We start from the raw sequence: 109,710 nt of genomic DNA on the forward strand, positions 1-109,710 counted from the left end.
AGGCGGCCGTGGTCGGCGGCTCGGTGCTTTACGAAAAAGGCACGCCGATTTGATCGTCTCCGAACCGCGCGAGGAGATCGCGGCCTGGGTCGGCAACAGGATCGGCGTGGCCTTTCACCCGCCTTACACCACGCTCGCCCATATCGACCGCGGCCGGATCATCGCCGGCTTCGTCTTCAACGTCTGGACCGAGCATGATGTCGAGGTCTCGCTCGCCGCCGATCGGCTGACGCTGACGCTGATGCGATCGGTCTTTCGCTATGTCGTGCACCAACTCGGCTGCCGCCGCGCAACCGCAAGAACCCGCGCCGACAATGCCGAATCCCAACGGGTTCTCATGCGGCTCGGCGCCCGCCTGGAAGGCTGCCAGCAGGCCTATTTCGGCGACTGCGACGCGCTGCTTTACGCAATCATGAAAGAGGATTTTCCCTATGGTCTCCACGCCGAAGGCCCCAAAGGCGCCTGATCCGACACAAACCGCAGCGGCGCAGACGGCCACCAACGTCGACACCGCCATCGCCAATGCGGGGCTGAGCCACACCAACCAGTACACGCCTGACGGTTCGCTGGAATACAAGGTCAGCGGCTACCAGACGATGACCGACCAGACCGGCAAGACCTATCAGCTGCCGACCTATTCGGCCTATCAGACCTATTCGCCCGAGAACCAGGCGATCTACGACCAGACGCAGCAGACGCAGCTCGGCCTTGCCAAGCTTGCCAACGACCAGACCGGCAAGATCTCGGGCGTGCTCGGCACCAATGTCGATCTCAGCGCCGGCAATGTCGACAAATATGTCAACGATCACTGGCAGTCCGGCTTCAACAACCAGTGGGATCGCGATCAGGCGAGCCTCGATCAGAGCCTTGCCGACAAGGGCATCTCGATGGGCTCGGCCGCCTATGACAATGCGCTGCGCGATTTTTCGACGCGCAAGCAGGCCGCATCCGACCAGTATCTCGGCGACATGTATTCGAATGCCCAGAACTCGATCCTGACCGAGCGAAACCAGCCGCTGAACGAGATTTCCGCGCTGATGTCGGGATCGCAGGTCCACCAGCCAAGCTATGTCAACACGCCGACGACGCAACTGCCGACCGTCGACCAGGCCGGGCTGATCAACGAGAACTACAATCAGCAGATGGGCCTCTACGACCGGCAGGTCGCACAGTCGAACGCGGCGATGGGCGGCCTCTTCGGCCTCGGCGGCTCGCTGCTCGGCGGCTGGGCGAAGTCCGACCGGCGGCTGAAGGAAGACATCAGGCGCGTCGGGATGCTCGACAACGGCCTGCCGGTCTACGCCTTCCGCTACAAGGAAGGCGGCCCGACCCAGATCGGCCTGATGTCCGACGATGTGCGCACGATGCATCCGGACGCGGTGTTCGAACACGCAGACGGTTTCGACCGCGTCGATTACGGAAGGGCGGTGGGCTGATGGGATTCATATTTGGCGGCGATACCGGCAAGACACAGGGCGACATTAGCGACCAGCGCAAGCGGCTGGCCTACGCCATGCTGCAGCAAGGCATGGATGCGAGCCCGATCCAGTCTCCTTGGGAAGGGGTCGCGCGGCTTGCAGAGGGCGGGCTCGGCGGTTTGGCGATCCGCCAGCAGCGGCAGGAGCAGCAGGCGGGTGGCGCCGCAGGGACCGCCGCTTTGACAGGCCAGCCTTCCCCATCAGCGCCGGCCTCTCCCGGCTTCCTGTCGTTGCTCTTCGGCAGCGGACCGGTGGGCCGGACCGGCGGCTGAAGCAAGGCATCAGGCGCGTCGGCCCGCTGAACAACGGTCTGCTGGCCGACGCCTTCAGGCACAAGGACGGCGGCTCGACCAATATCGGCCGGATGTCCGACGATGTGCGCAAGATTCATCCGAACGCGGTGTTCGAACAGACGGTTTCGACCGCGTCGATTACGAAAGGGCAGTGGGCTCATGTCATTAAAGTCATTCATATCAGGCGGCAATACCGGCAAGACACAGGGCGAGATTAGCGACCAGCGCAAGCGGTTGGCCCAAGCTATGCTGGAGCAGGGCATGGAGTCGGGTCCCGTACAATCCCCCTGGCAAGGGGCTGCGCGTCTTGTCCAGGCACTGATGGGCGGACTGGCGATCCGCCGGCAGGAGCAGCAGGCAAGCGGCGACGGTAGCGGGGCGCCGGCTGGCGAACCAGGCGACTTTCCCTTCGCGCCGCTGCCCGACAACGGGCCCGTTCCGCCGGAAAGACCCAATCTCGACCTGCTGATGACGACGGACGATCGCGGCGGACAGCCCATGGGCCCGGCCGCCCAGCCGGGCGCCGGTCTCTTCGCGCCGCTGCCCGACAACGGACCCATTCCGACGCCGAGGCCCTATCGCGACCCGATGGTCACGACGGGTGATCGCCGACAACAGCCTATGGCGGGCGGTCAGCCGCCGCAGTTTCCGTTGGAGCACTTCGGCGATCCCGTCGCGCCGCCTGCCAACCCGCCCATTCCGACGCCGCGCCCCTATCGCGATCCGATGGTCACGACCGACTATCGCCGCGAGCAGCCGATGGCGGCCGATCAGCCGGGCGACGAGAGCTTCGCTCCGCTGCCTGACAACGGCCCCATTCCTTCGCCGAGACCTGGATATCGCGACCCGCAGGTGACGACGGACGAACGCCGCCAACAGCCCGCGGCGCCGGTTCCTGGTGGCGGCGGCGCCGGATCCGCAAACGACGGGGCAGAGCTTCAAACGATTCTGTCCGATCCTGTTCGTAGCGCCAACCTGCCGGCCGGCATGCGCAACAACAATCCCGCCAATCTCAAATATGTCGGGCAGCATGGGCCAGGAATCATCGGCCCTTCCGAGAACACCGACCAGGGCGATCCGCAGGTCGTCTATGCCACGCCGGAGGCGGGCATGCGGCACAATGTCTGGCAGATCATGAGGAAGTATCGAAAAGGCATGCTGACCCCGAATCAGATGATCGCTGGAGCCAGCGGATGGACGCCTAAGTCTTTCACGGCGGCTGCCAACATTGCGCGATCGATGGGCATCGACCCTGACGACGATCTCCGGCTGACCGACCCCGCAATGGCAAAGAAGTTTGTTCGCGCCCTCATCACTCAGGAGCAGGGAACATCGGGTGCTCTTTATCCGGACAGCATGATTGAAGCGGCAATCGCTGCACAGTCCAAGGATGCAGTTGCCAGCGTGCCCGTTCCCACCCCGAGGCCGGAATATCCCGATCCGCAGATGACGACGGATGAGCGCCGCCAGCAGCCCGCGACGGCGCCCACGCAGCCCGGCGACGATCCCTTCGCTCCGCCCGGCAACGTGCCCATTCCCACACCGAGACCCAGCCGCCGCGACCGGCAGGCGACAAGGGGCACCCCCAGCCAGCAACCCGTCGACGCCGATGTCTTCAACGGCTTCATGGACACGGTGAAGAACGGCTATAAGCAGCGGGATGGATCGACCATCCAGGTGACCAACCCTTATGGTCTGGCGGCCATCGCCTCGACGGGCCAGTCCGAAAGCCAGTTCTCGACCAAAAGAGCCAACAGCTCCTGGTCCGACCCGAGCGGAAGCGGAAAGCCGGGCACCTCGGGCGGCATCATGTCGTGGCGTAATACTCGCCTGCAGAAGCTCTATAACTTTGCGGCTCAGAAGGGCGAAGATGTGGGCGCGATCAGTCCACAGACGCAGGCCGAGTTCTTCCTGCAGGAGGACCCCCGGCTGATCGCCAGGCTGAATGCCGCTCAATCGCTGGAAGAGGCGCAGCGCCTCATGAACAGAGCCTGGCAATTTGACGGTTACGATGAGCCGGGGAACAAGGAGGTCGCCGATCGTCTGGCCACAGCCAGGAGCTTTATGCCGCAGTACCAGACGGAGGGCGGCGCCGATCCGTTCGCTCTGCCTGACAATCTACCGATTCCGACGCCGGGGCCGGGGCCTCGCGGCCGGCAGGAGACGATGAACCAAGGTCGCGGGCCGGCGGCGTCACAGGCTGCCGGGAAAGCGGACGCACTCGTCCGCGCTCTGCTGGCTCGGCAGCAAAGTGGCCTCTGGTAGCCCGATCCAGGCTTCCGAGGGCAGCAACGGCGGTGGTCCGATTGGATCGCGATCGATCTGCTCGCCGTAGTCGACACTACTCGATCCAGGCCTCGCAACCCGCGGGGCTTTTTCTTTTGGAGAAGGTCAATGCCCAGAAATCCATCCACCGGCGTCTATTCCAAGCCCGCCGGAACGACACCCTCTGTCGGCCAGGTCATCGACCCCGTGCCATGGAACGCACTGACCACCGACCTCGGCAACGAAATCACCAACTCGCTGCCGCGCGACGGCTCGGCGCCGATGGTCGCACCCCTCAAGGCGGCAGGCGGAACGGTATCCGCGCCGGGCATCGGCTTCGCCTCGACGCCGCAGACCGGTCTCTATCTGAAGGGTGGTGGGTTGCTGGGGTTCACCCAGAACGGCGTCGACGTCGCCTTCGACAAGGCTACGGTCTACGCGGCGAAGTCAGGCGATTACACGGCGCTTGCGTCCGACGATAACGCTATCCATCGCTTCACCGCGGCAGCGACGCTCACCCTGACCGCAGCCGCAACGCTCGGCGCGAACTGGCACTATGCCGTCATTGCCGATGGCGGCGATGTGACGATCGATCCGAATGGCGCGGAGACGATCGACGGCGCGGCAACGCTTGTCATTAAAAATGGCTACAGCGTCGAAATCATCTGTTCCGGTGCCGCTTTCTTCACCAACAAACTCTTCGCCAGGATAGCGAGCAAAGCCGACAGCGCCGCTGTAGGCGATTTCGTCGTCGGGCTTATCCTTTCGAACAACAGCGGCAGTCCGAACACTCATATCGATTTTGGCGCCGGCTCCGCTCGTTTGGGCTCGAGTTTCGTCTCGAACCCGTCGTCGATCACAAAGCGGACAAACGGGACATTCGCCGCCGGCACCGGCGCCGGTGGTCTGGACACCGGTTCGGTCGCGGCGAACGCAACCTATTTCGCATATGCGCTGCGCAAGGATGACGATTTGACGTTCGATATCGTGCTGTCGACCTCAGCGACGATCGCCGGAGTCAACACGGCGCTGCTCACCGGCTATACCATCGTCAAATGCATCGGCGTGGTGCTGACGGACGGAAGTTCAAACATTCGGCCGTTTGTGCTGTATCCGCGTGACGAATACACCTTCGTGACGCCGGCGAGGGACGCTATCAACGCCGCTATCTCTACGACTTCGACACTCCTGGCGCTGACAGTGCCAAATGGGGTGAAGGTCAAGGCGAAGCTGCGGTTTGAATTCACATCGACCGCGACGACCAATGCTGTGCTGATCCACGATCCGGCGCAGGGAATTCTTGTTGCTGGCATCTCTGGCGATGGTGGCAACGTAGGCGCCGTCCAGGTTGCAAGCGGCTTTGCCGTAGGGACCCAAGATGTTTGGACGAACACGAGCAAGCAAGTCAGACAGGTCGCAGGAGCTGTTGGCAATATCTGGGTGTGGGCCGACGGTTTCTATTTCCCGTGCGGGAGGAGCGCATAATGCCTTTTGCTTCCCGACCGGGCGATAGTGCAAACAGATCGACGACTTTTTCGCAGTCGCAGCGCAATTATAGCTTACGGTGAATTGAGCGTCTTAGCGATCGATCGCCTTCCGATACTCCGGGAAAGTTCGTGAGCGGGCTTTTCCACGAAGTAGTAGAATGGGGCGATCATCAGAAGGGAGCCAGCACAAACAAGGACCGGGCTGGCAACTCCTAATCGCTCAATTGCTGTCGCAGCAATGACATGCATCAGGTAAATGGAGAAACAGGCCTCTCCCACTTTCTCCAGAACCGCAACAGCGTTGCCGCGCTCGGCGTTCGAAGTCTCCGAAATGATCCATCCACAAGCCAGCACCCCGAAGGGAACCATCGTCAGGTAAAAGCCGGCAGGGGTATTGATGGTCGCCCAATAGAGGATGGATGCAGTAGCTGCCGTAGCGACCCTCCAAAGCCAGACGTTGCCAACAAACACGCCGCGTCGATATGTCTGCGCCAGATAGCAACCCATGAGCCACGCGGGCAGGGAAACGAGCCAGTTCAAAGATGGCCCGTATTTCTGCGCACTGCCATATTCATCAGAGCCTAAACCGATAACGATGGCGTAGGAGACGATGACGGAGACGGCGATCATCGCCGGCCACCCAACTTTCCGCGAAACGGGAAGGAACAGCGGATAGAGCGAATAGTAAATGACCTCGCAAACCACGGACCACAAGATATAGCCGTCCAACGGATTATAGGCGCGGATGCCGACCCACTGCGCGAGAATGAGCGCCACGGCGGTTGGAATCATGATCCGGACGTACCGCCTCTTCAGAAAGATTACAGTAGACAATTCCGCCGCTCGGAACGGGAAGTGGATGCAAAATCCTGAGATCACAAAGAAAGCGATCACGGCAGGGTGGCCCGTGAAGATGTAGCGTGAAATACCAGGCATTGAAGGGCCAAGCAAATGCGCGAATACAACAGACAGAGCGGCAATTGCTCTGACGGTATCAAGGCCTTCGATTCTGTTTGAACTCGGAAGTGATCGCATCTCGCGAAGTAACCGTGAAGCGAAAACTTTAGCAACAGACAACAATTAGTGTACCTATCGGTACTAATATTTATTTAGCAGTCGGCATCGAATTTGACTGGAATCGCGACCTCGTCGCTGCTCCTCAGGGAATTGGCGGCAACGGTGCTCAAGCTGGGCTAACCCACGCAAACTAGTACCTAAGCAACCCGTTTACCAACCTCGCCCCGAGCTTCTAGCGGGGGATTTGCACACGCGATCTCTGGCAATAACTGACGGCGTGAGCTAATGACCTCCGAACTCGGAGGAAATCATGGCAGCCGATAAAGCGTCGTACCGGAATCGCGGAGGAATTCTTCAGCGTCTCGTTAGCGCCTACAAGCGATTTCGCTACTTTAGCCGCGCCGGCTCGAACCTGGTTGTCAAGCTCAGCGCCGAGTTCCGGATGGTGAAGCACGCCGTTCTTGAGGTCGGCAGCAATGTCACGATCCAAGACTATTCGTTCTTCCAACTCACGATGCCTGAGCCGAAGGTGTTCATTGGAAACAACACCGTCATCGGCCGCCGCAACATCATCACTGCCAAAAATCGCATATCCATAGGCAATGATGTGCTGATCGGTTCTGATGTCCAGATCATCGATCACGGCCACGGCATGAGGCGAAACGTACCGATCAGGCTTCAGAAGGCCGAAATCGGCTTTGTCGAAATTGGTGATGATGTCTGGATTGGTGCGGGTGCCAAAATACTGATGAACGTCACGATCGGGACCGGTGCCGTGATCGGAGCAAATTCCGTCGTCACGGCCGATATTCCCGACTATGCGATCGCCGTTGGCTCGCCGGCGAAAGTCGTCAAATACCGCACCTAAACCGGATCCGGATTGTAGGCGGGGTCGAATTTGAGACGTACCGCGTCCCGCTTTGTCTTGTGAGCAACATACGCTGCCTAGGTTTTATCCATACAGTCGCGTCACGCGTTTTAGGTTTGGCTCCTTGCGCCCGGCCTCGTGGATGGTGACCGCCATTCGTTCAAGACTCGCAATCAACGGCATTTAGCGTCTCTTTTCGTTCGACGGGACACGACCAAGCGTCATTGAAATTTCAGCCCGCACCCCGTCTCTGCTCAGGAACCGGGTGCTTCGCCACATCTAAATTCCGGAGCCCACCCCATGCTCGTCTCCAACTGGCGCGCAGTGCTGAAGCACGCCTGGTCCATCCGTTTGATGGCACTGGCGCTGCTCTTCATCATCCTTGAGCCCGTCTACACCTTCGTCGCCGCCACCTGGGTGTCGCGCAACATCTACATCCAGCTCGCCATGTCGGCGATCACCGGCCTCTTGGCCGTTGCGGCGATCATCGCCCGCATCTTCGTTCAGCAGAAAATCTCAGGAGACCTGAATGGCAAACCGCCTGCAGAAGGGTAGTGCCGCCGCGGCCATGGCCGTGGCGCTCGTGGGATCGTTCGAGGGATTGCGCCAGAATGCCTATCCCGATCCGGCGACGCAGGGGAAGCCGTGGACGATCTGCTATGGCAGCACCAATGGCGTGAAGCCGGGAGACCGCAAGACGGTGGAGCAGTGCAGGGCGCTGTTGGCGCTGGAGCTCAAGACCTATGCCGGGGGCATCGAAAGCTGCGTACGCGTGCCCTTGCCGGATGCGCGTTTCGTGGCGCTGACCTCCTTTGCCTATAATGTCGGCGTCAAGGCGGCCTGCGGTTCTAGCGCGGTCAGGCTCATCAACCAGGGCAGGACGGCCGAGGGCTGCGAGGCGCTGTTGAAGTGGAACCGCGCCGCCGGCATGGTTTTTCCCGGCCTTGTCAGGCGCCGGCAGAAAGAACGCCAGTTCTGCCTCGAGGGCATCTGATGTTCGGCCTCCTCGACACGCTCAAGCTGGGCGCCGGCATCGCCGCCGGCCTGATGCTCTATCACCTCTATGCCGTCTCGATCGGCTATCCCTCGGCGGCAAGGCAGGCGCGCGCCGGCTATGTCCTCGTTGCCCAGAAGAGCGCAGCCGAGGCCCAGGCCGCCGAGATGGAGCGCCAGCGCAACGCGGCGTCACAAGCCACCGAAGAGCATCGCAAGCGCCTCGCAGCCGCGGAAGCGGCCGAGCGGGCCGCCAGAGACACACTCGAGATCGAGATCCAATCCTATGAGCTTCAGCTTTCGCAAAAGAACCGCGCTTGCGCTGTCACTGCTGCTGATCGTCAGTGGCTGCTCCGCCACTGAACGCTTGAACAAGGCGGCGGTGACGAAGGGGCAGGCGGCGGCCGGCATCGTCCTGCCGCCGTTGCCGGATGATCTCCGCCGGCAGGAAGCGCATGCGCCTGTCGTTGAGGGCGAGCCTGTCATCGCCATCCTCGCCCGCGAGCGCCAGGCGCTCGACCGCGCCAATGCCCGCCAGGGGCGCACCATCCAATTCTACGACGACCTCACCAGCAGATACGGAACACGCCGATGATGAACGCCATTTCGCTAGCCCTGACGAGCCCGATGGGTGCAGCTGACCTGGCGCCCCCGCCATGGGTGCCGGATGCCAACCGCTATATGCCGGCCGCCACGGGCACCCGCTGGCCGGCGGGTTTCACGCAGACCTACGCGGCCGACCTGAACTATCAATGTTCGAAGCTGTTCTTCGGCTCACCTGATTACGAAACCAACGATTTCCTGATTCCCTTTGTGGGTTTTGGCTGCACGGAGGGCGGCCTTGCGCCGCAAGAGACGATCTTGCCGAATGCCGATATTGCGATCGATGAGGTGTTTTTCATCCATCCGAACGGCACGGAATACCCGGTGCTCTTCGGCGGCAACGCGGCCGCGACCGTCGCGGCGTCGACCGGCATTGTTTACGGGCAGGTGACGCTGCCAAGCGCCCTGCCGGCATGGTCCGTCTTCGGCATCCGAACGGTGTGGCACGGTACGATCGGGCAGACCTATATTGGCGGCTATCGCTGCCAGCGCCATCGGGGCGAAAAATATTGGGCCGCCGCCGATCTGACGTCCATTCGGGCGCTGGCCCTGGCGAACGGGGCGAGCACGCCAGCCCGCGATACGTTCTATAATACGGTCGGCAATGAGAACAACTCGCAGCCTCTTGCCTATGGCCCTGCAATGGTCCTGGCCAAGGGGTGGGACGGCCGGCCGGTTCCGATGGTCCTGTCCGACAGCCTCATCGAGCGTCAGGAGATTGCCGCCACGGCCGATGCCAGGCGCAACATGGGCATGTGGCTGCGCTGGCTTGATGTGCGAGATCCGCTATGGGGCAGTATCATCCCCCTCGTCATGGGCGTCCCCGGCTCGAAGTCGGTGCAGGAACTGGCGACGTCGGCAACCAAGCGCTGGGCCATGATCGATGCGATTCGGGACACATACAATGGCGGCAAGAATATCTGGACGTTCGTTCTCGACCAGTCCGGCCGCAACGATAACAGCGCCACGTCAAGCACATGGTCGAACGCCAAGCTTGGCTTGGTCGACCGCGTCAAGACGCGCTATGGGGCGGGCATCCATGTCGTCGGCGTTACAATAATTCCGACCATGACCGCTTCGTCGGACAGCGGCCGGACGGTCGCCGGCTATACCGTTCCCGCCTTATGGACAACCACCTTGGCGACGGTGAACAACACCATCAAGGCAAGTTCTCGTTACGCCAAGGTGATCGATCAGTTGCTTGCCTTCACTGCGGACACTGATCCGACGAAGTCGCCGGCCGCTGAAATGTTTCCGCTCGGAAACGTCGTCGGGCATCCCGGAAATCAGGACGGCGTGACGACGTGGGACACGATCAGGCTGCCGGCTTCGGTTCCGAACGGCACTCGCATCATGTTCGAATATCAGCCTGGTCTTTGGACATCGAGAACGACCTACGACCGCGTCGACAATGGCGATGGGACGGCGGACTATAAGGTCATTGAAGTCTTTGCCACCAATGTCCAGGACAATGCGGCGCTGCTCGCCCACGGCATGAACCTCGACGTTTCGTCTTACGTCCATCCGGTGCTGCAAGGGATCCTGCGATTTGTCAGCCGCTTGCCGCAATCCGAAAAGCTGAAATTTTACCCCTAGGCGAGCACCGATAGAGATGACATCGAATGACGATATCCTGCGCGCGCTCGGGCGCGTCGAGGGCAGGCTGGCAGGCATCGAGGACAACGTCGCGCTTCTGCGCAACGAGGTCAGCGACGAAAAGGCCAACGCCCATGACTTCAGTGCCGTGATCCACAAGCGGCTCGACGAGCAGGCCAGGCAGATCGCCCGTCTCGATACCAGGGTGGCAATCAGCGGCGGCGCGGATGCGTTAATCCGCGAGGAATTCAGAACCCTCAAGGAGACCGTCGAGAAGAACCAGGAGGCGGTCGCGCCGGCGCTTGAAGAGTGGAAACGCATGAAGACGATCGGCTACGGGATATCGGGGCTCATCGCCTTCGCTGGCCTGACGATCGGCGGCACCATTGCCTATGCGAGCGATGGCGCGGTGGCGGCGATTCGGCATTGGTTGAAGATCAATTGATGGGTGGCCGGTGCGTCTGTGTCTTGTCCACCGGCGCTGCTGCTTACCGATGTCCTCAAGAGACCATCCTTTGTTTTCCCGACTTGATGTTTTCGTAGACCATCTCCAGGCGTCGCGAGGCGATGTAAGCCGTTTCCTCGAATCCGGCCACCGGCCAATCCAGCCGTGGGCCTCCATCCGCCATCACGATCCAGAACCACCTGTCGGTCAAGCCGGGCTCATGGATCTGAAAGATCCTTCCTATCTGCTGGTCGCCATTGAAGGCCACGAAATCGTCGCCTGGTTTCCCTTTCCATGCGTGCCGCCATTTATATTTCAGTTTACGATGGCTGACGGCCTCCCACATTTTCCACATATGTCGCATTCCCCGCGTGATGGGGCCTTTCTGACCGCGACTGCTTTGAGTTGGCTCCGCCCGAGCCGGGTTTATATCAGTGTCGGCTCCGGATCGGGATCGATCGGATCGATGATGTCGGGACGATCGTTCCGCGAATTTCCGACATCTTTGCCGATCGGCCACATGGTCATCAACTCGGCCGGGAACGGCTTCATCAGGTCATTCGGATCGGGCTCCGGCGATAACCAGCGCTCATAATCTTCGCGGTGCAGGATGACCGGCATCCGGTCATGGATCGTCGCCATCATTGAATTTGGCGCACAGGTCACGATCGCGAAGTTTCGAATCTCGACGCCGCTAGCATCGCTCCATATTTCCCAGATGCCGGCAAGCGCGAAGGGTGATCCATCAGCCATGGCGATCGCATAGGGCTGCTTGTTCTTGCCCGAGCCGAAGATGTCCTTCCACTCAAAGAAGCCGTTGATCGGCACCAGGCATCGCCGCGATCTGTATGCCGATCGAAACAGGCCGTTGGTAGCGATGCCCTCGCAACGCGCGTTGCTCGGTGGTGGTCGGCCGCCCGGCTTGGCCCATGATGGCATCAGGCCCCAGCGGGCCGACGCAAAGACCGGGCCCATGATATCCGGCTCGCGGACCATGTCGCGAATGATGATTGGATAATCCAGCGTCGGCGCGCCGTTGTAGCGCGGAAATCGGTTCCCGAGCGCATCGATCGCGCCTCGCTCCGCAAAGGCGAAATTGCGCACCAGCTCCTCAAGCGAGGTCTTGATATAGACGCGGCCGCACATCCAGAACTCCACTCCGCATATTAGGTGTTCTGATTATGTTCTGGGTATCCGAGGCGAGTCAAGGCCGGTCGCCACAACCGGCATGCTGGCCGAGCAAGCCTTTATTGTTCTGAGCGGAAATGCACGCGAAGCAAATTAAATTTAGAATTCACTAGCGAACAAATCGGCGGCCTGCTGGTTTTCCTCTCAGGAGGAAACAGACATGAAGACCACGAGCAATCGTCAAGTTCGCATTCCCGGTCCGCGAGAGCACGATGTTGCCGAACATTGCCGCAAGTTTGGGATCGGCCCGGCGGAGGAGAAGAAGCTGAAGAAACTTCTCGGGTCGCGGGCGCCGCTCCATGAAATCCAGGCCAATGCTCCGCCGCGCCAACCAAGATGGCGTTAGGTGGAGAGGGGGCACGTCGCAAGTGATCACTACACGCCACATTACGGCAATGATTCAAAGATTGAGCGGAACAGAGAGGCGCCGTGAACGCTCGCGAAAGAGGTGCTTTTGCCGGATTTTGAAATGATCGATCTTGTTTAAAACGCGGGCCGAATGTTCGGCTTGCCCCACTTGGACCTGCTGAAAGCCCTGCTCCGGCGGGGTTTTTCATTGGCGTTGTGATGTGCCTGTCGGTTTTCGCCGGGCGGGAGCTTCTCGGTGTGACGGTCGCAATGTGCCCGGGCAGGTTGTCGATGATCCCCAGGTGGATTTTGCGGGGTCGCGGTGCCGTATCTCTGCCGGGAACTTCCGTCAATATCAGGGGTTTTGCCGGCGGATCGCGCGGCAGGTCTTGTCTCCTGTACCCCACTGCTACCCCTGCAGTTGCTGCGCGATCCACTGATGCAAGGCGTCTCACGGAAGGGCCTGATCCCGGCTCTTGGCAGCAGGCGAAGCCATTTTGTCGGCCGTCACCTAGTCTGTTCGAAGTTCCTCTGCAAAGACGCAGCGACCCGCGCCGAGCTCAGCCCCCGCGATGGCTCAAGAAGGCACAGCCGCGCGCCCGCAAAACGGATCAATGCCGCGGTTGCCGCGACAGCATGAGGATGTAGTCATCGGCGATATCGGCAACCACCATGGCGGCTTCCGCGGCCGTGTATCCCCTGCCGATGGCGTCGCTGACGATTTTCATCACAGCCGGTTCAAGCGCTTCCCGGCAGTCGGACAGGCTTTCGACATGCGGGCATTTTGGACGAAATTCCAAGACGTTGCTCATGGCATACCCTCCATTCGATCTAGCTCGGGCCCAATGAAGGCAAGCCGGCCTCTCCAGGGAAAGGCGGGCACGGTTCCGGTGAGCTGCTTCACGAACCAGAAGTGTTATCGTGACGCTACGATGGCATAGGAGCTGACGTATTCAAGTGCATGCTGATATTAAGGTAAGCCAGTAGGGTTAATTCGTCCGCCGATGTTGCATCGTGGCATCGCTAGCAGGATGCAAAGCCAGCCACGGCTAATGCATCTCGCCCAAAACCGTACAGCGGTTTTGGGACAACGACATGCATCAAATAAAGACTTTAGGATTTGAACGCCTGCGAGGCTATTTTCTGCCCTAGACGCTGATACGCCGGCCCGCCTTGTCCGCCTCTTTGCGATTGGCGCCGTGCTTTTCGATGATGTCCTTGGCATCCTCGTTGGAAATGCGGTGTTTCTTGGCGAAATAGATGACGTCGTAGGGCGCGTCAGCCACCGCCGCTTTGGCGGGCTGGGCCTTTTTGGTTGTTTCGTTGGTCATGATTTTTCCTTTCAAGGCAATGTTGCGCCGGACATCGGGTCATGTCGCAGCGCTTCAGCACTGGAACAGGATGATTTAGGCCGGACCGGCCTAAAATCTGAATCCTGTTCTAAACTCTATAATTAGAGCATGGTGTCGTCCGAAAACCGCTCCCACTTTTCGGCATCATGCTCAATTGGCTCCCGACCGAGGATCGGCGCTCTCAAGCCGGCATCGGTCGAAGAATTGGCTTCGTGCTGTTTTATCGATGCGCTCGGGCCGTCTTGTGTTTTTCCCAGATCTGCGTCGCCTGCGCTGCGATGCCGGTCTTGTGGAAGCGCAGCAGGTGAAGTCCTTCGTTCCGTCGTTTTTCGTCGAAAGCGCTGTTTTCGTAGTCGGAGCCTTCGATAATCTTCTCGCTTTCGAGAACGGTCTTCAATTCCTGTACGTAGTGCCCGGTGATGTTGAAAAGGGCTTCATTTTCAGGTGCGTCTGGCATCGTTTTCCCTATGAGTGGTCGCGTGGCATTGAACGCAATACTGCAGTTCAGCTGGCCACGTTGGTAGGATGCATCAAGCAATCCGCGCCCCTATGGGAAGGCTGGTATCGGACAGCGTTTAGCTGGAGGTATCTTGTCTGGAGTTCCATATATCATGCAGCAGCGCCGCCTTGCGAATCAAGGATAAAGGCACAGCCAGCCTGAAGGCTGCATATTAAACCACTTGCCTCCCCGATACCATCTCAATCGAGATACCGAAGAATATGGAGGGAGCAGGGCCGTCTTCGCTCTCCGAGTTTAAGGCAAGCGATCCGGGTTCCCACCAAAACGGTTGCTTCTGCAGGAGCGACCAGGCGTGGAGGCGTTCGTCATGCCGGGCCGGCGTATCGGTCAGCTCATCATAGGTGCCCTGAACAAGCACGCTCTTCCACGTTCGGTTTTCGCCGAATTCTTCAACCTGAACACAGGCCGGTGAATGGGCCCGCAACAGATCAATCTTCAGGCCCGGCATGGAAAATATGAAAAGCCGGTCTTTTTCATAGGCATACTGGATGGGAACGATATAGGGATATTTTTCGCCGAGGCATGCTAGGTGGCCACGGGTGTGGCCTGCCAGAAAGGCGAGGCAGTCTTGTTCATCCATTTCTCGCAGTTGCATCGCATTATCCAATTCCGTCAGCGTTTCAAACCTTCGTTTGACAGGCAGCAAAGTGTCTTGGCCCGCATCAACAATCTTGTCGCGCTTACCAGAAGACATCCTTGAAGATGATATAAACGATAAAGGCCAGACAGATTGCTGGTGTCGATTTCACCAGGAAGTTGATGTATCGGAACCTGCCGATATGCTGGGCCAGGCGTTTCCACGAATGGATGGTTACCGTGGAAGACATGATGCCCTCCTTTGGTTGGGGCCAGGTAACTCTGATTACCCGGGGAAGCAGCGCCCGTTCACAAGCTGCCACTACACCAGATATGGGCGCCAAACATCTGCGCTACAAGGCGTGGCGGATTGCCGGTCCGGCAGAGAGATCCCGCTGCTGTGCACGATCGCAAAGGGCGGCGCGGAGGTGCCAGGATTGCTGGGCACGTCCACACACAATTGCCCTTCTACCTCAACCATCGCTTCGATCAGTTTCAGCCGGTCGAGCTTCCGCCGCTGATCGTCGTAGAGCCTGCTGAGCAGCGCATAGGCCGATCCGGAGGGTCTGCCTTTGCGCAATAGTTTCTTGATCACCATTTCCTGATCGGCAACGCGATGCGCCGCCTTCACGATATGGCGACGCGCCAGCTTCAGGTCTTTCGGACGGTATCGTGTGGAAACCATATGCTTTGCTTCCCTTGTCTCATTCGGCAGTAGCAGGATGGTGGCCGGTTCATTCGGCGCTTCCCCGCGACTAGCGAAAATCCGCAGCCGTGAGCGTGAAGTTGTTTCCGCGTCGATGCTGATAGGCTCTCGATGCGGCCTCCTGAATGGCAGAGCGCGCCGCATCGAAGGCATTGAGATAGGCGGCCTCGGTGGAGTTCTGGGTGATCGCGCTGCCAAGCGCTGCCTCTTCGACCAGAAACCGGACTTCGAACATGCCGTCATAGCCGGTGAAGCGGACACCTTTTCGCGCTTCATCGAAGCTGCGGCTTCTGTTGGGAAAGATAAGTGCCATTGCGGTTATCCTTGGAAGTGGGCGGGAGCCGCTGTGCGGACTTCGGACCCGGCGATGATTGTCGATGCACGGCTGGCCGGAACGGGCATCTTGATGCCAATGTTTGGCATTCAGCCTGCCGCCAAACCCGACCGTCGGCAGATCTTAATGGATCGTCTGCACGATGACCCGATCATCAAGCAAAGCCTGCGATGTCTTGATCAAGCGCACCGTACCAGTGATGATCTCGTCGGAATAGACCGGATCCGCACGCGAAATTTCGTCCGTCATATCGCGGAGGACTTTGTTTATCTCAAGCAGAGGCGGCACAAGGTCCAGCAATCCGTCGGCGGCCAGCCCGTGAGCCAGGCCTGCTATCACCTCTCTGAGGTGATCTATGAGCGCACGCCTTTCCGAAACCGCCAGTGCCGACGGCTTTGTGAGGGTCGCTTCACCGTTGAACTGCATGATGCGTATCCTCCTCTCTCTAAAATGGGTTCCGCCCCGCCGTTATCAATGGCTACCGCCGAATGAGGTTGCGGTCAGATGGCAAAGAGCGCAAGCTGCGCCATCGGCGGGCACGATACGGGCACCGCTGCTTGGGGCGCGACAGTAAATCTGGCGCCAGTGAACCCTAGCCCCAACGAAGGAGGACGCCATGTCTTCCACATCAGATCAGTTTTTCGATATCGACAATTTGAGAATGCTGGATCGTATTCTGCGAAAGGTCGGCTTTCGCGGCGGCGAAATCCACGCGGCCGATGAGGGTGAGATCACCGCCACAAGTTTCCTCATTCACTGTTTCCAAATGGGGATCGTCGATGAGGCCGCGTTAAAATCGGCGCTGAAAATGTATCTCGCGACTCAGTTGAGTTCCGGCCCGCTTCCGCAGGCGACGGAGGACGGCTCCTTTGCCCGATGGCAGGATGACGGCGGCGCCCCGGTGAAAGCCTATCGGATCGCGCGGTACACGGCGTCCGGGCGTGCGGACGTATCGCTGCGGCCGCCAGCTTACCGTTTTCCCAAAACCAGGCTGCCTGAACGATTGTCCGAGGTCCCGTGAACAGGACTGCTGAGATGTCGCCGACGCCCCCGGATCGATCGTCCCGATAACATGACGAACAAGGAAGAAGACATGTCCGCGATCCATGCCAATCGAAAGGACAGGGCCGGGAAAAGCAAAATCATCGCCTTCTTGCGGAAAATCGCAATCTTAAGCCCGACTGCAGACGATCTGATAACGCAGGCTCGTCAAGCGCGGTCATCGTCAGCGGAGGAGGGGATCGATAGCGCCGATAGCCAAGCCTATGGTCTGGCGCGTCCACACAAAGGTCCATTCGATAACGCGACGGCATTCAGCGCTTCCACCTACGACCACGATCTCCCGACGCGGCAGCAATTGGAGGCCGCGCAACGCAGCCACTCCGATGCGGTAAAACAGCAAGAGGCAAACCACCAAAAGGGCAAATCCCGCCTGCGCGCAAAGACAACGAAGCTGAAATCTCCCTGAGCAGGAAATAGAGGAGCAGACGGCGCCCTATAGATTTCTTGCAGACCGAGCGGTGCTTTGCTCCAAGGCCTTTCCGCCAGGTCTGTCGAAAAGCCCGCGTCATGCAGGCTTTCCTGTTTGCAGCAACAGCTCGGGCGACCGTCAGGCCGCCCCAAACGGCACGGCGACAAAGGTCTTGTTGCCATCGCGTTCGACGAGCAGCAGCACCGACTTGCGGCCGGCCTTGCCGGCGTCTGTAATCGCGGTCTTGACGTCGCGGGCGTTATGAACAGGTCTGTCATTCACCGAGACGATGACATCGCCGGACTGGATACCGGCGGCAGCCGCTGACTTGTCCGGGGCGACCTTGGCGACCACCGCACCGTTGATCGAGCGCGGCAGGTTGAGCTGCTGGCGCACATCGGGCGTCAGATCGGCAAGGCCGATGCCGAGGCTCGGCTGCCCGGTGCTCTGATCTTGAGCGTCGGGGCTTTCGGCCGCGGCCTGCTTCTGGCCTTCCTCATTGGTGCCGACGGTGACGTTGATATCGATCGTCTTGCCGTCGCGCCAGATGCTGAGGGACTTTTTGGCGCCCGGCGAAAGGTCCGCCACCAGGCGCGACAGGTCCTTCGGCGTCTTGACGCTCTCGCCGCCGACTGACGTGACGATATCGCCGGGCTTCAGGCCGGCATGGGCGGCCGGCGTATCGGCGGTGACGGCGGCAACCAGCGCGCCGCCGGTCTTGTCGAGGCCGACGGCATCGGCGACATCCTTAGTGACCGGCTGGATCTGCACGCCGAGATAGCCGTGATCGATCGAGCCGTCCTTCTGCAGCTTGGCGACGATCGCCTTGGCCTCGTCGGAGGGAATGGCGAAACCGACACCGACGCTGCCACCATTCGGCGAATAGATGGCGGTGTTGATGCCGACGACATTGCCGCTGCGGTCGACCAGCGGACCGCCGGAATTGCCATGGTTGATCGGCGCGTCGATCTGGATGAAATCGTCATAGGGCCCGCTGTGCAGGTCGCGGCCGCGCGCCGAGACGATGCCTGCCGTCACCGTGGTGCCGATGCCGAAAGGGTTGCCGATCGCCAGAATCTGGTCGCCGAGCTTCAGCCTGTCGGAATCGCCCCAGCCAATGGTCTGCAGCGGCTTGCCCGCCTCTATCTTCAGCACGGCGACATCGGATTTCGGATCGGTGCCGATCAGCTTGGCCGGCAGTTCCGTGCCGTCATCCAGCGTCACTTTGATATCGACGGCATTGTCGATGACATGGTTGTTGGTGACGATCACCCCGTCGGGGCTGATGATGAAGCCGGAGCCGAGCGCCATCGCCTGCTGCGAAGGCCGGTTTTTCGGCGCCTGGCGCGGCAGCGGGATGCCCTGATCCTCGAAGAACTGGCGGAATTGCTCGTCCATCGGCGATTCCTGCTGGTCGGCGCTGACATCGGTCGCCTTCATCGTCGTGGTGATGGTGACGACGGCAGGCTTGTCGGCATCGACGATGGAAGCGAAGGAGCCGCTGGGGGCGAGAACGCCTCCGGCATCCGAAGGTGCGGCAACGGCGCTGGAGGTGTTGATGGTGAAGGGCAGGCATGCCGCGCCGGCGATGATGGCGGCCCCGACAAGCGCTGCGGTGCGATGGTTGCGGAGAATGTGTGACATGGTGGTGATCCCTTGGGCGGGGGTCTCTTGCGAGAGCGTTGGCTTTTGATGGCGTCGTGGTTCCATGTCTTGGGACCTGGCGTCGGATGGCATTGAGCGCCAATTCCTCTTGGGAACGCGCAGTCGTCAGCGGCGGCGACCGGCGGAAGAGAAGAATTGGCGCTCGGGATTCATATGATCCCACCGAAGGGATTTACAAATTAAAGTTTGATCATGTTTATATTGCCGATTTGTAAGATATGATCGGAATCTAATCTTCGCTCACGCAGCGTTTGAGCTTCTCAAAAAATCCGGCCTGACTTTGCCTCGCTCCGCCGCTGCCGCGATGTTTTCATTCGAAAATAGATGGACTCATTCCCGCAGGCGGTGATCCGATCGCCGCATGCGTCCGTAATTTGCCGGCAGACGATCCTGCTGCTGTTTCTGGAAGTTATATTCCGGGATCCTGTTGCGAATATAAAATGTTAGTAGACTCTAAATTATTTCTTCTTCAGAAAGTGAAGGCCGCGAATCGAGGGCAAGCGAGATTCGCGGACGACGTATAAGGGGCGATGAGGGCAGCAGTGGAGCGGGGGCGGAAGGCCAGGCGCGGCGCGCATGTGAAGTTGAGCGATGTGGCGAAGAAGGTGGGGGTCAGCCCCATCACGATTTCGCGCGCGCTTCGCAATCCTGAAATCGTCTCGGAGGATCTGCGCCAGACCATCCTGCGCACGGTAGACGAGATGGGGTACACCCCCAATCTTGCCGCCCGGGCGCTGGCCGGTCGCCATAACGGCATCATCGGCGTCATCACGCCCGCTTTGCACCAGCACGGCTTCGCCGGCCTGATGATCGGCATCGAGGATTGCTTGCGCGCCACCGAATTCCGCGTGCAATATTCCAATACGCTCCACCATGCCGACGGCGAGGCCGGCGAACTCAGATCCTTCCTGACGCAGAAGCCGGCCGGCGTCATCATCGCCGGTGCCGAATCCTATGGTGATCTTCTGCCGCTGATCGAGAACGCCACCTGTCCGATCGCCCATATCACCGATCTCAGCCAGGAGCCGGCAAGGCTGGTCGTCGGCCTGGATCATCATGCGGCAGGCGCCGAACCCACCCGCTTCCTGCTGTCGAGGGGCTATGAGAGGATCGGCTTCATCGGCCGCGGCACGGATATTCGCTCGCGTCGCCGGAAGGAAGGCTATGAGGCCGCGATGCGGGAGGCCGGCCGTTTCGATCCCGATCTCGCCATTGGCGGAGATGAGGGAAGCAGCACCGGCCTCGGCAGGGAATTGTTTGCCCGCCTGTTGCAGCGCGTGCCGGATATCGATGCCGTCTTTGCCCAAAGCGACGATCTGGCGCTCGGCGTGCTCATCGAATGCGCCGTGCGCGGCATCCGCGTGCCGGAGGATGTCGGCATCTGCGGCTTCAACAATCTGGAATTTTCAGCCTTCACCCAGCCGACGCTGACGACGGTGCAGATTGCACGCTACGATATCGGCCACCGCGTCGCCGACATGCTGCTGCGCGCCATCCGCGACGAGCCGCCCGGCGAAGACAAGGTCGATTGCGGCTTCACCATCATCCCGCGCGGCTCGACGCGCTAGAGCGGTTCAGCTTTTCATGGAAACGCAGAACCGCTCTAAGTTTTTGTTTTTACGCAATTCCGTACGGAAAACCGCTTCACACTTTTCCTGGAATTGCTTTGGCGCGGCTTGACGCGGCAATCTGGTACGATCTGCCAGCTTTGTGTCTGCCGATATCAGCCCAGTGTTCCTGCAAATCGTTCCGGCCATCGCTCACGGTGAAAAACCTCCGTCAGGAAGTCGATGAACACCCTTGTCTTGGAGGGCAGCAGGGTACGGTTTGCATAATAGATCGAAATCGGGCCTGCATCGGCATACCATGCCGGGATCAATTGGATCAGCTCGCCGCTCTCCAGATAACCAAGAGCATCCGCCTTGGCGATCATCGCGGCACCAAGGCCGAGCAGCGCGGCGGATCGCATTGCCGCGGGATCGTTGACGACGATCGTCTCTTTCAAGGCCGCAGGCTGCTCATCTCCAGCAAGATTGCGCATCTGCCGCTGGTGAATTCGACCCGTCCGCATCGAGCGCATGACGATACCGTCGAGTTCGCGCAGGCCGGACGGATCATGAGGCGGAACCCGATCGCCCATATATCCCGGTGATGCCACGGGGATAATATGAGCGGGCGCCAATGGCCTGGCGATGATGCCGGGCGTCAATTCGAACCCTCCGCCGATCGCCGCATCATACCCCTCGGCGATCAGATCGACCTGTCTGTTTTCGAACATCCATTCCGGCCGGATCATCGGATATCGCTGCATGAACTGCGGCAATAGCGGAAGGATGTAGCCGATGCCGAGTGTCGGGCTCATGCTGAGTTTCAGCACGCCGGATGGTTCGGACTGTTCGTTCGATGCCTCCGAGATCGCTCCCTGAAGGCTGTCCAGATGGTCACAGATTGAAAGCAGAAAGCGCTCGCCTGCTTCCGTGAGCGTCAGACTTCGGGTGCTTCGTTGAAACAGCCTGAGCTTCAGGTTGCCTTCAAGGGCTGCGACATTGCGGCTGACCGCCGCCGGCGTCAGGCCGAGCCGCCGTGCCGCCGAGGAGAAGCTGCCAAGCTCGGCGCTGCGCACGAAGGATTCCAGGTTTGCGAGCGTCTCCATACCATGACTTTCAATGAATGCTTGAAATTGATAACAGGCAATTCCGTCTAATCACAAGGGAATAACGAGGCGATATTCGCTCCATCGAAACCAAACAATGGAGTTATCGCAATGACCATCGGTATCATTGGCGCCGGCAAGATCGGCTCCGCCTTCGCCCGAGCCCTTGCCCGCAACGGCATCGCTGCCACGATCTCAAACAGTCGCGGCCCTGACACATTGCAGGAACTGACCGAGGAGCTGTCGCCGCACATTACGGCGGGGACGATCGAAGAGGCGGCGAAAGCCGACCTCGTCCTTGTCGCCGTTCCTTGGTCAAAGCTTCCCAAGGCATTGGCAGGTCTTCCCGATTGGGCGGGTCGCATCCTCATCGACGCCAACAACCCCATCGAAGGACCGCTGTTCAAACCGGCCGAGCTGAATGGCCGCTTGTCGACGGAAGTCTTCGCGAGCCTGGTGCCCGGCGCTCGCGTCGTGAAGGCATTCAACCATCTTCTGGCGCATCTGGTTTCAGCCGATCCCCGCGCCGAGGGCGGCAGCCGCGTGCTCTTCTATTCCGGCGACGATGCCCAATCGAAGGCCGAGGTGGGCGCGCTGATCTCCAGACTGGGCTTTGCCGGCATCGATCTCGGGCCGATTTCGATTGGCGGCAAGCTCGCGCAATTCCCCGGCGGGCCGTTGCCTGTCCTCAACCTCGTCAAATTCGGATGAACAGCGATCGGCCGGATCAATCCGGCCGATCGCTCAAACTAGGCACAGCCCAGATTATTCCCTATACCGAGGGAATGATGATCACTGTGCTGAAAAATGGATAGTACGGGGCTGTCTCTCGACAGAATGCGCACCTTTGTCCGCGTCGCCGAACGCGGCAACCTGTCGATGGTCGCAAGAGAGCTGGGTGTCGGTCAATCCACCGTGACGCGGCACCTTAATGAGCTTGAAGAGGCTGTCGGCGTACCGCTTCTCAGCCGAACCACGCGACGCGTCACCCTGACCGACGAGGGCAGCCGCTATTATGCGAACTGCCTGCAGATATTGCGCCTGGTCGAGCAGGCTGCTGAAGAAGCGCGAGATGCCCGTCAGGCTCCCGCCGGCGCTGTTCGGCTTTCTTGTACGGCAGCGCTCGGCGTGATGCACATCACACGCCTGATCTTTGATTTCCAGGACAAACATCCGGATATCCGGGTCGACCTCAACCTGACGGACGAGCGGATCGACCTGGTTCGCGAAGGCGTCGACGTCGCACTCCGGCTCGGGCCTCTCGCCGACAGCGCGATGAAACTTCATGCTCTCGGAGAGAGCCATCGGCTGCTGGTGGGCGCACCGACCTATTTGTCCGTCCACGGACGGCCCGAGCGCCCAGCCGATCTGTCACGCTACGAAACCGTCGTAATGTCCAATGTGGCAGGCAGCGATCAGCTCGTTCTTTCCTCTCCCGATGGCACAAGCCTGATGATCCCCGTCAGTGGGAAGTTGCGCGTCGATCACGGGCTTGCGGCGCGCGAAGCCTTTGCCGCCGGACGCGGCATTGGCCCCGCACACCTCTGGTTGGTCCACGATCTTCTGGATACCGGTCAGCTCGAGGTGGTGCTTGGCGACTATCGTCCCTTACCGGTTCCGGTGAGCTTGCTGATCGTTCCAGAGCGTGCAGCCATTGCTCGCGTTCGGCTTCTCGTCGACTTTCTTGTCACTGAGGTTTCCAAATTGCCGGGAATCCGGCCAACGTAAGTCTTTGTTCAAAGTCCGAAAGACCGTTTATCGCCACGCCACCCCGTCGTTCGCAGATATTGCTCCCAGTTGAGCGTGTCGGGGTTCAGGCGACGGCTCCATTCAAGATCGTGCTCCTTGCCGAAATAGCCATAGTCGACAGCATATTCGACCATCCCCAGGATCTCTCGAACGAGAAGCTCGTTGGCGGCAAACTCTGGAAAATAGTGCAGCAGGCCATCCCGGGTGAAAGCGTTTCGATACGCGGCCTTGAGCCCGGTCACACGCTGAAAGGTTTCGATCATCTCGCTCGGAGAAATGATGTCGCCAACGATCGGCAGCGTTTTGCCGTTGTAATGCTCGGGATTTGAGAAAATCTCGAGGACGGCCGGCCCGGTCGCCGTCAGCGGATCGACAAAAGGCGCTCGGAAATCTTCGGGAAGATAGACCGGCAAGAGGAGCGTATCGCCCTCCATGCGCGGCACATAATATTCGAGAAGATTCGTGTAAAAAAATGCCAGCATGATGAAGGAATGAGAGATCGGCAGGCCGCGAATGTGGTCTGCAACGCGCGCTTTGTCGGTAAAGTGCGGCGCATACTTCTTGCCCCTGGTGATCTTGTCGACATTCTCCAGCGTGCTGAAAACAATATGCCCGACGCCGGCCTCAACGGCGGCATCCGCCAGTTGTAGGCCGATAGGGGTCTCGATGGTTTCCGGCGGAGCGATCGGCGGCGTCATTAGAAATGCGCCATCCGCGCCTTTGAAGGCGGCAACGAGATCCCTTTGACGGCCAAGTTCGAGAGGGACGGCGACGATTTCAGCGCCGCGTTCCTCCAGACGCAAAGCTTCAGGCGAATCCTTTTTCCGGGTGAAAGCGCGCACCCGGAAACGTTGGCTCTCAAGCAGTGTCGTGGCAACGCTGCGCCCCTGTTTGCTCGTTGCACCGGCAATCGCGATCAGTGGTTTTTCATGTGCAGACATAGAGCTTTGAACCTTTCCCTGTCATTGACGCCGACTGCGGTGCCGGGCGTCATTTTGCGGGAGAGCGGTCGGCCTGTGCCGAGAGCCCATCTCGATGGCGGGCACGCTATCGCAACAGGCTCTTTGGCTGTAGATATCTGAAATACATAACATAATGCCATTTTGTGGATAAATGGCTTCCCAGCCAGGCCCGGATACAAGTCGGTTCGCCATCTATCGCGACGGCGCAAGTGTCGTTCTCGAAGCCATTTCTCAAATGCTGGCGTTGGCTCAGACATCTCTTCGCCGATGGCGGCTCTGGTGGACCAAAGCTGAGAGCTGCATTGCAAAGATCGCAAAGTTCACCCTGCAGATCGTCAAATAAACCGATAAGGCCAAGGGTTTCGAAGTGCTTCCCAGTCGCCGCAAGATATTACTTTTATTGAATTCTTTTCAATGCAGAATCTTGGCCTGCCTGGCGGATATATTAATCCTTCTTAAGTACTATTGAATATGGTTAATATTATGTTAACCTTAAAAATATCCTGGAGCGCTTAGTACGTTTTCAAGGCGGAAATTCGAAACATGAAGCTTTCGCAGATAATATCGCCTGCTATGCCTGAATATAGGTTGAGAAGCTGTTCTCGCCTAAATCAAACAATACTGTGCATGGTATTTGCCGCAATTGTTCCATTGACGCCAGCAGCGGAAGAGTTACCTGCGCCCACAGGAGAGGTCTCGGTTCCGACATCTGGTGAGACTTCGGCCCGGCAGCCTCAATTGTTGCGTGACGTACTTCGCTCAGGCGATAAATTGAATCTCGCATTTTACGAAAGCTTGGCCTCCGTAGAAGATCGCTGGACGGGTTCACAGGGCTCGGTTCCCTGGAACTTTTACCAGCGCCCCGAACTGACTGGCGAATACGTCGTTGAAGCGGACGGAACGATTTCGCTTCCGCTTTTGGGACGCTTCCCGGTTCGAGGGCTTCCTCCGGCGGATGTGGAGGCGATAATTCTGCCTTCGTACGAAAGTTTGGTCGGCAGAAAGGGGTTCGTGACTATCGTCAAGATTGAGCACCAGCCTGTTTATATTACCGGCCCGGTTCGTAATCCTGGCTCCTTTCGATATGTTGACGGCATGACTGTTCTGCATGCCGTTGCGCAAGCGGGTGGCATGGCGGCGAAGAGTATTGAGCCATGGCAGAGCGTGGAAATTACACGCCAGATCGAGCGGTTGAAGGCTGAGTTGGCCGATCTGAAGCGGCTTGCGTCGCGAACCGAGGTGCTCAGGGCGAAGCGCGATTCCGTGCAAATTGCCAGCATTGGTACACCTATTCTTGGTCCCGATCCCGATGCCCAACGGTTGCTGGATGATGAGACATGGCAGCGCCAATTGGTAACGACGAGCAAGGATGCGCAGAGCAGTGCTTACGCACAATCTGTTGTCAATGCTCAGGCCGATCTCGATCTGCGTCAGGCACGCGTCGGCAATTATGATGCCACGATTCGGGTCCGTCAGGATAGGCTGGCAAGTATCGAGAAGTTGGCCAAAAACAAACTCGTCACCAGCATTGAGTTGACCCGGGCACAAAGCGAACTGACCGAGTCGGAAGATCGAAAGCAGCAAGCCGTCATCGATGTCGAGAGCGCAAAGCAACGGTTGGCGGCAGCAAAACAGGACGTTGAGCGCGATCGTATCGAACGCAAGATCGAGATCGAAAAGTCGGCAGCGGATGCCGAAAAAGGCCTATCCACTGCGTTGAAGACGACCGAGAGCGATCTTGAAATCTTCCGGTCGATGGTATCGTCGAATGATAGCGCCGGTGTTGAATTTGAAATCGTTCGGCCTGGACCGAATGGTGTCATCGTCGAACCTGCGACCGAAGAAACGGTCTTACAGCCTGGCGATCTGATCAAAGTACATTGAGACTTAGCCACATACTCTTCCAGGAGAGTCTAATCCTCCTCTCGGCCAAACAGCTCAGGGGCATCGTCGATTTGCGATTTGTCACGCGGTCCAAACGCCAAGGAGAGCTTATGTCTGCAATCGAAGCTTTAGAATCCTCGCATGCCTCGCCTTCCTCGATGCCGGTTAAAGGTCCGATGTTCAATTTGCCAAGGACCTCACTCGTCATTCCAACCTTGAACGAAGCGGAAAACATCAAGCTGCTCTTGCCCCGCATACCGACCTGGGTGCATGAAATCATCATCGTCGATGGGCGATCGACAGACGGAACGCCGGATATAGCGCGAAGCATGCGCGATGATGTCAAGATCGTACTTCAGCCCAAGAAGGGCAAAGGCATCGCATTGCGGACGGGCTTCGAAGCCGCATCTGGTGATATGATCGTGATGCTTGATGCTGACGGGTCGATGGATCCCTACGAAATCATCCTGTTCGTCGCAGCTCTTGTTGCAGGTGCGGATTTCGTCAAGGGTTCGCGCTTTATGCAGGGTGGCGGCACCAGCGACATGACAGTCATCCGCCGTTTCGGCAATCTGGGCCTGACCCTCCTGGTCCGGATGCTCTATGGCAGCTCTTTTAGCGATCTGTGCTACGGCTACATGGGCTTTTGGAGACGGCATGTTCCCTTGCTGCGTGCCGATTGCGACGGCTTCGAAATTGAGACGCTGATCAATTTGCGAGCCCTGAAGAACAAGCTCAAAATCATGGAAGTCGCGAGCTTTGAATCGGAGCGTATCTACGGCGTCAGCAATCTGCGTGCCCTCCCGGACGGCTGGCGCGTGCTGAAGACGATCTTCCGAGAACGCGTCAGTACGCCGACGGGCGTCCAAGTCCTCGAGCAGGGCATTTCCTGAAATCTGGATTTAACTGGCGAGGCCGCATGATGCGCATTTTGATGCTCAGCGCGAGATACCTGCCTTTTGCCGGAGGAACGGAAACCCATGTAAGCGAGGTCGCAATCCGGCTCGTGCGCAAGGGGCATACGGTGACGGTATTGACCGGCAATCCCGACGGCCTTCTTCCGGCAGCGGAAACCCGAGACGGCGTGCAGATTGTCAGGCTGAAGACGTTTCCCCGTGGGCGGGATTGGTGCTTCGCCCCCGGCGTCTTCAGGGCGGTCGCCGAAGGTGATTGGGACCTGATGCACGTTCAAGGCTACCACACATTCCTGGCACCGCTGGGAATGGCCGCCGCATCGCACAATGAGCTTCCTTTCGTGGTCACCTTTCACAGCGGTGGCCATTCGTCACGATTTCGGTCCTCGATCCGGCGCTTTCAACATAGAATGCTTGCGCCTCTGGCTGCCAGGGCAGCGCAACTCATTGGCGTGTCGCGATTCGAAGCGGATCTATTCAGCCAGAATATGGCAATCGCGAGAGACCGGTTCATCGTTATCCCAAATGGCGCGCGCCTGCCGGAAACGTCAGGGTGGCGACCGGCTTCACCTCCCGACAGGCCGCTGATTGTCTCGCTCGGCAGGCTGGAGCGCTATAAAGGTCATCATCGCGCGCTTGCTGCATTTAGTGTGCTGGCAACAAAATTCCCCGATATGCGCCTTCGGATCCTAGGAGAGGGGCCCTATGAGGCGAAGCTGCGTCAGCAGGTGGCCGAACTCGGGCTCGGCAACCGTGTCGAGATCGGGGCAATTCCGCCGACCGACCGGTCCGCAATGGCCGATCTTTTGTCTTCGGCCGCTCTTGTCGTGCTCCTCAGCGATTATGAAGCTCATCCCGTGGCGGTTATGGAGGCGCTTTCGGTCAAGGCTCCCGTACTGACCACCGACACATCCGGCTTTCGGGAGCTGGCTGAGGAGGGCCTCGTGCGATCCGTTCCGCTCAACGCTTCGCCAGACTTCACCGCGCGTGAAATGCTCGCCGCCATGAACGCGGGGCCGATCTCGATCGAGACGAGGTTGCCGGACTGGGACGATTGCACGGACCGGCTGTTGATGGTGTACAGACGCGTCCTTTCGCATCCGCAGCCTGCACTGCGAACCGGTCCAGCACTGCTTGGAGATTTGAAGCACGATGACCGTTGTTAAGGGGCGGGCTTCTCCGGGCCAGCAGAAGGCCTACCAGGACGGAGCTTATCGTCATGACTATACAGGAAGGGTTTCCATTCCACGCGTCGATCTGTGGATCGCCGCATTTCTGGGCCTGCGCAGGCAGGACAGCGCGGTCGGGGGTGTTGCCGATCCTTCGTCGCTGGGGATGTCGCCGGTCTTTGCCTTCCTGTGCAGCTGCGCCCTTGTTATGGCCGCTCTTGCTGCAAATGCCAGTCGGCTGGGAGAGAGCTGGGCGGTTCCCACGTTCTATTGCGCCATCGCCGCGATCTTTCTCCCCGCGGCGGCGCGGATCGTCCATCCGGGAGCCAGCCGCCTGGAGCGCCTGGCGCTCATAGTGATCGTGACCTCAGCCTTCTTCGTGGTCCGAGTCATCCGCGCACCCGTCGCCTTCATAGACCATGACGAATTCCTGCACTGGGCGACGGTGAACGACATTCTGGGGGCGGGGCGACTGTTCCTGCCCAATCCCCTTCTGCCGGTCAGCCCCCTCTATCCCGGGCTAGAGCTCATAACGGCCGCCTTGGTCAACCTGTCTGGACTGTCCGTCTTCGCGGCAGGGCTCATCGTGTTGGCGGCGGCACGGATAATGCTGATGCTCGCGCTATTCCTGCTCTTTGAGAAGATCACGGATTCGGCACGGATCGCCTCCATCGCCTGCCTGATCTACATGGGCTCGTCGACGTTTTTGCTGTTCGATGTGCATTACTCCTATGAAAGCCTGGCGATCCCCATGCTTGCGGCGGTGCTGTTGGCTTCGGAAAGCCGACGCGTGGAGCTGGGTGGCACGGCAGGCTGGCCAATGGTCGTCGCCACCATGCTCCTGATTGTGGCGCTCGCGGTTACTCATCATCTCACGTCCTATTTTTGCACGGCCCTTTTGTGCGGCACGGCGGTGATGGAATGCCTGAAGCAGGGCGCGTCCGCTCAGCAGAGGCGGCAGGCGATCCTGCTGGCCTCGATCGCCGTGATTGCTCCGGTCGCCTGGTCGAAGATCGTCGGGAACCCCACCGGCGGCTACATCCTTCCCGTACTGGAAGGTGGCATAGACGAGGTAGCGCAACTCGTATCGAGTTCGACCACGACGCGTAAGCTTTTCGTGTCGGACACGGGAGTCTTGGCGCCTGCATGGCAACGTAACCTGACGATGGCGGGTGTCGCGCTGATCTGCCTGGGCCTTCTCACCGGCTTTCTCCGCTCGCTCGTTTTCAATGGGCAGCACCGGAATGCGAGCATCCTCTGGCCGCCGACCAGATGGCGCCTATGGCGGTCAAGCCTTCTGCAGATCCTCGTTTTGGTGACGCTGGCCTATCCCGTCAGTATCATCTTCCGCCTGACGCGCAGTGGGTGGGAGATCGGCAACCGCATCGGCTCGCTATCCTTCCTCGGCGTCGCAATCGTCGTCGCGGTGGCCGTCGCGGCGTTCTGGCACGGCACGTCGCGTGGCTGGCTGCGCGCAACGGCGCTTGCCGCCGCCGCAACGACCGTGCTGATTGCTGGCGTCATCAGCTCCGAGGGACCACGCATCCTGGTTCCGGCCGGCTATGAAGTGTCGGCCGACTCGTCGTCGATAGAACCGATGGGGATCAGTGCCGCAAGGTGGACCAGCCAATGGCTGGGCGGCGACCAGCATTTCGCAGCCGACCGGATCAATCGCCTGCTCCTGTCCACCTACGGCCGGCAAAAGGTCTCGACCACGCTTGAGAGTGGGCAGGATACAAGCATGGCCATCACCGCAGCCGATCTCGGCCCGATGGAACGCAAGCTGCTGATCGACTCGGGCATCGGCTTCGTCATGGTCGACCTGCGCATGACCACCGGTCTGCCCGGCGTCGGCGTCTATTTCGACGGCGGCGCGCAGGACCGAAACCACATGGTCCCCCTCCAGGCGTCGTCGCTGCTCAAGTTCAATTCCGAGCGCGATGTCGACCGCACCTTCGACAACGGCTTCATGGTCATTTTCGACGTCGGGCGGCTCGGCAAAGCACGGCAGCCCGTCGTCCCTCGTGGGCGGACCGGAGAGCCGGTGCAATCCTTGGGACGAACAGAGGGAGATTTACAATGATCGATAGCCGTATCGACGCTTTCATGTGCGTCCATTCGCGGGACATCGAATATTTGCTCGAAGCGTCCCTTCGTTCCTACCAGCAGCATTTCCCCGACAAGGGAAACCTAACCATGGTCACCGACAACCCGGGGGCTCTAAGAGCCTTCCTCGACGCGAAGGGTCTCGTGCCTGGCGCCGCTGTCACCGGCGACAACGACTGGCTTTCGGCCAGCGAACTGGAACTTCCCGGCTGGTTTCGGCAGCAGATCATCAAGCTGCGCGCCTTCGAATTCTGCCGGACCGAGCATTTCTGTAATCTCGGTGCGGATACACTGCTGCTGCGGCCCATCGAGACGACTGATCTGATCGACCGGCGCGAACCGGTTCTCTATTATTCCAGCCACAGGCTTCCCGATCTGCACTACCGTTTCGAGAAGCGGCGGTTGCACAATGTTGCAAAGATCCTCGGCGTCGAGCCGGCCCGGTCTATTCGCTACGTCGATTTCATCAACGATTTCTTCTGCTTCAAGCGCGAATGGCTCATCGCGCTGAATGACTACATCGCGTCGAAATACGGCTCAAAACCCTACGTCGAACTGCTCAAGGGTCTCAGCGCGTCAAAAGACCAGACACGGTTCGGGGAATGGACGCTCTATTCCGTCTTTCTGCTCGATGTGATGCACCAGTCGCCGACGATGCGCGAGGCGCGCGGGGCCTATCTGACGCAGATCCATAGCCACCTCGGCCTCACTCTGAGCCGGCTGGACAGCAAGATCGTTCATCTCGTCCAGAAATCCTTCGACCCGAACGTGATACGGCAGAAGCTCATGAAGGTGAATCCGGGCGCCGCTCAGATCATCGGCGCGACGGCATGGGCGGATGCAGGAGCTCGTCCCCGATGATGGCGCGGCGTGCCTTTCTGGGAATCGTTCCGCTGTGGGTTCTTGCCGCTGCGTTGGCCGTAACGTGGCTGCCCGAAACCTTTTCGACCTGGGAGAAGGCGGTCCGCCTGGCGCTCTGCGCGCCGCTGATACTGTATCTCCCGGGCCGCATGCTGGTGGACACCCTGCGCATAGAGGGCGATATGGTCACAAGGGGGACGCTCTCGGTGTTCCTGAGCTTCGCGGCCTGCATTTTTTTAGGGCTTCTGCTGCATGTCGTAGGCCATCTCGATGCGCGAGGCTGGGTCTACGCGCTGGGCCTGACGACAATCGCCATTCGGTGGCTGAATGTCGTTTTGCAGCTCGCAAGGCCGGTTCCTGCCATTCCCTGGGCTTGGCCCGACCGCCGTTTTGGGACCTTCGCAGTTTCCATAATCTTGGCAACGAGTTCCGTCCTTGTGGCGCGACCGTTCGCGCTTGAACGCAAGCCGTTTCATTTCACCGAGCTTTGGATGGTGCCCAAATGGAACTGGACGAACAATGTGGTAACGGTCGGCGTGCGCAATTCGGAAGACGCCAAGACTCTTTACAGTCTTGATCTTGTCCTGGGCGGCGCGTTGATCGGAAAGATGCCAACCTTCGAACTGGCACCTTCCTCTAGCCAAACCTTCGAATTCTCCGTGCCGACAAAAACACGCCCTCCCGCGCGGCTGGAAGCCTGGCTCTACAAGGGCGGTGACAGGGGAACGATCTACCGCAAGGTCTGGATGACAATCGACACACTCCAGTCCCCGGCACCCACCGGAGTAAGCCTTCAATTCGCTGATCCGGAGATGAAAAATGGATAATTTCCAGCACCCCGTGCCCGGCAAGCTCACGACGGCAATCGTCATCTGCTGCTATTCCGACAAGCGCTGGGACATTCTCAACAAAGCAATCGAGGCGGCAGCGCGCCAGCTCCCGGCCGCGGACGAGATCGTCGTCATCGTCGATCACAATCCGGCACTGGCGCTGCGTCTGCGCGCCAAGCGCTTCGAAACCCCGGTCAGGATCGTCGAGAACATTCATCCGCCCGGCCTCTCCGGTGCCCGCAACACCGGAATTTCTGTCAGCCGCGGCGAGGTCATCCTGTTTCTCGACGACGACGCCGTGTCGGATCGAGATGTGCTGGCGACCTTGGTGCGGCAACTCGAGGATCCCTCGGTTCTGGGCGCCGTGTCCGCTATCCGCCCGTTGTGGGAAACAGACCGTCCGTCCTGGTTTCCCGACGAATTCCTGTGGACCCTCGGCTGCACCTATCGCGGCCTTCATCCGGGGCCGGTGCGCAACCTCATCGGCGCGTCGATGTGCATCCGCCGCGACGTCTTCGATCATACGGGCGGCTTCGATTCCGGCTTGGGCCGAACGGCCCAGGCTTTGCCGCTCGGATGCGAGGAAACCGAACTCTGCATCCGAGCAACCAAGGCCTTGCCGCATGGCCGTTTCGTCTTCGAGCCATCGAGCGGCAGCGATCACGCCATACCCGCCGATCGCGCGACGTGGAAATATTTCCTTCATCGATGCTGGGCCGAAGGGCTTTCAAAGGCCAGCCTATCGTTGATGGCAGGCTCCGGCGAGGCGCTGGCGTCGGAAAAGACCTATGTGACGAGGACGTTGCCCCAAGGGGTTATGCGGGGATTGGCTGATATGTTGCTTGGCCAGCCGAGCGGCCTTCTTCGCGCCGTCGCGCTGGGCGCGGGCCTGGCGGCCACTGCGGCCGGCTTCGCTCTCGGCCGGACCCGCGCTGCCCTTACGCGACGGTTCGCGTCCGTTCCTGCTCGCGCTCTCGAACCGGTGGAATAGGCATGATGACCCTCAGCGCCGCCAGGACTAAGGTCCGCAGCCTCCTGAGGAATCAGGCGGTTTTGCTCCTCAATGCAGGCATGCTGGGGCTTGGAACGTTGATGACGGCCATTCTCGGCTTCGTCTACTGGTGGTTCGCGGCGCGCTCCTTCTCGGCCGAAGCTGTTGGGCTCGCCGCCGCCGCCATATCGTTGATGAATCTCCTCGCGAATCTCGGTGAAGTCGGTCTCGGACCCTTCCTGATGGGCGAGATAGGCCGTCGGAAGAGAGCAGGCCCCTTTCTGACGGGCGCCCTCCTGGCCTCGTTCAGCGCCTCCATCGTCGTGGGGCTGATCTATCTTGTTATCGCAGCCAGTACATCGACGCAGCTTGGCTCGATCGTCGGTTCCTCCGCGACCGATCTCTTCTTCGTCGCTGGTTGCGCTCTGACGGCCGTGACCCTCGTGCTCGACCAAGCCCTGGTTGGCCTGCTGCGCAGCAGCCTTCAACTGGCCCGAAATGTCGTCTTCGCCGCCAGCAAGCTTCTTCTACTGATCGCCCTCGGCCTGACACTTGGCCGGGCGGCCAGCGGACTGGCGATCTTCGCCACGTGGTTTACCGGGCAGCTTGTCTCGCTGGTCGTCGTGGCCGGGCTTCTTGTTTATGCCGGCAGGCGCGTTTTCCACCGGCCGGAGATCCGCGCCTTCCGCCCGGTGCTCGGACAGGTTTTCGGCCATCATACGCTCAGTATGGCTGTTCAGGCGCCGGCGCTGCTGCTACCCTTCGTCGTCACGGTGATGCTGTCCGCTGAGATCAACGCCGCCTTCTATGCCGCCTGGACGGTGCTGAACGTCGCGCTTCTAGTTCCTGCGTCACTCGCCTCGGTGTTGTTTGCCATCGCTGTACGGGAGCCGGAGCTATTTCCTTCGCGCCTGCGCCTATCGCTCGGCTTGTCGATGCTGGTCTGCGCGGCGACCGCCTTGGCGTTCCTCTTCCTGTCGCGCTTCATGCTCTGGATATTCAATCCGGCCTATGCTGTGATTGCAGGTAATGGCCTCCAGTTTCTTGGCGTCGCCGCTTTCGGAATGGCGTTGAAGTATCATTATCTGGCGGTTCAACGTGTTCGACGGCGCCTGGGTTTTGCCACGCTCGTTCTGATCGGCGGGGCGGTGCTGGAGATCGTGGCCGCCGCCGGTGGTGCGCAATTCGGGATCGCAGGCACAGCCAACTTCTGGGTCATTGCTGTTTCGCTGGAAGGCCTCCTTCTGTGCCCGGCATTGTATTGGGCCACACGGCGCGCTGCGACGCCGTCCACCACCGCGCCACCAGCAGTTGCCGGTGTCTCGACATACGGCAATTCCCTCGACGAGACAGACCAAATTGGAATTGCGTCACGGGCTTGAAAGGGAGTTTCTTCGCATGAGGCGTATTCACCGTTTCCGGAATTTCGCTGTCGGCGCTGCGGCGCTGGCGCTTTTTGGGTCTGCTCAGGTCGGATCTACGGACGCACAGTCATCTGGGCAGCAATCTTTCGTCACGACGAAAGAGGGGGGCTTCCTACTGGACGGCAAGCCATTTCGCGTGGCCGGCGTAAACAACCATTATCTGACATTTGGCTCGTCAGGCGAAGTCACCCGCGTGTTGGACGATGCCACGGCAATGGGTGCCAATGTGGTGCGCACGTTCCTGCAACCGGTTATAGGCTCGCTGGACGGCCGGGTGCCGACGATCTGGAATTCAAAAAGCACGGCCGATTCCAGCAATCTGGGAACCAAGGGCATCTATATGATGAGTTTGGATCCGACGACCAACCGGATGGTTCCCAACGACGGACCTGACGGCCTGCAAAAGGTCGACTACCTCATCGCGGAAGCGGCGAAGCGCAAGCTTAAGCTGATCCTCGCATTCGTCGATTTCTGGGCCTACACGGGCGGCGCCCAGCAGATGAACGCCTGGTACGGGAGTTCGGACAAATACACCTTTTTTGCCGCTGATCCGCGAACCCGACGCGATTACAAGGAATGGGTTCGGCATGTTCTGTCGCGCGTCAACACGATTACTGGTGTCCGCTATTCCGATGACCCCACCATATTTGCCTGGGATCTGGCCAACGAACCTGACATCCATCCCATACCGCTCCTTCATGACTGGGTGTCGGAAATGTCAGCCTATGTCAAATCCCTGGCACCGAAACAGCTCGTAACGACAGGCCATGGGAACATGGATCAGAAGCTGGCGGATATGAACATTTCGAGCGTCGATTTCGGCACATGGCATGGCTACCCATCCTACGCCAAAATGAGCCATTCCGATTTCGATGCCCGCATTCGCGAATACTGCGCGATCGGGCGAAATATCGGAAAACCGGTGATCCTGGAGGAATTTGGAATTCCGCGATCCGATGTCGATCAGGCAAACGCCTATGGAACTTGGCTGAACACGATCGCCGCCTCGGATTGCGGAGGCTGGGTGGTCTGGCGGCTCACCAGCACACAGGACTCGGGCCTCTATCCTGAGGACGACTACGACAAATTCGACATCCATAACGATGGAAGCCCTGCTTGGCAGGCTCTGCGCGACGCCGCCCTCAAGCTTCAATAATCAGGGGCCACCGGACCCATTCCGCCGTTCAGCATTAAAGCATGTCGCGCAAAAGTGTGCCGCGGTTTTGCGACAACGGCATGCGTAAAAACAACGACCTAAAGCGCGAGGAGCGAATCTGAAAGATCGCGACGCGCTTTAGTCGTCTTGAACGATGGATCGGGTACGGCACCGGCTGTTGCCATTCGATTTGATGGCTGCCAACAACATGTGGCATATCGCTCGAAGGCGGAAACCGATTTCAAGACGAAAACATGCGTGACACGATGATCGGAAGCGCGCCTGCGAACCGGGATGGTTGCGCGAACGAACAAGTTATAGCGATCTCAACACGCCAGAGTGTTGGCCTAAATCTTCCATATTTTCTTGCAATCTAAGCGGGGTCTCTAGCTTCGCCAAATATTCGCGGTATATCCAGGATATCGGGGATAAACTGGAGATTTTCGAAGGTGGGCAGTTGGTAATATGGACAATGCGGACTGCTCGCTCCCAGAAGCGGTATCGTATATTGAATCATCATCGGGCTATCCCGATTCGAAAGAGGGATTTCGGCAGTGAACTCTTCACGCTTTCTCCATTCAATCGTCGAAGCCGAATCCCATGATACACGCTTGAATTTCGCCCGCGCCGCGATTTTTCAGCTTTATAGTGCTTGCCTGCCAACCGGTTCTGCGCCGGCTCAGTTTTCCGTCAAACTCTCTCTATCGGAAGAAGAAGTGGTCACACTTGTCGTGCGGCCGTTCGTCAATAAGGTCGAAGCGCTTGGCGGGCTTGTAAAATCCCTGTTTTCGACAAATGCGGAAACCGTACTGCGAGCCCTGCCATGCAGGGTGGAGGATAAGGTTGGATCCGGCATTGGATTGATACTTTTCGTGGACGATGAGCCGATGATTACCATCGGATCTCTTGCAGATGATAGCGGACTATTTCTTCGCCAGATCGAGCCCGCATCCAGGAATACGTCCGGGGTTGCCACAATCGGTGCGGTGGTAGGCCAACGACTTGCCAGTGTGGTTCCTATTCCGACTGGATCTCTCGATCTGCGTAAGCCGAAATAACGGACTCTGGCCAATCAAGGGATCAGCAGGATACTGCCCGCCGAGCGTCCGGATTCCATCTCTTCATGCGCCTTGGCAACATCGGCCAAACGATATTCGGCACCGATCTGCGAAACGATCCCTGTTTCCATCGCCCCGACGGCAGCCAGAGCAGCCTCGCGATACTGTCCGATGTCAGCGCACCAGGCCATGATGCTCGGATGGCATAGCGCCTTGCCCGGGCGAAGTTCCTCGACAGGCACCGGTGGAATGGCACCGGCGGCTTGGCCGATGGTGACAGCCATGCCGAATGGGCGGACAGAGCGTATGCTTTTGAGAAGCGTGTCGCCGCCGATCCCGTCATAGGCGACGTCGACACCAAGCCCGTTCGTCAGCCGCTTCACGTCCGCGACGATATCGGCGTCTCGTCCGACAATAAGGTGATCGGCTCCATAAGATGCGGCGAGTGCGGCCTTTTCGGAAGAGCCGACCGTCCCGATCACCGTGGCATCGAGCGATCTGGCCCAACGCACGAGGATGCTCCCGAGCCCGCCCGCAGCCGCATGGATCAGAACCTGGGTTCCTGCGCCCACATCATAGGTCTTTTTCAGCAGCATATAGGCGGTCATGCCTTTGAGCAGCGAACTCGCTGCCGTTTTCGCCGAAACGGCATCCGGAAGCTTGATCGCCCGTTCAGCGGCAATATTCCTGGTGGAGCGATAGGCTCCAACCGGAGGCCCGGCATAGGCAACACGGTCGCCTTTTTGGAAGATGGAGACGCCGGGACCGACGTCGTTGACGATGCCCGCCGCCTCGGCGCCGATCACCGAGGGATAGGAAGGCATGGGATAGAGGCCCTTGCGGTGATAGACGTCGAGAAAGTTGGTTCCGATCGCCTGATGACGGATTTGTATCTCGCCATGACCGGGAGGTTCACACTGGTGATGCTCCTCAACATGGAACTGGGTGGTATCACCGGGGGCGTTCAGCCATATGATTTGGTCGGTCATCTCTCGTGCTCCTTCATAGGCACAAATTAGGCGATGGCATGGTGTGTGAAAATTCTCTATTGTTTCACAATGATTGGGAAAGAATTCACAAAGCTCGACTGGGACGACCTTCGGCATTTCCTGGCGCTCGCGCAGTCGGGGACGTTGCTTGGTGCCGCAAAGCAGCTCGGCGTCGAACACGCGACGATCAGTCGGCGGGTTTCGTCGCTTGAAGCCAGTCTCGGACGCAAGCTGGTCGACCGCCGCGGAAGGCGCATCATTTTAACCTCGGACGGAGAGCAGGTTGCCAGGCACGCCGCTCTTGTCGCGGCGCAGACTGCGGCAATCGAGCAGCTTGGCCGCAGCAGCGCCACGGAATTGCATGGCCATGTCAGGATCAGCGCGCCTCCCGCTCTCTCAAGCGTGCTGCTGGCAAAGCCGATCGCGACCGTCAGGCGATCCCATCCGGGCGTTGAGATCACGCTTGTCGGAGAAAAGCGCCTCGCATCCCTGAACAGACGAGAGGCCGATATCGCCGTGCGAATGTCGCGTCCCGAGGACGGCGATTACGCCATCGTCAAGCTCGGCGCGACAAGCTTCCATCTCTACGCATCAAAGACCTATCTCGAAACGGTTTCCCCGTCGGACTGGACCTTCATCGGTTACGACGAAACCATGAACGCCTCACCGCAACAGCTGCGGCTAATCGAACTCGCCGCTGGCCGGCCGATCGCCGTGAGATCATCCGTTCTGGAGTTTCAGGCCGCAACCGCAAGCCTTGGCGCCGGTGTCGTCATGCTCCCCGATTTCGCCGTCCTTGACACCAGCGGTCTCCAGCGCATTGAGACCGAACATCTTTTGACAAGAGAGGTCTGGCTGGTTGTCCATTCTGACATCAAGGACGTCCCTTCCGTCCGCGTCGTCGTCGATGCGCTGAAGAATGCTCTGGGGAAGTAGTCCGCTGGAGCCGCAAAGGACCAGAGGCAGCCATTGAACTGGTCGCAGTCCGGCAGAGTTCCTCTCAGGATCGCGTCTATTGCCGTCATTGATATCTCAGCCACTGTTGGCTTTAGTTGGTCGCCACATCTTCAAGCGGGAGGAGAACATGCCAGTCGAAGCCATACGAACAGGTGGATGCCTGTGCGGTGCAGTGCGTTATGAGGTCTGGGGCGAGCCCTATCAGTCAGGGTTGTGCCACTGCAAGACGTGTAGAAAGATCACGGGCTCCGCTTTCTCCGCAACGGCAAATTGGCATCGTCGGCAATTCCAGATGTCCGGCGAAATCAGCACTTTCGATAAAAGGTCCTTCTGCCCTGTCTGTGGTTCTCGGCTCTTCTTTCTCTTCGATGGCGGCGTGGAAGTATTTCTGGGGACGCTTGATGAAGCTCCTTACGCTATCAGCCCGATGGTCGAAGTGTGGAACATTCGACGTGAACCTTGGCTCGGCCCGGTCGTCGGAGCTGCGCTTCACGAAGGAAATGAGATCGCTTCGGAATAGGCGGATTAAGCAGAGCCAAAGCCTATACCGCTGGACATCGCCCTCTGCGCCGGGCACCGCTTTCGGCCGAGAGAGGCCGGAATGCGCCATGAGGAACTGACCTCCGCACTGCTTGGTCGATCACCCCACCGAACCTTGAAAGTGCTCTACCGCTTCGTCCAGCTGCACCCAATGATGTTTCGATTGTTCGAAGACTGATAGGGCGGGCGGCGCGAAGGCCGGGTCGGCAAGGGAGCCGACCGCCACCCCGATCCAGGATGGCGCAGCATCGGCCTTCCAATAGACGGTCGAGCCGCATGTTGGGCAAAAATGCATTCGGACCTTGCGACCGCTCTCGGCAGTGCGCATGAATTCTGTAGATGTTCCGGATATTTCGACACAGCCGATCGCGTAGAAAGCATTTGCGCTGAACGGCGCACCCGTTCTGCGCTGGCAAGCCAAACAGTGACACAGCGCAGTCAATTGTGGCGGCTCGCGGAGCATCAGTCTCAGAGCACCGCAGGCGCATTGGGCACTGGCCATGGAAACTCCTCCCGCTTGCACGGTGAACTTGCGTTGATTGAGGGCTGGAAGCGCAGGCCCGAACCGCAAATCGTAGGGTGGGCGACGCGAAGGGGCTGAGACCTGATATAATTTCAGGCTCACAGAAGCTGAAATGTAGATCGCGGAAATGCCGAAGTCCAGAGGAAAGCCATCTGACCGCTTCGGGCCGGAAGCGGATGCGGAGCCCCGATCGCACGGTCTCAGGTTCTGATCGGTTCTTTGCCGTTCGGCAGGGAACCCGCCAGCCCTGTAGCCAGCGGATTCGGCTGCGGTGAGGGGCCAGTCATGCTGGCCCCTTATCCCTTATCCCTTATCCCTTGTCAGATATCGCTTGCAGCGCTCGACCAGAGGTCGGCCGCTTCGGCTGCCGTCATGCGTCGCACTTCGGCCTCATGGCTGCGGCTGGCGAAGAGTTCGCTCGCCATGATCTGTTCGGCAAGATCGGCCGGAAGCGAGAGGATGACGCGGGCTTCGCCATTGTGCAGGCCGCCGAGTTCGGTGCGCTTGCCGGTCACCATGCCGCCGGCGACCGTGTTGTTGGTCTCCGGATCGATCAGGATGAAGGAGCCGGAAAGCCGGTTCTGCTCATAGGGGTCGAAGATCGCGGCTTCGTCGAAGACAAGCCGGACTTTGCCGATGGCGTTCATGTAGAGCCGCTGGGCGGCATTCCAGGCGCCGGTCTTCAGTTCCAACTGGCTGAGCGGCTGCACCTGAACACGCTGGCGGCGGCTGCCGCTCTTCAGCCAGTAGCGCTTGCCGGGCTCGATACCCTCGGGCTGCAGCGCGACGATCTGCGCGTCGAAGGCAAGGCCGACCTGCGGCTGGGCGTCGATCGAGACGATCATGTCGCCGCGCGCCACATCCACCTGGCGGTCGAGCACCAGCGTGATGGCATCGCCGGCAACGGCGGCATTGCGGACGAGATCGAAGGTGACGATCTTCGAGACGTTGGCGACCATGCCGGACGGCAGGATCATGACGCTGTCGCCGGGTTTGACCGAACCGCCGGCAACCGTGCCCTGATAGCCGCGGAAGCTTTCGCCGGGGCGCGAGACGCGCTGGACCGAAAGGCGAAAGCCGACCGTCTGCGACGAGCGCACGGTGGCAAGCTCCAGCGTTTCCACCAGCGTCGGGCCGCTATACCAGGGCATGGCAGCCTGGCCGGAATAGACGACGTTTTCGCCCTTCAGCGCCGACATCGGAATGGCGGTGATCTGCTTGACGCCGAGCGACAGGGCAAATTCCCGAAAGTCATGGCTGATCTTGTCGAAGCCGGCGCGGTCGTAGCCCGTCAGGTCGATCTTGTTGACGGCAAGCACGAACTGCTTGATCCCGAGCAGCGAGGCGATCGTCGCGTGACGGCGCGTCTGCTCCAGAATGCCGAAGCGCGCATCGATCAACAGAATGGCAAGATCGGCGGTCGAGGCGCCGGTCGCCATGTTGCGGGTATATTGCTCATGGCCGGGTGTGTCGGCAACGATGAAGGAGCGCTTGTCGGTCGAGAAATAGCGATAGGCGACATCGATGGTGATGCCCTGTTCGCGCTCGGCCTGCAGACCGTCGAGCAGCAATGCGAAGTCGGGCAGGCCGAGATCGTTCTGCTTGCCGGTTGAATCGCGCTGCAGGGTGGCGGCCTGGTCTTCCTTGACCGCCTTGGTGTCCCAGAGCAGGCGGCCGATCAAGGTCGATTTGCCGTCATCGACGCTGCCGCAGGTAATCAGGCGCAGCGGCCTGGTATCGCGCAGGGCCTTGAGCGGCTCGGCGGCGGGCAGGCTGACCACGGTTGCGGCCGAGACGGCGGTTTGGGCTGCGGTCATCTCAGAAATATCCTTCACGCTTCTTCTTTTCCATGGAGCCGGACTGGTCGCGATCGATGGCGCGGCCCTGGCGTTCGGACACCGTTGCAATTTCGAGTTCGGCAATCACCTCTTCGAGGGTGGTGGCCTGTGAGCGGATGGCGCCGGTCAGCGGGAAGTCGCCGAGGGTGCGGAAGCGGATCATGCCTTCCTGGCGGACTTCGCCGGGCAGCAGTTCCAGGCGCGGATCTTCGGCCAGGATCATCATGCCGTCGCGCTCCACGAACGGCCGCTTCTTGGCGTAATAGAGCGGCACCAGCGGAATGTCCTCGGCCTGGATGTAACGCCAGATATCGACCTCGGTCCAGTTCGAAAGCGGGAAAGCGCGCACGCTCTCGCCCTTGCGGATCATGCCGTTATAGATGTTCCAGAGTTCCGGCCGCTGGTTGCGCGGATCCCAGCGATGATCGGGCGTGCGGAAGGAATAGATGCGCTCCTTGGCGCGACTTGCTTCCTCATCGCGCCGCGCGCCGCCGAAAGCTGCATCGAACTGGCCGGCATCGAGCGCCTGGCGCAGGCCCTCGGTCTTCATGATGTCGGTGAAGGCGGCCGATCCATGCGTGAACGGCGTGATGTTTTCGGCTTTGCCGCGCGGATTGATGTGCTCGATCAGATCGAGATCGTACTTCTTCGCGGTCGCGTCGCGGAAGGCGATCATCTCGGAAAATTTCCAGCCGGTGTTCACATGCAAAAGCGGGAAGGGCACGCGGCCGGGATAGAAGGCCTTGCGCGCCAGATGCAGCAGCACCGAGGAATCCTTGCCGATCGAATAGAGCATGACGGGACGCTCGAATTCGGCCGCAACCTCGCGGAAGATGTGGATGGATTCGTTTTCCAGCGCTTTCAGATGCGGGTCGAGCGGCGCCTTAGCGCTCTGCGGATTGCTGAGTTCCGTATCCGGACGGCTATCGGGCATGTCTTACTCCAGGCTATCGGTCGTTTGCGGGTGCCCGCAAATCAATTCCTTGATGTTGGCTTTCCCAGGGAATGTTGACTTTCCCAAGGCTGCGGCGGTCGCCGCGCCCTGATTGGGAAAGCCATCGGGTGATTTACTGTGCGGCGATCGCTGCGGCCTCTTCGGCGACATGCAGGCCGCATTCGCGCGTTTCGTCCTGCTCCCACCACCAGCGGCCGGCGCGTTCCGGCTCGCCGGGCTTGATCGCCCGGGTGCAGGGCTCGCAGCCGATCGAGGGATAGCCACGCTGATGCAGCGGATTGACCGGCACACCGTTTGCGGAAACGAAGGCCTTGATCGCCTCCAGGTCCCAGTCCGCGAGCGGATTGACCTTCAAGAGGTGGCGTTCGGCGTCATATTCGGCAAAGGGTGTTTCGGCGCGGTTGGCCGATTGGCCGCGGCGCAGGCCGGTGATCCAGATCGCAGCGCCTTCAAGGGCACGCGCAAGCGGCTTCAGCTTGCGCACGCCGCAACAGGCATGCCGGGCCTCGACGCTCTCGTAGAAGCCGTTGAGGCCGTATTGCGCCGCATAGGCGTCGATATCGGCCTTCTCGGGCTCGAAACGATGGATATGGATATCGTACTGGCTTTCGGTCTCTTCGATCAGAGACAGCGTCTCGGCAAACAGCCGGCCGGTCTGTTGCGTCGCGATATCGATCGGCAGGCGGTGCGTGCCGATCTCGGCGGTGATCACCTGATCCTCGATGCCGAGTGACGTCGTGAACACCACGCGGCCGCCGAGGCCGGAGACCAGCGACAGACGTCCGGCAAGGTCGAGGCCCGCCAGTCTGTCGTTCAGCGCCTCGGCTTCCGCAATCGGCCCACCTTCTACAATCGGATTGATAGCAGTCATGAGATTCCTGTCCTTTGTTGAACGGGAGTATCGCAGTTCACGCATGGATCGGACAGAAAAAGGGATTTCGAAAGCTGCGGCCGGAAGAGCAAATATCTCTCCGAAGCTGCCGCGATGCAGAAAAGCAGCCGCCTGCGGACAAAAATCCACATCGGCAGCTCGAATGTCTATAGAAATAGTAGAGTTACACGCAGCCTGTCAATCCGAAATCTGAAGTGATGCCGAAAATGGTGCAGAAGGCGCGGTTTTGGCATAGATTAAAAGAGCTTGGCCGAGAGCAAAAAACAAGGCCAAACGCTTGTCTCTCAAGGCTTTCTCCGGCGCGTTCAAATTCCGTTCATGCTGGTTGTGCCATAGAGGTGAAAGTACTTCCGTAGCAGTGCGGAGATTCGCATTGCCTGTGTGTGTCGATGGTCAAAAATGATTACGCAAAAGGCGAAATATGCGCTGCGGGCGCTCACGGTCTTGGCTGATGCCGATGCCGACGAACCGGTGATGATTTCCGATATCGCGGCGCAGCAGAAGATCCCGAAGAAGTTCCTCGAACAGATCCTGCTCGACCTGAAACATCACGGCGTCGTCGCCAGCCGTCGCGGCAAGCAGGGCGGTTATCTCCTCCTGAAGCCCGCCCATACGATCACCTTCGGCGAGATCCTGCGTATCATCGACGGCCCGCTCGCTCCGCTTCCGTGTCTGTCGATCACCGCCTATAGAAGGTGCGACGATTGCGATGGCGAACAGAACTGCCAGATCCGCCACGTCTTCGCCAAGGTGGCGGACGCCACCCGCAAGGTGCTGTTCTCGACGACCATCGCCGATGCCGTCGCCCCAACGCACAGCGCCGAAGTCACCCGGCTGCTGGCCTGAGATCAGGGTGAACTGACGCCCGCATCTTTCTTCAAGATTTGGTGAAATCCCTTTTCCTCCGGCTCCGATGCACCACCTGCCTGTCCATGCGGGTAGGGAGGACATCATGTTTAGAATTTCAGCACGGCGGCTAGAGCAATTCCAGCAAAAGTGCATAGCGGTCTTGCGTCCGGAATTGCTTGAAAACAAAGAGATAAGGCATTTCCGTGGTTCGAAGAAAAACGGAAATACTCTAGCGGCTGCGGCCATGCTGTCGATGGCTTTCGCCACCGGCGCAATGGCCCATCACGGCTGGTCCTGGGCCGAGGCGGACCAGATCGAACTTGCCGGCATCATAGAGAAGATTTCCATGGGCGGACCGCATCCGACCCTCGATGTCGCGACTGCCAATGACGGCGTCTGGCTGGTCGAGCTCGGCAATCCGCGCCAGACGGAACGCTCCGGCTTCGTCGAAGGTGTGGCCAAGCCCGGCGACCAGGTGTTGGCCCTTGGAAACCGTTCGCAGGATCCAAAGGAGAAGCGGCTGAAGGCGGTGCGTCTCACCATCGGCGAAAAGCGCTACGATATCTATCCTGACCGCATAAAGACGAACTGACCTCTGGGCGAACCGAGCTGTGATCGACATTCTCGAATGGCTGTCGGCAACGACACCTGCGGTTGCGCTCCGGCACTCCGGAACACTCTACATGTTCGTCAACGCAGCCCATATCCTGGCGATCGGCCTTCTCATCGGCGCCATCCTGCCGCTCGATCTGAGGCTCGCCGGCTTATTCCGCAAGGTGCCGGTTGAGATCGTCGCGCCGTTTCTGTCACGCGCCGCCGGCGTCGGCCTTGCCGCGGCTATTGTCACCGGCTTCTGCCTCTTCAGCGTCCGGGCGGTCGAATATGCCGCCAATCCCGCCTTCCTTGCCAAGCTCGGGTTGATCGCGCTCGGCCTTCTCAACCTGTCGATCGTGCATCTCGGGCGAGGCTGGAAAACGGCGGTGTCGACAGGCATCGTCCGTCCCGGCCTGCGCTTCTCCGCCGTCCTGTCGGCCGCGGTCTGGATCGCTGCCGTGCTCGCCGGCCGCTGGATCGGATTTCTCTGAGGCAGAGACCCGCCCGCCGGTTTTCGATCTTCTCCATAGCAGCTTGCTATAACCAGATCATTGCGCTAGATTGCAGCCATAGCAAAATGCGATACATGATTCCGGATCTATGCACATCATCACACAGAAAAAGATCTGGGAGGCGAAAGACCGATGGCCTCAAACAGCCAATGCCCTGGATACTTGGTATCGACTGATGAAGTCGTCAGAGCCGACAGACTTCGCCGACATGAAGTCACTGTTTCCGGCAACGGACAAAGTCGGGCAGCATCACGTGTTCGACATTGGCGGCAACAAGCTGCGCTTGATCGCGGTGGTGCACTACAAATTTAGGAAGGTCTATATTCAGCGGATTATGGATCATGCCGAGTACGACAAAGGCGCATGGAAGGGTTAGGCCGATGAGCGCACTTGTAAAACTGGTAAGCGAGCACTGGACGTATGTGGCTCCTCTTCTTGCCATGCCGGCCAATGAAGCTGAGTATGATCATCTCGTGAAGCAACTTGACGAGATTCTCGCTGAAGTGGGCGACGATGAGGATCATCCTTTGGCGTTGCTTGCGTCTCGCATGGCGGACCTTGTTGAGGCCTATGACGAGCAAAACCGCCCAATGCCTCCGGTGACTGGCGCCGATGCGCTCCGTTATGTCATGGAGGAGCGCAGCCTTGGCCAGTCCGAGCTGCCGGAAGTGGGCGCTCAGTCCGTTGTGTCTGAGATTTTGAGCGGGAAACGACAAATCAATGTTCGACAAGCCCGCGCGCTGAGTGAGCGATTTCTGATACCGGCATCCGTATTTCTATCGCTCTGACGATGCATTCCCGACGACCAGCGACGACCGGTCGGTGGCAGTTGCTGCCCAATAGCTCTCTACGCTTCAGCGGTCGCTGACGGCCGCGCGCGGGTTGACCCCCACGGCTCTCCTGGTTCGAACGCGCCTGCGGCTGTCTGCCGAGATATGGTCGGCTGCCTTCTCTCCCGTCATGATCGAGGGGCCGTTCAGGTTGCCGTAGGTGACGTACGGGAAGATCGAGCTGTCGGCGACGCGCACCCCGTCCGAAGGCTCGCGCGGCACGGCGGCTTCAACATGCTTGTTCGAATTCGTCGCCCGAATCGTCTGCCGCGTCCATCCTACGGCCCGCCGCATCAGTTTTCCAAGGAGGTCATTTGATGCCGGAAAGGCATCGTATAGCGCGATGAACTGCGCTTTGATGCACTGAGCGGATCTCCCCGAGCTTCAGATCAAGGCGGTCAGCCTCTCAGAATGCGACGAGCTTCATAAGCTTCCAGAAACTCCGGAGAGGCGACGTCATCGGCCAGCGCGCGAAGCGCAGCCGCGGAAGGACCCAGCACCACCTCGACGCGCTGATTGGCATCAGCCCACAGGGCCAATGCCTCGTGCAGGCGTTGCTCGCCAGATGTCGTCAGCATTGCGTGCTTCGTCCGGCCATCATGTTCGTCAGGCATGAGCTCGATCAGTCCGTCCCGGACGAGCGGGCGAAGTGCGTGGGTCAAAGCGGAAATGCTGACGGCAACGCGCTCGGCGAGCGATAGCAAGGTTGGCCATCCATGGCTGCCCTCGTGCGACGCTGCTATCTGGGTCAGAAGTCCGACTTGAGTGGCCTTCAGGCCGGTTGGCGCCACCGCGTCATCATAGATCTGCCCCAACCGCCGTGACGCGCGTCGAAGGGCGGTGTTTGTGCACACGAGTTCGGCCAGGAGCTCCGGCGGGCTCAGTCTGCCTGCGCGCAACTCCTCCCCCGGATCGCCAATCGAAAGTTTCTTACCCATCCCGACAAAATAGTTGAGGGCTCATCCATTGACAAGAGGACATCGCGACCATACGTAAACTTGAGCACTCAACCAAATAGGATTTTGACATGTCTGCATCATCGCTCAAGCCCGTCGCCCTCGTCACCGGCGCTTCCGCTGGCATCGGCGCCATCTACGCCGTGCGTCTCGCCGAAAAGGGGTATGACCTCATCCTCGTCGCCCGGCGGGCCGATCGTCTGGGGGCGCTCTCGGACAAGCTCGGCGCTGCCCACGGCACGAAAGTCGAGATCGTGGAAGCCGACCTGACGAAAGACGCCGACGTCACCCGCGTCGAAAAGGTGCTGATGGAAAATTCAGCGATCACGCTCCTCGTCAACAACGCCGGCAACTCGACCTTGGCTCCGGTCGCCAAGACCACTGAGGCAGACGCGGCCGCGATGATCGCACTCAACGTCACTGCGCTCACGCGGCTGACACACGCCGTTCTGCCTGCATTCCTCAGCCGCAACCACGGCGCGATCATCAACGTCGCTTCGGTCCTGTCCTTTCATGCCCTGCCGATCAGCGCGATCTACAGCGGCACTAAGGGCTATGTGATGAACTTCAGCCGGGGTCTGCAGCAGGAACTGGCTGAGACTAATGTCCGCCTGCAGCTCGTCATGCCGGCGGCGACGGCGACCGAACTCTGGGATTTGTCAGGCGTGCCGCTGGCGTCGCTCAACCAGGCGACCGTCATGACGTCCGAGAACCTGGTCGACGCCGCCCTGGCCGGTTTCGACAAGGGCGAAGATATCACGCTGCCATCCGTTGCCGACGCCAGTCTCTGGGACAAGTTCGACCAAGCCCGATCCACACTGTTTGCCGCGACGCAGACCGGTGAACCTGCGCCCCGTTACCGCGCCGTCTAGACACCCGAAGGATCGAGCGCACGGATTAACCCCTACGCCAGCGGCGTCGGCAGATCCGTGCGGTTGATTGATATTCATTTTAAGGAGATTCCATTGCCCAGCTTGTTCGACCAATTCACGCTGAAAGGCGTCATCCTCCGAAACCGCATCGCGGTATCCCCTATGTGCCAATATTCCGCAACGGATGGCGTCCCGAACGACTGGCACGCCGTCCATCTCACAAGCTTGGCGCGCGGTGGCGCTGGCCTCGTCAACGTCGAAGCCACGGCTGTCTCTCCGGAGGGGCGGATCACGCCGGGCTGCACCGGTCTTTGGAATGATGTCCAGGCCGAGGCCTTTGGGCCGATCGTCGCCAGCATCGAAAAGGCGGGCGCCGTCGCAGGGATCCAGATCGGCCACGCCGGCCGCAAGGCCAGTGCAAACCGTCCTTGGGAAGGCGACGATCATATCGCCGGTAGCGATCCGCGCGGCTGGGAAACCATCGCACCGTCCGCCATCGCGTTCGGCGGCGGCTTGGCGAAGGTGCCGCGCGCCATGACGAAGGCCGACATAGATCGCGTCCGTGGCGATTTTGTCGCTGCAGCGATCCGCGCGCGCGACATCGGATTCCACTGGCTCGTGCTGCATTTTGCTCACGGCTATCTCGGCCAGAGCTTCTTCTCGCCGCATTCGAACCAGCGCGACGACGAATATGGCGGCAGCGCCGATAACCGTGGACGCTTTCTCCTCGAGACGCTGGCGGCTGTTCGTGAAGTCTGGCCCGAGGATCGTCCGCTGACGGCTCGCTTCGGCGTCATCGAGTTTGACGGTCGCGACCAGGAAACCCTGCGGGACGCGATTGATCTCGTTGGAAAATTCAAGGAGGCCGGCCTCGACTTCATCGACGTCAGCCTCGGCTTCTCAACCCCGGCCGCCAATATTCCCTGGGGTCCAGGGTTCATCGCGCCTTACGCCGATCAAGTCCGCAAGGCCACTGGCCTCCCCGGTGCCGCAAGTTGGAACATCACTCAACCGGAGCAAGCGGACGAACTCATCCGAAGCGGGCAGCTTGACCTGGTTATGATCGGCAAAGCGATGCTCGCCAATCCGCATTGGCCCTACGAAGCCGCGCGCAAGCTCGGTGTCGAGCGTCCGGCCTGGACATTGCCTGCCCCCTACGCACATTGGCTCGCATCCTACCGCGCTGCCTGAGTGATCGGGGCTCTCGAACAGCGTTGAGGGCCCTTGTCTTTTCGCTTTAAAAAAACGAACCACGGCCCGCTGATTCAGGGTTGCGATATCGCAGACATCGCGCCTCACGTCAGACGGGTTGGGCCGTGACGGCTATCTTGCTGACGAATGCCTCGGTCGCTGGCTTTGTCTGCGTCCGTCGAAGCCTTTCGGTACTGCATAGACGGACAAAGTAACGTCGGACGGCTCGCTTCTTATCGATCGCTGACGGCCGCGCGCGGGTTGACCCAGGGTTCCTGGTTCGAGCGCGCCAGCGGCTGTTTGCCGAGGATATGGTCGGCCGCCTTCTCTCCCGTCATGATCGACGGTCCGTTCAAATTGCCGTAGGTGACGTGCGGGAAGATCGAGCTGTCGGCGACGCGCAGGCCATCGACGCCGATCACCCGCGTTTGCGGATCGACCACCGCCATCGGATCGTCCTTGGCGCCCATCCGGCAGGTGCCGCAAGGGTGATAGGCGCTTTCCAGATGTTCGCGCAGGAAAGCGTCGATCTCTTCGTCGCTTTGCACGCTTTCGCCCGGCTGGATCTCCGGCCCGCGATAGTCGTTGAAGGCGCTCTGCCCGAAGATCTCGCGGGTGAGGCGCACGCAGTGGCGGAATTTCTCCCAATCCTCGGCATTGCTCATATAGTTGAAGCGCAGCACCGGGTCGGCTTTGGGATCGGCGGAGCGCAAGCTCACGCTGCCGCGCGATTTCGACAGGTTATAGCCGACATGGACCTGGAAGCCGTGGCTCTTCGCCGCCGCCTTGCCGTCATAGCTGATTGCCACCGGCAGGAAATGATACTGGATGTCGGGCTGCTTCAGCCCCGGCGCCGAGCGCAGGAAGGCGCAGGCCTCGAACTGGTTGGAGGCGCCGAGCCCGCCGCGCGAGAGCAGCCATTGGGCGCCGGCCACCCCCTGCCAGAACCACGGCAGCCAGGAATAGAGCGACACCGGCTTGGTGCTGACCTGCTGGAAGTAGAATTCCATATGGTCCTGCAGGTTGGCGCCGACGCCCGGCCGGTCGGCCTTCACCGCAATGCCCATGTCCTGCAGATGTTGGCCGGGACCGATGCCCGACAGCATCAAGAGCTTCGGCGAATTGAAGGAGGAGGCCGAGACGATCACCTCGCGGTTGGCCTTCACCACCTCGATCCTGCCGTTGCGTTCGATCTCGACGCCGGTCGCCCGCCCGTCCTCGATCACGATCTTCTGCGCAAAGCCGTAGACGATCCCGACATTCTGCCGTTTCAGCGCCGGTCGCAGATAGGCATTGGCGGCAGACCAGCGGCGGCCGCCGAAGATGGTCTGCTCCATCAGCCCGAAGCCTTCCTGCTTGCTGCCGTTATAATCCTCCGTCGTCTCGAAGCCTGCCTGTTTGCCGGCCTCGACGAAGGCCTGGAAGAGCGGATTGGTGAAGCCGCCGCGCTGGACATGCAGCGGCCCGTCGGTGCCGCGCCAGCCCTCTTCGCCGCCATGCGAATGTTCCATCCGCTTGAAATAGGGAAGCACGTCGGCATAGGCCCAGCCGCTGGCGCCGAGCTCTTCCCAGCGGTTGAAATCCTCGGCATGACCGCGCACATAGACCATGCCGTTGATCGACGAGGAACCGCCGATCACCTTGCCGCGCGGCGCGGTGATGCGCCGGTTGTTGAGGTTCGCCTCCGGCTCGGATAGATAACCCCAGTTATATCTCTTCATGCTCATCGGCCAGGCAAGCGCTGCCGGCATCTGGATGAACGGCCCAAAATCGCTGCCGCCCGCCTCGATGACGATGACACTGTTCTTGCCGTCTTCCGACAGACGGTAGGCGAGGGCGGAGCCGGCGGAGCCCGAGCCGATGATGACGAAATCTGCTTGTTGCATGACGTTCCCTTTAGATTCTTTTGCAACTGGAAAACCCCGCCCCAACCCCTCCCCACAAGGGGGAGGGGCTATTATGCGGCACCGGTTTTATCCTCCTTCGACCTCATCGCTTGTGGCGCTGATTTTGGAGTGAGGCGGTGCAACAGGTTAAGCCCCTCCACCTTGTGGGGAGGGGTTGGGGCGGGGGCTTGATCAATAAGGCGCCACCACCGGCCCCATGCCCACGTAAACCGTCTTCAGCTCGGAATAATGCTCCAACGCGGCCAGCGAATTCTCGCGGCCGAAGCCGGATTGTTTCGAGCCGCCGAAGGGGATTTCCACCGGGCAGAGATTATAGGTGTTGATCCAGAGCGTGCCCGCTTCCAGCCGGTCGACGACGCGGTGGGCGCGGGTGAGGTCGGCGGTGAAGACGCCGCCGGAGAGGCCGAATTCGCTGGCATTGGCGCGGGCAATCACTTCGTCCTCGGCGTCGAAATCGAGTACGCACATCACGGGGCCAAAGATCTCCTCGCGGGCGATGGTCATGTCGTCGGTGACGTCGGCAAACACCGTCGGCTGCACATAATAGCCTTCGCCGGAGACGTTGTTCGGAATGCCGCCGCCGGCAATGAGTGTTGCGCCCTCGGCCTTGCCCTTCTCGATATAGGAGATCACCTTCTCGCGCTGCGCCCAGGAGACCATCGGCCCCACCTGCGTCGCCTCGTCCATCGGGTCGCCGATCAGCATCGCCTCAGTGCGGATTTTCAGCCGCTTCAGGAACTCGGCCTTAAGAGCCTTCTGCACGAAGACGCGTGTGCCGTTCGAGCAGACTTGGCCGGTCGAATAGAAATTACCGAGCATCGCGCCGCCGACCGCCGAATCGAGATCGGCATCGTCGAAAACGATCAGCGGCGACTTGCCGCCGAGTTCCATCGTCACGTGCTTGAGGTTGCCGGCCGCAGCCGCTGCGACCCTGCGCCCGGTCGGCACCGAGCCGGTCAGCGACACCTTGGCGACATCGGGATGGTTGACCAGCAGCGGCCCGGTATCGCGATCGCCCTGGATCACATTGAAGAGCCCCTTCGGCAGTCCTGCCTCATGCAGGATCTCGGCGATCTTCAGCGCCCCGAGCGGCGTGTTTTCGGACGGTTTGAACACCATGGCATTGCCGCAGACAAGCGCCGGCGCAGCTTTCCAGCAGGCGATCTGCTGCGGATAGTTCCAGGCGCCGATGCCGACGCAGACGCCGAGCGGCACCCGTTTGGTATAGGCAAAATCCTGGCCGAGCGGGATCTGCGAACCGTTGAGACCGGCCGGCGCAATGCCGCCGAAGAATTCGAAGGCATCCGCACCCGAGGTCGGGTCAGCGACAACAGTCTCCTGGATCGGCTTGCCGGTATCGAGCGTTTCGAGTTCGGAGAGCGCCCGGTTTCTCTCTCGCATGATGTCGGCCGCCCGCTTCAGGATGCGCCCGCGCGCCATCGGGCTCATCGCCGCCCATTCCGGCTGGGCGCGTTTGGCCGCGGCGATCGCCCGTTCGACGATCGCGGGCGTTGCGGCATGCAGCCGGGCGATCACCTCGCCGGTCGCCGGATAGAGGCTCTCGATGACGGTGCCGTCGGTATCCTCGACATATTCGCCATCGATGAAGTGCGAGGCTTTCGGCTGGGCTTTCATGTCATTTGTCCTTGGGTGGTTCGATGTGGTCGTCCCCTCTCGCTCCGGGGAGAAGGGGAGGCGGTGGCCAAAAGCGCATTCAGATAATCTTCCGTCAGCGCAATCGAAGCTTCAATGCCGATCGGCGCGGATTTCAGACTTTGCCTGATATAGAGCCCGTCGATCATCGCCGCAGCGCCTTCGGCCATGCGTTCTGCGGCGTCAGCCGGCAGCAGCACTTTCAGATCGGCCAGCAGATTGGAGCGCAGCCGTCGCGCATAGATCACCAGGAAGCGCCTGGTCTCTTCCGAGCGCTGCGCTTCGGCGTAAAAGGCAAGCCAGGCGGCGACCGTGTCCGGCGCGAACTGATCGGCATGGAAGCTGACGCGGATGACGGCCGAAAGCCGCGCGCGCGGCGTCCTGGCTGCCGCAAGCGCCGTCACCGTATCGTTGCGCAATTGTCTTAGAAGCGAGCGTATGGTCTCGATCAACAATTGTTCCTTGCTGCCGAAATAATGATGCGCCAGGGCAGGCGACACGCCGGCCTGGCGGGCGATGTCGGACATGGTGACGGCAAGCGAGCCGTGATCGCCGATCACCCGCAGCGCCGCATCGACAAGCGCCTTGCGGCGTACCGGCTCCATTCCGACCTTCGGCAACAAACCACTCCTTGAAATCAGCGACAGGTTATTTTTGATTGATTGATCAATCAATAAAAATCTTTGTCGATTTGACCGGACGCGGATCTTTCCCTGTCAATTTGCTGCAACATATTCTCAACCTGACAGGAGGTGCATCATGACCGATGTCTTTGAGGGGACGCCGACATCTTCGCTGCAGTCGAAATGGATCTGGTTTACCGGCCTCGGCGTGCTGCTGCTCGTCTGCGGTCTGATCGCGCTCGGCAATCTGATGCTCGCCACCGTCGTCTCGGTCTATTATGTCGGCATGCTGATGCTGTTCGGCGGCGTGATCTATCTCGTCCATGCCTTCCAGGTGCGCGGCTGGGATCATGTGCTGTTCTGGATACTGAGCGGCCTGCTCTATGTGCTTGCCGGCATCTGCGCCTTCATCAATCCGATCCTGACCTCGGCGGCGCTGACACTGTTTCTCTCGCTCGCACTCGTCGTCGCCGGCGTCTTCCGCACCTGGGTCGGCATGCGCATGAAGCCTACCAAGGGCTGGCGTTGGATCGTCGCAAGCGGTGTCATCACCGCCCTTGCGGGTTTCGTCATCGCGCTCGGCTGGCCGGTGAACAGCCTGTGGATCCTCGGCCTGTTCCTGGCGGCCGATCTCATCGTCCAGGGCTCGACGATGATCGCCTTCGGCCTCGGCATCCGCAGTTGAGATTGTGGACAGCGGCCGTTCTTTTTTTGACAAGTCTATGACAGGGGATTAAACTTAAGGGGTTACGGGCCGATCCCAGCACGCGGACGGTCCTATGTGCGAATGCACCAAGGCACCGGCGAGATCGCCGAGAATGCTGAAAATGGTCATGCGTCCCCCAGAGGCAGGGTTCTGTCTGATCAGAAAAGGGAGGAAGTTCATGCCGATGGTCACCGTTTCCATCTCTCCGCAACAGGCAGCGGGCATCCGCGCCGCCGTCGATAATGGCGGCTATGCCTCGAGCAGCGAGGTCGTCCGCGAGGCGCTCCGCCTCTGGGATAGCACCCGCAAGCTCAATGAATTCCGGGACGATGTTCTCGACGACGAGGGCGTTCCGTCAGGCGGCAGATGCGTCGCCGACATGTTCGCCGATCACGAAGCGGAGCGCCGCCGCTCCGCCTGAATAAGCGTTTGATTGCATTGTAAAAATTGAATAAACGCGAAACGCGCAGGATACCCTTGCGCGTTTCATAAAACTTTCACACTGGCGAAAGAGTTCATTGATCCTTCTGCGGCATGTTCCGGACGAAAAAGAACAAGTCACAGTGGAGATCGGCCCACAATGAAGACCAGCCATGTGAAGACTGGGGTGTCCTTGGCTGCCACCGTCGCGCCGGATGTCCTGCGCCGCTACGCCAGCGAACAGATCGTAACCCTTGCCAAACTCGTCGTCGAGAATGCCTTCCAGCCGATCGTCGAGGCCGGCACCGGCACGGTTTTCGGCTACGAATCCCTGATGCGCGGCCAGGAACGCATCGGCTATGATACGCCCCTCGAAATCCTCGACGAGGCTCACCAGGCCGGCCAGCTGCTGCAACTCGAACAGATGGTCGCCAGCCGCGCGCTAGCCAAATTCGCGACGCTATCGAATTTCTCCACCTCGACGCTGTTCCTCAATCTCGATGTCCGGCTGATCCCGCATGGCGAACACCTGGTCGAGAGCCTGCTGCAGCATCTGCGCAAGGCGAATATTCCGCCGTCCTCCGTCTGTTTCGAATTCTCCGAGCGGTTCGACAATACCAGCGTGCCGGAATTTTCCGGCCTCGTTTCCAGGCTGCGCAAGGCCGGTTTCAAGCTGGCGATCGACGATTTCGGCGTCGGTCACGGCGAGATGAAGCTGCTCTGCGATTATCCCGTCGATTATCTCAAGATCGACCGCCATTTCGTCGCCGAGATCGACCGCAGCCCCCGCAAGCGCCATCTGTTGAAGAGCATCGTCAACATCGCCCATGTGCTCGGCACGCGCGTCATCGCCGAAGGCATCGAGACCGAGGCGGAATTCATCGCCTGCCGCGAATATGGCGTCGACCTCGTCCAGGGCTGGTTTATCTCGCGTCCGACGACACATATGTCCGAGCTGGCGCCGTCCTTCCCGCATCTGCAGGAGCTCGGCAAGAGCAGGCGGGGCAGCCAGTCGCTCGACGAAATCCTCATCCGCAAGCAGATCGAGCTGCTGCCGACGGTCTATGAGAACGACGGCATCGACAGCGTCTTCGAACTCTTCCGCCGCAATCCGCGCCAGGCTTTCTTTCCCGTCCTGAACGCCAATGACGAGCCGCGGGGCATCATCCACGAGCATCACCTCAAGGAATATATCTACCAGCCCTTCGGCCGCGATCTCTTGAAGAACAAGATGTACGAGCGCAGCATCTCGCATTTGGTCGAGATGGCGCCGATCGTCGGCCTCGACAGCGACGCCGAGCATCTGATGGCGATCTTCGCCAATATGGAAGGCAGCAACTGCCTGATCCTGACCGACAATATGCGTTATGCCGGGGTCGTCTCCGCCGCATCGCTAATCAAGGTCATCAACGAGAAACAGCTGAAGACCGCGCAGGACCAGAACCCGCTCACCGGCCTGCCGGGCAATCGCGCCATCCGCGATTTCATGCGTCAGTCAGGCCGCGACGGCGATGAGCTCCGCCATTTCTGCTATTGCGACTTCGACAATTTCAAGCCGTTCAACGATGCCTATGGCTTCCATCTCGGCGACCACGCGATCTCGCTGTTTGCCGCGCTGATGCGCCGCTATTTCTTCGCCGAGCGCCATTTCCTCGGCCATGTCGGCGGCGACGATTTCTTCATCGGCATCGTCGGCTGGACCAAGGAGGAACTGACGGAGATCCTCGAGCGGCTGATCAGCGATTTCCACGACGACGTGCGCGGTCTCTATTCCGACGAGCACCGCGCCGCCGGCCGCATCCTCGGTCACGACCGCACCGGCGCCGAAGCCTTGTTCCCGCTGATGCGCTGCTCGATCGGCGTCATCGAACTGCCGCAGGGCCTCGTCATCGACGATATCGACCGCGTCAGCGCCGAGATCGCCATCATCAAGTCGTCCGCCAAGGACAGCGAGCAAGGCCTGGTCTTCCATCTCCTACAGCGCCGCACTTCTTTTTAGACGCGCAAAGGACGCTGTGGCACTTATGCAGTGGGCGAGGCGAATTGACGCCTCTGCCACATCAAGTCTTCCCAAGCCTGCGGGGCTGATTTACTTCCTGTGTTTTACACAAGAAGCCAGAGCGGTTCCGCACACTTCCACCAAAAGCTGAACCGCTCCAGGGAGGAGCCGGTCATGCCATTGCCTCAGGATATGCGTTTCGTCGATCTGCCGTCCTTCGGCGGGCCGGAGGTGATGACGATCGGCAGGCGCTCGCTTCCTGTACCCCAAGACGGGCAGGTTCTGGTGCGCGCCGAGGCGATCGGCGTCAACCGACCGGATATTGCCCAGCGCCAGGGCAACTATCCCGCGCCGAAGGATGCGAGCCCGATCCTCGGCCTTGAATTGTCGGGCGAAATCGTTGCCGTCGGCCCGGGCGTCAGCGGCCATGCCGTCGGCGACAAGGTCTGCGGCCTCGCCAATGGCGGCGCCTACGCCGAATATTGCCTGCTGCCGGCAGGCCAGATCCTGCCCTTTCCCAAAGGCTATGACGCGGTCAAGGCGGCGGCTTTGCCTGAGACCTTCTTCACCGTCTGGGCCAATCTCTTCCAGATGGCCGGGCTGACGGAAGGCGAGACGGTGCTGATCCATGGCGGTTCCAGTGGCATCGGCACGACGGCGATCCAGCTCGCCCGCGCCTTCGGCGCCGAGGTCTACGCGACGGCGGGCTCGAAGGAGAAATGCGAGGCTTGCGAAAAGCTTGGCGCCAAACGTGCGATCAACTACCGGACCGAGGACTTCGCCGAGGTGATCAAGGCCGAGACCGGCCACGGCGTCGATATCATCCTCGACATGATCGGCGCCGCCTATTTCGAGCGCAACATCGCCTCGCTGGCGAGGGATGGCTGCCTGTCGATCATCGCCTTCCTCGGCGGCGCGCTCGCCGAAAAGGTCAATCTCTCGCCGATCATGGTCAAGCGCCTGACGGTCACCGGCTCCACCATGCGGCCGCGCACGGCGGAAGAAAAACGCGCCATCCGCGACGACCTGCTCTCGGAAGTCTGGCCGCTGCTCGCGGCCGGCACCGTCGCCCCCGTCATCAACAAGGTCTTTGCCTTCGACGAGGTCGTCGAAGCGCACCGCCTGATGGAGGACGGCAACCATATCGGCAAGATCGTGCTCACCGTCTGAGGTCAGCTTCGGACCAGCATTCGTGCGCAAGGTGAAGCTGATCCTGGCTGTTTGTGAGTCTCCGGGGTCGTTAAACAGTCGTCTGATCGAAACCTGGCCCCGAACTGCGCATCTTGATGTGGCGTTGCTTGCGCGTTGTACGGTCCCTACGAGGAATACAATGGCTCTATTCCACGCCTGCCCCATCTGCCGCAGCAGAATTCCGCATTTCGTACCGCTCCCGCGCTACTACATCGACAAGGCGGTCGAGCACGGCTTTCCCTATCGCATCGATGAATTCGAGACGATCAACCATCAGGCCTATAGCTGCCCCAATTGTCATTCAACCGATCGCGACAGGCTCTACGCGATGTTCCTGACGCCCGTGTTCCAGCGCCTCAACCATGCGCATCCCTTCCGGTTTCTAGACATTGCGCCGGGCCGGGCCTTGAGCTTCTGGCTCAAGAGTTACCCGCATATCTTCTACCGCAGCTGCGACATGCATATGCCCGAGGCAGACGACAAGGCCGATATCCACAACCTGCCCTATGCCGACGAGAGCTTCGACTTCGCGCTTTGCTCCCATGTGCTCGAACATGTCGAGGATCCGGTGCGTGCCACCGCCGAAATCCGGCGTGTTCTTAAGCAGGACAGCATCGCCATCCTGATGGCGCCGATCTGCCTGTCGATAGAGGACACCTATGAAAATCCCGAAGTGACGACGCCGGAAGGCCGCTGGGCGCATTTCGGCCAGGACGACCATGTGCGCATCTTCTCAAGGTCCGGGTTCATCGATGTGATCCAGCGCGCCGGTTTGGCGGTTCAGCAAGTTCCGGTCACCGAATTCCTGACGCCCGAGGTCTGCGATACCTATGGCATCGGCCGCAGCTCCGTCCTCTATCTCGGCGTAAAGCAGCAGGCCGCCCAGCAGGAGCCGGAACCGGAGCGCAACGTCGCCTAATGCATGTCGCCCGGAAGTGTGCAGCGGTTCCGGGACAACGACACGCATGAAAACAAAGGGCTAAAGCGTGTTGCATGAATCAAATTTGATGCGACGCGCTTTAGCGTGTGATGCCGAAAAGTGTGAGCGGGTTTCTCATGACATCATGCTCTAACTCTTGAATTGAGAACAGGATTCAGATTTTAGGTCGACAGAGCCTAAAATCTTCCTGTTCTAAGAGCACAACAAGCGTTCAATTATGAAAAGGCGCCTCCGAACCCGAGGGGGCGCCTTTTTCATTTTCGGCTATCTCTCAGTGTCATCGCAGCCGCAACTGCGACGATGCCGGGCAGCGCCATCAGCAGATAGAGCCAGTGCGCCGCCGACAGCGCGCCTGCTATGCCGCCGGGATCGACGAGGCCGGCGCCATTGGCGATGACGCCGGCAAAGGCGGCCCCGAAGGCGCCGCCGAGCGAACTCATTGTCGGGATCGCGGCAGAAGCCTTGTCCTTCTCGTTGTCGGCGACGAGTTTCAGCACCATGGCGACGAGATGCGCCCAGCCGAGCCCGATGCCGAAGCCCATCATGAACATGCCGATCGCCGCCGGCAGGATGACGAGCATATGTGCCTCGGAATTGTCGCTCGCCAGGAAAATCGCCAGCGAAGCGGTCGCTGCTGCCTCGATGAGAGCGCCGATGACGATCGCCGCATAGGCCCGTCTGCCGGTCAGCGAGCCGCTGAGGAAGGCCGCGAATGTCCAGCCAAGGGCGACGAGTGCCACCAGATAACCCGATACGAGTGGTGCCACCCCATGCAGGGTCTGCAGGAAATAGGGAATAAAGACATCGCTGACGAGCACGACGGTCATGGCGAGCATCGTCAGATAGACCCGTGCAATCGGCCGGGAAAGGCTGACGGCGCCGGACGACAAGAGCCGGTTCGGGCTTCGGCCCTCGATGAAGAGCATGCCGGCGACCGCGACGACCGAGGCCGCGATCAAAGCGATTTTCGCGCCCGTCGTCTCGATCGCGCCGGCCGCACTCACCATTAGCACGGCAGCAAGCAGCAGTCCGATCTGGGCAACCGGGGTTTTCTCCTGCTCGCGGTCGTCCTCGACCTCGGGCAGAAGCCGAGGCGCCAGGAACGCCATCAGCAGGCCGAGCGGCACGAGCACGATGAAAGCATAGCGCCAGGCGTGGCCCGCAGAAAAGAAGCCGCCGAGCGTCGGCCCGATGACGGTCGAGACCCCCCAGATTGCTGCGTAGAGCGTCGATGCCTTCGGCCACAGAGGCTCGGGATAGACGAAGCGGATGAAGGCATAGCCGAGCGCGGCAAGTGCGCCTGTTCCAAGACCCTGCACCGCACGTCCGATCAGCACCACCGGCATCGACGGTGCGGCTGCGGCAATCAGGCTGCCGACGCCGAAGACCAGTGCTGCGATCACATAGACGGATCGAAGCCCGATGCCGCGTGGCCGCATGGCGACAAAGATCGAGCCGAGCACGGCCGCGGCGACGAACAGGCTGGTGACCCAGGAAAACAGCGCGAGGCCGCCGATATCGCGCACGATCGAAGGCGCGATCGTCGCCATGATGTAACTCTCCACAGCATAAAGCGTCACGCCGCCTGCCAGCATCAGCGTTGCCGGCAGGTGCTCGGGCAAAAAGAGGCGGAAGACGGAGCTAGCGTTGGCGACGGCTGCAGTCTGGTCGATATTCGACATGGGAGGGCCTTGAGATTTTTGCTGGCGAAGGATTATTTTCCAAGTTATAGATTGGAAAATTACACGCCACCTTAAATTAAACAAGACTTGACTTGGAAAATATGCGCCAATCCCCAGCCAACCGGATCCTGATCCTGATAAAGACCGACGGGCCGCAGCTCGCCGCCGCGATCGGCGATGCGCTCGGCATATCAGGCGAGGCCGCCCGCCAGCAGCTGTCGAAGATGGCGGAGGAGGGGCTGGTGGAACCGGTCACCGTTGTTGGCGCAGGCCGGGGCCGACCGCGCCAGCTCTGGCACCTCACAGCCAGCGGCAACCGCCAGTTCCCGGATGGCCATGCTGAGCTGACGGCAAATCTCCTCGGCACGCTCGTCGAACAGCTCGGCCCCGCAGCCCTCGATACCGTCATCTCCGCCCGCGAAGCCGAGACGCTGCAGCGCTATCGGCAGGAGCTCGGCAAGGCGCATGACCTCGCCTCGCGTGTCGAGGCCCTTGCCGGCATCCGCACCCGCGAGGGCTATATGGCCGATCACTGGCAGGAGGCGGACGGCTCCTTCATGCTGGTCGAAAACCACTGCCCGATCTGCGCCGCCGCCACCGCCTGCGCCGGCTTCTGCCGCTCCGAACTCGAAACCTTCCGCGCCGTCCTCGGCGCCGATATCGAGCGCAGCGAACACATCCTGCGCGGCGCCCGCCGCTGCGCCTATCGCATCACGCCGCATTGACCGATATCGCTCGCAAGCGGCTGGCGCTTCAAGCCGGCTGCCGCGCCTGCCGCCGGCTGCTTTCGAGATAGAGCAGCACTCCGATCGACGCGAGACCCGCGGCCGCGCCGACGAAGGCGGTGCCGGAATAATCGGTGATCGCGGTGCCGAAGGCGAAGAGGCCGGCGCTGATGCCAACCCCAATGAACGTGTTCAGCGAGATCAGCGAGGTTCCAAGTCCCGGCCGGTCCGCGATCAGGTCCTGCAGATAGGTGATCGGCACGCTGAGGATCGCTGCCGCCCCGCAGGCGTTGAAGAGGAGCAGTGCATAGACGTGCCAGGGTGCGGAAGCAAAGCCGAGCAGCAGTAGATAGACGCAATAGATCAGTGCGCCGAAGGCGAGCACATGCACGCTTCGGAAACGGCGCTGTGCAAAACCCCACATCATCATGAACGGCATCTCGAGCAAGGCCGTCAAGCCTGCCATGAAGCCGACATCGACGACGGTGCCGCCGGCCGCATGGGTGATGATCAGCGGCAGGAGCATGGCGTTCAGCCGCTGCAGCCCGAACAGCATCGCCATGACGATAACGCGCGACAGCACATGCGGCACGAAGATCCGTTTCAGCGAAGCAAAGAAGCCGACTGGATCGGGGGCAGGGCCGGCGGCGCCATTTCGGGGTGCGAAGAAGAAATACAGGCAGAAGCAGGTGCAGCTTGCCAATGCCGCGATCCCATAGGCCGGCGTCATCGACGGCGAGCTGACGAGATAGAGGCCGATCAACCCCGGCGCCAGCGCCCATGAGCCGGAAAAGAGTGCCCGCACCGTTGCGGTGATCGCCGCCCCCTGGCCGCGGTCCATCTGGTTGGTCCTGGCGCGCAGGCTGGCAAACAGCAGCGAATAGGTGGAATTGCTCATCGGCACCAGCAACAGGGTGGAGAAGATGAAGACCACGGGGCTATGAATGATCGCGATCGACCCGAAGCCGAGCATGCCGGCGACGCAAAGCCCCAGCACCAGCGGCCGGCGCTCTTTCAGCCTGTCCGACCAGATGCCGAGCGTCAGGCTCGTCGTGACGTTGACGATTGCCGAGAAGAACACCAGCGCCGAATAGGCGCCATTGCTCAAGCCGAGTTCATTGATCCCGATGATCGACTGGTAGGGTGCGGTCGACGCATAGGTGAAGGCGAGCGCGACGAGTGTCACGGTCGGAATACGGATCCTGTTGTCGCGAAGGATCAAGGAAAAGGTGGATGGCATGGGGCGGTTCCTGATGCACCACTCTTAGCCGCATCGGATCCATCAGAGAAACGATAGTTTTCGATCGCCTCGGTCAAATTATGTGATGAATGTTTGGACGATGTGATCGCCGAACGAGCCTGCGGCGAGGCTGAGCCTCAAACTGGTAAATTCGCCGTGCTCATGGCCGATTGACTCTATCAATCTTCTGCCCTTAGTGCTCGCCGGGGTTGATCAATTGGATGGGGACAATGAAATTTCGCTTTGTTGGCGCAGTTGCGCTCTCTTTCGCCGTTGCAGGTTGCAGTAGCGTTGCCCCTGACGGTCGGCCGCTCGTTCAACACTTCTTTCGGGATCTTGTGATGCGGGGATGTGGTTTCCAGATGACATGGGAATCGGCGAGAGAAGCCACAGATACTTTTAAGCCAGTTATACCGACTGACCGAGAACGCATGATTGACAGAGGTCTCATGAGGGCTGCGATTGCAATTTGCGGCAAGGCGAAACCCGGAAATAAGAGCAAAGCCATCGAAGTCCAGGTTCCTGACACTGGCGGTGTCCTGCGGAAAATCGTTGTCGAAAGAGAATAAAAGCGCAGGCGCGCCAGATGCTCCATCAGGCAGGCCCTCGCGCAGCCGCCTAACCCTTGCAAAGCGTCAACCCCGTTGGCTTTCGCCGCGTGACGCGTTATGGACTGCGCTATCCCGCCAGCATCCGGATAAAAGCTCATGACCAATCCCGTCACCGTCGAAGTCACCCGCGGCCTGCTCGTCGAAAGTCGCCATCGCGGCGCGGTGGCTGTGGTCGATGGCGATGGCAAGCTTGTCTTCTCGCTGGGCGACATCGAGGCCGCGGTCTTCCCGCGCTCGTCCTGCAAGGCGATGCAGGCGCTGCCGCTGGTCGAGAGCGGTGCTGCCGATGCCTATGGCTTCGGCGACAAGGAATTGGCGCTGGCCTGCGCGTCGCATAATGGCGAGGAGGAGCATGTGGCGCTTGCCGCGTCCATGCTGTCGCGCGCCGGTCGCGATGCGCAAGCGCTGGAATGCGGCGCTCACTGGTCGATGAGCCAGAAGATTCTGATCCAGCAGGCTCGCACGCTCGATGCACCGACCGCGCTGCACAACAATTGCTCGGGAAAACATGCCGGTTTCATCTGCGCCTGCTGCCATCAGGACCTCGATCCGAAGGGTTATGTCGGCGCCCAGCACCCGCTGCAGGTCGAGATCCGTGCGGCGATGGAAAGCCTGACCGGCGCCGTGCTCGGCGCCGATAGCTGCGGCACCGACGGCTGCTCGATCCCGACCTATGCCGTGCCGCTGCGCAGCCTTGCCCATGGTTTTGCCAAAATGGCGACCGGCACCGGCCTGGAACCCTTGCGCGCCAAGGCATCCCGCCGGCTGATCGAGGCCTGCATGGCCGAGCCCTTCTATGTCGCCGGTTCCGGCCGCGCCTGCACGGCGCTGATGCAGATCGCCCCCGGCCGCATCTTCGTCAAGACAGGCGCCGAAGGCGTCTTCTGTGCGGCGATCCCGGAAAAGGGCATCGCCATCGCGCTCAAATGCGAGGATGGCATGACCCGCGCCGCCGAAGCCATGGTGGCGGCGACACTCGCCCGTTTCTTCGAGACGGAGGATGAGGTGCATGCGGGCCTGATGGCCCATGCCGCAAAGCCGATGCGCAATTGGAACGGCATCCATGTCGGCGATATCAGGGTCACCTCCGCCTTGGCCGGATGAGTCGAGCTTTCGTATATAAGTTATTAGAAAAATAAGAATTGCCTAATATAAAGGAGTACGTCCTGCGATCGCGGATGCACACTTTTGCGGCGACGTGAGCACAGTCCTGGAAGCCGTGAGGGCAGGGCATGTTTGCAGGCCGCTATCTCTGGTGGATGCTGATGGGTATCGGCATCTTCATGTTCGCCGCGCTGAGCCTCGATTATATCACCTGGCTCACGATCCAGCTGTCCGGCTGCGGCGATATGGCCGGCGCCTGCGAGCCGGTTCTCCGGCTGATATCGGGCGTGCTCAAACCCGCCTGCATCTGGACCGCGATCGGCATACTCTTCATGGCGACGCTGCTGCGTCTTCACACGCTCTCGCTCCTCTGGTTCTGGGGACCGATCGTCGCTGTCTGGTTCGTCGCCTCCACACCGATCCTGCTCTTCCTGGCGGCGGATGCGGCGGCGCTGGCGCAGCCCGCCACCCTGGCCGCACTGCCCGTCGCCTTCCTGTTTCTGGCGGCTTTCGCAGCCTATCTCATGTTTGCCCTCGAGGATGGCGACAGGCCGCCGCTTGCAGCCTCGGTGCCGTTGCGTCTCACACTCCGCCAGACGGCGGTCTACGGCGCGCTTGCCGGTGCAGCCTTCATGCCGGAACTGTCGCGGATCGCCGGGACCCTGCTCGACATGCCGGCACTTTCCGTCATCATCGCGCTGGCGCAGCCCTATCTGCAGACGGTGCTCACCTTTGGAACCGGCAGCATGGCGCCGGCCTATGCCGTGCTGGCGGCCTTCATCGCGGCCCTTGCCGCAAGTCTCTTGCCGCATGCTGCAGCACCTCGGCCCTCCCGCAGCGCCGTCATACTGCGGCGATTGCGCCGTTGAGATCGCGATAGGATTTCAGCAGTTCGGCCGTCATCTCCATGGGCACGATCAGCCCCGCCACCTCGGAAATGCCGAGCACCGGGCAGGGCGAGACGAGGTCGAACTTCTCCTCGGTCAGCAGCACATGCGTTTCGGCCGAGCAGCGGGCGATGTGCCGCTTGATCGCCGCTTCCTCGAAATCGCCGGTGGAAAGCCCGTGCACCGGATGGGCAGCCGTCACCCCGAGGAAGAAGAGGTCGGGGCGAAGCTGCGAGATCGCCGCCATCGCTGCCGCTCCCGTCGCCACCATCGAATGTTTGTAGAGCCGTCCGCCGGTGAGGATCACCTCGGCTGTCGGGTGGTGTTCCAGCTCGGCAGCGATCGTCGGGCTGTGGGTCGCAACCGTCAGCGGCATGTCGCGCGGCAAGTGCCTGGCAATTTCCGCCGTTGTCGTGCCGCCGTCGAGGAAGATCATCTGTCCGGGCTTGACCATCGCCGCCGCCGCCGCCCCCAGCCGCGCCTTGATCTGCGACGAGACGCTGCGCCGAGCGGTAAAATCCGGCAGGTCTGGCGCCAGCGGCATCGCCCCGCCATGCACCCGTTTCAGCAGCCCCTCCGCCGCCATTTCCCGGAGGTCACGCCGGATCGTGTCCTCCGAAAGCGCGAAATCCTCGGCGACGCGCTTGGCGATCACCTGGCCGTCACGGCGCAGGATGTCGAGAATGAGGCTCTTGCGTTGGGTTGTCAGCATCGGTTCTCTGCACGAAATTAAACGTAATGGCCCGATATTGCACGAAGTGACTCGACATTCAAGAAATATCGTGCATTTTCACGAAATCCCGTGCATGAGGCCGGGAGTGCTTACGCATAAGCGGAGCGAAGGAGTGGATCATGTTGATTTTGATTGCCGGGCCCTATCGGTCCGGAACGGGCGACGACCCGGAAAAGATGGCCGCCAACCTGAAGCGGCTGGAAGCGCCTTCGCACGCGCTGTTTGAAGCCGGCCATGTGCCGATGATCGGCGAATGGGTGGCGCTGCCGATCTGGCACGCCGCCGGCGGCAGATCGGTCGGCGACCCGCTCTACGAAGAGATCTTCCACCCGGTCGCCGGCCGCCTGCTGCAGCTCTGCGAAGGCGTGCTGCGCCTGCCCGGCGATTCCAAGGGAGCGGACAACGACGTCCGCATCGCCCGGGAACGCGGCATTCCAGTCTGGCACCGACTGGAGGATGTGCCGGGCTGCGGGTGAGCGGATTGCTCGCCCGCGCGCCTCTACATTGCCCTTCGCTTGCGCTCAGGCCATTCGCGGCTTTGCCGCTCGCCCCCTCAACCGACCCTTCGGGCCACCTTCTCCCCGCTGGGGAGAAGAGGGAGCAAGCGGATTGGCTTCGGTTCCACAACCGACGCTTTAAGAGGAAGTGAGGCGTTGCCACAAATCTCTTCTCCCCAGCGGGGAGAAGGTGCCGGCAGGCGGATGAGGGGGCACACGGCACACCATTCATTGCCCTTCGCTCGCGCTCAACGCACCTCACTTGTCCTGGGAGAAGCAAAACCCAATCCCAGCAGTTCCGACCCGCGCACCGCTACGCTATAACCCTTGCCGAAAGGGAGTCGAAACCAATGCTGACAGTGTACTACGCGCCGGGAACTTGCGCGCTCGCAAGCCTGATTGCCTTGGAAGAATCCGGCCTGGCCTTCGAAGTCAAGAAGATCAGCCTCCGCGATGGCGAGCAGCGCGCGCCGGACTATTTGAAGATCAACCCGAAGGGCCGGGTGCCGGCACTGGTCACCGATTACGGCGTGCTGACGGAAACGCCGGCGATCCTGGCCTATATCGCCCAGAGCGCGCCGGCGGCCAAGCTGGCGCCGCTTGACGATGCATTCGAATTTGCCAGGCTTCAGTCCTTCAACAGCTATATCTGCTCGACCGTGCATGTGAACCATGCCCATCGCCCGCGCGGCTCGCGCTGGGCCGACGAGCCGGCGGCAATCGAGGCGATGAAGGCGAAGGTGCCGCAAAACATGGCCGATTGTTTCACGCTGATCGAGCAGACGATGTTTGCAGGCCCATGGGTGATGGGGGAGGCCTATTCGCTCGCCGATCCCTACCTCTTCGTCATGACCGACTGGTTGCCGTCGGACGGCGTCGATCCCGCCCGCTTCGAAAAGGCGAGCGACCACCACGCTCGCATGCTGCAGCGCACCGCTGTCCAGCGGGCGCTGGCCTATGATCGGGCCTGATCGCTAAAGCCTGCGGCAAGCTTCTTCGGCGCCCGGAACAGCCAGGCGCCGATCAGCCGCAGCCGCAATTCCTCGTCGCCGATCACGGCGGCGCGCACCGGCAGATGCGGCCAGCCGACATAATGATCGGTTTGAAAATAGACGTCGGGCGCCATCTCCAGCAGGTGATTCTTGTCGTCGAGCGAAATCGAGATCACGATCGTCTCGGCGTTCTTCACCGCGACAAAGCTCTTGCCGCCGACTTTCAGTGCCGGATTGCCATAGGAGGTACTCTCCTCGACATCGGGCAACCCGGCTTCCGCCGCCAGCCGCTTCAGACGTTCGAAGATCGCATCGACATCGCCGGCCATGGTTCCGCCCTTTCTGTCAGGGCGAACCTACCATATCTTCAGGCGCATTTCGCCTGCGGCGGTTTGGCCTCTTTGGGAAAGCCGGCCGGCATCCCGAGCGGCAGATCGGCGATTTCGCGCATCGACATGCGCTCGACCTCGGGATGCAGCAGCGGATCATCCTTCCAGGTGGGGATAATTTCTGTGCTTCCCGCGGGAAGTGCAGGTCTCAAGAAAAACTTCAGCAACGACATGGCAGGCCTCGCTTTCTTCAGTGGCGGAGACGGATGATCGCAAAGTGGCTTTCGCCTGCTGAGCTATCTTATCCATCTCACGCACTGTGTTTGAATGGATTGCCTATGCTTGCAATGTCGGCCTCAACAGGCAGATTTTCAATTGAGATTAGTGCGGCGGCGCTATAGAAAAACTATATGAAGAACTTGAATATGGTCCATCTCAACGGCCTGCGGGCGCTGGAGGCCGTCGGTCGTCTCGGCTCGCTCCAGGCCGCCGCCGACGAACTCGGCGTCTCGGTTGGCGCCGTCAGCCAGCAGGTCATCAAGGCCGAAGCCCAGCTCGGGCAGGTGATCTTCGAGCGCACCGCCAGGGGCATGATCGCCACCGAAGCCGGCCGGCCGGTGCTGCTGGCGCTCGACGAGGGGTTCGCCCGTCTTTCGGCGGCGGTGTCGATCGCCAGCCGCAAGGACGATACGATCCTGACGATCTCGGTGGCGCCGGTTTTCGCCGCCCGCTGGCTCGTCTACCGGCTCGATCGTTTCGCCGTGCGTCATCCCGACATCAAGCTGCGGCTGGACGCGACGACCAATCTCGTCAATCCGGCGCTTTGCGACGTCGATATCGGTATCCGCGTCGGCAGCGGCAAATGGCCGGATGTGAAGGCCGAACTGCTGTTGGAGCAGGAGGTCTTTCCCGTCTGTTCCCCGGAGATGGCGGCGACATTGAAGGAGCCCGCCGATATCCTCCAACTGCCTGCCATCATCGATGGCCATGCCATGTTCACCTGGGAGGTCTGGATGCGTGAGGCCGGACTGTCAGGCGCCACCCTTCCAACCCGCCACGTCTTCAACGATGCCTCGCTCTGCCTCGATGCGGCGATCGCCGGCCAGGGCGTCATGCTGGCGTGGCAGACCCTTGCCGCCTTTGCGCTCGCCGAAGGCCGGCTCGCCGCCCCTTTCGGCATTCGCGCCCGGACCGGCTTCGGTCATTACTTCGTCACCGCCGAAGGCACGCGCGAGCCCAAGAAGGTGAGGGATTTCAAGGCCTGGATCCGCGAGGAAATGGCCGGCACGCTCGCCCTTTTCCGGTAGTCCTCAAACCTCGATCGGCTCCTTGCCGCGCGTCGCCTGCATGGCCTTATAGGCCGGGCGGGACTGGCAGCGTTCGATCCAGGCCTTCACGTTGGGATGCGCTTCGAAAAGCGTTTCTTCGCTCTGGGCGTAGCGCAGCACCTCGGCGAGGTTGAGATCGGCGACGGTGAAGCGGTTGCCGGCGATCCATGGCCGGCCGGCAAGGTGGTTTTCGAGAACCGCCAGCGGCCTGCGCAGCGACCGGCAGGAGACGGCGATCGTCTGCTTGCCCTCGTCGCTATTTTCGAGCCCGTTATCATAAGTGAGCACGATCTTCACCGTAAGCGGCTCGACCTGCGAAGCCGCCCAGACCGTCCACATCGTCAGCAATCCGTCTTCTTCGACGGTTTGTCCGGAAAGCGGCCCGCCGTGTCTACGCGCGAGGTAGAGGTTGATCGCCAGCGACTCGTGCATGACGAGGTCGCCATCCCTGATGCAGGGGATCTGTGCCATCGGGTTGACGGCAATGAATTCAGGCGAATGCGTATTGAGTGGCGCATCCTCAGATAGCGGATCTGCGAGCCGCCTTGCCTGCAGCACCGGCACCGAGCGGAATTCGACCCCAAGCTCCTCCGCCATCCAATAGACGCGTGAAGCGCGCGACCGATAGACTCCGTAGATTGTCAGCATGTCCATATCCCCTCGATGTGTCCGAGAGACCGTAAATGCCGGATCGGCGTGGGAAAAGTCCTTGTGGCTGATGGGATGATGAAAGCTTTTGATGGCCTTCAGGACATGCGGTTTCGTTCGACGGTCAGCTGCGCATAGGGCGAGCCGCCGCCCGCCATCTCGCCGGACACCTTCTTCTCCCATTGGAAGCCTAACACCGCGCCTTCGGCGGTCTCCTGGAAGATGTTGTCGGTGATGACGGCGGTCCCGGCGCCGTCGGCGACCGATACGGCGCATCCCACAGGCGCCTTGCGCACCACATTGCCTGTCACAACGACGTTGCGCAGATACGGACCCCAGCCGATCTGCAGCCCCCAGCGCGGTGCGCCCTCGATCACATTGCCTGAAATCAGCGTGTCGGCTTCCGCCGCGATGCCGATGCCGAAGCCGACCTCGTGCTGGTATGGGCCGCGCAGCGTCAGGTTGCGCACGACATTGCCGGTGACGCTCGCCAGCCGGCCGCCCTCGTCGAAATTGGCGATCGAGATGCCGTTTGCCGCGCCGTCGATCATGTTGGCGGAAACGACGGCGCCCTCGAAGGCAAATTCGACATAGATCGCCGTCTCGCCGGAACGCCGGCACTGGTTGCTGCTGATCTGAATGTCCGAGGCCGAATTGGCGCGGATCGCCGTAAAGGCGCAGTCGGAAATCTGGTTATTCACCACCATCACCCCGTCGGCGCGGAAGATGTTGATGCCGTTGCCGTTTTGCCCGGTGCCGCCGTCATTGGCACGGATGTTCGAGATGCGGTTGCTGGAGACGACAGTGCCGTCCTCCGCCTTCTTCCCGCGATGCACCAGGATGCCGCCATTGCCGCAGTCTAAGACCGTATTGCCGGTGACCGAGAGGGTGGTGGAATCCACCGCGTAAAGCCCGGATTGGGCAGCCCCGGAAATACGGCTGCGCTCGATCCGCCCGCCGCAGCGCTCCAGTTGCAGGCCGTGCTTGCGGCTGCCGCCGATCTCGCAATTGTCGATCAGCACCTCGTCGACGCCGGTAAATTGCAACAGTCCGCCGGCATAGTCGCCAAGCCTGCGGTTGCCGCCGTCGATGACGAGATTGGAAAGCTCGATGCGCCGTACATTCTCGGCCGCAAACAGATGGCCTTCGCCGGTATAGACGATCCGCGAGGCGCCCGGCACGCCTGATATGCGCGTATTGTCGGGCAGGGTGAGATTGGAGACCCGGTAGGTGCCGGGCGGCAGGAACACCGGCACGTTCTCACGCGCCGCCTGTTCGATCATCTGCTCAAGGTTGCGGGTCTTGCGGTCGCCGCCTTCGGGAATGGCGCGATATTCCGCCGCGTCGATCGCACCGCGCAGATCAGGCTGAGCGGCCGCCCTCCGAGGCGAGGCGAGGGCGCGCGATGTCCCTCCCGCAACGGCCGAGGCGGCAAGAAAGAAAAGCATGTCGCGGCGTGAGGGCATCCGGGGATCACTTGTCATAACGCGCCCGTAGCAGGAAACGTGCCAAGCCCGCATGTATCCTTTTGGCACAAGCTGAGAGCAGGTGGCCGAAATTGCAGGTGCAGCCGTGGAAGAGGGCAGAATATCGCCGCTTATATTTTCGTCTCGTTCACCTTTTCATTTAAGCAAGCCGAAGGAAATGAGGACTACTTTTAAGGGAATTTCTATGGCGAGTGCGGGATACGGCCTTCGGCCGCAGGGGGAATGGGGTCATGCGCGAATTGGGTGCCAGGCGATGGGAACCAACCGATGCCCTGACGGCCGAAACGCGACGCATCGTCGCCGCGACGGAGGCAATGATGGCATCGACCGCCCACCACCTTTCCGAGGGCATCGAGAACCTGCGCCTCAAGGCGATCCTCCACGAACTTCCGGATTTCCTCTACGTCAAGGATCGTGACAGCCGCTTCGTTTTCGCCAACGCCGTCACCGCCAGCAGCCTCGGCCTGGAGCGCGCCGATCTGATCACCGGCAAGCGCGACTTCGACCTGTTCGATTTCGAGACGGCGCGCCGCCATTTCGACATCGAGCAGCACATCATGGCGACGGGTGAAGCTCGCATCGACATGGAGGAATCCTACGTCCTTCCCGGCAGCAGAAGGCCGATATGCCGCCTGACGTCGAAGATACCGCTGCGCAACGATCGCGGCGAGATCGTTGGCCTGATCGGTGTTTCCCGTGATATCACCGAACGCACGCGCCAGGAGGATCTGCATCGCGGCCAGGCGAGCCTGCTCGAAATGATCGCCCGCAACGAGCCGTTGCCGATGATCCTCGAGGCGCTCGTGCTGATGATCGAGGCGCAGCTGGATGGGATTGACGGATCGGTGCTGCTGCTCGACGGCGAGGGCACAAGGCTCTATCACGGCGCCTCTCCCAATCTGCCCGGCGGCTATAGCCGACTGATCGATGGCGTTACGATCGGTCCCAAGGTCGGCTCCTGCGGCACCGCCGTCTGGCGCGGCCAGACGGTGATCGTCGAGGACGTGACGGTCGATCCGCTCTGGGAGGATTTCCGCGCGATGATCGCGCCGTTCGGCTTCCGCTCCTGCTGGTCGACGCCGATCGCCACCTCACAGAACAATGTGCTCGGCACGTTTGCGCTCTATTCCCGGGAAGTCCGCCGTCCCACCGACCACGAGATGACGCTGGTGGCGCTCGCTACCCATATCGCCGGCATCGCCATCGAGCGCAAGCGTGTCGATGACCGCATCCATTTCATGGCCCATCACGATGATCTGACCGGCCTGCCGAACCGCGCCTTCCTCAAGGAACGGCTGGCGAGCATCCTCGACCAGGCCCGACGCAACAACCGCAAGGTGACGGTCGCCTATATCGATCTCGACAATTTCAAGGACATCAATGACGGCCGCGGCCACGCCGCCGGCGACGAGGTTCTGAAAGAGACCGCCGCCCGCATGGCCAACAGCGTCAGGGCCTCCGATATGGTGGTGCGTCTCGGCGGCGACGAATTCCTCGTCGTGCTCGTCCATCAGTCGAGCCACGATGCCGGCATCACGCGCCGCCTCCGCGATCTGCAGAAGGCGATCAACCGGCCGATCCGCGGCGCGGACGGCGAGATCACCGTCACCTCGAGCATCGGCGTTGCCGCCTTTCCCTTCGATGGCGCGACCTCGGAAGAGCTTCTCGCCAATGCCGACCGCGCCATGTACCGCGCCAAGGAGCTCGGCCGCAACACATTGCAGCATCACGATGGCGGCAGCACGCCCGTGGGAATGCCGATCGGCGAGCAGGAGGAACTGCACCAGGCGATCACCGGCGGTCAACTGTTCCTGCAGTACCAGCCGCAGGTCGATGTCGCCACCGGCCGCATCACCGGGCTCGAGGCGCTGGTGCGCTGGAATCATCCGGCAAAGGGCAGGGTGCCGCCGGTCAATTTCATTCCGCTCGCCGAAGAGACCGGCCTCATCGTTCCTCTTGGTCTCTGGGTGCTGAACGAGGCCTGCCGCCAGGCGCGCCTTTGGCAAGACATGGGCCTGCCGCCGCTGACGATCGCCGTCAACGTCTCGGCCAAGCAGTTCGCCGATCCGGATTTCGCAACCCATGTCGCCGAGGCGCTGGAGCGTCACCGCCTGCAGTCCCGCTGGCTGGAGCTTGAAGTCACCGAAAGCGTGGTGATGCAGGATGCCGAACGCGCGCTCGCCATGATGGAAACGCTGCGGGGGCTTGGCGTGCGCCTGTCGATCGACGATTTCGGCTCCGGTTATTCCAGCCTTGCGGCGCTGAAGACCTTTCCCTTCGACCGCTTGAAGATGGACCGCTCGCTGGTCGAGGCCCTGCCGGGCGACAAGACCGCCGTCGCCATCGCCTCGGCGGTCATTTCGCTGGCGCAGACGCTGAAGCTCTCGGTTCTCGCCGAAGGCGTCGAAACCGACGCCCAGATGGATTTCCTGCGCCAGGCGCGCTGCGAGGAGGCGCAAGGCTTCCGCTTCTCCAAACCGGTCTCACCGGAGGAGATCCCGGCATTGCTGCGGGCGCGGAGCCTCTAGTGCATGTCGCCCAAAAGTGTGCAGCGGTTTTGGGAGAACGACATGCACAAAAGGAAACATTGAAAGACGCCGCATCGATCAGGTCGATGTGAGATCTTTCAAGCCTTATTTTACAAGCTTGCCGATCGCCTCGATCTCGTTCGTCCATATGCCCGCCGCATAGTTTGGCGGCAGCCGCGCCAGTTGCGCGGGGTCGTCGATGCCGGTGGAAAAATCGCTGCCGCGATAGGGGCCGAGCACGAAGACCTCTGTCCCGGCATCCTGCATCCGGTTCAGAAAACGGTCGGGCCAGCCCCACAGCCACGGCGCGATATTGATCGGCACCAGCATCATCGCATGTCTGCATTCGTCCGGCAGCAGGCCGGTCCAGCCATAGCCGATATAGCCGGTGAGGCAGCTCTTCAGGCTCTTGCGCGAGGCGGTCTTGATATCGGGTGCCATCCGGCGCAGCACGTCGATCGGCTCGTCACCGCCGTAGACGATGGTCTCGGCCCGTCTTTCTGGGGAAAGTCCGTTGAGCACGGCGGCGAGCTTTTTGCCCTCGGAAGGATCGCGGCTCTTGACGTTGATGAGGAAGCGCCGATCTGGAAAACTCGACAGCACCTCGGCAAGCGTCGGCATCATGCCGACACCCCGGCCGCGGAAAGGAAAGGTCTTGCCGCCATCGGCGGTGTAGCCATAGCCGATGTCGAGCCTCTTCATGTCAGCCATCGAATGCTCGCGGGTGACGCCATGCCCGTCGGTGCGGCAGTCGAGCGTCCAGTCGTGAAAGACGGCGAATTGCCCGTCCGTCGTCGGATGCACGTCGATCTCCACGATATCGGCGCCCGCGGCAAAGCCTGCCTGCATCGACGGAATGGTGTTTTCCAGATAATCGTGTTTCGGTGGCAGCATGCGGCTTGCCGTGCAGGTGTCGTTCTTGAGATCGGCTTCGTCGAAGCGCTGGGCGATGCCGCGATGGGCGAGCAGCACCGGTTTTCCCGGCCGATGTTCGGCAAGCAGACTGGTATTGTTGAGGTAGATGCCCGCCGCGGCGACGGCGATTGCCGCCGCACAATAGAAAAACTTCCTGCCCAACGTCGATCCTCCTGGTTGCATTGCAAGGGCTAGAAAGCGATTCTGGTTGTTCTTGGGCTGTTTTCCGGCTTTTCTATGCTGCGGCAACAATGAGTCTGATCACTATGGAAGTTGACGACGACGAACTCATCCATTTCGAAGCGCATGGCGCCGCGCCGTTGCCGCCGGCGGCAGTCGACGGTCATGTCGCGCATGACGGCGCCCGCATCTGGTATGCGAGCTACGGCTCTGGCCCGCCCGTCATTCTGCTGCATGGCGGCCTCGGCCACAGCGGCAACTGGGGCTATCAGGTCCCGGCACTGTTGCGCCGCGGCCGCCGCGTCGTGCTGATCGACAGCCGCGGTCATGGAAGAAGCACCCGCGATTCCCGTCCTTATAGCTATGAGCTGATGGCTTCAGATGTGCTTGCCGTCATGGACGAACTGCGTCTCGACAAGGCGGCCGTCGTCGGCTGGAGCGACGGCGCCTGCATCGCGTTGATTCTTGCCATGGCGGCGCCCTCACGTGTCGAGGGGGTCTTCTTCTTCGCCTGCAATATGGATCCGAGCGGCACGCTGGAATTCGTCCCGACCCCGGTCATCGACCGATGCTTCAGCCGGCACGCCAAGGACTATGCCGCATTGTCCACCACGCCGGATGATTTCAACCCATTCGTCGAGGCGGTCAGCCTGATGATGCGAACGGAGCCGAATTATCAGGCTTCCGACTTGGGCCTGATCCGCGTGCCTGTCGCAATCGTGCTTGGCGAGCACGACGAATTCATCAAGCCCGACCATGCTGAATACCTTGCCCGCAGCATTCCGAACGCTGAGATGATCTGTCTCACAGGCGTCAGTCATTTCGCGCCGCTGCAGCGGCCGGGTAAGTTTAATGTCGCTGTGGTCAACTTCCTGGATGACATCGGCACACGAAAAAATGAAGACTTGCGGCGTTGAGCCGCGGCAGTGCAATTTCATAAGAATTCGGTAACTTTTTCGGAACGGCAAACGTAGGGTCCTGTGGGAAGGATTCGTTTTGTCGTTCGCTCACGGAGGCCTTCGAGCCGCCGCCCGCTCATGTGATTTCCTATGCATGGGTAGGTTGCGCGGCCGATGGCGTGTGCTCGATCCGCGGCTCCCCCGCTTGTCTTGAGAAGGCCCAGGGAGCAGGAATGATCAGTATCGATATGGAAGAGCGAGTTTCGATCGCGCAAAAATCGCTGAGCGACGCTATGAGTTTTCAGGCCTCGGGCGATTTCGAAAGCGCCGAGAAAGCCTATGTCCGAGTCCTCCACAAGGACTATCGCACGATAGATATCCTACCGCTGCTGGCGAGTGTCGTCGCAAAGAGAGGTGATGCGGAAACCGCTCTTTACTACTGGAACAAGCTGCTCGGCCTCAATCCCGGCCATCTCGTCGCCCTGATGGAAAAAGGTGCGCTGCTGCGTCAACTCGGCCGGTCGGCGGAAGCGGTCGGCTGCTATGAGATGGCACGTGGCCTGTCACCCGAAAATCCTCTCGTGCGTAACAACCTCGCTGTCGCACTGGCCGATTCCGGCCGGCAGCCGGAGGCGCTGGCCGAATTCCGTCATGTTCTGCGGTTGCAGCCGGACAGTATCAATGCCTGGCATCAGATAAGACGGATCTCCTCGTTGATCGTGCCCTTCTGGCACATCGCCATGATGAACGACACTCGACGCAACGATGCCTTTGAAGCGGCAATCCGCCTTGCCATAGAGCTGCGCGGAGCCGATGCGCAGATCCTCGATATCGGTGCGGGCAGCGGCCTGCTGTCGATGATGGCGGCGCGCGCTGGCGCCACCAATATCGCGACCTGTGAGAGCGTGCCGGCCATAGCGCAGACGGCGGAGAGGATCATCGCCGCCAATGGTTATCGCGAACAGATCGACATCTTCGAAAAGTCATCGACCGAACTTTCTGTCGGCAGAGAGATGAAAGCCCGCGCCGACATCCTGATTTCCGAGATTCTTTCGAGCGATCTCCTTGCCGAAGGCGTGCTGAAAACCTTCGAGGACGCCCACGCCCGCCTGGTCCGCGAGGATGCGATCGTCATTCCACGCGCCGCCTCCGCCATCGGCTGCCTGGTTGCCAGCGAAACGCTCTCCAACTATGCCCATGTCGGTGAGGTCTCCGGCTTCGACATGTCGCAGTTCAATGCGCTCGCCCCCTTGCGCCTACCCGTTCACGGTACGATGACCGAGTGGACCAGGCTTTCGGACGATTTCGAGATCGCTGCCGTGGATCTCACCGCCCGCAAACATTCTGCGGTGCTGCGTAAGATATCGGTGCCTGTGCAGGCAAACGGCACCGCCGTCGGGGTCGTCCAGTGGATGAAGGTCGATCTGATCGAGGGTGTGGTTTTCGATAACCACCCCGACGGCTATCATGATGGAGGTTGGCTCCAGGTTCTTCACACCTTCCCGCAGCCGGTCGACGTCCATGCAGGTAGCTCACTGGGCATGCTGGTTGGCCACGACGGAACGAGCCTGCTGATGACGCCGACCGCCTGAGCAACGGGCTTCTGTCGCTGCCATGGAAGGTCAGCATGGCCGTCTTGAGGAAAGGCGGCCATTCTCGTTGCTGTCCGAGAGTTTTCGACCAACGTCACGATGGAGACGAGTTTGCGCAGTGGTCGCTTCCGGTGCATTCGCCAGTCCCTTCTTCCTGCCCTCTGGCCTCGCGCCCATTTCCCGCTATCTCTCGTTTCATGAGACCTGATGCGCTGCTTTATCCCGCCCCGGAGGGGCTCTATTGCCCGGAAGGCGGCTTTTATGTCGATCCGGTGCGGCCCGTCGAGCAGGCGCTCGTCACCCACGGCCATTCGGATCATGCCCGCCCCGGCCACGTGAACGTGCTTGCCACCCGCCAGACGCTCGACATCATGCGCCTGCGGTATGGCGACGGTTTCTGCGCCAGCGAGCAGGCGGCAGCCTTCGGCGAGGAACTGCTGGTCAACGGCGTCAAGGTGAGCTTTCATCCGGCCGGCCATGTGCTCGGCTCCGCCCAGATCGCCATCGAGAAGAACGGCACCCGCATCGTCGTCTCCGGCGACTACAAGCGCCGCCCCGACCCGACCTGCGCCGCCTATGTGCCGGTTGCCTGCGATGTCTTCATCACCGAGGCGACCTTCGGCCTGCCGGTCTTCCATCATCCCGATCCGATGGACGAGATCGGCAAGCTATTGGCATCGCTGCGGCAATTTCCCGAGCGCACCCATCTCGTCGGCGCCTATGCGCTCGGCAAAGCCCAGCGTGTCATCCGGCTGCTGCGCGATGCCGGTTATGCCGAACCGATCTATATCCACGGCGCCATGGAAAAACTCTGCGACTATTACATCGAGCAGGGCATCGATCTCGGCGAGCTGTTGCCGGCGACGATCGAAAGCCGCGACAAGTCCGCCTTCAAGGGTGCGGTCGTCATCGGCCCGTCATCTGCCTTCGCTGATCGTTGGGCCCGGCGATTCAACGAGCCGCTGCCGGCCTTCGCCTCCGGCTGGATGATGGTGCGCCAGCGCGCCAAACAGCACGGCGTCGAACTGCCCCTCGTCATCTCCGATCATTGCGACTGGCCGGAACTGACCGAAACGATCCGGGAACTGCATCCGGCCGAGGTTTGGGTGACGCATGGCCGCGAGGAGGCCCTGGTGCGCTGGTGCCAATTGCAGGGCATCAAGGCGAAGCCGTTGCATCTGGTGGGCTATGAGGATGAGGGGGATTGAGGAGATGAGCTGCAGCCTGCGCCAAAACCCCTCCAGAATTGGCCTTTCTGCCAAGGTGGCACAAACGCCTACTCCTCACTCCCTCATTCCTGTGCTCGTCACAGGAATCCAGCCACCGCGCGTCGGCGCGGTGAAAGAGTCATACGAGGCCAGGGAGTTTCTCGCGTCCAAGGACTTGGACGCACTGGATTCCTGTGACAAGCACAGGAATGAGGGAGTACCCGTTGGGCCTCTTTGCGCCAGTGGGAGGCGCCCATGAAAGCCTTCGCCGACCTCCTCGACCGTCTGGTGCTGACCCCCAGCCGCAACGGCAAACTGAAGCTGCTGACCGACTATTTCCGCGACACGCCGGATCCGGACCGCGGCTACGGCCTTGCCGCCATCGCCAGCACGCTGGAGGTGCGCAACGTCAAGCCTGCCATGCTGCGCGAACTGGTGCTGGAGCGCATGGACGAGGTGCTGTTTCGCTATTCCTACGACTATGTCGGCGATCTTGCCGAAACCATCTCGCTCGTCTGGGACAATGAGAGGGATATCGACCGCTCGGCCCTTGCCCAGCCGCGTCTCGGCGAGGTCGTCACCGGCATGAATGCGCTCGGCCGCACCGAAGTGCGCAGCTACGTTCGCGATCTTCTCGACCGGCTGGATTCGTCCGGCCGTTTCGCTTTCATCAAGCTTGCCACCGGCGCCATGCGCATCGGCGTTTCCGCCCGCCTTGCCAAGCAGGCGCTCGCCGATCTCGGCGACAAGGACGTCACCGAGATCGAAACCCTCTGGCATGGCCTGCAGCCGCCTTACGAGACATTGTTCGAATGGCTGGCGGATGGCGGCGAAAAGCCGGTGCTGGCCACGCCGGCGATCTTTCACTCCGTCATGCTCGCCAATGCGGTGGAGGAGGGGGACCTGACCAGTCTCGATCCGGTGAATTACGCCGCCGAATGGAAGTGGGACGGTATCCGCGTCCAGCTCTCCCGCTCCGGCGACAGGCGCAAGATCTATTCCCGCTCCGGCGACGACATATCAGGCGCCTTTCCTGATATTCTCGACGCGATCAATTTTTCCGGCGTCGTCGACGGCGAGCTGCTGGTTGGCGGCACCGCCCGCTCCAACAGCCCGACCCGGACCTTCTCCGACCTGCAGCAGCGCCTGAACCGAAAGACGGTGACGGCGAAGATGCTGGCCGACTACCCCGCCTTCATCCGCACCTATGACCTGCTCTTCGACGACGAGGAGGACGTTCGCGGCCGCACCTATGTCGAACGCCGCGACCGGCTGACCGAGATCATCGACCGCGCCCCGCACGACCGTTTCGATCTCTCGCCGCTCGTGCCGTTCTCGTCGTGGGAAGAGCTCAATACTCTGCGCGCCGCCCCGCCTGATCCCGTTATCGAAGGCGTGATGATCAAGCGCCGCGACAGCATCTACCAGGCCGGCCGCATGAAGGGGCCATGGTTCAAATGGAAGCGCAACCCTTATAACGTCGATGCGGTGCTGATGTATGCCCAGCGCGGCCACGGCAAGCGCTCCAGCTATTATTCCGATTTCACCTTCGGCGTCTGGGCCGATGACGAGGACGGTGAACAGCTGGTGCCCGTCGGCAAGGCCTATTTCGGCTTCACCGATGCCGAGCTCGAGGTGCTCGACAAATTCGTGCGCAACAATACCACCGAACGTTTCGGCCCGGTGCGCGCCGTGCGCGCCGACAAGGATTTCGGCTTCGTCGTCGAGGTCGCCTTCGAAGGCATCAACCGCTCGACCCGGCATAAATCGGGGGTCGCCATGCGTTTCCCCCGCATCGCTCGCCTTCGCCCCGACAAGCCCTCCTACGAGGCCGACCGGCTGCGCACGCTGATCGCCATGATCGAGGCGAAGCCGGGGTGAGGTTGCATGCCCTGCGCAACAATGACGCAGGGCAATATTTTCAACATCATGTGTATTGGCGGCAACGATCTTCCGGTGCAGATTCTGCGTGCCGGGAAAATGATGGGTGCGTTATGAGCTCGCTTGAACAGAATTCCTTTTTCCGTCAACGCCGTGCCGTTCTGGCGGGGCTTGCCGGTGCACTCGTCTTGCCGCGCATGGCAGCCGCGTTCGATGTGCCGGACGAGCCGCGCCTTGCCAAGCACGACTATGCCAAGGTCCGCCACCAATTCCGCACAAAGCTGTTGCAGAAGGGCCCGGCGCCCGACAAATACGAACCGCTGAATGCGCCTGTCGATGCCGACAAGATCTTCTACCGCTCCGGCTACGGCGAGCTGGAACTGGCGGCCTGGGTTTCCAAATACAAGCGCGAGCGCGCCGCCAAGCCGGCCGTGCTCTTCCTGCACGGCGGCAATGCCATGGGCATCGGCCACTGGCAGCTGATGAAGCCCTATATGGATGCCGGTTATGTCGTGATGATGCCGTCGCTGCGCGGTGAAAACGGCCAGATGGGCAATTTCTCCGGCTTCTATGACGAGGTCGATGACGTGCTCGCCGCCACCGAGCGCCTGGCGCATCTGCCGGGTGTCGATCCCGAGCGCCTCTTCATCGCCGGCCACAGCATCGGCGGCACGTTGACCATGCTGACGGCGATGAGCACTCAAAAATTCCGCGCCGCCGCACCGATTTCAGGCAACCCCGATGCCTTCCGCTTCTTCAACCGCTATCCGCAGGATATTCGCTTCGACGACAGCAATAAGCATGAATTCGAGGTGCGTTCGGCTCTGTGTTACGCCCATAGCTTCAAATGCCCGGTGCGCGTCGTTCACGGCACGGAGGAGCCGCATTTCAACGACCGCGCCGATCTGCTTGCCCGCCGCGCCCGCGGCGCTGGCGTTCAGATCGAGACTGAAACCGTCGCCGGCAACCACACCTCGGCGCTGCCGACCGAGATCGAACAGAGCATCCGCTTTTTCCATGGGGTGGCGGCCTGAGTCTTGCCGCCGCCTAAAGCCATCGCCGCATTGATGAATTTCGCGGAAGTTTTAGTCTCTGATCATGACTAGCAACATATTCTTTGGCGCAGCCGCCGTGACGTTCTTCGTTGTGCTCTGGCTGATACTTCCGGCCATCGCGAGCCGTCGCGACGTGATGAAAATGACTCCGGCCGAACATGGCTGGTATGCAAAGCGGATTTTTCCGCTGATGCTCCTGTTTGGCGCGTTTGCCACCGCAGGAAGTTTAGCTGGGCAGTGGGGATGGCCTTGAGGCGCGGCCGCTTTTGGCTTCGCACTTCCGGCGACATGCATTAGCGCCTGCCTTTCCCACCCCAACGCCAGCCTCGCGCCAGCCGCGGATGCCATCGTTCCGGCAGATATCGCTGTCTGCCGATCGTTGATAAGGGTGGTTCCATGAATTTTCTGCGCCGGGTCTTCCCGCTTGCCGGGCTCGTGATTGCAGTTGCGTCGCTGAGCGGCTGCAACATCCTCATTCCCGATGTCGCCGCCGATTCGCCCGCCCGCTTCGTTCAGGAAACCTCGCCGGTCTTCTATCAGCCGCCCGGTGTCGATCCGCGCCGGGTGCGGCCGATCCCCGATCAGCCGGTGCCGCAGACGCGCGAGCTCTACAAGACCCAGTTCCACCAGACCTATGGCCTGCCGGTCACCAATCCCGTGCACATGGCGATGTATGGTGAGCTTCGCGACGCGGATTTCACCCTGCCGGCGATCCCGGTCAGCCGCGTGCAGCCGCAGTTCCTGCGCCAGGAGGTCGATTATCAGACGGCTGAGCGTCCCGGCACCGTGGTCATCGATACCAAGGCGCATTTCCTTTATTTCGTCGAGGGCAACGGCAAGGCGATGCGCTACGGCGTCGGCCTCGGCCGCGACGGTTACGCCTGGTCGGGCCGCGGCGTCATCCAGTGGAAGCAGAAGTGGCCGCGCTGGACGCCGTCGGTCGAAATGGTCTCGCGCCAGCCTGAAGTTCGCCCGTTCGGGGCGGAGAATGGCGGCATGAATCCGGGGCTGATGAACCCGCTCGGCGCCCGCGCCATGTATATCTTCAAGGACGGGCAGGATACGCTCTATCGCATCCACGGCACGCCTGACTGGCAGTCGGTCGGCAAGGCCACCTCGTCGGGCTGCGTGCGCATGCTGAACCAGGACGTTATCGATCTTTACGACCGCGTTTCGGCCAAGGCCGAGATCGTTGTGATGTAGCGCTGCAACAGCGCTACCCATATCGTCCGCTCCGGGCTGGACACGTCTGCGTGAAGCTATGGTTTATTTGGCGCAAGCCGATAGATCTTTTGATGTTGTTATCGGCATTGGACGAATCACCGGTTTATCCGGACGTCTCGTCCGGCTTCCCGCATCAGAGGAAATCAGTCCCGCGTCATGAGCTTCGATAGACATCTTTCCCGCCGCAGCTTTCTTTCCTTTTCGGCGTTGACCGCAGCCTCCGCGCTCGCCGGCTGCGCCTCCTCAGCCAACACCGTGACATCAGGCGATACGACGATCACCTACCGTTCGCCCATGCGCCTGTTCCAGTCCCCGGGCGCGTCGAGCGTGCCGAGTGGGGCTGAGCTTGCCGTCATGTATGGCCCCATCGAAGACGGCGGCTTTCTCATTCCAGCCGTTCCCTACGAGCAGATCGATCCGCGCTATTATCGCCAGCGCGTCGTTGATCCCACCGGTCAGCCCCCCGGCACCATTGTCGTCGATACGCCGTCGCGCTTCCTCTATCTCGTCCAGGGCGACGGCATGGCGATGCGTTACGGCGTCGGCATCGGCCGCGAGGGTTTCGCCTGGCAGGGGTCGGGCGTCATCCAGTGGCGTCAGAGATGGCCGCGCTGGAAGCCGCCGAACGAGATGGTCGCCCGCCAGCCCGAACTCGTCAAATATTCGATCGAGAACGGCGGCATGGAGCCGGGTCTGAAGAACCCGCTCGGCGCTCGCGCGCTCTATATCTTCTCGAACGGAGAGGACACGCTCTACCGCCTGCACGGCAATCCCGACTGGCGCTCGATCGGCAAGGCCGTCTCGTCGGGCTGCGTGCGGTTGATGAACCAGGACATCATCGATCTCTACGACCGCGTGCCGACAAAGGCGCCCATCGTCGTCTGGCAGTAATCGTCCCCGCGGCGGCCGCAATCCGGCCGCCTCGGATTGATCCTATCCCGGGCAAGCAGATGCTTTGCCCCGGGGAAAAAGGGTGCTTTTCGCGGGGGCAAGAGCTTCATTTTGCCCCTTCGAGAGAATTATTTTCCGAAATACCATTGCTTAATTCGGTAAATATCCTACATGGTGCGTATCGAATTGCTTGCGACCTTTGTCCACGCGCTTGAGCGCTCCGTCAGATATCCTCTCAACATCGATACGGCTTGTCGGATATCTTTTCCGCAGGCGAACACAAACGGTTGAAAAGGAGATCGTTATGAATTCAGGCGTCGTCAAGTGGTTCAATGGCACCAAGGGTTTTGGGTTCATTCAGCCTGATGATGGTTCTACGGACGTTTTTGTCCATATCTCAGCGGTTGAACGCGCCGGAATGCGCGAACTCGTTGAAGGTCAGAAGATCCGCTACGATCTCGTCCGCGACAAGAAGTCCGGCAAGAATTCGGCTGACAACCTTCAGGCCGCATGATTTGTCATTCGCCTCTGCTGACCATGAATATGGCAGCGGGCTGGCCATGTGCTGGCAGCAAGCTGACCACGGATGTACTGGCAGCGAGCTACCGATACCGGCGGCGGGCTGAGTGACTGGAAGAGGTCGGGTACCAGCCCGGCCTTTTTGCTTTGATCGCAGGCTTTTGCGGAATGCCCGGTCGTTCCTGAATGACCCCCGGTCGTTCTGATGGACCGATTGAGCAGCCGAAGAGTCGAAGGGACGCTGAAATGGGCAGACCAAACTATAAAGTCGGCGACATGATTGTGCTGAAATCGGGCCTCACCCGCACGGCGAAAGCCGATAAGCGGTGCCGGATCTCCAGCATCCTGCCCAACGACCATGGGCATGTGCAATATCGCGTCCAGTTCGACGCAGAGAATTTCGAGCGCCGCATCACTGAGGCCGACATCGATACCGGTGAATCTCCGTCGAGGGCTTCCCCCGAGGCGGCAGCCAAGTCCGACGGCGCCGAGCCCTGGCTGAAGTTTACGAGCATCAAAATCGGGAAGTAGTCCCGCGTTTTTATTTTAGACAGTGCGGCGGCCGCCGCGACAGGAAGGATATCGTTTTGCAGGTACTCGTCAGAGATAACAATGTCGATCAGGCGCTCCGCGTGCTCAAGAAAAAGATGCAGCGGGAAGGCCTCTTCCGGGAAATGAAGGCGCGCAGCGCCTTTGAGAAGCCGTCTGAGAAGCGCGCCCGCGAAAAGGCTGAGGCCATTCGCCGCCAGCGCAAGCTCGCCCGCAAGAAGCTGCAGCGCGAAGGTCTGCTGCCGGCACCGAAGAAGGTTCTCCGCCCCACCCGCTAATCCCGGCTGTGGCATCACGGCCAACCGTGGAATCGCGGGCCTACCGTGGAATCACGGTTCAGCCGTGAATCATGGTTTCTGCCGTGGAGCCATGGCTTACAGCGCCGCGCGTCTTTTCCAGGCGCGCAATGGAGGCTGTAACACTTTGAATTTCAGCATAATTCCTTGAACCGATTTCGATTTGAGGAACTATGCAGTAACGCCGCCATCACCTGGGAAAGGGGCACATGACCGCCACCAAGGGAGAATTCTTCAATCCCGCCAAGCTTTCGTCTCGCGACAAGGCGGAAGCGACCGATCACACGGCGCGCGCCATTATTGCCGCCGAGGCATCGGCCCGCGACAAAAAGACGGAGAAGCTGAAGGCGCTGCGTTTGCAGCAGGAGGCCGAGGCCGAACCTAAGGCGGCGCCTGCAAAGAAGCGCCGGTCGCCGGCTAAGTCGCAGCCCTGATCTCACGGCGCACACGCCGGCTCTACCGGGTGCCGGCTCTACCGGGTGCCGGCTCTACCGGGTGAATGCGTTCAGCCGCCCGTGCCGGCCCGCCCGAGGTTGCCCCGTAGCCGATGCAGCATGTCGCGCATCTCGGCCATTTCCTCAAGCGTGCAGCCTGCGGCTTGCCCGATCGCCGTCATGATCGTATCGATCTCCCCCTTCATAGCCTGACCTTGCGGGGTCAGCGACACGATCACCTGCCGTTCGTCGCGCAGGTCGCGGATGCGCTTGAGCAGCCCGCTCTGTTCCAGCCGTTTCAACAGCGGCGACAGCGTGCCGGAATCGAGATCCAGCTGCTCGCCGATCGTCTTCACCGGCAATTCGCCGCGTTCCCACAGCACCAGCATCACCAGATATTGCGGATAGGTCAGGCCGACCCTGTCGAGGATCGGCTTGTAGGCGCGGGTGAAAGCATGCGCTGTCGCGTAGACCGCGAAGCACAACTGCTTTTCCAGCCGCTTCTCCTCTTGCGGTATCTCCATCGTCTTCGTCGTTTGCGCTTTCATATCTATTATCCCTGAAGCCCGATTGTCCTCTTTTCGAATCCGAAATGCAATTTGCAAAATTCACTTGCGTACAATTTAATTGTGCGATAGTAAAAATCCAACCCGATCGAAGGGCCAACCAAAGGAGATCGTCATGCCTATTCTCTATACGACCAAAGCCTCTGCCACCGGCGGCCGCGCAGGCCGCGCCGTTTCCGAAAACGGCGTTCTGGACGTGACGCTGACAGTTCCCAAGGAACTCGGTGGTGACGGCGCGACCGGCACCAATCCCGAACAGCTTTTCGCTGCCGGCTACTCCGCCTGCTTCCTCGGTGCATTGAAATTTGTTGCGGGCCAGCAGAAGGTCAAGATTCCCGAGGACACGACAGTCTCCGCCAAAGTCGGCATCGGCCCGCGTGAAGATGGCGGCGGCTTCGGCATCGAAGTGGCGCTGACGGTCAACATTCCGGGTCTCGACCGCGAAACCGCTGAAAAGCTCGCAGCCGCAGCCCACATCGTCTGCCCCTATAGCCACGCCATGCGCACCTCGACCGAGGTCCCGGTCACCGTCGCCTGATCGATTTTAAAAACTTGGTGGCCGTATCGGCTGCCGCCATCGGCCGTCCGGGTAGGGTACTATCCGGCCGGCTTTGGCGTTTCTGCCATCATTCATGACAGCGCCTGCAGATCCTGCCGCAGCCTTGCGACGCTGCCATCCGGCAGCTTTCCGTCGATCATCGCATGCGTGCTTTCCCAGATCGGCAGCGCTCTCGCCAATACCGCCTTGCCTTCGACGGTGAGGCTCAGCAGCCGGCCGCGCCTGTCCCTCGGGTTCTCCATCACTTTCACCCAGCCCTTGCGCTGCAGCAGCTTCAGCGCCGCCGTCAGCGTCGTCTGGTCCATGGCGAGCAGGGCTGCGACCGGCCCCATTGGCGGTGGCTCAGGCCGGTTCAGCGACATCATCAGCGAAAACTGTCCGTTGGTCAGGCCGGCCGGCCTCAGCGCATCGTCGAACAGCCGGGCAAGCGCGCGTGCTGCCCGCTGCACATGCAGGCAGAGGCAGGTGTCTCGCACCATCAGCGTCGTGGAAAAGGGAATCTCGATCGAATTTGACATGCTTCATTTCTATTGATATCAATGTATTTAGTCAAGGAGAAGGAGATGAGCCGGCTTCACCGGCAAGCGCCGGAGGAGGGCGCACTCCATGCAGAATGAAGTTGTGTCCCGCGAAGAGTGGCTCGAAGCCCGTCGTGCCCTGCTGGCAAAGGAGAAGGAGGCGACGCGGTTGCGCGACAGTGTCAACGCCGCCCGTTTGGCGCTGCCCTGGGTGAATGTCGGCAAGAATTATGTCTTCGAAACGCCGGAGGGCAGGAAGTCGCTCGCCGATCTCTTCGACGGCCGCAGCCAACTGCTGATCTATCATTTCATGCTCGGCCCGGATTGGGATGCCGGCTGCACCGGCTGCTCCTTCCTATCGGATCATGTCGATGGCGCCCTGCCGCATTTGAACCATCACGACGTCACCTGGGTCGCCGTTTCACGCGCGCCGCTCGACAAGATCGCCGCCTATAAACAGCGCATGGGCTGGCAATTTCCCTGGGTTTCATCCTTCGGCAGCGATTTCAATTTCGATTATCACGTCTCCTTCAGCCCTGGGGACCTTGCCAAAGACAAGGTCTTTTACAATTTCACTCCTATTAAGCCGGCCGATGCCAATGACGAGCTGCCGGGGCTGAGCGCTTTCTACCGGAATGAGAAGGGCGAGATCTTCCATACCTATTCGAGTTATGCCCGCGGGCCGGAAGAACTGATCGGCACGCTGATGATCCTCGACCGCGCGCCGAAGGGCCGCAACGAGGACAGCACGATGAATTTCGTGCGCCGCCACGACGAATATGAGGAGGCACCGAAGGCGCCATCCTGCTGTCACTGACAAACTCCAGCAGCGCTCAAGGGAGAAGAGGACGATGAAGACCGCTGAAGTGCTGAAGGAACTTTCCTTCCTGGAAAGACTGATCGGCGACTGGACCGTCACCGCACCCGACATGACGGATAGCGAGCCCTGGACGGAAACCGTCCGCTCACTGCACGGCATCTGGTTCGTCGCCGAAGGGACCGGCCGCATGCCTGATGGCAAAGAGGCCACCAGCATCCTGACGCTCGGCTACAACGCCGCAAAAGGCAAATACGTCGGCAGCTGGATCGGCAGCATGATGGATTATATGTGGGTCTATGAGGGCGAGCTCGACGCGTCAGGCAGTGTGCTGGACCTCTATACCACAGGTCCCGACTTCAACAGCGAGGGGCTTGCCGATTACCGCGAGCAGATCATCTTCACCGACGCCGATCACCGCACCTTCACCTCCAGCGCCAAGCAGCCTGACGGTTCCTGGAAGCAGTTCATGGAAGCACATTACGCCCGCAAGATCTGACAATCACGTCGCTCCAAGCCTCCGAAGAGGCCTCGAAACGGGGTGCCGAAAAAGGGAGAGTATGATGTCCGAGACGCATGGAAAGTTCATCTGGTGCGAGTTGATGACCCCCGACACATCAGCTGCGGCGAAATTCTACAGCTCGGTCGTCGGCTGGACGACCTCCGAGATGAAGGTGGAGGGCATGCCCGCCTATACGATCTTCCAGGCGAACGGCATCGGCGTCGCCGGCCTGATGGAATTTCCGGCCGAACTCGAGGGTAAGGGCATTCCGCCGAACTGGACGGGTTATGTCGATGTCGACGACGTCGATCAGTCGGCAAAGGATTTCGCCGCCAATGGCGGTTCGGTCCGCCGTCCGCCGGAAGACATTCCGACCATCGGCCGTTTCGCCGTCGTCGCCGATCGGCATGGCGCTGTGCTCTGCATTATGACGCCGGCTCCGATGGAGAATCCCATGCCGGAACTGGCCGTCGACGCGCCTGGCAATATCGGCTGGCGGGAGCTTTACGCCGGCAATGGCGAAGAGGCGGTGGCCTTCTATTCCAAGCTGTTCGGCTGGAAGAAGGATAGCGATTTCGACATGGGCCCGATGGGCGTCTACTATCTCTTCTCTCATAACGGCAAGCAGATCGGCGGCATGATGACCAAGCCGGAAAACATCCAGATGCCGTTCTGGAGCTACTATTTCATCGTGCCGACCCTCGATGCCGCGATCGAACGCGTCACCTCAGGCGGCGGCAAGGTGGTCCACGGCCCGATGGAAGTCCCCGGTGGCAGCTGGATCATCCAGGCCACCGACCCGCAAGGCGCCTTCTTCTGCCTGGTCGCACCGAAGCGGTAGGTTTGGACGCGGCAGCGTGCGGCAGGCTCCTCATACGGCTGCCGCCCTGCCTTTCCGTCAGAACTTGTAGCTGGTCCCGAAGAGGACCTTGTCTTGCATTGCGCCGACATCGCCGATGGTCGAGCCGAAATCCTTGTTGCCGAAATCGGAATGGCGATACTCGCCGCGCACCAGGATATTGTCGGTGACCGCGTGTTCGATGCCGCCGCCGGCCGTCCAGCCGATCAGGATGCCGTCCTTCTTTCCAGCGGCCGGAATGTCGACCTTGCCGCCGCCGGCTGCCACGCCTGCCGTTGCAAAGAACAGGGTTCGATCCCAAGCGTAACCTACCCGAGCTCGGCCGGAAGCATCCCATTCGAGGCTCGCATTGTCATTTTTCTCGAAGTTGTAATTAAAGTCGTTCTCGATGCCGTAGACGATATTTCCGGATTGGAAATTATAGCCGGCATGCAGGCCTGACATGCCGCTGTCTATATCCTGATCCGAGCCGAGGATCTTTGCCTGGCTCCAGGAATATCCGCCCTGGGCGCCGAGATAGAAGCCGGACCAGTCATAGGCTGAAGATACCTGCCCGGCGGACGGTGCTGCCGGCGTTTCATAGGTGAGATCGGCGGCAACGGCCGGAACGGCAACCGAAAGGGCCAGGACGGCGCAGGCGACTAATCTGATATGCATGGAGATGCCTCATGTTCATGGGAAGAAAAGCCGAGAGGGCGATTGCGACATCGCCCGGCTCTCAAGAAACCATGCCCCGCGCCGACGTTGCGGAGTGTCTTTTAACATTGAGATTTGTTGCGAACCCTCGCGAAGGATGGGGCGGCGCGGCACGCCGCGCCACCCATCACACGCCTGATCCCACCGAAGCAAAGAACCCCTCCGGGCTCTCGGCCTCCACCAGCCGCTTCCTCTCGATCAGCCAGAACCGGTTTCCCACCGCCCGCACGAAACTGCGGTCATGCGAGACCAGCAGGCAGCTCGCCTCGTGCGCCATCAACTCGCCCTCCAGCGCCTCCTGTCCCTCGATGTCGAGATGGTTGGTCGGTTCGTCGAGCAGGTAGAAGTTCGGTTCCGCAAGCCGCAGCACCAGCATGCCGAGCCGCGCTTTCTGGCCGCCGGACAGTTGGCCGATCGGTTTTGCCTGCATGTCGATCGTCATGCCGGCGCCGGCGAGCAAGCCCCGTGCCCGCTGGTCGCCGACATCGAAGCGGCGGATGATCGTGCCGATCGGCGTGTCGGTGTCGGCAAGATCGGCAAGCGCCTGGTCGCCATAGCCGAGTACCAGCGACGGCGTCGCCTTGATGCTGTCCCACGCCGTCTCCGGTCTTTCGATCGCCTGTTTCAGCATCGACACCAGCCGCGACTTGCCGGCGCCGTTGAGGCCGAGCAGCACGATGCGGTCACCCTGGCAGATGAATTGCCGGCCGGTCTTAAACAGCAGCGTTCCATCCGGCGTCGTCACTGCCGCATCCTCCAGCGTCATCAGCACCTTGGCATGCGTGCCGCGATTGGTAAGCCGGATGGCGCCGGCCGAGCGCTCCAGATGCGCCGGTTTTGCCGCATCCTCCAGCTTCCCCGCCCGCTGCCTGAGCTGCTTTGTCTTGACGACGAGCAGATCGCTGCCGGAGTTGATGCCGATATTGTTGAGCTTCGCCGCCTGCTTGCGCAGTTGCTCCGCCACCTTCATGTCGCGCTCATAGCGCCGGGCTTCGGAAGCGTCGGCCTCGTCGAGGGCGGCGCGCGCCCGGGTGTAGGGCAGGGCGAAGACCGGCGATTGCTCCGGCCGCAGGAACAGCGTCCGGTTGGTCGTCGCATCGAGGAAGGCGCGGTCGTGGCTAGACAGGATAACCGGCACGTCGCGCGGCAGCGCATTCAGCCAGCTCTCCAACTGAGCGATCTTTTCGAGATCGAGATGGTTGGTCGGCTCGTCGAGCAGAAGCACGTCGGGCTCGCTCACCCAGGTGCGGGCAAGCATGGCAAGTCGCTGCCAGCCACCGCTCAACTGCTTCAGCGGCCGGCTCCGCATGGCCTCCGGCATGTCGAGCGATTCCAGCACCACGTCGACCCGCCAGCTTTCGCTTTCGGCCTGGTCGGCCGGCAGCGCCTGCAGCACCGCATCGTAGAATGGCATGTCGAACAGGGCAGGCGGCACATTCTGCGCGACATGGCCGACGGTCAGCCCGCGCGCTTTGGTGATCTCGCCCTCGCTCGGCTCCAGCGCGCCGGTGATGCAGGCAAGCAGCGTCGATTTCCCCCGCCCATTGGCTGCGACGAGACCGATGCGGTCGCCGCCATTGACGACGAGATTGAGCTTGGAAAACAACGGATTGCCCAGCGTCACGCCGAGATTGCGGATATTGATAAGTGTCATGATCGTTCTCTGGTCTTGACCGGGTGGTCGCACGATCCGGGGCGTTCAGCCATCACGGGATTGCGCGGTTCGGGCCCGGGAAATGAGAGGAATGCGCGCTGTCATCTACGGCGCCACATTGGCCACGAAGGGCAGACCAGGAAGAGATGTCGAGAAACGGTCTCTGGTCAGCCCTGCAAACGCATTTGCAGGGCGTTGACGGGACCACGCTGGCGATGATGTCGAAAATAATATTGCATTGCGTGATCCTCCTTTCTCGAAAGGTTGCGGGATTCCAATAACATTGCCCGCGAAAAGAGGCAAGGGAGCCGGACCTGTGCCGATTCTAGCCATAAACCGCGCATAGGGGATTCTTCGGGACCGACCGGGAGAATAAGACGCATGCTCATTGCCCATTTGCCGGCAGGCTACCTTCTCGGGAGCGCCGCGCGGCAGCGGTCCGCCGCACCCGGCATCATGACCGCAGCCTTGATCGGCAGCGTATTGCCGGATTTCGACATGGTCTATTTCTTCCTGACCGGCGGTAAAGTCGACCATCACGACTATGTCTCCCACTGGCCGCTTTTTTGGCTCGGCTTCGCCGCCACGGCCCTGCCGGCGATCGGTCGACTGGCGCCGGACTGGCTTCCAACGGCCGCCGTCTTTTTCGCAGCCGTCATGCTTCACATGGTTATGGATACCGTCGCTGCGCCGATGCTTTGGCTCGCGCCATTCGATTGGTCGAAATTCGAGCTGACGACGGTGCCGGCGACCTACGGCAATTGGGTCGTGAGTTTCATGTTGCATTGGACCTTCGCTCTTGAACTCCTGATCTGCGTCACCGCGTTGATCGTCGCCGTCTGCCGGAACCGTCGCGTTGGAGGCCGGCAGCAGGCATGAGCCGGAATTATTCCGGGTCGGCTGGCGACAGTTCCAACCGCCGCGTGATCCCGATACTCCTGAGGAACGTTTCGTCGTGGCTGACGACAAGCAGCGCGCCGTCATAGGCGCGCAGTCCTGCCTCGACCGCTGATATCGATTCGATGTCGAGATGGTTGGTCGGCTCGTCGAGGATCAACAGCGGCGGCGGCGCCGAGCCGAGCACGCAGGCAAGGCCCGCCCGCAGCAATTGCCCGCCGCTCAGCGTCGATACGGTCTGCAGCGCGGCATCGGCTCTAAACATAAAGCGGGCAAGGGCGGCCCGGCAGGTATTTTCATCGGCCTGCGGATTGATCCGGCGAAAATTATCGCGGATCGAGGCCGACGGATCGAGCAGGCTGACCTTCTGATCGAGCATCGAGAGGTCGGTCAGGACGTTGACCGTGCCGGCCCAGGATTTCAACTCGCCGGTAATAAGCGCCAGCAACGTCGTCTTGCCCGAGCCGTTGCTGCCGGTGACGGCGATACGCTCCGGTCCCGTCACGTCGAAGGAAAGATTGCGGATGACGGGATCACCCGGCTGATAGCCCGATGTCACGCCATCCATTTTCAGCACGGTCTTGCTGGTCGGCAGCCCGGTTGGCGGCAGGGTGACCGACAAGGGCTGGAGGATCTCGATCTTCTCGCGCGCCGCCCTTGCCTCGTCCAGTGCCTGGGCGCGCCGGCGTTCGGCGAGGCGGGCATTGTCGCCACCCGTCGTTTCGCTCCGCTCCTTCATGCCGCCGAGCATGATGCGCGGTATGCCGCCCTTGGCCGCCATCTTCCGTCCAGTGCTGTCCCGTTGCGCCTGACGCTCCACCGTCGCCTGCGCCTTCCTCGCCACCTCGGCCATGCGTTTTTCGGCTTCAGTGAGATCATGCCGTGCCGCCGCGAGCTCGAGGGCCTTGCGCTCGCGATAATGGCTCCAGTTGCCGCCGTAGCGCGTGGCACCGAGCGACGTCAGTTCGACGATCGCATCGACGCTTTCGAGCAGTTCCCGGTCATGGCTGACGATGATGGCGCCGGCCCGCCAGCCTGACATCAGCGCGATCACCGCCTCGCGGCCTTCGCGATCGAGATTGTTGGTCGGTTCGTCGAGCAGCAGAAAGTCCGGTTCGGTGAAAACAAGCGCCGCAAGCCCGGCACGGGTGCGCTGCCCGCCGGAGAGCACAGCAAGCGGCGTCTCCGGCAGTGCGTCGAGCCCCGTCCGATTGAGCGCTGCGGCAATGCGCGCCTCTAGCCTCCAGTCCGCGGATGCCAGCTCGTCGGCCGTTGCCTCGCCGGCTTCGGCGCGGCGAAGAATAGCAAGCGCACCGGTCACGCCGAAGAGATCGGCGATCGTTTCCTCAGGCGCCACCTGAACACTCTGCCGCAGCACGCCGAGGCTGCCGCCGACGGATACTGTCCCAGAATGCGGCTGGATCTCACCGGCGACGAGTTTGAGCAGCGTCGTCTTGCCGACGCCATTGCGCCCGACGAGACCGGTACGCTCAGCCCCGAAACTCAGGTCGAGATTGGAAAAAAGCGGCCGCCCGTCAGGCGCGGACCATGAAATTTGGGAGAGGGTGATGGATGCAGGCATGGATATGGATGTCCCCGTTGGCAAGGCGAACTGGCGTTGCGATCGGGTTGAAATCCATTGCGGCACACATCCTGTTGAAATTGTCGATGGCAGGGAATTTAGGGAATAAAGGCTGAAGGTTCAAGCAAAACAGCCGACTTTCCGCGCCGTTTTTCTCGGCGGGCTTCATCCTGAGATTGCGCTCACCCTAGCCCTCTCCCCGTAAAAACGGGAGAGGGGACGTGCCCTGCGAGAGGTTGGTGGGGAACGGAGAGGTCGCGGCTTGTCCCCTTCGCCCCGCGAGCGGGGGTCCGAAGGAAGGGTCGAGACACGTGGCTCGACCCCGGTCGGTGCCGGCAGGCGGATGAGGGGCTGCACGACGCGCCACCGACGATATACCTAAAGCGGAGAAGACACTCAGCCCTACCGCTTCAAGCTCCCCAAGATCCCGCGCACCAGCGCCCGGCCGACTTGGGTCGCCACCGTGCGCGCCACGCTCTTCATTGCCGCTTCCACTACCGTTTCGCGCTGATAGCCGGAAGTCCGGCCGCGCGATTGGCCGCGGCCCTGGTTGTCGTCGTCATTGCCGCCGCCGAAGCCCGGGAGGCTCCAGCCGGATGTCGTGTTGCCCTGTTGCTGTGGTGCTTCTTCCTGGGCTCGCTTGGCGGCGTCGGCATCGGCCGCCTTCTTCGCCCGTGCCGCCAGAAGTTCGAAGGCGGATTCGCGGTCGATATCCTCGTCATAGATGCCGAGAACCGGGCTCCTGTCCATGATCTGACGGCGCTCGTCATCCGTCACCGGGCCGACGCGGCCGGAGGGTGGGCGGACCAGCGTGCGCTCGACGATCGAAGGCGCGCCCTTGGCCTCAAGCGTCGAGACCAGCGCCTCGCCGGTGCCGAGATTGGTTATGACGGTGGCGCAATCGAAGGCCGGATTCGCACGGAAAGTATCGGCCGCCGTCCGCACCGCCTTCTGCTCGCGTGGCGAATAGGCGCGAAGCGCGTGCTGCGCCCGGTTGCCGAGCTGGGCGAGCACCGTTTCCGGCACGTCGAGCGGGTTCTGCGTCACGAAATAGACACCGACGCCCTTGGAACGGATCAGCCGCACCACCTGCTCGACACGTTCGGTCAGCACCTTCGGCGCGTCGTTGAAGAGCAGATGCGCCTCGTCGAAGAAGAAGACGAGCTTCGGCTTGTCGGGGTCGCCCACCTCGGGCAGTTCCTCGAAGAGCTCGGAAAGCAGCCAGAGCAGGAAGGTGGCGTAAAGCCGCGGGTTCATCATCAGCTTGTCGGCAGCTAGCACCGAGATCTGGCCGTAGCCATTATTGCTGGTGCGCATGATGTCGGAAATCTTCAGCGCCGGTTCGCCGAAGAAATGCTCCGCACCCTGCTGTTCGAGAACGAGCAGCGCCCGCTGGATCGAGCCGACCGAGGCCTTGGAGATCAGCCCGTACTGGTTGGAAAGTTGGCTGGCGTTCTCGCCCATATAGTTCAGCAGCGAGCTGAAATCCTTGAGGTCGAGCAGCGGCAGACCGCCCTGGTCGGCGATCTTGAAGGCGATGTTGATAACGCCTTCCTGCGGTTCGGAGGCATCCATCAGGCGGGCGAGCAGCAGCGGTCCCATCTCGGCGATGGTGGTGCGCACCCGGTGGCCCTTCTCGCCGAACAGATCCCAGAAAATCACCGGAAACTGGTCGAATTCATAGTCGGTGAAGCCGATCTGCTCGGCGCGCTTCGTCAGGAAATCCTTGGGCTCGCCCTTGGCGGCGATGCCGGAAAGGTCGCCCTTGATGTCGGCCGCAAACACCGGAACGCCGGCCCGGGAGAAACCTTCGGCCAGCACCTGCAGCGTCACCGTTTTGCCGGTGCCGGTTGCGCCGGTGACGAGGCCGTGGCGATTGCCGAACTTCAGGTCGAGATATTCCGGCTTGTTGATGCTGTCATCGGGATTGCGGCTCGCGCCGATGAAAATCTTGCCTTCCTCGATCATTCGGAATGCTCCCTTGGGGCTCTGCCGCCATTTGTATGAGAAGGCGTGTTTCTGCCGCCTTCATCGAACCATCGTTTCCCTGTTATAAGCAGGCATGCGCATGCGGACAACTGTTTGCATTGAAAGCAAAACCGGACAAAGTGCGGCCCGGGGAGAGGCCGGCTTGAGTTACGGTTGAATCTCGATTAACGTTGACGTTAACGTCAAAAAACAGGAGGCTGACGATGAATGAAATTGTGACCCAGATCGCCGATCGCGTGGGTATTGCGCCTGATCTGGCCGAAAAGGCGCTCGGCATGATGCTCGGCTTCCTGCAGCGCGAGGCCGCCGATGGCCCGGTTGCCAAGATGATCGAAGCGATCCCAGGCGGCCCCGATCTCGTTGCCCAGTTCAATGGCGCAGGCGCCGGCGGCGGCGGTCTGCTCGGCGGGCTGATGAGTTCGCTCGGCGGTGGCGGCATCATGGGGCTCGGCCAGCAACTGATGGGCGAAGGCCTCGGCATGGGCGAAATCACCTCGCTTGCCAAGGAAACCATCGCGATCGCCAAGCAATATGCCGGCGAGGAGGTCGTCGACGAGGTCGTCGCTTCCGTCCCAGGCCTCAGCCAGTTCGTCTGAGCGGCGACGAGAAAGAGCCTTCGCGGCGTCGCCGCGAAGCTCATCATATTTTGCCCTGGTCCCGCTTGAAGAGGTGGCCAGGCGGCGGAAGGGCAAGCTGAACCTGAGGGAGCCGTACCTGCCGTTCATTTGGAAGGGGCTCGCCTGTCTGCTCACCGTTGTCGCTCTTCGAGGAGTTCGTCGGTGATATCACGCCCACGCGCAAACACGCCCAATATGATGACGTTATTGCCGCTCACTGAGAACGCCACGCTGACGCTGCGCCGATAGCCGATGATCCGGAGGCCGGGAATCCGCCTTCCCGCACCGTGCCCCGTTCCGGGAACGTCTCCAGGGCCTCGATGAAAGTGATCACTGCGTGAACGAAGTCGCCGGCGATGCCGGTTCCCGCCTCAACGGCGATATCGGCATAGAGCTTGTCGAGTTCGGCTTCTGCCTTCGGATGGTAGATAATGCGGTAGGCCATGCCCTACTTGGCTTTCGCCGCGTCATTCCGGCGCTTGGTTTCAAAGCGGGCGCGCACTGCCTCGGCCGGGATGCCGAGGCCCGGCTTGTTCACCAGGTCGTCGTAGCGCGCCGGAATTTCTTCATTGAGCCAGCGCTCGCGGGCCGCCTCATGATCCTCCAGGAGTCGCAGACCTGCACGGACAACCTCGCTGGCATTATTGTACCGGCCGGACTCCAGCTGCTTCCGGACAAATTCTTCGTAGTGGTTCCCGAGCGCAACGTTGGGCATGGTTTTCCTTTCCTTGTCGTCAATATGAAGCTGTCACACCGTTATGGCAATAGATGTCAATTTTTGACGTTAAACAGGTCGCTACTCCTCCGATCGTCTGGTGATCGGCGGTATCCGGCCGCGGTGGCCCTGATCGCCTTGCCTTGCAGCCTCCGCCCGCTAATTAACGGCTGCCCAATGGATGGAAGGAGAGCAGATGACCGTCTGGCGCCCATCGCAGCAGATCAGGGTGAAGGTGATCGGTCTTGCCTGGCGGAAAGACCGGCTGCTCGCAGCCGAAGTGGAGGATGACAGCGGCCGCATCAAGGGCGTTCGCCCGCTTGGCGGCGCCATTGAATTCGGCGAGAGCCGCGAAGAAGCCTTACACCGTGAATTCAGGGAGGAACTCGAGACCGATATCCGCATCGTCGGCCCCTGGCATCTGCTTGAAAACATCTACGAGCATCATGGCGCGACCGGTCACGAATTCATCTTCGCCGCCGATATCGAATTGGCCGATGCATCGCTCTATGAGCGCGACGAAATCCACTATTCCGAGCTCGACGAGACGGCGGCGACCGCGCGCTGGTTCGGTCGCGACAGCCTGCGGGACGTCGGCATCGATCTCTATCCGACAGGTCTCGACAGGCTGCTGTCGCGCTGGCGCGATTGAGCCGGAGATTGCCCGCTCTGAGGCGCCACATTCCGATCGCCAAACTTTGATCGTCCGCCCCCGCCTCTGGGGGAACAATGAGGTCGTTCTGCTGTTTCTGTCGCATCGCTGAAACCATAGGGAATAGCATCATGCGTATGTTTCTTGCAGCAGCCTCGATCATTCTCCTCGGCTTCGCCGCTCCGGCCTTCTCCCAGGCGCTTGCAGATATGGACTCTAGCGGCCGCTTCGGCGGCATGCCACCCGGCACGGTGCCGGGGGCGGAATCCAATGGCGGGCTCATGATTCCGCTCGATCCAGTCGAAACCGGCGATATCACCGTCGTAATTACGTCCGATCGGACCACCTGCCCGCGGCCCGGAACGCGTCAGTACCGCATCGCCGAGCGCGACGGTACGCTAACCGATGCCTGCCGCTGACAGGGATAGTCCCGATGTAGAAAGCAGGGCCGGCTATTTGCCGTCCTTATGTAGTATAACGCCGAGTTCATGCCACTCCCGTCTGTCGCGCTGTATCAGTTCGTCGGCGCAGATCGGTCCCATGCTGCCCGGCGCGTAAGCGTCAGGCACGCTCTCATCCTTGGCCCAGATATCGAGGAAGGGCTGCACCGCCGCCCATCCGGCCTCGATGCCGTCGGCGCGCTGGAACAGCGTCTGGTCGCCGATGAAGAGATCGTAGAGCAGCGATTCATAGCCGGTCGTCTTGGCAATATCGAATTTGTCGGCATAGCGGAAATCGAGTGACACCGGCACGGTATCGACCGAAAGCCCCGGCGATTTGATCGAGATTTCCATGCTCATGCCCTCGTCGGGCTGCACCTGGATCACCAGCCGGTTCGGCGGCAGGCGGCGCTTGACGTCGGTCTCGCGAAACTGCGCGAAGGGAACGGGCTGGAAGGTGATGACGATCTCGGTGTCGCGCGCCGTCAGCGCCTTGCCCGTCCTGAGATAGAACGGCACGCCGGCCCAGCGCCAGGTATCGGCATAGAGCTTCAGCGCCACGAAGGTCTCGGTCCTGCTGTCGGGCGAGACGTCCTTGGTATCGCGATAGGCCGGAAGCTCAGCACCGTTGAGCGGGCCAGCGCCATAGGCGCCGCGCACGCCATGCGACTTGGCCTCTTCCGGCGTATAGATGCGCAGCGCCTTCAGCACCTTGCTCTTCTCGTTGCGGATCGCTTCGGCATCGAAGCTGTTCGGCGGCTCCATGGCGATCATCGCCAGCAGTTGAAAGAGATGGTTCGGCACCATGTCGCGCAGGGCGCCGGTCGCATCGTAGAATTTGCCGCGGCTGCCGACATCGACGATCTCGGCGGCGGTGATCTGCACATGGTCGATGTAGCGGCTGTTCCACAAAGATTCGATCATCATGTTGGCGAAACGCGCCGTCATCAGGTTCTGCACGGTTTCCTTGCCGAGGAAATGGTCGAGCCGGTAGACTTGGCTCTCCCCGACCTGCGCGAGAATCTGCGCATTGAGCGCCTGCGCCGAAGCGAGATCGGTGCCGAACGGCTTTTCGATGGCGACGCGGCGGAAGACGCCGTCGCTTTCATCGGTCAGCCCGTGGGCGGCGAGCTTCTCGACGATCGTGCCGAAGAAGGAGGGTGGCACCGCGAGATAGAAGGCGGCATTCGCATGCGGCCCCAGCCTCTTGCCGATCTCGACGAAAATATCGTCCTTGGTGAAATCCCCGGACGTATAGGAAATTCGCCGGCGCAGGCTTTCCCAGGCCTCGTCCTTCACCATCGGCTCTTCGCCGCTCAGATGGCTGAGGAATTGGTCGAGCCGCCCGCGTAGGAATTCGTCGTCACCCGGTTCGATGCCGATGCCGAGAATGTGGAGATCCTCGCCGACGAGGCGGCTGCGCGTCAGATTGATGATCGCCGGCACCAGCAGGCGGCGCGTCAGGTCTCCCGTGGCGCCGAAGATGACGAGGGTGACCGGCGGGGTAGGGGCAGCGTCCATGTGTCATCTCCTTGGATTTTCCGGCCGACTATACTGCGCGCCGGTCTCGCCGCAAGCACCATGCGGGCGAGGGATAACAGGCATTTGACACCATCCGGGGCGCCCGAGCTCGCGTCGCCTTGCTTGGCGGGGGTCAGCGTCAGCCTTTCACCGCCACCATGAAAATTCTCGGAAACCGCAGCAGCACCCGCCCATCCGACATCTTGGGATAGGCCTTTTCCAACCGCTCCAGGTAATCGGCCAAGAATGCCTCGCGATGCTCTTCGCCGGCATGGGCGAGATAGGGCATCAGCCCGGTTCCCTTCACCCATTCGACGATATCAGCCGCATCCGCCATCGGGTGATTGTAGACGGTGTGCCAGATATCGACGCGCGCGGCTTTGGCGATCAGCCGGCTGTAATAGGTGGATGGCGGCGGCAGCGGCTTGCGGCGCACGCTCTTCGCCTCGAAGGCGGATTTCCACGGGCCGGCATGGGCGGTCTCCTCCATCGCCAGATGCGAGGGTTCGCCGAGATTATCGGGCATCTGCACGGCCAGGACGCCGCCTTCGGAAAGCCCGTCCATCAGCCGGTCGAAGATATCGAGATGATCGGGCAGCCATTGGAAGACGGCATTGGCAAACAGCAGGTCGGCGGGTTCGTCCGGCTGCCAGCGGGTGAGATCGGCCTCGACGAAGGCAGTGCCCGGAAGCCGCTTGCGCGCCGCCTCCAGCATGTTCATGTCGCTGTCGACGCCCGAGACGCCCTGCGCCCCGTAGCGCTCGATGATCAGCTCGGTCGAATTGCCCGGGCCACAGCCGAGATCGATGGCATGACGAAGGTTTTGCAGCGGCACCTGTGCCAACAGGTCGCGCGCCGGTCGCGTGCGCTCATCCTCGAATTTCACATATTGGTTGGCGGACCATGCCATGGCGTTCACTCCTGCTGTCAGGTCACATCGTCCATGCGGTGGATACGGATCTTGTCGATGTTGCGGCCGTCGAGATTGACGATCTCATCGGCGAAGTCGCCGGCGACGAAGGCACGCGCCGATCTTCACTCAGCCGACACAAGTATTTTGTCCACGCGCCTCCCGTCGAGATCGACGACTTCGAAGCGCCATCCATCTCTCGTGAAGCTCTCGCCCAATTCCGGCAGATGTTTCAACTCTTCCAACACCAGGCCGGCAACAGTCTGATATTCCAAGTCGCCATCGAGCTTGAGGTTTAAGAATTCAGCGAACTCGTCAATTGGCGTCCAGCCCGACACGAGATAAGAGCCGTCGTCTCGACGAGCGATGGCCTGTTCATCGACCGGTCCCTCCTGCAGAGCCCCCATGATTGCTTCCAAAATGTCACCTGACGAGACAACCCCCTCGAAGTGGCCGTACTCGTCGAAAACCAGCACCATGTGAACGGGCGATTTCCTGATGGCTTCAATCACATTGATGGCAGTTGAAAGGTCTGAAACCACCGGGACGTCTTGCGTCAGAGCCTTGATGTCGGCACTGCCGTGTTCGGACATCGCGTCGTAGAAGTCCTTGACCGGAAGGATGCCGATCACCTCGTCCGAACTGCCTTTTCGAACGGGCAATCGCGACCGCTTCGTCCTGTGCAACTGGGTCCGAATTTCATCAAGGCTGTCGTCGATATCAATAATTTCGACGTCCCGCCGGGGCGTCATAAGCGCTCGGGCAGTACGATCCGCCAGCCGCATGACACCTGAAATCATCGCGGACTCTTCGCTTTCGATCACTCCAGCCGACTGCGCCTCGGCCAGAACAGTTTTGATTTCTGCGTCAGAGACATTGTCGCCACCTTTTCCTGTTTGGCCCAAGAGCTTGAGCACAAGATTTCCGGAGGCGTTCAGAAGCCACACGAGTGGCAGCGCAATTTTTGAAAGGACCGCCATAGCGGGTGCGACCTTGGCCGCAACCGCTTCGGGTTCCCGCAATGCGATCTGCTTTGGAACAAGTTCGCCGACGATCAACGAAAGATATGTGATTGCCACGACGACTGAACCTACGCCAATGGCATCAGCGGCCGTCGATGACATTCCCTGGGCTTCTAGCCATCCGCTCAGGCGGCCGCCGAGCGTGGCGCCTGAGAAAGCGCCGGATAGAACGCCGACCAGCGTGATGCCGATCTGCACCGTAGAGAGAAAACGACCGGGGTTTTCGGCAAGTTTGATCGCTTGAGCTGCACCCTTGCTTCCATTGTCGGAGAGAACCTTTAGGCGAGCTGTCCGAGAATACACAACGGCCAGCTCCGACATGGCGAGCACACCATTCAGGATGGTGAGAAACGCCACAATTCCAATTTCCAGAAACACAGGGACCCTATTCGTTGAGGTTGTAGTGCCGCATTCACCAGGCGAAGCGGCGAGGCATTCGAAGGGACGCTCTTATACGTATATACGCGTCGCCTGTCGTCTCTCCATCATCGTGTTGACATCAGTGCAGGTTCCATCAGACCGCTCCTCTGAAGTGAGCCGCGGCCGCCCGTCATCGGCAATGGACTGGGAGGCAGCCCTCTGTGCGGGAGCATTGATATGCCTGAGGCGAGGTGGAGGTCATCGCACCGTCTACAATGGTCGCCTGCTTCCTCGGCCGGGAGATCCCGGTTGGAAGGGGCGGAGCTTGTACTGGATGGGTCGCTGTCAGGCATGTCGCAATTTTGACGGTGAAACAGTGCCGACGCAAGAGGCGCCGGGCAAAAATCCTTATAGCGTCTTGATGTGACAGTTTCGCCAACGGCAGCAGCACCGCATTTGCGCGTCTTAAAAGAGGCGCTGCGGGCTGCCCTGCCATAAGTAAAAGTGGCGCAATACACCGTAAATTAACAGCCGCTCCGTATTTTCTCCAAATTGCGAACGATTTCCGTGACGTGCAGCCACGTCCTGAAATCAGTTCTCGGTCTGGGGAAGCCGGGACGGAATAGATCGGTGCGCGATCGACGACCTGCCCGCTTGAGGAGGTTAAGCGCATGCAGTTCAAATCGGCTACCGGACGCAACATTTTTTCCGTGGCGGCCTGCGGTGTCATCGCCACGATCGCTGCATCGGGCGTTCTTTTTTACATCGCCTACAACGATATGCGCAAATCGAGCCTCGATCAGATGCTCCAGATCGCCGCCACCAATGCGCTCAACGTTGAGAAATCCATGGGCGTGGCACTCGGCATCGTCAACACGCTGGAAACGTCGCTGTCGACGATGAAGGACGGCGGAAACGCCAATCGTGCTGCTGCCGACGACCTGCTGAAGAACATGCTGCAGGATAATCCGATGGCGCTCGGTGTTTGGACCGGCTGGGAACCGAATGCCTTTGACGGCAAGGACAAGGATTTCGTCGGCAAGGAAGGCCACGACACGACCGGCCGCTACGTGCCTTACTGGGTCCGCAGTGGCGACAAGATCCAGCACACGCCGCTGGTCGATTATGGCGTGTCGGGCGCCGGCGATTACTACCAGCTGCCCTTTACCCAGAAAAAGATCGTCGTCATTGAACCCTATGTCTACGCGGTCGACGGCAAGGACGTGCTGATGACCTCGGTCGCAAAGCCGATCATGGTCGATGGCAAGGCGCTCGGCGTCGCCGGCATGGACATTTCGCTCGACGACGCCAACAAGGCGATCTCGGCGGTCCACCCGATGGAGACCGGCTATCTCAGCCTCGTGACCGGCGCCGGCAGCATCATCAGCCATCCCTCCGCCGAGCTCGCAGGCAAGAATATCAAGGACGGCGGTGATCTCACTGCCGGTTGGGATCAGTTGATCGCCAAGCCCGGCGTCGCGCAGGAGATCGCAGGCCCGGACGGCCAGAGCTATTTCTCGGTCGCCTATCCGGTAAAGCTGACGAATGACCTGAACTGGTACGCCATCGTTTCGGTGCCCAAATCCACCGTCTTTGCCCAGCTCAACAACATGGCCTGGAGCGCCGTTGCGATCACCGCCATCGCTGCACTCCTGCTCGGTCTTTCAGGCTGGCTCATCGCCCGCAAATTCATCCGGCGCATAGAGGGCGTGATCGCCGAGACCGATCGCATCGCCCATGGCCAGTTCGACGTGCAATTGAGCGACAAGAATGCCAAGGACGAAATCGGCGACCTCTCACGCTCCCTCGCCATTCTGCTGGAAAGCAATCGCCAGAAGATCAGGCTCGAGGCCGATGCGGAAACCTCCCGGTCCCGCGAAGAGATCGAACGGCAGGAACGTTCCGTCCTCCATGCCGCCCGCGAGGATTCGATCAAGTTTGCGGTCAGCGAACTCGGCAACGGACTGGCCAGCCTTTCCAATGGAGACATGACCATCCGGCTGGAAAAGCCGTTTGCCGACTCGCTTGACGAAATCCGCGTCGATTTCAATGCGTCTGTCGAAAAGCTGCAGGCAGCCCTGATTTCCTTCTCCGAAAACGCTGCCGTCATCCAGGCCGGTTCGGAAGAAATCCGCTCCGGCGCCGACGATCTCGCCCGCCGCACCGAACAGCAGGCCGCTTCCGTTGAAGAGACCGCCGCAGCACTCGAGCAGATCACCACCTCGGTCAAGGACTCCACCCTTCGCGCCGAGGAGGCGGGAACGCTCGTCAGCCGCACCAAGGAAGGTGCGGAAAAGTCCGGAGAGATCGTGCGCAATGCCGTTGACGCCATGACCGGCATCGAGCAATCCTCGCAGTCGATCTCCAACATCATCGGCGTGATCGACGATATTGCCTTCCAGACCAACCTGCTGGCCCTCAATGCAGGCGTTGAGGCAGCACGTGCAGGGGAGGCCGGCAAGGGCTTCGCCGTCGTCGCACAGGAAGTGCGTGAACTGGCGCAGCGCTCGGCGACGGCCGCCAAGGAGATCAAGGCGCTGATCACCTCGTCCGGCGCCCAGGTCAAGCGTGGCGTTGATCTCGTCGGCCAGACCGGCAAGGCGCTGCAGGCGATCGTTGCCGAAGTCCAGCAGATCAACAGCAATGTCCAGGCGGTCGTTCAGGCCGCCCGTGAACAATCGACGGGTCTTCTGGAGATCAACACGGCGGTCAACCAGATGGACCAGTCGACCCAGAAGAACGCCGCAATGGTCGAGGAATCGAACGCCGCCTCGCACACGCTGGTAACGGAGGTGTCTGCCCTTTCGGAGCGTCTGGCGCAGTTCAATCTCGGCCAGGTGGCAAAGGCGGCCCCCGCCGCCCGGACGACTGCCAGGCCGCTGGCGCGCCCGGTCGCGGCGACGCTTGCGGCGCGCAGACCGGTGCCCGCCTCGGCCACCGATCATGCCAGGCCCGCTCCGTCGCCGGCCCGCGCACTCGGCGGCAAGCTCGCAGCCGCCTTCGGCACCTCAGCCGCACCGGCTTCGACCGAGGGCAACTGGGAAGAGTTCTAGAAGCATGGCGCGCAAAACTGTGCAGCGGTTTTGCGGCGCGAGACGCCGTCGGATTCTACGAGGCGCTCGAATGGACCGTCGTTGAGGCCGGTGGTGAAAACCCGGTGCTGACAAAGGAATTGCGAACCAGGCCTCAATGGTGAAGTATTGCGCTGACCGCGAGCTGCCCTGACGTTCTCGTGGAGCCTCTCCAAAAACGACGAGGTCACGATGCTCATTATCTTCGGTGGTCTGCCTGGCAGTGGAAAGACGACGATTGCCCGCGCTTTGGCTAAGCGGTTGAATGCGGTGCATTTGCGCGTCGATACCATCGAGCAGGCAATCCGTGCCTCCGGAATTGCCGATGATGCCGGGCCTGCAGGCTATATCGTGGCTTACGGTATCGCCGGAGACAATCTGACACTCGGCAGAACCGTTATTGCCGACTCCGTCAACCCGCTCCGAATAACCAGGTCAGCGTGGCGTTCGGTCGCGCAGGCTGCCGGGGTGACAGCGGCGGAGGTCGAGTTTGTTTGCTCGGATAAAGTCGAGCATCGCAAGCGTGCTGAAACGCGCCTCACCGACGTCGAAGGTCTGGTGAAGCCGACATGGCAAGAGATTTCCGAAAGAGCCTATGACGAATGGCACGATGCAATCGTCATCGATACGGCTTCGAAAACGGTCGACGCCGTTTTGGATGAACTGGTGAGCCGATTGAAATCGCTACCGCCAAAAACCTAGCAGAGCCGAGGAGGGAACGCATGATGTCGTCCGAAAACGGCATCACGCACTCACGCCATCATGCCGCGAGGATGGTGATCCCGTACGAATTGGCGGCCGCAGTCATGCGAGCGATGGTTTCCGCCGAAGGGCTGGCCTTCGGTGGCTCGGTCGTGCCTTCCGCTTCGATAAACTCGGCCATCTCATGATCGACGACCGCGGAAAAGACCACGGGGACGGTTCCGCGGTTGGAATAGCCGTGCACCATGAAGGGCGGGATCGTGACGATGTCGCCGGCGCCGGCTTCGATCTCTTCGGGACCGCTATCGCTCAGGCGCCAGATCGTCAGCTTTCCCTCGAGGATGCGGAACACTTCCGGGCTCGCATGCGCATGTTCCGGCGTCCGGCTGCCTGACGGCACGGTGACGTCGAAGATATTGAGCCAGGTTCCGCTGATTCTAACCCGCCGCTCGACCCGGTCGCCGAGGACGAAAAAACGCTTTGACTCGTCGCTCGCAGGCATTTTCACAAATGAGTTGGACATCATGTCTCTTTCTTTTTCTTACAGGGCTTCTTCTTATGGGCTTTTTCTTGCGGGCGCAGCCGTTAGACCTTTGCGACGCCTTTGACAACCCGCCCTGTCGTTGGGGGTAACATCGCCGAACGCGTTCAAAGAAGCGCGGGACATCGGCCGAAGCGATGAACAAACGGCTCCGTTGCCAGGGGTTCAGCGCCGCTCGCGCGCCACTGCGTCACGAGACTGTCGGGGCCGATATCGGTACTTCGGGGCGTTTCCGCAAGGTCCGCCAATGTCGCATCAGCTATGCGGAAATGACTGAGGCCGGAGGGTTCTAAAGGCTCGGCGCCTGTAATACCGCCGACATAGAAGGGGCGCATAGAACGCGGCGGCCGTTCTTGGAGCCGTCCTTCCACGCCGTCCCGGCATTCACATTGATCATTCACATTGATGGAGCGCATCCATGTCCTCTCTTCCCGTCGTCGGCGCCGCCATGACGCTCGATGAAGTCGAACTTCACCGCGACTGGCTCTTCGAAAAGTCCCGCGATCTCGAATTGCAGAGCTTCGTCGATGCCGAGGTTCTCAACGGCGACTGGGCGCCGCTCGCCGCCCGCGCCAGGCGGCTTCTCGACGGTCATGGCGGCCGCCTCGGCATTCACGGCCCGTTCTGGGGCTTCACCATCGCCTCGGAAGATCCCGATATCCGCGCCGTCGTCACCCGGCGCCTGCTGCAGGGCCTCGATGTCTGCGCCGCCATCGGCGCGACGCATATGGTCATCCACAGCCCTTATACGTCCTGGTCCTACAACAACCTCGACGACAATACCGGCGCCCGCGAAGCTCTGGTCGAGCGCACGCACATGACCCTGCGCGACGCCGTCAGGCGCGCCGAGGATATCGGCTGCACCATGGTCATCGAGAACATCGAGGACAAGGATCCGCATAGTCGCGTGGCGCTTGCCGAGAGCTTCAACTCACCCGCCGTCGCCGTCTCGATCGATACCGGCCATGCCCATTATGCCCATGGCCATACCGGTGCTCCGCCGGTCGATTATTACGTCAAGGCCGCCGGCAATCGCTTGCAGCATGTCCACCTGCAAGATGCCGACGGATATGCCGATCGCCACTGGAGCCTCGGCGAAGGCTCGATCCACTGGCACGCCGTCTTTAGGGCCCTTGCCAAACTCGAAAGCAATCCGCGCCTAATCATCGAGATCAAGGACAAGTCGAAGATCCCGGCCTCCGCTGCCTATCTCGCCTCGATTGGCGTGGCTGAATAAGGGTCGTTGCAAAGCGGCCTGGCTCCCTCTTCTCCCCTCGGGGAGAAGGTGCCCGTAGGGCGGACGCGGGGGCCGCACGGCAGAACATTTATTATTGCCCTTCGCTTGCGCTCAGCGCATTCGCGGCTTTGCCGCTCACCCCCTCATCGCCTCGCTATCGCTCCGGCACTTCTCCCCGCTGGGGAGAAGAGGACAGCGGCGGCGCTTTGCTCCCTCCCGTGCTCGCTATGGACGGGAGGCGGAGTCGCCTTATGAAAACCGCGTAATCACGCTGATGCCCGTGGCCTCAGCTTTGTCGAGCGCCATCAGCGCCGGCACGGCCTCCTCGAGGCTGATGCGGCGTCCGATCAGCTTCTGCGGCGCGATCTTGCCGGCCGAAAGCATCGACAGCATGGCGTCGTAGCGCCAGGCCTGCATGCCGTGGCTGCCGTAGATTTCCAGTTCGTGGCCGATCACCTGCGCCATTGGAATCTGCGGCGTCGCGTGCTCGCCGAGCATAAGCCCCACCTGCACATGCCGTCCGCGCCGGCGCAGATTCTTGATCGAGTTGAAGCAGGTGACGGGATGGCCGAGCGCGTCGATCGAGACATGCGCGCCGCCCTTGGTGATCTCGCGCACTGCCTCCGCCACGTCGGAGACGCCGGATGCATTGACCGTCGCCACCGCCCCGCACTCCCTGGCGAAGGCGAGCTTCTCCTCGGAAATGTCGATGCCGATCGCATTCGCTCCGAGCGCCGTGGCGATCATAATCGCCGACAAGCCGACGCCGCCGCAGCCATGCACGGCGATCCATTCGCCAGGCCCGGTGCGCGCCTGGTCGGCGACGGCGCGAAACGAGGTGGCGAAGCGGCAGCCGAGGCTTGCTGCCGTCGCATCGTCGATCGTATCGGGCAGGTGCACCAGATTGGTGTCGGCATAGTCGATCGCCACATATTCGGCAAACGATCCCCAATGGGTGAAGCCCGGCTGGAACTGGTTCGGGCAGACCTGCTGGTTGCCTGAATGGCACTCCCCGCAATGGCCGCAGCCGGAAACGAAGGGCACGGTCACCCGGTCACCCACCTTGAAGCGCATCACGCCGCGGCCGGTGGCGACGATCCGCCCGGCAAGCTCATGTCCCGGCACATGCGGCAGCCGGATATCCGGATCGTGCCCCATCCAGCCGTGCCAGTCGCTGCGGCAGAGCCCGCTGGCCCCGACGGATATGACGACACCGTCCTCTGTCGGTGTCGGATCGGCAACGGTGCGGATTTCGGGCGCCTGTTCGAAGGCTTCGTAGAACATGGCTTTCATCGGCGTCTTCCCTTGCTGCTTATCCGCTGTTGCGCCCATCATCGCATGCGGCAGCCAGCCATTCCAACATTCCATTCCATCATTTTTGCTGATGCACCCATCGATGAAGCTGCCGTTGCTGCGCACGAATATTGCGGCCTGGCGCCATTCCCCGGCATTTTCTTGCTTCCGTGTTTTCGCTCGGGATTTGTCCTTGACCCGGCTTGCCGCGGCGGTTTTTCCTTCTCCGGCTTCAGGAGGAAACCATCATGGCCGTCGATACATCACCCCGTTCCACCACCTGGACTCATGTCGATGGAGAATGGCTCCCCGGCAATCCGCCGCTGATAGGGCCGACGTCGCATGCCATGTGGCTCGGCTCCACGGTCTTCGACGGCGCCCGCTGGTTCGATGGCATCGCGCCGGATCTCGACCTGCATTGCCAGCGCATCAACCGCTCGGCGCTCGCCATGGGCCTGAAGCCGGTGAAATCAGCCGAGGAGATCGTAGCGCTCGCCTGGGAAGGTGTTGCGAAATTCGATGGCGCGACGGCGATCTATATCAAGCCAATGTATTGGGGCGAACACGGTTCGCCCGGCAGCGTCGTCGCCGTCGACGCGGAATCGACCCGCTTCGCGCTCTGCCTGTTCGAGGCGCCGATGGGCGGCCATGGCGGCA

117 protein-coding genes and 4 pseudogenes (2 of these 121 cut by a window edge) are annotated in these 109,710 nt (G+C 60.9%); 76 read left to right on the plus strand and 45 right to left on the minus strand.

Annotated features, from left to right (window positions below):
- The 7 genes and pseudogenes from RLCC275e_RS04225 to RLCC275e_RS04250 all read left to right on the plus strand — a co-directional run.
- A protein-coding gene (locus tag RLCC275e_RS04225) for a hypothetical protein (protein WP_033182860.1) crosses the window boundary here: on the plus strand, positions 1-53 show its 3' portion. The gene continues 1,771 nt to the left of window position 1, outside the view; only the last 53 of its 1,824 coding nucleotides appear in the window; its start codon lies off the left edge, out of view; its stop codon occupies positions 51-53.
- Positions 50-466, plus strand: a complete 417-nt coding sequence (locus RLCC275e_RS04230) for a GNAT family N-acetyltransferase (protein ID WP_033182861.1) — start codon at positions 50-52, stop codon at positions 464-466. The genes RLCC275e_RS04225 and RLCC275e_RS04230 overlap by 4 nt, the downstream gene beginning before the upstream one ends.
- Complete coding sequence (locus tag RLCC275e_RS04235; RefSeq protein WP_033182862.1) at positions 432-1,436, plus strand: tail fiber domain-containing protein; 1,005 nt, start codon at positions 432-434, stop codon at positions 1,434-1,436. Before RLCC275e_RS04230 ends, RLCC275e_RS04235 begins: the two co-directional genes overlap by 35 nt.
- Positions 1,436-1,750: a hypothetical protein gene (locus RLCC275e_RS04240; protein ID WP_082229823.1), complete on the plus strand. Its 315-nt coding sequence runs from the start codon at positions 1,436-1,438 to the stop codon at positions 1,748-1,750. Before RLCC275e_RS04235 ends, RLCC275e_RS04240 begins: the two co-directional genes overlap by 1 nt.
- Positions 1,738-1,940, plus strand: a pseudogene (locus RLCC275e_RS34180) (tail fiber domain-containing protein); the annotation flags it as partial. The gene RLCC275e_RS04240 and the pseudogene RLCC275e_RS34180, both read left to right, overlap by 13 nt.
- Positions 1,931-4,036, plus strand: a complete 2,106-nt coding sequence (locus tag RLCC275e_RS04245; protein WP_171816963.1) for a phage tail tip lysozyme — start codon at positions 1,931-1,933, stop codon at positions 4,034-4,036. The pseudogene RLCC275e_RS34180 and the gene RLCC275e_RS04245, both read left to right, overlap by 10 nt.
- A gap of 129 nt (positions 4,037-4,165) precedes the next feature.
- The gene (locus RLCC275e_RS04250; protein ID WP_033182864.1) at positions 4,166-5,521 is read left to right on the plus strand and encodes a hypothetical protein; all 1,356 of its coding nucleotides are present in this window, start codon (positions 4,166-4,168) and stop codon (positions 5,519-5,521) included.
- Positions 5,522-5,595: 74 nt separating this feature from the next.
- On the opposite strand, the gene RLCC275e_RS04255 is transcribed toward RLCC275e_RS04250, so the two are convergent.
- Positions 5,596-6,558 carry an acyltransferase family protein gene (locus RLCC275e_RS04255; protein WP_033182865.1) on the minus strand — a complete coding sequence of 321 codons (963 nt, stop codon included), beginning with the start codon at positions 6,556-6,558 and terminating at the stop codon, positions 5,596-5,598.
- 292 nt (positions 6,559-6,850) lie between these two features.
- Here RLCC275e_RS04255 and RLCC275e_RS04260 point away from each other — a divergent pair, with 292 nt between their 5' ends.
- From RLCC275e_RS04260 to RLCC275e_RS04290, 7 genes are all read left to right on the plus strand, one after another.
- Positions 6,851-7,408, plus strand: a complete 558-nt coding sequence (locus RLCC275e_RS04260) for an acyltransferase (RefSeq protein ID WP_033182866.1) — start codon at positions 6,851-6,853, stop codon at positions 7,406-7,408.
- Between the two features lie 300 nt (positions 7,409-7,708).
- Positions 7,709-7,963, plus strand: coding sequence for a DUF7940 domain-containing protein (locus RLCC275e_RS04265; protein ID WP_033182867.1), 255 nt, complete (start codon positions 7,709-7,711; stop codon positions 7,961-7,963).
- A complete protein-coding gene (locus tag RLCC275e_RS04270; RefSeq protein WP_033182868.1) occupies positions 7,938-8,402 on the plus strand; it encodes a lysozyme in 465 nt (154 codons plus the stop codon). Before RLCC275e_RS04265 ends, RLCC275e_RS04270 begins: the two co-directional genes overlap by 26 nt.
- Positions 8,402-8,764 carry a hypothetical protein gene (locus RLCC275e_RS04275; protein ID WP_033182869.1) on the plus strand — a complete coding sequence of 121 codons (363 nt, stop codon included), beginning with the start codon at positions 8,402-8,404 and terminating at the stop codon, positions 8,762-8,764. The genes RLCC275e_RS04270 and RLCC275e_RS04275 overlap by 1 nt, the downstream gene beginning before the upstream one ends.
- Before the next feature lie 19 nt (positions 8,765-8,783).
- Entirely contained in the window at positions 8,784-8,996 is a 213-nt protein-coding gene (locus tag RLCC275e_RS04280; protein ID WP_033182962.1) for a hypothetical protein, read from the plus strand.
- Positions 8,993-10,600: a hypothetical protein gene (locus RLCC275e_RS04285; RefSeq protein WP_033182870.1), complete on the plus strand. Its 1,608-nt coding sequence runs from the start codon at positions 8,993-8,995 to the stop codon at positions 10,598-10,600. Before RLCC275e_RS04280 ends, RLCC275e_RS04285 begins: the two co-directional genes overlap by 4 nt.
- Positions 10,601-10,616: 16 nt before the next feature.
- Positions 10,617-11,045 carry a Rossmann-fold NAD(P)-binding domain-containing protein gene (locus RLCC275e_RS04290; RefSeq protein WP_033182871.1) on the plus strand — a complete coding sequence of 143 codons (429 nt, stop codon included), beginning with the start codon at positions 10,617-10,619 and terminating at the stop codon, positions 11,043-11,045.
- A 55-nt stretch (positions 11,046-11,100) separates the two neighbouring features.
- Here RLCC275e_RS04290 and RLCC275e_RS04295 read toward each other — a convergent pair whose 3' ends face one another.
- Both RLCC275e_RS04295 and RLCC275e_RS04300 read right to left on the minus strand, forming a co-directional pair.
- Entirely contained in the window at positions 11,101-11,400 is a 300-nt protein-coding gene (locus RLCC275e_RS04295) for a hypothetical protein (protein WP_245483449.1), read from the minus strand.
- A gap of 71 nt (positions 11,401-11,471) precedes the next feature.
- Positions 11,472-12,191, minus strand: coding sequence for an SOS response-associated peptidase (locus RLCC275e_RS04300; RefSeq protein WP_033182873.1), 720 nt, complete (start codon positions 12,189-12,191; stop codon positions 11,472-11,474).
- A gap of 202 nt (positions 12,192-12,393) precedes the next feature.
- On the opposite strand from RLCC275e_RS04300, the gene RLCC275e_RS04305 reads away from it, so the two are divergent.
- Positions 12,394-12,579, plus strand: a complete 186-nt coding sequence (locus RLCC275e_RS04305) for a hypothetical protein (protein ID WP_033182874.1) — start codon at positions 12,394-12,396, stop codon at positions 12,577-12,579.
- Positions 12,580-13,192: 613 nt separating this feature from the next.
- Here the strand turns inward: RLCC275e_RS04305 and RLCC275e_RS04310 are convergent.
- The 8 genes from RLCC275e_RS04310 to RLCC275e_RS04345 form a co-directional block, all read right to left on the minus strand.
- On the minus strand, positions 13,193-13,393 hold the full coding sequence (locus RLCC275e_RS04310; RefSeq protein ID WP_003557519.1) for a hypothetical protein: 201 nt from the start codon (positions 13,391-13,393) through the stop codon (positions 13,193-13,195).
- A 336-nt stretch (positions 13,394-13,729) separates the two neighbouring features.
- The gene (locus RLCC275e_RS04315; RefSeq protein WP_003557521.1) at positions 13,730-13,912 is read right to left on the minus strand and encodes a DUF3606 domain-containing protein; all 183 of its coding nucleotides are present in this window, start codon (positions 13,910-13,912) and stop codon (positions 13,730-13,732) included.
- 241 nt (positions 13,913-14,153) lie between these two features.
- Complete coding sequence (locus tag RLCC275e_RS04320; protein ID WP_003557523.1) at positions 14,154-14,390, minus strand: hypothetical protein; 237 nt, start codon at positions 14,388-14,390, stop codon at positions 14,154-14,156.
- A 214-nt stretch (positions 14,391-14,604) separates the two neighbouring features.
- Complete coding sequence (locus RLCC275e_RS04325) at positions 14,605-15,048, minus strand: pyridoxamine 5'-phosphate oxidase family protein (RefSeq protein WP_003557525.1); 444 nt, start codon at positions 15,046-15,048, stop codon at positions 14,605-14,607.
- An 85-nt stretch (positions 15,049-15,133) separates the two neighbouring features.
- The gene (locus RLCC275e_RS04330) at positions 15,134-15,280 is read right to left on the minus strand and encodes a hypothetical protein (RefSeq protein ID WP_165418910.1); all 147 of its coding nucleotides are present in this window, start codon (positions 15,278-15,280) and stop codon (positions 15,134-15,136) included.
- 71 nt (positions 15,281-15,351) lie between these two features.
- Complete coding sequence (locus tag RLCC275e_RS04335; protein WP_033182875.1) at positions 15,352-15,714, minus strand: hypothetical protein; 363 nt, start codon at positions 15,712-15,714, stop codon at positions 15,352-15,354.
- A gap of 70 nt (positions 15,715-15,784) precedes the next feature.
- On the minus strand, positions 15,785-16,048 hold the full coding sequence (locus RLCC275e_RS04340; RefSeq protein ID WP_003557531.1) for a DUF1488 family protein: 264 nt from the start codon (positions 16,046-16,048) through the stop codon (positions 15,785-15,787).
- 144 nt (positions 16,049-16,192) lie between these two features.
- Positions 16,193-16,495: a hypothetical protein gene (locus tag RLCC275e_RS04345; RefSeq protein WP_018449489.1), complete on the minus strand. Its 303-nt coding sequence runs from the start codon at positions 16,493-16,495 to the stop codon at positions 16,193-16,195.
- 190 nt (positions 16,496-16,685) lie between these two features.
- On the opposite strand from RLCC275e_RS04345, the gene RLCC275e_RS04350 reads away from it, so the two are divergent.
- Positions 16,686-17,090, plus strand: a complete 405-nt coding sequence (locus RLCC275e_RS04350) for a hypothetical protein (protein ID WP_033182876.1) — start codon at positions 16,686-16,688, stop codon at positions 17,088-17,090.
- Between the two features lie 72 nt (positions 17,091-17,162).
- Positions 17,163-17,537 carry a hypothetical protein gene (locus tag RLCC275e_RS04355; RefSeq protein WP_033182877.1) on the plus strand — a complete coding sequence of 125 codons (375 nt, stop codon included), beginning with the start codon at positions 17,163-17,165 and terminating at the stop codon, positions 17,535-17,537.
- Positions 17,538-17,678: 141 nt separating this feature from the next.
- Here the strand turns inward: RLCC275e_RS04355 and RLCC275e_RS04360 are convergent, their stop codons facing one another.
- Positions 17,679-19,184 carry a DegQ family serine endoprotease gene (locus RLCC275e_RS04360; protein ID WP_033182878.1) on the minus strand — a complete coding sequence of 502 codons (1,506 nt, stop codon included), beginning with the start codon at positions 19,182-19,184 and terminating at the stop codon, positions 17,679-17,681.
- 551 nt (positions 19,185-19,735) lie between these two features.
- Between RLCC275e_RS04360 and RLCC275e_RS04365 the strand changes: the two genes are divergently transcribed.
- Entirely contained in the window at positions 19,736-20,773 is a 1,038-nt protein-coding gene (locus tag RLCC275e_RS04365) for a LacI family DNA-binding transcriptional regulator (RefSeq protein ID WP_033182879.1), read from the plus strand.
- A gap of 155 nt (positions 20,774-20,928) precedes the next feature.
- Here RLCC275e_RS04365 and RLCC275e_RS04370 read toward each other — a convergent pair whose 3' ends face one another.
- Positions 20,929-21,858 (minus strand): LysR family transcriptional regulator, encoded by a 930-nt coding sequence (locus RLCC275e_RS04370; protein WP_033182880.1) that lies wholly within the window; start codon positions 21,856-21,858, stop codon positions 20,929-20,931.
- 111 nt (positions 21,859-21,969) lie between these two features.
- Between RLCC275e_RS04370 and RLCC275e_RS04375 the strand changes: the two genes are divergently transcribed.
- The gene (locus tag RLCC275e_RS04375) at positions 21,970-22,569 is read left to right on the plus strand and encodes an NADPH-dependent F420 reductase (RefSeq protein ID WP_033182881.1); all 600 of its coding nucleotides are present in this window, start codon (positions 21,970-21,972) and stop codon (positions 22,567-22,569) included.
- 96 nt (positions 22,570-22,665) lie between these two features.
- Positions 22,666-23,586: a LysR family transcriptional regulator gene (locus tag RLCC275e_RS04380; protein ID WP_033182882.1), complete on the plus strand. Its 921-nt coding sequence runs from the start codon at positions 22,666-22,668 to the stop codon at positions 23,584-23,586.
- Between the two features lie 8 nt (positions 23,587-23,594).
- Here the strand turns inward: RLCC275e_RS04380 and RLCC275e_RS04385 are convergent, their stop codons facing one another.
- Complete coding sequence (locus tag RLCC275e_RS04385; RefSeq protein ID WP_033182883.1) at positions 23,595-24,548, minus strand: NmrA/HSCARG family protein; 954 nt, start codon at positions 24,546-24,548, stop codon at positions 23,595-23,597.
- A 257-nt stretch (positions 24,549-24,805) separates the two neighbouring features.
- Here RLCC275e_RS04385 and RLCC275e_RS34745 point away from each other — a divergent pair.
- The 11 genes and pseudogenes from RLCC275e_RS34745 to RLCC275e_RS04435 all read left to right on the plus strand — a co-directional run.
- A pseudogene (locus RLCC275e_RS34745) lies at positions 24,806-24,909 on the plus strand (IS5/IS1182 family transposase); the annotation flags it as partial.
- Between the two features lie 287 nt (positions 24,910-25,196).
- Positions 25,197-26,453 carry a polysaccharide biosynthesis/export family protein gene (locus RLCC275e_RS04390; protein WP_245483450.1) on the plus strand — a complete coding sequence of 419 codons (1,257 nt, stop codon included), beginning with the start codon at positions 25,197-25,199 and terminating at the stop codon, positions 26,451-26,453.
- Between the two features lie 110 nt (positions 26,454-26,563).
- Positions 26,564-27,346: a glycosyltransferase family 2 protein gene (locus tag RLCC275e_RS04395; protein ID WP_033182886.1), complete on the plus strand. Its 783-nt coding sequence runs from the start codon at positions 26,564-26,566 to the stop codon at positions 27,344-27,346.
- Between the two features lie 26 nt (positions 27,347-27,372).
- The gene (locus RLCC275e_RS04400; RefSeq protein WP_033182887.1) at positions 27,373-28,533 is read left to right on the plus strand and encodes a glycosyltransferase family 4 protein; all 1,161 of its coding nucleotides are present in this window, start codon (positions 27,373-27,375) and stop codon (positions 28,531-28,533) included.
- Positions 28,520-30,619, plus strand: coding sequence for a putative glycosyltransferase family protein (locus RLCC275e_RS04405; protein WP_033182888.1), 2,100 nt, complete (start codon positions 28,520-28,522; stop codon positions 30,617-30,619). The genes RLCC275e_RS04400 and RLCC275e_RS04405 overlap by 14 nt, the downstream gene beginning before the upstream one ends.
- Entirely contained in the window at positions 30,616-31,503 is an 888-nt protein-coding gene (locus RLCC275e_RS04410; protein WP_033182889.1) for a DUF6492 family protein, read from the plus strand. Before RLCC275e_RS04405 ends, RLCC275e_RS04410 begins: the two co-directional genes overlap by 4 nt.
- Positions 31,500-32,330, plus strand: coding sequence for a membrane protein (locus RLCC275e_RS04415; RefSeq protein WP_033182890.1), 831 nt, complete (start codon positions 31,500-31,502; stop codon positions 32,328-32,330). Before RLCC275e_RS04410 ends, RLCC275e_RS04415 begins: the two co-directional genes overlap by 4 nt.
- A complete protein-coding gene (locus RLCC275e_RS04420) occupies positions 32,323-33,324 on the plus strand; it encodes a glycosyltransferase family 2 protein (RefSeq protein WP_033182891.1) in 1,002 nt (333 codons plus the stop codon). The genes RLCC275e_RS04415 and RLCC275e_RS04420 overlap by 8 nt, the downstream gene beginning before the upstream one ends.
- 2 nt (positions 33,325-33,326) lie before the next feature.
- The gene (locus RLCC275e_RS04425; protein ID WP_033182892.1) at positions 33,327-34,706 is read left to right on the plus strand and encodes a polysaccharide biosynthesis protein; all 1,380 of its coding nucleotides are present in this window, start codon (positions 33,327-33,329) and stop codon (positions 34,704-34,706) included.
- Positions 34,707-34,722: 16 nt separating this feature from the next.
- Complete coding sequence (locus RLCC275e_RS04430) at positions 34,723-35,904, plus strand: glycoside hydrolase 5 family protein (RefSeq protein WP_033182893.1); 1,182 nt, start codon at positions 34,723-34,725, stop codon at positions 35,902-35,904.
- A gap of 554 nt (positions 35,905-36,458) precedes the next feature.
- The gene (locus tag RLCC275e_RS04435; protein ID WP_033182894.1) at positions 36,459-36,962 is read left to right on the plus strand and encodes a hypothetical protein; all 504 of its coding nucleotides are present in this window, start codon (positions 36,459-36,461) and stop codon (positions 36,960-36,962) included.
- Positions 36,963-36,976: 14 nt separating this feature from the next.
- Here the strand turns inward: RLCC275e_RS04435 and RLCC275e_RS04440 are convergent, their stop codons facing one another.
- The gene (locus RLCC275e_RS04440) at positions 36,977-37,951 is read right to left on the minus strand and encodes a quinone oxidoreductase family protein (RefSeq protein ID WP_033182895.1); all 975 of its coding nucleotides are present in this window, start codon (positions 37,949-37,951) and stop codon (positions 36,977-36,979) included.
- A gap of 69 nt (positions 37,952-38,020) precedes the next feature.
- On the opposite strand from RLCC275e_RS04440, the gene RLCC275e_RS04445 reads away from it, so the two are divergent.
- Together RLCC275e_RS04445 and RLCC275e_RS04450 are read left to right on the plus strand one after the other, a co-directional pair.
- Positions 38,021-38,887, plus strand: a complete 867-nt coding sequence (locus RLCC275e_RS04445) for a LysR family transcriptional regulator (RefSeq protein WP_033182896.1) — start codon at positions 38,021-38,023, stop codon at positions 38,885-38,887.
- A gap of 148 nt (positions 38,888-39,035) precedes the next feature.
- Positions 39,036-39,428 carry a GFA family protein gene (locus tag RLCC275e_RS04450; protein WP_033182897.1) on the plus strand — a complete coding sequence of 131 codons (393 nt, stop codon included), beginning with the start codon at positions 39,036-39,038 and terminating at the stop codon, positions 39,426-39,428.
- Between the two features lie 120 nt (positions 39,429-39,548).
- Here the strand turns inward: RLCC275e_RS04450 and RLCC275e_RS04455 are convergent, their stop codons facing one another.
- From RLCC275e_RS04455 to RLCC275e_RS04470, 4 genes are all read right to left on the minus strand, one after another.
- Complete coding sequence (locus tag RLCC275e_RS04455) at positions 39,549-39,950, minus strand: GFA family protein (protein ID WP_033182898.1); 402 nt, start codon at positions 39,948-39,950, stop codon at positions 39,549-39,551.
- Between the two features lie 341 nt (positions 39,951-40,291).
- Entirely contained in the window at positions 40,292-41,788 is a 1,497-nt protein-coding gene (gene cysN, locus RLCC275e_RS04460) for a sulfate adenylyltransferase subunit CysN (RefSeq protein ID WP_003557576.1), read from the minus strand.
- A 1-nt stretch (position 41,789) separates the two neighbouring features.
- Positions 41,790-42,743, minus strand: a complete 954-nt coding sequence (gene cysD, locus RLCC275e_RS04465; RefSeq protein ID WP_012756539.1) for a sulfate adenylyltransferase subunit CysD — start codon at positions 42,741-42,743, stop codon at positions 41,790-41,792.
- Between the two features lie 133 nt (positions 42,744-42,876).
- Positions 42,877-43,635 carry a phosphoadenylyl-sulfate reductase gene (locus tag RLCC275e_RS04470; RefSeq protein WP_033182963.1) on the minus strand — a complete coding sequence of 253 codons (759 nt, stop codon included), beginning with the start codon at positions 43,633-43,635 and terminating at the stop codon, positions 42,877-42,879.
- A 420-nt stretch (positions 43,636-44,055) separates the two neighbouring features.
- On the opposite strand from RLCC275e_RS04470, the gene RLCC275e_RS04475 reads away from it, so the two are divergent.
- The 5 genes from RLCC275e_RS04475 (at position 44,056) to RLCC275e_RS04495 (ending at position 46,399) form a co-directional block, all read left to right on the plus strand.
- Positions 44,056-44,502, plus strand: a complete 447-nt coding sequence (locus RLCC275e_RS04475) for an RrF2 family transcriptional regulator (protein WP_003557582.1) — start codon at positions 44,056-44,058, stop codon at positions 44,500-44,502.
- A 247-nt stretch (positions 44,503-44,749) separates the two neighbouring features.
- Positions 44,750-45,097: a DUF6152 family protein gene (locus RLCC275e_RS04480; RefSeq protein WP_033182899.1), complete on the plus strand. Its 348-nt coding sequence runs from the start codon at positions 44,750-44,752 to the stop codon at positions 45,095-45,097.
- Positions 45,098-45,116: 19 nt separating this feature from the next.
- Positions 45,117-45,590, plus strand: coding sequence for a DUF6644 family protein (locus RLCC275e_RS04485; RefSeq protein WP_033182900.1), 474 nt, complete (start codon positions 45,117-45,119; stop codon positions 45,588-45,590).
- Positions 45,591-45,699: 109 nt separating this feature from the next.
- Positions 45,700-45,987, plus strand: a complete 288-nt coding sequence (locus tag RLCC275e_RS04490; RefSeq protein WP_033182901.1) for a type II toxin-antitoxin system HigB family toxin — start codon at positions 45,700-45,702, stop codon at positions 45,985-45,987.
- A gap of 4 nt (positions 45,988-45,991) precedes the next feature.
- Positions 45,992-46,399 carry a helix-turn-helix domain-containing protein gene (locus RLCC275e_RS04495; protein ID WP_033182902.1) on the plus strand — a complete coding sequence of 136 codons (408 nt, stop codon included), beginning with the start codon at positions 45,992-45,994 and terminating at the stop codon, positions 46,397-46,399.
- A 66-nt stretch (positions 46,400-46,465) separates the two neighbouring features.
- On the opposite strand, the pseudogene RLCC275e_RS04500 reads toward RLCC275e_RS04495, so the two are convergent.
- Positions 46,466-46,645, minus strand: a pseudogene (locus RLCC275e_RS04500) (choline dehydrogenase); the annotation flags it as partial.
- Positions 46,646-46,839: 194 nt separating this feature from the next.
- Positions 46,840-47,379 carry a MarR family winged helix-turn-helix transcriptional regulator gene (locus tag RLCC275e_RS04505; protein ID WP_033182904.1) on the minus strand — a complete coding sequence of 180 codons (540 nt, stop codon included), beginning with the start codon at positions 47,377-47,379 and terminating at the stop codon, positions 46,840-46,842.
- An 89-nt stretch (positions 47,380-47,468) separates the two neighbouring features.
- Between RLCC275e_RS04505 and RLCC275e_RS04510 the strand changes: the two genes are divergently transcribed.
- Positions 47,469-48,269: an SDR family NAD(P)-dependent oxidoreductase gene (locus tag RLCC275e_RS04510; protein WP_033182905.1), complete on the plus strand. Its 801-nt coding sequence runs from the start codon at positions 47,469-47,471 to the stop codon at positions 48,267-48,269.
- A 93-nt stretch (positions 48,270-48,362) separates the two neighbouring features.
- Entirely contained in the window at positions 48,363-49,460 is a 1,098-nt protein-coding gene (locus tag RLCC275e_RS04515) for an NADH:flavin oxidoreductase/NADH oxidase (protein ID WP_033182906.1), read from the plus strand.
- A gap of 233 nt (positions 49,461-49,693) precedes the next feature.
- Here the strand turns inward: RLCC275e_RS04515 and betA are convergent, their stop codons facing one another.
- From betA to betI, 3 genes are all read right to left on the minus strand, one after another.
- Complete coding sequence (betA, locus tag RLCC275e_RS04520) at positions 49,694-51,346, minus strand: choline dehydrogenase (protein WP_033182907.1); 1,653 nt, start codon at positions 51,344-51,346, stop codon at positions 49,694-49,696.
- A 192-nt stretch (positions 51,347-51,538) separates the two neighbouring features.
- Positions 51,539-53,002, minus strand: coding sequence for a betaine-aldehyde dehydrogenase (betB, locus tag RLCC275e_RS04525; RefSeq protein ID WP_033182908.1), 1,464 nt, complete (start codon positions 53,000-53,002; stop codon positions 51,539-51,541).
- Entirely contained in the window at positions 52,999-53,625 is a 627-nt protein-coding gene (betI, locus tag RLCC275e_RS04530) for a transcriptional regulator BetI (RefSeq protein WP_033182909.1), read from the minus strand. Before betI ends, betB begins: the two co-directional genes overlap by 4 nt.
- 154 nt (positions 53,626-53,779) lie before the next feature.
- On the opposite strand from betI, the gene RLCC275e_RS04535 reads away from it, so the two are divergent.
- From RLCC275e_RS04535 to RLCC275e_RS04555, 5 genes are all read left to right on the plus strand, one after another.
- On the plus strand, positions 53,780-54,328 hold the full coding sequence (locus tag RLCC275e_RS04535; protein ID WP_033182910.1) for an HdeD family acid-resistance protein: 549 nt from the start codon (positions 53,780-53,782) through the stop codon (positions 54,326-54,328).
- 199 nt (positions 54,329-54,527) lie between these two features.
- Positions 54,528-54,770: a ribbon-helix-helix domain-containing protein gene (locus RLCC275e_RS04540; RefSeq protein WP_003546415.1), complete on the plus strand. Its 243-nt coding sequence runs from the start codon at positions 54,528-54,530 to the stop codon at positions 54,768-54,770.
- 159 nt (positions 54,771-54,929) lie between these two features.
- A complete protein-coding gene (locus RLCC275e_RS04545) occupies positions 54,930-56,768 on the plus strand; it encodes a bifunctional diguanylate cyclase/phosphodiesterase (RefSeq protein ID WP_050516835.1) in 1,839 nt (612 codons plus the stop codon).
- A 174-nt stretch (positions 56,769-56,942) separates the two neighbouring features.
- Entirely contained in the window at positions 56,943-57,938 is a 996-nt protein-coding gene (locus RLCC275e_RS04550) for an NAD(P)H-quinone oxidoreductase (RefSeq protein ID WP_033182911.1), read from the plus strand.
- A gap of 160 nt (positions 57,939-58,098) precedes the next feature.
- On the plus strand, positions 58,099-58,878 hold the full coding sequence (locus tag RLCC275e_RS04555; protein ID WP_033182912.1) for a class I SAM-dependent methyltransferase: 780 nt from the start codon (positions 58,099-58,101) through the stop codon (positions 58,876-58,878).
- A 275-nt stretch (positions 58,879-59,153) separates the two neighbouring features.
- On the opposite strand, the gene RLCC275e_RS04560 is transcribed toward RLCC275e_RS04555, so the two are convergent.
- The gene (locus tag RLCC275e_RS04560) at positions 59,154-60,581 is read right to left on the minus strand and encodes an MFS transporter (protein ID WP_033182913.1); all 1,428 of its coding nucleotides are present in this window, start codon (positions 60,579-60,581) and stop codon (positions 59,154-59,156) included.
- A 101-nt stretch (positions 60,582-60,682) separates the two neighbouring features.
- On the opposite strand from RLCC275e_RS04560, the gene RLCC275e_RS04565 reads away from it, so the two are divergent.
- Positions 60,683-61,306 (plus strand): helix-turn-helix transcriptional regulator, encoded by a 624-nt coding sequence (locus RLCC275e_RS04565; protein ID WP_033182965.1) that lies wholly within the window; start codon positions 60,683-60,685, stop codon positions 61,304-61,306.
- A 28-nt stretch (positions 61,307-61,334) separates the two neighbouring features.
- Here RLCC275e_RS04565 and RLCC275e_RS04570 read toward each other — a convergent pair whose 3' ends face one another.
- Positions 61,335-62,546, minus strand: coding sequence for an MFS transporter (locus RLCC275e_RS04570; RefSeq protein ID WP_033182914.1), 1,212 nt, complete (start codon positions 62,544-62,546; stop codon positions 61,335-61,337).
- A gap of 707 nt (positions 62,547-63,253) precedes the next feature.
- Between RLCC275e_RS04570 and RLCC275e_RS04575 the strand changes: the two genes are divergently transcribed.
- Positions 63,254-64,261: an asparaginase gene (locus RLCC275e_RS04575; RefSeq protein WP_130707389.1), complete on the plus strand. Its 1,008-nt coding sequence runs from the start codon at positions 63,254-63,256 to the stop codon at positions 64,259-64,261.
- A 128-nt stretch (positions 64,262-64,389) separates the two neighbouring features.
- Entirely contained in the window at positions 64,390-65,130 is a 741-nt protein-coding gene (locus RLCC275e_RS04580) for a hypothetical protein (RefSeq protein ID WP_033182916.1), read from the plus strand.
- Here the strand turns inward: RLCC275e_RS04580 and RLCC275e_RS04585 are convergent.
- Positions 65,105-65,860 carry a DeoR/GlpR family DNA-binding transcription regulator gene (locus RLCC275e_RS04585; protein WP_033182917.1) on the minus strand — a complete coding sequence of 252 codons (756 nt, stop codon included), beginning with the start codon at positions 65,858-65,860 and terminating at the stop codon, positions 65,105-65,107. The two genes, RLCC275e_RS04580 and RLCC275e_RS04585, sit on opposite strands and share 26 nt — an antisense overlap.
- A gap of 140 nt (positions 65,861-66,000) precedes the next feature.
- On the opposite strand from RLCC275e_RS04585, the gene RLCC275e_RS04590 reads away from it, so the two are divergent.
- Positions 66,001-66,357 (plus strand): NUDIX hydrolase, encoded by a 357-nt coding sequence (locus tag RLCC275e_RS04590; RefSeq protein WP_033182918.1) that lies wholly within the window; start codon positions 66,001-66,003, stop codon positions 66,355-66,357.
- Between the two features lie 371 nt (positions 66,358-66,728).
- Positions 66,729-67,349 (plus strand): glutathione S-transferase family protein, encoded by a 621-nt coding sequence (locus RLCC275e_RS04595; RefSeq protein WP_033182919.1) that lies wholly within the window; start codon positions 66,729-66,731, stop codon positions 67,347-67,349.
- Here the strand turns inward: RLCC275e_RS04595 and RLCC275e_RS04600 are convergent.
- Together RLCC275e_RS04600 and RLCC275e_RS04605 are read right to left on the minus strand one after the other, a co-directional pair.
- A complete protein-coding gene (locus RLCC275e_RS04600; RefSeq protein WP_033182920.1) occupies positions 67,334-67,699 on the minus strand; it encodes an MmcQ/YjbR family DNA-binding protein in 366 nt (121 codons plus the stop codon). The two genes, RLCC275e_RS04595 and RLCC275e_RS04600, sit on opposite strands and share 16 nt — an antisense overlap.
- 38 nt (positions 67,700-67,737) lie before the next feature.
- Entirely contained in the window at positions 67,738-67,932 is a 195-nt protein-coding gene (locus RLCC275e_RS04605; protein ID WP_033182921.1) for a hypothetical protein, read from the minus strand.
- Between the two features lie 177 nt (positions 67,933-68,109).
- Here RLCC275e_RS04605 and RLCC275e_RS04610 point away from each other — a divergent pair, with 177 nt between their 5' ends.
- Entirely contained in the window at positions 68,110-69,006 is an 897-nt protein-coding gene (locus RLCC275e_RS04610) for a LysR substrate-binding domain-containing protein (RefSeq protein WP_033182922.1), read from the plus strand.
- 3 nt (positions 69,007-69,009) lie between these two features.
- Here RLCC275e_RS04610 and RLCC275e_RS04615 read toward each other — a convergent pair whose 3' ends face one another.
- Together RLCC275e_RS04615 and RLCC275e_RS04620 are read right to left on the minus strand one after the other, a co-directional pair.
- A complete protein-coding gene (locus RLCC275e_RS04615; RefSeq protein WP_033182966.1) occupies positions 69,010-69,675 on the minus strand; it encodes a glutathione S-transferase family protein in 666 nt (221 codons plus the stop codon).
- Positions 69,676-69,773: 98 nt separating this feature from the next.
- The gene (locus RLCC275e_RS04620) at positions 69,774-71,141 is read right to left on the minus strand and encodes a TIGR03808 family TAT-translocated repetitive protein (protein ID WP_033182923.1); all 1,368 of its coding nucleotides are present in this window, start codon (positions 71,139-71,141) and stop codon (positions 69,774-69,776) included.
- Positions 71,142-71,392: 251 nt separating this feature from the next.
- Between RLCC275e_RS04620 and RLCC275e_RS04625 the strand changes: the two genes are divergently transcribed.
- Positions 71,393-73,690 (plus strand): sensor domain-containing protein, encoded by a 2,298-nt coding sequence (locus tag RLCC275e_RS04625; protein ID WP_033182924.1) that lies wholly within the window; start codon positions 71,393-71,395, stop codon positions 73,688-73,690.
- A 105-nt stretch (positions 73,691-73,795) separates the two neighbouring features.
- Here RLCC275e_RS04625 and RLCC275e_RS04630 read toward each other — a convergent pair whose 3' ends face one another.
- The gene (locus RLCC275e_RS04630; RefSeq protein ID WP_033182925.1) at positions 73,796-74,767 is read right to left on the minus strand and encodes a glycerophosphodiester phosphodiesterase family protein; all 972 of its coding nucleotides are present in this window, start codon (positions 74,765-74,767) and stop codon (positions 73,796-73,798) included.
- 104 nt (positions 74,768-74,871) lie between these two features.
- Between RLCC275e_RS04630 and RLCC275e_RS04635 the strand changes: the two genes are divergently transcribed.
- From RLCC275e_RS04635 to RLCC275e_RS04690, 12 genes are all read left to right on the plus strand, one after another.
- Positions 74,872-75,702 carry an alpha/beta fold hydrolase gene (locus tag RLCC275e_RS04635; RefSeq protein WP_033182926.1) on the plus strand — a complete coding sequence of 277 codons (831 nt, stop codon included), beginning with the start codon at positions 74,872-74,874 and terminating at the stop codon, positions 75,700-75,702.
- Positions 75,703-75,917: 215 nt separating this feature from the next.
- Positions 75,918-77,276: a tetratricopeptide repeat protein gene (locus tag RLCC275e_RS04640; protein WP_033182927.1), complete on the plus strand. Its 1,359-nt coding sequence runs from the start codon at positions 75,918-75,920 to the stop codon at positions 77,274-77,276.
- 197 nt (positions 77,277-77,473) lie between these two features.
- On the plus strand, positions 77,474-78,484 hold the full coding sequence (locus RLCC275e_RS04645) for a ligase-associated DNA damage response exonuclease (RefSeq protein ID WP_033182928.1): 1,011 nt from the start codon (positions 77,474-77,476) through the stop codon (positions 78,482-78,484).
- 255 nt (positions 78,485-78,739) lie between these two features.
- A complete protein-coding gene (locus RLCC275e_RS04650) occupies positions 78,740-80,365 on the plus strand; it encodes a cisplatin damage response ATP-dependent DNA ligase (RefSeq protein ID WP_033182929.1) in 1,626 nt (541 codons plus the stop codon).
- 113 nt (positions 80,366-80,478) lie between these two features.
- Positions 80,479-81,399 (plus strand): alpha/beta hydrolase family protein, encoded by a 921-nt coding sequence (locus tag RLCC275e_RS04655; RefSeq protein WP_033182930.1) that lies wholly within the window; start codon positions 80,479-80,481, stop codon positions 81,397-81,399.
- Positions 81,400-81,496: 97 nt separating this feature from the next.
- Positions 81,497-81,673 (plus strand): hypothetical protein, encoded by a 177-nt coding sequence (locus RLCC275e_RS04660; protein WP_245487529.1) that lies wholly within the window; start codon positions 81,497-81,499, stop codon positions 81,671-81,673.
- A 143-nt stretch (positions 81,674-81,816) separates the two neighbouring features.
- Positions 81,817-82,623 (plus strand): L,D-transpeptidase, encoded by an 807-nt coding sequence (locus RLCC275e_RS04665; RefSeq protein ID WP_033182932.1) that lies wholly within the window; start codon positions 81,817-81,819, stop codon positions 82,621-82,623.
- A gap of 177 nt (positions 82,624-82,800) precedes the next feature.
- Positions 82,801-83,535: a L,D-transpeptidase gene (locus RLCC275e_RS04670; protein WP_003557650.1), complete on the plus strand. Its 735-nt coding sequence runs from the start codon at positions 82,801-82,803 to the stop codon at positions 83,533-83,535.
- Positions 83,536-83,839: 304 nt separating this feature from the next.
- On the plus strand, positions 83,840-84,049 hold the full coding sequence (locus RLCC275e_RS04675; RefSeq protein WP_003546468.1) for a cold-shock protein: 210 nt from the start codon (positions 83,840-83,842) through the stop codon (positions 84,047-84,049).
- Between the two features lie 251 nt (positions 84,050-84,300).
- On the plus strand, positions 84,301-84,585 hold the full coding sequence (locus RLCC275e_RS04680) for a hypothetical protein (RefSeq protein ID WP_033182933.1): 285 nt from the start codon (positions 84,301-84,303) through the stop codon (positions 84,583-84,585).
- A gap of 56 nt (positions 84,586-84,641) precedes the next feature.
- Complete coding sequence (gene rpsU, locus RLCC275e_RS04685) at positions 84,642-84,881, plus strand: 30S ribosomal protein S21 (protein ID WP_003546477.1); 240 nt, start codon at positions 84,642-84,644, stop codon at positions 84,879-84,881.
- Between the two features lie 227 nt (positions 84,882-85,108).
- The gene (locus RLCC275e_RS04690) at positions 85,109-85,333 is read left to right on the plus strand and encodes a hypothetical protein (RefSeq protein ID WP_003557654.1); all 225 of its coding nucleotides are present in this window, start codon (positions 85,109-85,111) and stop codon (positions 85,331-85,333) included.
- Positions 85,334-85,404: 71 nt separating this feature from the next.
- On the opposite strand, the gene RLCC275e_RS04695 is transcribed toward RLCC275e_RS04690, so the two are convergent.
- A complete protein-coding gene (locus tag RLCC275e_RS04695) occupies positions 85,405-85,890 on the minus strand; it encodes a MarR family winged helix-turn-helix transcriptional regulator (RefSeq protein ID WP_033182967.1) in 486 nt (161 codons plus the stop codon).
- Positions 85,891-86,014: 124 nt separating this feature from the next.
- Here RLCC275e_RS04695 and RLCC275e_RS04700 point away from each other — a divergent pair, with 124 nt between their 5' ends.
- Complete coding sequence (locus RLCC275e_RS04700) at positions 86,015-86,437, plus strand: organic hydroperoxide resistance protein (RefSeq protein ID WP_003546481.1); 423 nt, start codon at positions 86,015-86,017, stop codon at positions 86,435-86,437.
- Positions 86,438-86,529: 92 nt separating this feature from the next.
- Here the strand turns inward: RLCC275e_RS04700 and RLCC275e_RS04705 are convergent, their stop codons facing one another.
- Positions 86,530-86,976 carry a MarR family winged helix-turn-helix transcriptional regulator gene (locus tag RLCC275e_RS04705; RefSeq protein ID WP_033182934.1) on the minus strand — a complete coding sequence of 149 codons (447 nt, stop codon included), beginning with the start codon at positions 86,974-86,976 and terminating at the stop codon, positions 86,530-86,532.
- A gap of 88 nt (positions 86,977-87,064) precedes the next feature.
- On the opposite strand from RLCC275e_RS04705, the gene RLCC275e_RS04710 reads away from it, so the two are divergent.
- From RLCC275e_RS04710 to RLCC275e_RS04720, 3 genes are all read left to right on the plus strand, one after another.
- A complete protein-coding gene (locus tag RLCC275e_RS04710) occupies positions 87,065-87,793 on the plus strand; it encodes a DUF899 domain-containing protein (RefSeq protein ID WP_033182935.1) in 729 nt (242 codons plus the stop codon).
- Positions 87,794-87,827: 34 nt separating this feature from the next.
- Complete coding sequence (locus tag RLCC275e_RS04715) at positions 87,828-88,292, plus strand: DUF1579 domain-containing protein (protein ID WP_033182936.1); 465 nt, start codon at positions 87,828-87,830, stop codon at positions 88,290-88,292.
- Between the two features lie 64 nt (positions 88,293-88,356).
- Positions 88,357-89,136, plus strand: a complete 780-nt coding sequence (locus RLCC275e_RS04720; protein ID WP_003557664.1) for a VOC family protein — start codon at positions 88,357-88,359, stop codon at positions 89,134-89,136.
- A 57-nt stretch (positions 89,137-89,193) separates the two neighbouring features.
- On the opposite strand, the gene RLCC275e_RS04725 is transcribed toward RLCC275e_RS04720, so the two are convergent.
- Entirely contained in the window at positions 89,194-89,811 is a 618-nt protein-coding gene (locus tag RLCC275e_RS04725; RefSeq protein ID WP_033182937.1) for an outer membrane protein, read from the minus strand.
- Positions 89,812-89,977: 166 nt separating this feature from the next.
- A complete protein-coding gene (locus RLCC275e_RS04730; RefSeq protein WP_033182938.1) occupies positions 89,978-91,504 on the minus strand; it encodes an ABC-F family ATP-binding cassette domain-containing protein in 1,527 nt (508 codons plus the stop codon).
- Positions 91,505-91,885: 381 nt separating this feature from the next.
- Between RLCC275e_RS04730 and RLCC275e_RS04735 the strand changes: the two genes are divergently transcribed.
- Entirely contained in the window at positions 91,886-92,383 is a 498-nt protein-coding gene (locus RLCC275e_RS04735; RefSeq protein WP_033182939.1) for a metal-dependent hydrolase, read from the plus strand.
- A 7-nt stretch (positions 92,384-92,390) separates the two neighbouring features.
- On the opposite strand, the gene RLCC275e_RS04740 is transcribed toward RLCC275e_RS04735, so the two are convergent.
- On the minus strand, positions 92,391-93,983 hold the full coding sequence (locus RLCC275e_RS04740; RefSeq protein WP_033182940.1) for an ABC-F family ATP-binding cassette domain-containing protein: 1,593 nt from the start codon (positions 93,981-93,983) through the stop codon (positions 92,391-92,393).
- Positions 93,984-94,385: 402 nt separating this feature from the next.
- On the minus strand, positions 94,386-95,951 hold the full coding sequence (locus RLCC275e_RS04745; RefSeq protein WP_033182941.1) for a helicase HerA-like C-terminal domain-containing protein: 1,566 nt from the start codon (positions 95,949-95,951) through the stop codon (positions 94,386-94,388).
- Between the two features lie 224 nt (positions 95,952-96,175).
- Between RLCC275e_RS04745 and RLCC275e_RS04750 the strand changes: the two genes are divergently transcribed.
- Entirely contained in the window at positions 96,176-96,568 is a 393-nt protein-coding gene (locus RLCC275e_RS04750; RefSeq protein ID WP_003557677.1) for a hypothetical protein, read from the plus strand.
- 152 nt (positions 96,569-96,720) lie between these two features.
- On the opposite strand, the pseudogene RLCC275e_RS04755 reads toward RLCC275e_RS04750, so the two are convergent.
- Both RLCC275e_RS04755 and RLCC275e_RS04760 read right to left on the minus strand, forming a co-directional pair.
- Positions 96,721-97,034, minus strand: a pseudogene (locus RLCC275e_RS04755) (type II toxin-antitoxin system RelE/ParE family toxin).
- A gap of 3 nt (positions 97,035-97,037) precedes the next feature.
- Positions 97,038-97,304, minus strand: coding sequence for a type II toxin-antitoxin system ParD family antitoxin (locus RLCC275e_RS04760; RefSeq protein WP_033182942.1), 267 nt, complete (start codon positions 97,302-97,304; stop codon positions 97,038-97,040).
- Between the two features lie 196 nt (positions 97,305-97,500).
- Between RLCC275e_RS04760 and RLCC275e_RS04765 the strand changes: the two genes are divergently transcribed.
- Entirely contained in the window at positions 97,501-97,956 is a 456-nt protein-coding gene (locus tag RLCC275e_RS04765) for an NUDIX hydrolase (protein WP_033182943.1), read from the plus strand.
- Between the two features lie 77 nt (positions 97,957-98,033).
- On the plus strand, positions 98,034-98,375 hold the full coding sequence (locus tag RLCC275e_RS04770; protein WP_082229826.1) for a hypothetical protein: 342 nt from the start codon (positions 98,034-98,036) through the stop codon (positions 98,373-98,375).
- Positions 98,376-98,408: 33 nt separating this feature from the next.
- Here RLCC275e_RS04770 and zwf read toward each other — a convergent pair whose 3' ends face one another.
- The 3 genes from zwf to RLCC275e_RS04785 all read right to left on the minus strand — a co-directional run bounded on the left by zwf (position 98,409) and on the right by RLCC275e_RS04785 (position 102,227).
- Complete coding sequence (zwf, locus tag RLCC275e_RS04775; RefSeq protein WP_033182945.1) at positions 98,409-99,917, minus strand: glucose-6-phosphate dehydrogenase; 1,509 nt, start codon at positions 99,915-99,917, stop codon at positions 98,409-98,411.
- Between the two features lie 139 nt (positions 99,918-100,056).
- Entirely contained in the window at positions 100,057-100,827 is a 771-nt protein-coding gene (gene tam, locus RLCC275e_RS04780) for a trans-aconitate 2-methyltransferase (protein WP_033182946.1), read from the minus strand.
- Positions 100,828-100,952: 125 nt separating this feature from the next.
- On the minus strand, positions 100,953-102,227 hold the full coding sequence (locus RLCC275e_RS04785; RefSeq protein ID WP_033182947.1) for a hemolysin family protein: 1,275 nt from the start codon (positions 102,225-102,227) through the stop codon (positions 100,953-100,955).
- 653 nt (positions 102,228-102,880) lie between these two features.
- Here RLCC275e_RS04785 and RLCC275e_RS04790 point away from each other — a divergent pair.
- Positions 102,881-105,262 (plus strand): methyl-accepting chemotaxis protein, encoded by a 2,382-nt coding sequence (locus tag RLCC275e_RS04790; RefSeq protein WP_130749476.1) that lies wholly within the window; start codon positions 102,881-102,883, stop codon positions 105,260-105,262.
- Positions 105,263-105,472: 210 nt separating this feature from the next.
- Positions 105,473-105,982 (plus strand): P-loop nucleotide/nucleoside kinase family protein, encoded by a 510-nt coding sequence (locus RLCC275e_RS04795; RefSeq protein WP_033180608.1) that lies wholly within the window; start codon positions 105,473-105,475, stop codon positions 105,980-105,982.
- Between the two features lie 58 nt (positions 105,983-106,040).
- Here the strand turns inward: RLCC275e_RS04795 and RLCC275e_RS04800 are convergent, their stop codons facing one another.
- Complete coding sequence (locus RLCC275e_RS04800) at positions 106,041-106,508, minus strand: cupin domain-containing protein (RefSeq protein ID WP_033180607.1); 468 nt, start codon at positions 106,506-106,508, stop codon at positions 106,041-106,043.
- Positions 106,509-106,941: 433 nt separating this feature from the next.
- Here RLCC275e_RS04800 and RLCC275e_RS04805 point away from each other — a divergent pair, with 433 nt between their 5' ends.
- Positions 106,942-107,760: a sugar phosphate isomerase/epimerase family protein gene (locus RLCC275e_RS04805; protein ID WP_033180606.1), complete on the plus strand. Its 819-nt coding sequence runs from the start codon at positions 106,942-106,944 to the stop codon at positions 107,758-107,760.
- A gap of 249 nt (positions 107,761-108,009) precedes the next feature.
- On the opposite strand, the gene RLCC275e_RS04810 is transcribed toward RLCC275e_RS04805, so the two are convergent.
- Positions 108,010-109,053 carry a zinc-dependent alcohol dehydrogenase family protein gene (locus tag RLCC275e_RS04810; protein ID WP_033180706.1) on the minus strand — a complete coding sequence of 348 codons (1,044 nt, stop codon included), beginning with the start codon at positions 109,051-109,053 and terminating at the stop codon, positions 108,010-108,012.
- A gap of 248 nt (positions 109,054-109,301) precedes the next feature.
- On the opposite strand from RLCC275e_RS04810, the gene RLCC275e_RS04815 reads away from it, so the two are divergent.
- Positions 109,302-109,710 carry the beginning of a branched-chain amino acid aminotransferase gene (locus RLCC275e_RS04815; RefSeq protein ID WP_033180605.1) on the plus strand. It continues 479 nt past the right edge of the window, so 409 of the gene's 888 nt are visible here — the first part of the coding sequence; it begins with the start codon at positions 109,302-109,304; its stop codon lies off the right edge, out of view.

Origin of the sequence: Rhizobium brockwellii (assembly GCF_000769405.2) — a bacterium.
Classification (GTDB): Bacteria; Pseudomonadota; Alphaproteobacteria; order Rhizobiales; family Rhizobiaceae; genus Rhizobium; species Rhizobium brockwellii.

Excerpts from the sequence above, each read along its gene's own strand:
- RLCC275e_RS04235 (WP_033182862.1), top strand. The coding sequence starts at position 432 with ATGGTCTCCACGCCGAAGGCCCCAAAGGCGCCTGATCCGACACAAACC.
- RLCC275e_RS04240 (WP_082229823.1), top strand. The coding sequence starts at position 1,436 with ATGGGATTCATATTTGGCGGCGATACCGGCAAGACACAGGGCGACATT.
- RLCC275e_RS04245 (WP_171816963.1), top strand. The coding sequence starts at position 1,931 with ATGTCATTAAAGTCATTCATATCAGGCGGCAATACCGGCAAGACACAG.
- RLCC275e_RS04250 (WP_033182864.1), top strand. The coding sequence starts at position 4,166 with ATGCCCAGAAATCCATCCACCGGCGTCTATTCCAAGCCCGCCGGAACG.
- RLCC275e_RS04255 (WP_033182865.1), bottom strand. The coding sequence starts at position 6,558 with ATGCGATCACTTCCGAGTTCAAACAGAATCGAAGGCCTTGATACCGTC.
- RLCC275e_RS04260 (WP_033182866.1), top strand. The coding sequence starts at position 6,851 with ATGGCAGCCGATAAAGCGTCGTACCGGAATCGCGGAGGAATTCTTCAG.
- RLCC275e_RS04265 (WP_033182867.1), top strand. The coding sequence starts at position 7,709 with ATGCTCGTCTCCAACTGGCGCGCAGTGCTGAAGCACGCCTGGTCCATC.
- RLCC275e_RS04270 (WP_033182868.1), top strand. The coding sequence starts at position 7,938 with ATGGCAAACCGCCTGCAGAAGGGTAGTGCCGCCGCGGCCATGGCCGTG.
- RLCC275e_RS04275 (WP_033182869.1), top strand. The coding sequence starts at position 8,402 with ATGTTCGGCCTCCTCGACACGCTCAAGCTGGGCGCCGGCATCGCCGCC.
- RLCC275e_RS04285 (WP_033182870.1), top strand. The coding sequence starts at position 8,993 with ATGATGAACGCCATTTCGCTAGCCCTGACGAGCCCGATGGGTGCAGCT.
- RLCC275e_RS04290 (WP_033182871.1), top strand. The coding sequence starts at position 10,617 with ATGACATCGAATGACGATATCCTGCGCGCGCTCGGGCGCGTCGAGGGC.
- RLCC275e_RS04295 (WP_245483449.1), bottom strand. The coding sequence starts at position 11,400 with ATGTGGAAAATGTGGGAGGCCGTCAGCCATCGTAAACTGAAATATAAA.
- RLCC275e_RS04300 (WP_033182873.1), bottom strand. The coding sequence starts at position 12,191 with ATGTGCGGCCGCGTCTATATCAAGACCTCGCTTGAGGAGCTGGTGCGC.
- RLCC275e_RS04305 (WP_033182874.1), top strand. The coding sequence starts at position 12,394 with ATGAAGACCACGAGCAATCGTCAAGTTCGCATTCCCGGTCCGCGAGAG.
- RLCC275e_RS04310 (WP_003557519.1), bottom strand. The coding sequence starts at position 13,393 with ATGAGCAACGTCTTGGAATTTCGTCCAAAATGCCCGCATGTCGAAAGC.
- RLCC275e_RS04315 (WP_003557521.1), bottom strand. The coding sequence starts at position 13,912 with ATGACCAACGAAACAACCAAAAAGGCCCAGCCCGCCAAAGCGGCGGTG.
- RLCC275e_RS04320 (WP_003557523.1), bottom strand. The coding sequence starts at position 14,390 with ATGCCAGACGCACCTGAAAATGAAGCCCTTTTCAACATCACCGGGCAC.
- RLCC275e_RS04325 (WP_003557525.1), bottom strand. The coding sequence starts at position 15,048 with ATGCAACTGCGAGAAATGGATGAACAAGACTGCCTCGCCTTTCTGGCA.
- RLCC275e_RS04330 (WP_165418910.1), bottom strand. The coding sequence starts at position 15,280 with ATGTCTTCCACGGTAACCATCCATTCGTGGAAACGCCTGGCCCAGCAT.
- RLCC275e_RS04335 (WP_033182875.1), bottom strand. The coding sequence starts at position 15,714 with ATGGTTTCCACACGATACCGTCCGAAAGACCTGAAGCTGGCGCGTCGC.
- RLCC275e_RS04340 (WP_003557531.1), bottom strand. The coding sequence starts at position 16,048 with ATGGCACTTATCTTTCCCAACAGAAGCCGCAGCTTCGATGAAGCGCGA.
- RLCC275e_RS04345 (WP_018449489.1), bottom strand. The coding sequence starts at position 16,495 with ATGCAGTTCAACGGTGAAGCGACCCTCACAAAGCCGTCGGCACTGGCG.
- RLCC275e_RS04350 (WP_033182876.1), top strand. The coding sequence starts at position 16,686 with ATGTCTTCCACATCAGATCAGTTTTTCGATATCGACAATTTGAGAATG.
- RLCC275e_RS04355 (WP_033182877.1), top strand. The coding sequence starts at position 17,163 with ATGTCCGCGATCCATGCCAATCGAAAGGACAGGGCCGGGAAAAGCAAA.
- RLCC275e_RS04360 (WP_033182878.1), bottom strand. The coding sequence starts at position 19,184 with ATGTCACACATTCTCCGCAACCATCGCACCGCAGCGCTTGTCGGGGCC.
- RLCC275e_RS04365 (WP_033182879.1), top strand. The coding sequence starts at position 19,736 with ATGAGGGCAGCAGTGGAGCGGGGGCGGAAGGCCAGGCGCGGCGCGCAT.
- RLCC275e_RS04370 (WP_033182880.1), bottom strand. The coding sequence starts at position 21,858 with ATGGAGACGCTCGCAAACCTGGAATCCTTCGTGCGCAGCGCCGAGCTT.
- RLCC275e_RS04375 (WP_033182881.1), top strand. The coding sequence starts at position 21,970 with ATGACCATCGGTATCATTGGCGCCGGCAAGATCGGCTCCGCCTTCGCC.
- RLCC275e_RS04380 (WP_033182882.1), top strand. The coding sequence starts at position 22,666 with ATGGATAGTACGGGGCTGTCTCTCGACAGAATGCGCACCTTTGTCCGC.
- RLCC275e_RS04385 (WP_033182883.1), bottom strand. The coding sequence starts at position 24,548 with ATGTCTGCACATGAAAAACCACTGATCGCGATTGCCGGTGCAACGAGC.
- RLCC275e_RS04390 (WP_245483450.1), top strand. The coding sequence starts at position 25,197 with ATGGTATTTGCCGCAATTGTTCCATTGACGCCAGCAGCGGAAGAGTTA.
- RLCC275e_RS04395 (WP_033182886.1), top strand. The coding sequence starts at position 26,564 with ATGTCTGCAATCGAAGCTTTAGAATCCTCGCATGCCTCGCCTTCCTCG.
- RLCC275e_RS04400 (WP_033182887.1), top strand. The coding sequence starts at position 27,373 with ATGATGCGCATTTTGATGCTCAGCGCGAGATACCTGCCTTTTGCCGGA.
- RLCC275e_RS04405 (WP_033182888.1), top strand. The coding sequence starts at position 28,520 with ATGACCGTTGTTAAGGGGCGGGCTTCTCCGGGCCAGCAGAAGGCCTAC.
- RLCC275e_RS04410 (WP_033182889.1), top strand. The coding sequence starts at position 30,616 with ATGATCGATAGCCGTATCGACGCTTTCATGTGCGTCCATTCGCGGGAC.
- RLCC275e_RS04415 (WP_033182890.1), top strand. The coding sequence starts at position 31,500 with ATGATGGCGCGGCGTGCCTTTCTGGGAATCGTTCCGCTGTGGGTTCTT.
- RLCC275e_RS04420 (WP_033182891.1), top strand. The coding sequence starts at position 32,323 with ATGGATAATTTCCAGCACCCCGTGCCCGGCAAGCTCACGACGGCAATC.
- RLCC275e_RS04425 (WP_033182892.1), top strand. The coding sequence starts at position 33,327 with ATGATGACCCTCAGCGCCGCCAGGACTAAGGTCCGCAGCCTCCTGAGG.
- RLCC275e_RS04430 (WP_033182893.1), top strand. The coding sequence starts at position 34,723 with ATGAGGCGTATTCACCGTTTCCGGAATTTCGCTGTCGGCGCTGCGGCG.
- RLCC275e_RS04440 (WP_033182895.1), bottom strand. The coding sequence starts at position 37,951 with ATGACCGACCAAATCATATGGCTGAACGCCCCCGGTGATACCACCCAG.
- RLCC275e_RS04445 (WP_033182896.1), top strand. The coding sequence starts at position 38,021 with ATGATTGGGAAAGAATTCACAAAGCTCGACTGGGACGACCTTCGGCAT.
- RLCC275e_RS04450 (WP_033182897.1), top strand. The coding sequence starts at position 39,036 with ATGCCAGTCGAAGCCATACGAACAGGTGGATGCCTGTGCGGTGCAGTG.
- RLCC275e_RS04455 (WP_033182898.1), bottom strand. The coding sequence starts at position 39,950 with ATGGCCAGTGCCCAATGCGCCTGCGGTGCTCTGAGACTGATGCTCCGC.
- cysN (WP_003557576.1), bottom strand. The coding sequence starts at position 41,788 with ATGACCGCAGCCCAAACCGCCGTCTCGGCCGCAACCGTGGTCAGCCTG.
- cysD (WP_012756539.1), bottom strand. The coding sequence starts at position 42,743 with ATGCCCGATAGCCGTCCGGATACGGAACTCAGCAATCCGCAGAGCGCT.
- RLCC275e_RS04470 (WP_033182963.1), bottom strand. The coding sequence starts at position 43,635 with ATGACTGCTATCAATCCGATTGTAGAAGGTGGGCCGATTGCGGAAGCC.
- RLCC275e_RS04475 (WP_003557582.1), top strand. The coding sequence starts at position 44,056 with ATGATTACGCAAAAGGCGAAATATGCGCTGCGGGCGCTCACGGTCTTG.
- RLCC275e_RS04480 (WP_033182899.1), top strand. The coding sequence starts at position 44,750 with ATGCTGTCGATGGCTTTCGCCACCGGCGCAATGGCCCATCACGGCTGG.
- RLCC275e_RS04490 (WP_033182901.1), top strand. The coding sequence starts at position 45,700 with ATGCACATCATCACACAGAAAAAGATCTGGGAGGCGAAAGACCGATGG.
- RLCC275e_RS04495 (WP_033182902.1), top strand. The coding sequence starts at position 45,992 with ATGAGCGCACTTGTAAAACTGGTAAGCGAGCACTGGACGTATGTGGCT.
- RLCC275e_RS04505 (WP_033182904.1), bottom strand. The coding sequence starts at position 47,379 with ATGGGTAAGAAACTTTCGATTGGCGATCCGGGGGAGGAGTTGCGCGCA.
- RLCC275e_RS04510 (WP_033182905.1), top strand. The coding sequence starts at position 47,469 with ATGTCTGCATCATCGCTCAAGCCCGTCGCCCTCGTCACCGGCGCTTCC.
- betA (WP_033182907.1), bottom strand. The coding sequence starts at position 51,346 with ATGCAACAAGCAGATTTCGTCATCATCGGCTCGGGCTCCGCCGGCTCC.
- betB (WP_033182908.1), bottom strand. The coding sequence starts at position 53,002 with ATGAAAGCCCAGCCGAAAGCCTCGCACTTCATCGATGGCGAATATGTC.
- betI (WP_033182909.1), bottom strand. The coding sequence starts at position 53,625 with ATGGAGCCGGTACGCCGCAAGGCGCTTGTCGATGCGGCGCTGCGGGTG.
- RLCC275e_RS04535 (WP_033182910.1), top strand. The coding sequence starts at position 53,780 with ATGACCGATGTCTTTGAGGGGACGCCGACATCTTCGCTGCAGTCGAAA.
- RLCC275e_RS04540 (WP_003546415.1), top strand. The coding sequence starts at position 54,528 with ATGCCGATGGTCACCGTTTCCATCTCTCCGCAACAGGCAGCGGGCATC.
- RLCC275e_RS04545 (WP_050516835.1), top strand. The coding sequence starts at position 54,930 with ATGAAGACCAGCCATGTGAAGACTGGGGTGTCCTTGGCTGCCACCGTC.
- RLCC275e_RS04550 (WP_033182911.1), top strand. The coding sequence starts at position 56,943 with ATGCCATTGCCTCAGGATATGCGTTTCGTCGATCTGCCGTCCTTCGGC.
- RLCC275e_RS04555 (WP_033182912.1), top strand. The coding sequence starts at position 58,099 with ATGGCTCTATTCCACGCCTGCCCCATCTGCCGCAGCAGAATTCCGCAT.
- RLCC275e_RS04560 (WP_033182913.1), bottom strand. The coding sequence starts at position 60,581 with ATGTCGAATATCGACCAGACTGCAGCCGTCGCCAACGCTAGCTCCGTC.
- RLCC275e_RS04565 (WP_033182965.1), top strand. The coding sequence starts at position 60,683 with ATGCGCCAATCCCCAGCCAACCGGATCCTGATCCTGATAAAGACCGAC.
- RLCC275e_RS04570 (WP_033182914.1), bottom strand. The coding sequence starts at position 62,546 with ATGCCATCCACCTTTTCCTTGATCCTTCGCGACAACAGGATCCGTATT.
- RLCC275e_RS04575 (WP_130707389.1), top strand. The coding sequence starts at position 63,254 with ATGACCAATCCCGTCACCGTCGAAGTCACCCGCGGCCTGCTCGTCGAA.
- RLCC275e_RS04580 (WP_033182916.1), top strand. The coding sequence starts at position 64,390 with ATGTTTGCAGGCCGCTATCTCTGGTGGATGCTGATGGGTATCGGCATC.
- RLCC275e_RS04585 (WP_033182917.1), bottom strand. The coding sequence starts at position 65,860 with ATGCTGACAACCCAACGCAAGAGCCTCATTCTCGACATCCTGCGCCGT.
- RLCC275e_RS04590 (WP_033182918.1), top strand. The coding sequence starts at position 66,001 with ATGTTGATTTTGATTGCCGGGCCCTATCGGTCCGGAACGGGCGACGAC.
- RLCC275e_RS04595 (WP_033182919.1), top strand. The coding sequence starts at position 66,729 with ATGCTGACAGTGTACTACGCGCCGGGAACTTGCGCGCTCGCAAGCCTG.
- RLCC275e_RS04600 (WP_033182920.1), bottom strand. The coding sequence starts at position 67,699 with ATGGCCGGCGATGTCGATGCGATCTTCGAACGTCTGAAGCGGCTGGCG.
- RLCC275e_RS04605 (WP_033182921.1), bottom strand. The coding sequence starts at position 67,932 with ATGTCGTTGCTGAAGTTTTTCTTGAGACCTGCACTTCCCGCGGGAAGC.
- RLCC275e_RS04610 (WP_033182922.1), top strand. The coding sequence starts at position 68,110 with ATGAAGAACTTGAATATGGTCCATCTCAACGGCCTGCGGGCGCTGGAG.
- RLCC275e_RS04615 (WP_033182966.1), bottom strand. The coding sequence starts at position 69,675 with ATGCTGACAATCTACGGAGTCTATCGGTCGCGCGCTTCACGCGTCTAT.
- RLCC275e_RS04620 (WP_033182923.1), bottom strand. The coding sequence starts at position 71,141 with ATGCCCTCACGCCGCGACATGCTTTTCTTTCTTGCCGCCTCGGCCGTT.
- RLCC275e_RS04625 (WP_033182924.1), top strand. The coding sequence starts at position 71,393 with ATGCGCGAATTGGGTGCCAGGCGATGGGAACCAACCGATGCCCTGACG.
- RLCC275e_RS04635 (WP_033182926.1), top strand. The coding sequence starts at position 74,872 with ATGGAAGTTGACGACGACGAACTCATCCATTTCGAAGCGCATGGCGCC.
- RLCC275e_RS04640 (WP_033182927.1), top strand. The coding sequence starts at position 75,918 with ATGATCAGTATCGATATGGAAGAGCGAGTTTCGATCGCGCAAAAATCG.
- RLCC275e_RS04645 (WP_033182928.1), top strand. The coding sequence starts at position 77,474 with ATGAGACCTGATGCGCTGCTTTATCCCGCCCCGGAGGGGCTCTATTGC.
- RLCC275e_RS04650 (WP_033182929.1), top strand. The coding sequence starts at position 78,740 with ATGAAAGCCTTCGCCGACCTCCTCGACCGTCTGGTGCTGACCCCCAGC.
- RLCC275e_RS04655 (WP_033182930.1), top strand. The coding sequence starts at position 80,479 with ATGAGCTCGCTTGAACAGAATTCCTTTTTCCGTCAACGCCGTGCCGTT.
- RLCC275e_RS04665 (WP_033182932.1), top strand. The coding sequence starts at position 81,817 with ATGAATTTTCTGCGCCGGGTCTTCCCGCTTGCCGGGCTCGTGATTGCA.
- RLCC275e_RS04670 (WP_003557650.1), top strand. The coding sequence starts at position 82,801 with ATGAGCTTCGATAGACATCTTTCCCGCCGCAGCTTTCTTTCCTTTTCG.
- RLCC275e_RS04675 (WP_003546468.1), top strand. The coding sequence starts at position 83,840 with ATGAATTCAGGCGTCGTCAAGTGGTTCAATGGCACCAAGGGTTTTGGG.
- RLCC275e_RS04680 (WP_033182933.1), top strand. The coding sequence starts at position 84,301 with ATGGGCAGACCAAACTATAAAGTCGGCGACATGATTGTGCTGAAATCG.
- RLCC275e_RS04690 (WP_003557654.1), top strand. The coding sequence starts at position 85,109 with ATGACCGCCACCAAGGGAGAATTCTTCAATCCCGCCAAGCTTTCGTCT.
- RLCC275e_RS04700 (WP_003546481.1), top strand. The coding sequence starts at position 86,015 with ATGCCTATTCTCTATACGACCAAAGCCTCTGCCACCGGCGGCCGCGCA.
- RLCC275e_RS04705 (WP_033182934.1), bottom strand. The coding sequence starts at position 86,976 with ATGTCAAATTCGATCGAGATTCCCTTTTCCACGACGCTGATGGTGCGA.
- RLCC275e_RS04710 (WP_033182935.1), top strand. The coding sequence starts at position 87,065 with ATGCAGAATGAAGTTGTGTCCCGCGAAGAGTGGCTCGAAGCCCGTCGT.
- RLCC275e_RS04715 (WP_033182936.1), top strand. The coding sequence starts at position 87,828 with ATGAAGACCGCTGAAGTGCTGAAGGAACTTTCCTTCCTGGAAAGACTG.
- RLCC275e_RS04720 (WP_003557664.1), top strand. The coding sequence starts at position 88,357 with ATGTCCGAGACGCATGGAAAGTTCATCTGGTGCGAGTTGATGACCCCC.
- RLCC275e_RS04725 (WP_033182937.1), bottom strand. The coding sequence starts at position 89,811 with ATGCATATCAGATTAGTCGCCTGCGCCGTCCTGGCCCTTTCGGTTGCC.
- RLCC275e_RS04730 (WP_033182938.1), bottom strand. The coding sequence starts at position 91,504 with ATGACACTTATCAATATCCGCAATCTCGGCGTGACGCTGGGCAATCCG.
- RLCC275e_RS04735 (WP_033182939.1), top strand. The coding sequence starts at position 91,886 with ATGCTCATTGCCCATTTGCCGGCAGGCTACCTTCTCGGGAGCGCCGCG.
- RLCC275e_RS04740 (WP_033182940.1), bottom strand. The coding sequence starts at position 93,983 with ATGCCTGCATCCATCACCCTCTCCCAAATTTCATGGTCCGCGCCTGAC.
- RLCC275e_RS04745 (WP_033182941.1), bottom strand. The coding sequence starts at position 95,951 with ATGATCGAGGAAGGCAAGATTTTCATCGGCGCGAGCCGCAATCCCGAT.
- RLCC275e_RS04750 (WP_003557677.1), top strand. The coding sequence starts at position 96,176 with ATGAATGAAATTGTGACCCAGATCGCCGATCGCGTGGGTATTGCGCCT.
- RLCC275e_RS04760 (WP_033182942.1), bottom strand. The coding sequence starts at position 97,304 with ATGCCCAACGTTGCGCTCGGGAACCACTACGAAGAATTTGTCCGGAAG.
- RLCC275e_RS04765 (WP_033182943.1), top strand. The coding sequence starts at position 97,501 with ATGACCGTCTGGCGCCCATCGCAGCAGATCAGGGTGAAGGTGATCGGT.
- RLCC275e_RS04770 (WP_082229826.1), top strand. The coding sequence starts at position 98,034 with ATGAGGTCGTTCTGCTGTTTCTGTCGCATCGCTGAAACCATAGGGAAT.
- zwf (WP_033182945.1), bottom strand. The coding sequence starts at position 99,917 with ATGGACGCTGCCCCTACCCCGCCGGTCACCCTCGTCATCTTCGGCGCC.
- tam (WP_033182946.1), bottom strand. The coding sequence starts at position 100,827 with ATGGCATGGTCCGCCAACCAATATGTGAAATTCGAGGATGAGCGCACG.
- RLCC275e_RS04790 (WP_130749476.1), top strand. The coding sequence starts at position 102,881 with ATGCAGTTCAAATCGGCTACCGGACGCAACATTTTTTCCGTGGCGGCC.
- RLCC275e_RS04795 (WP_033180608.1), top strand. The coding sequence starts at position 105,473 with ATGCTCATTATCTTCGGTGGTCTGCCTGGCAGTGGAAAGACGACGATT.
- RLCC275e_RS04800 (WP_033180607.1), bottom strand. The coding sequence starts at position 106,508 with ATGATGTCCAACTCATTTGTGAAAATGCCTGCGAGCGACGAGTCAAAG.
- RLCC275e_RS04805 (WP_033180606.1), top strand. The coding sequence starts at position 106,942 with ATGTCCTCTCTTCCCGTCGTCGGCGCCGCCATGACGCTCGATGAAGTC.
- RLCC275e_RS04810 (WP_033180706.1), bottom strand. The coding sequence starts at position 109,053 with ATGAAAGCCATGTTCTACGAAGCCTTCGAACAGGCGCCCGAAATCCGC.